The organism is Paenibacillus sp. J22FR21 (assembly GCF_056269135.1).
On the sequence record NZ_JBWDNJ010000001.1, the window covers coordinates 288,357 to 401,702 of the forward strand.

The 113,346-nt window shown below is 50.3% G+C and carries 120 protein-coding genes, 1 pseudogene and 1 riboswitch (2 of these 122 running past the window's edge); of the genes and pseudogenes, 101 read left to right on the forward strand and 20 right to left on the reverse strand.

Translation table 11 applies throughout. The annotated features are described in order from the left end of the window. Positions 1–360, forward strand: partial view of an MFS transporter gene (locus AC0YNS_RS01335; protein ID WP_475779282.1) — the 3' end only. The gene continues 906 nt to the left of window position 1, outside the view; the window shows 360 of its 1,266 coding nt (coding positions 907–1,266); its start codon lies beyond the left edge, outside the window; the stop codon is at positions 358–360. Between the two features lie 18 nt (positions 361–378). Then, positions 379–1,581, forward strand: a complete 1,203-nt coding sequence (locus AC0YNS_RS01340) for an MFS transporter (RefSeq protein ID WP_475779283.1) — start codon at positions 379–381, stop codon at positions 1,579–1,581. Between the two features lie 69 nt (positions 1,582–1,650). On the opposite strand, the gene AC0YNS_RS01345 is transcribed toward AC0YNS_RS01340, so the two are convergent. The 3 genes from AC0YNS_RS01345 to AC0YNS_RS01355 all read right to left on the reverse strand — a co-directional run bounded on the left by AC0YNS_RS01345 (position 1,651) and on the right by AC0YNS_RS01355 (position 4,170). Then, a complete protein-coding gene (locus AC0YNS_RS01345) occupies positions 1,651–2,325 on the reverse strand; it encodes a TetR/AcrR family transcriptional regulator (RefSeq protein WP_475779284.1) in 675 nt (224 codons plus the stop codon). A 73-nt stretch (positions 2,326–2,398) separates the two neighbouring features. Then, positions 2,399–3,421, reverse strand: a complete 1,023-nt coding sequence (locus AC0YNS_RS01350) for an ABC transporter permease (RefSeq protein ID WP_475779285.1) — start codon at positions 3,419–3,421, stop codon at positions 2,399–2,401. Continuing rightward, positions 3,418–4,170: an ABC transporter ATP-binding protein gene (locus AC0YNS_RS01355; RefSeq protein ID WP_475779286.1), complete on the reverse strand. Its 753-nt coding sequence runs from the start codon at positions 4,168–4,170 to the stop codon at positions 3,418–3,420. Before AC0YNS_RS01355 ends, AC0YNS_RS01350 begins: the two co-directional genes overlap by 4 nt. 209 nt (positions 4,171–4,379) lie before the next feature. Between AC0YNS_RS01355 and AC0YNS_RS01360 the strand changes: the two genes are divergently transcribed. Next, positions 4,380–7,403, forward strand: a complete 3,024-nt coding sequence (locus AC0YNS_RS01360) for an efflux RND transporter permease subunit (RefSeq protein WP_475779287.1) — start codon at positions 4,380–4,382, stop codon at positions 7,401–7,403. A gap of 62 nt (positions 7,404–7,465) precedes the next feature. On the opposite strand, the gene AC0YNS_RS01365 is transcribed toward AC0YNS_RS01360, so the two are convergent. Then, complete coding sequence (locus AC0YNS_RS01365; RefSeq protein WP_475779288.1) at positions 7,466–8,320, reverse strand: phytanoyl-CoA dioxygenase family protein; 855 nt, start codon at positions 8,318–8,320, stop codon at positions 7,466–7,468. A gap of 167 nt (positions 8,321–8,487) precedes the next feature. Between AC0YNS_RS01365 and AC0YNS_RS01370 the strand changes: the two genes are divergently transcribed. Further along, positions 8,488–9,396, forward strand: coding sequence for a helix-turn-helix domain-containing protein (locus tag AC0YNS_RS01370; protein WP_475779289.1), 909 nt, complete (start codon positions 8,488–8,490; stop codon positions 9,394–9,396). A 54-nt stretch (positions 9,397–9,450) separates the two neighbouring features. Here the strand turns inward: AC0YNS_RS01370 and AC0YNS_RS01375 are convergent, their stop codons facing one another. Further along, a complete protein-coding gene (locus AC0YNS_RS01375) occupies positions 9,451–10,101 on the reverse strand; it encodes a YktB family protein (protein WP_475779290.1) in 651 nt (216 codons plus the stop codon). Positions 10,102–10,232: 131 nt separating this feature from the next. On the opposite strand from AC0YNS_RS01375, the gene AC0YNS_RS01380 reads away from it, so the two are divergent. Together AC0YNS_RS01380 and AC0YNS_RS01385 are read left to right on the forward strand one after the other, a co-directional pair. Further along, positions 10,233–10,451 (forward strand): hypothetical protein, encoded by a 219-nt coding sequence (locus AC0YNS_RS01380; RefSeq protein ID WP_475779291.1) that lies wholly within the window; start codon positions 10,233–10,235, stop codon positions 10,449–10,451. Between the two features lie 163 nt (positions 10,452–10,614). Continuing rightward, positions 10,615–12,588, forward strand: a complete 1,974-nt coding sequence (locus tag AC0YNS_RS01385; RefSeq protein ID WP_475779292.1) for a stalk domain-containing protein — start codon at positions 10,615–10,617, stop codon at positions 12,586–12,588. 90 nt (positions 12,589–12,678) lie between these two features. Here the strand turns inward: AC0YNS_RS01385 and AC0YNS_RS01390 are convergent, their stop codons facing one another. The 3 genes from AC0YNS_RS01390 to AC0YNS_RS01400 are packed head-to-tail and all read right to left on the reverse strand — an operon-like array spanning position 12,679 to position 15,768. Continuing rightward, positions 12,679–13,767: a Gfo/Idh/MocA family protein gene (locus tag AC0YNS_RS01390; protein ID WP_090976961.1), complete on the reverse strand. Its 1,089-nt coding sequence runs from the start codon at positions 13,765–13,767 to the stop codon at positions 12,679–12,681. Further along, positions 13,764–14,741, reverse strand: a complete 978-nt coding sequence (locus AC0YNS_RS01395) for an AraC family transcriptional regulator (RefSeq protein ID WP_256208365.1) — start codon at positions 14,739–14,741, stop codon at positions 13,764–13,766. The genes AC0YNS_RS01390 and AC0YNS_RS01395 overlap by 4 nt, the downstream gene beginning before the upstream one ends. A 31-nt stretch (positions 14,742–14,772) precedes the next feature. Next, on the reverse strand, positions 14,773–15,768 hold the full coding sequence (locus AC0YNS_RS01400; RefSeq protein WP_090976959.1) for a Gfo/Idh/MocA family protein: 996 nt from the start codon (positions 15,766–15,768) through the stop codon (positions 14,773–14,775). Between the two features lie 241 nt (positions 15,769–16,009). On the opposite strand from AC0YNS_RS01400, the gene yidD reads away from it, so the two are divergent. The 6 genes from yidD (at position 16,010) to AC0YNS_RS01430 (ending at position 22,123) form a co-directional block, all read left to right on the forward strand. Continuing rightward, on the forward strand, positions 16,010–16,285 hold the full coding sequence (gene yidD / locus AC0YNS_RS01405; RefSeq protein WP_475779293.1) for a membrane protein insertion efficiency factor YidD: 276 nt from the start codon (positions 16,010–16,012) through the stop codon (positions 16,283–16,285). Between the two features lie 380 nt (positions 16,286–16,665). After that, the gene (gene metG / locus AC0YNS_RS01410) at positions 16,666–18,684 is read left to right on the forward strand and encodes a methionine--tRNA ligase (protein ID WP_475779294.1); all 2,019 of its coding nucleotides are present in this window, start codon (positions 16,666–16,668) and stop codon (positions 18,682–18,684) included. Between the two features lie 120 nt (positions 18,685–18,804). Then, on the forward strand, positions 18,805–19,764 hold the full coding sequence (locus AC0YNS_RS01415; RefSeq protein WP_475779295.1) for a metal ABC transporter solute-binding protein, Zn/Mn family: 960 nt from the start codon (positions 18,805–18,807) through the stop codon (positions 19,762–19,764). Between the two features lie 16 nt (positions 19,765–19,780). Next, positions 19,781–20,581: a metal ABC transporter ATP-binding protein gene (locus AC0YNS_RS01420; protein WP_475779296.1), complete on the forward strand. Its 801-nt coding sequence runs from the start codon at positions 19,781–19,783 to the stop codon at positions 20,579–20,581. Further along, positions 20,582–21,388, forward strand: coding sequence for a metal ABC transporter permease (locus AC0YNS_RS01425; protein WP_090976949.1), 807 nt, complete (start codon positions 20,582–20,584; stop codon positions 21,386–21,388). Between the two features lie 21 nt (positions 21,389–21,409). After that, complete coding sequence (locus tag AC0YNS_RS01430) at positions 21,410–22,123, forward strand: cytochrome c biogenesis CcdA family protein (RefSeq protein ID WP_475779297.1); 714 nt, start codon at positions 21,410–21,412, stop codon at positions 22,121–22,123. 170 nt (positions 22,124–22,293) lie between these two features. Here AC0YNS_RS01430 and splB read toward each other — a convergent pair whose 3' ends face one another. Then, positions 22,294–23,364 (reverse strand): spore photoproduct lyase, encoded by a 1,071-nt coding sequence (gene splB, locus AC0YNS_RS01435; protein WP_475779298.1) that lies wholly within the window; start codon positions 23,362–23,364, stop codon positions 22,294–22,296. A 184-nt stretch (positions 23,365–23,548) separates the two neighbouring features. Between splB and mntR the strand changes: the two genes are divergently transcribed. Next, positions 23,549–23,971, forward strand: a complete 423-nt coding sequence (mntR, locus tag AC0YNS_RS01440) for a transcriptional regulator MntR (protein WP_090976945.1) — start codon at positions 23,549–23,551, stop codon at positions 23,969–23,971. Between the two features lie 69 nt (positions 23,972–24,040). Here mntR and AC0YNS_RS01445 read toward each other — a convergent pair whose 3' ends face one another. Next, complete coding sequence (locus tag AC0YNS_RS01445) at positions 24,041–24,340, reverse strand: hypothetical protein (RefSeq protein WP_475779299.1); 300 nt, start codon at positions 24,338–24,340, stop codon at positions 24,041–24,043. Between the two features lie 32 nt (positions 24,341–24,372). Beyond that, the gene (locus tag AC0YNS_RS01450; RefSeq protein ID WP_475780076.1) at positions 24,373–25,275 is read right to left on the reverse strand and encodes a DUF1385 domain-containing protein; all 903 of its coding nucleotides are present in this window, start codon (positions 25,273–25,275) and stop codon (positions 24,373–24,375) included. Between the two features lie 257 nt (positions 25,276–25,532). Here AC0YNS_RS01450 and AC0YNS_RS01455 point away from each other — a divergent pair, with 257 nt between their 5' ends. The 5 genes from AC0YNS_RS01455 to AC0YNS_RS01475 all read left to right on the forward strand — a co-directional run bounded on the left by AC0YNS_RS01455 (position 25,533) and on the right by AC0YNS_RS01475 (position 29,732). Then, positions 25,533–26,057: a YqhR family membrane protein gene (locus AC0YNS_RS01455; RefSeq protein ID WP_475779300.1), complete on the forward strand. Its 525-nt coding sequence runs from the start codon at positions 25,533–25,535 to the stop codon at positions 26,055–26,057. An 85-nt stretch (positions 26,058–26,142) separates the two neighbouring features. Further along, on the forward strand, positions 26,143–26,595 hold the full coding sequence (gene aroQ / locus AC0YNS_RS01460) for a type II 3-dehydroquinate dehydratase (RefSeq protein ID WP_475779301.1): 453 nt from the start codon (positions 26,143–26,145) through the stop codon (positions 26,593–26,595). Between the two features lie 4 nt (positions 26,596–26,599). Beyond that, a complete protein-coding gene (locus AC0YNS_RS01465; RefSeq protein ID WP_475779302.1) occupies positions 26,600–27,676 on the forward strand; it encodes a M24 family metallopeptidase in 1,077 nt (358 codons plus the stop codon). Between the two features lie 97 nt (positions 27,677–27,773). Then, a complete protein-coding gene (efp, locus tag AC0YNS_RS01470) occupies positions 27,774–28,340 on the forward strand; it encodes an elongation factor P (RefSeq protein ID WP_475779303.1) in 567 nt (188 codons plus the stop codon). A gap of 138 nt (positions 28,341–28,478) precedes the next feature. Beyond that, positions 28,479–29,732, forward strand: coding sequence for an aspartate kinase (locus AC0YNS_RS01475; protein ID WP_475779304.1), 1,254 nt, complete (start codon positions 28,479–28,481; stop codon positions 29,730–29,732). Between the two features lie 79 nt (positions 29,733–29,811). Here the strand turns inward: AC0YNS_RS01475 and AC0YNS_RS01480 are convergent, their stop codons facing one another. From AC0YNS_RS01480 to comA, 3 genes are all read right to left on the reverse strand, one after another. Further along, complete coding sequence (locus AC0YNS_RS01480) at positions 29,812–30,273, reverse strand: DUF441 domain-containing protein (RefSeq protein WP_090976930.1); 462 nt, start codon at positions 30,271–30,273, stop codon at positions 29,812–29,814. Between the two features lie 108 nt (positions 30,274–30,381). Beyond that, positions 30,382–31,092 (reverse strand): 2-phosphosulfolactate phosphatase, encoded by a 711-nt coding sequence (locus AC0YNS_RS01485; protein ID WP_475779305.1) that lies wholly within the window; start codon positions 31,090–31,092, stop codon positions 30,382–30,384. Positions 31,093–31,121: 29 nt separating this feature from the next. After that, positions 31,122–31,961: a phosphosulfolactate synthase gene (comA, locus tag AC0YNS_RS01490; protein ID WP_475779306.1), complete on the reverse strand. Its 840-nt coding sequence runs from the start codon at positions 31,959–31,961 to the stop codon at positions 31,122–31,124. A gap of 204 nt (positions 31,962–32,165) precedes the next feature. Here comA and AC0YNS_RS01495 point away from each other — a divergent pair, with 204 nt between their 5' ends. The 29 genes from AC0YNS_RS01495 to clpP all read left to right on the forward strand — a co-directional run bounded on the left by AC0YNS_RS01495 (position 32,166) and on the right by clpP (position 56,894). Next, a complete protein-coding gene (locus tag AC0YNS_RS01495; protein WP_090976922.1) occupies positions 32,166–32,432 on the forward strand; it encodes a YqhV family protein in 267 nt (88 codons plus the stop codon). A gap of 149 nt (positions 32,433–32,581) precedes the next feature. Then, a complete protein-coding gene (spoIIIAA, locus tag AC0YNS_RS01500) occupies positions 32,582–33,592 on the forward strand; it encodes a stage III sporulation protein AA (protein WP_475779307.1) in 1,011 nt (336 codons plus the stop codon). Continuing rightward, a complete protein-coding gene (spoIIIAB, locus tag AC0YNS_RS01505; RefSeq protein WP_475779308.1) occupies positions 33,585–34,103 on the forward strand; it encodes a stage III sporulation protein SpoIIIAB in 519 nt (172 codons plus the stop codon). Before spoIIIAA ends, spoIIIAB begins: the two co-directional genes overlap by 8 nt. Before the next feature lie 15 nt (positions 34,104–34,118). After that, entirely contained in the window at positions 34,119–34,322 is a 204-nt protein-coding gene (spoIIIAC, locus tag AC0YNS_RS01510; RefSeq protein ID WP_090976915.1) for a stage III sporulation protein AC, read from the forward strand. Positions 34,323–34,352: 30 nt separating this feature from the next. Next, positions 34,353–34,748 (forward strand): stage III sporulation protein AD, encoded by a 396-nt coding sequence (gene spoIIIAD / locus AC0YNS_RS01515; protein ID WP_090976913.1) that lies wholly within the window; start codon positions 34,353–34,355, stop codon positions 34,746–34,748. A 6-nt stretch (positions 34,749–34,754) separates the two neighbouring features. Further along, the gene (spoIIIAE, locus tag AC0YNS_RS01520) at positions 34,755–36,035 is read left to right on the forward strand and encodes a stage III sporulation protein AE (RefSeq protein WP_475779309.1); all 1,281 of its coding nucleotides are present in this window, start codon (positions 34,755–34,757) and stop codon (positions 36,033–36,035) included. A gap of 22 nt (positions 36,036–36,057) precedes the next feature. Further along, entirely contained in the window at positions 36,058–36,783 is a 726-nt protein-coding gene (gene spoIIIAF, locus AC0YNS_RS01525; RefSeq protein WP_475779310.1) for a stage III sporulation protein AF, read from the forward strand. Positions 36,784–36,801: 18 nt separating this feature from the next. Next, a complete protein-coding gene (gene spoIIIAG / locus AC0YNS_RS01530) occupies positions 36,802–37,437 on the forward strand; it encodes a stage III sporulation protein AG (RefSeq protein WP_475779311.1) in 636 nt (211 codons plus the stop codon). A gap of 36 nt (positions 37,438–37,473) precedes the next feature. After that, complete coding sequence (locus tag AC0YNS_RS01535) at positions 37,474–38,181, forward strand: SpoIIIAH-like family protein (RefSeq protein ID WP_475779312.1); 708 nt, start codon at positions 37,474–37,476, stop codon at positions 38,179–38,181. Between the two features lie 264 nt (positions 38,182–38,445). Continuing rightward, positions 38,446–38,943, forward strand: coding sequence for an acetyl-CoA carboxylase biotin carboxyl carrier protein (accB, locus tag AC0YNS_RS01540; RefSeq protein WP_475779313.1), 498 nt, complete (start codon positions 38,446–38,448; stop codon positions 38,941–38,943). Between the two features lie 55 nt (positions 38,944–38,998). Beyond that, positions 38,999–40,357: an acetyl-CoA carboxylase biotin carboxylase subunit gene (gene accC, locus AC0YNS_RS01545; RefSeq protein WP_475779314.1), complete on the forward strand. Its 1,359-nt coding sequence runs from the start codon at positions 38,999–39,001 to the stop codon at positions 40,355–40,357. Positions 40,358–40,496: 139 nt separating this feature from the next. Beyond that, positions 40,497–40,904 carry an Asp23/Gls24 family envelope stress response protein gene (locus AC0YNS_RS01550; protein WP_090976899.1) on the forward strand — a complete coding sequence of 136 codons (408 nt, stop codon included), beginning with the start codon at positions 40,497–40,499 and terminating at the stop codon, positions 40,902–40,904. A 99-nt stretch (positions 40,905–41,003) separates the two neighbouring features. Continuing rightward, positions 41,004–41,567, forward strand: coding sequence for an alkaline shock response membrane anchor protein AmaP (gene amaP / locus AC0YNS_RS01555; protein ID WP_090976897.1), 564 nt, complete (start codon positions 41,004–41,006; stop codon positions 41,565–41,567). Between the two features lie 11 nt (positions 41,568–41,578). Beyond that, on the forward strand, positions 41,579–41,809 hold the full coding sequence (locus tag AC0YNS_RS01560; RefSeq protein ID WP_475779315.1) for a DUF2273 domain-containing protein: 231 nt from the start codon (positions 41,579–41,581) through the stop codon (positions 41,807–41,809). Between the two features lie 106 nt (positions 41,810–41,915). Then, complete coding sequence (gene nusB, locus AC0YNS_RS01565; RefSeq protein WP_090976893.1) at positions 41,916–42,368, forward strand: transcription antitermination factor NusB; 453 nt, start codon at positions 41,916–41,918, stop codon at positions 42,366–42,368. A 124-nt stretch (positions 42,369–42,492) separates the two neighbouring features. Next, positions 42,493–43,353 carry a bifunctional methylenetetrahydrofolate dehydrogenase/methenyltetrahydrofolate cyclohydrolase FolD gene (folD, locus tag AC0YNS_RS01570; RefSeq protein WP_475779316.1) on the forward strand — a complete coding sequence of 287 codons (861 nt, stop codon included), beginning with the start codon at positions 42,493–42,495 and terminating at the stop codon, positions 43,351–43,353. Positions 43,354–43,364: 11 nt separating this feature from the next. Beyond that, a complete protein-coding gene (gene xseA, locus AC0YNS_RS01575; RefSeq protein ID WP_475779317.1) occupies positions 43,365–44,717 on the forward strand; it encodes an exodeoxyribonuclease VII large subunit in 1,353 nt (450 codons plus the stop codon). A gap of 3 nt (positions 44,718–44,720) precedes the next feature. Further along, positions 44,721–44,978, forward strand: coding sequence for an exodeoxyribonuclease VII small subunit (gene xseB / locus AC0YNS_RS01580; protein WP_475779318.1), 258 nt, complete (start codon positions 44,721–44,723; stop codon positions 44,976–44,978). 2 nt (positions 44,979–44,980) lie between these two features. Continuing rightward, positions 44,981–45,892 carry a polyprenyl synthetase family protein gene (locus AC0YNS_RS01585; RefSeq protein WP_475779319.1) on the forward strand — a complete coding sequence of 304 codons (912 nt, stop codon included), beginning with the start codon at positions 44,981–44,983 and terminating at the stop codon, positions 45,890–45,892. A 104-nt stretch (positions 45,893–45,996) separates the two neighbouring features. Next, on the forward strand, positions 45,997–47,895 hold the full coding sequence (dxs, locus tag AC0YNS_RS01590) for a 1-deoxy-D-xylulose-5-phosphate synthase (RefSeq protein ID WP_475779320.1): 1,899 nt from the start codon (positions 45,997–45,999) through the stop codon (positions 47,893–47,895). Between the two features lie 17 nt (positions 47,896–47,912). Beyond that, a complete protein-coding gene (locus tag AC0YNS_RS01595) occupies positions 47,913–48,746 on the forward strand; it encodes a TlyA family RNA methyltransferase (protein ID WP_475779321.1) in 834 nt (277 codons plus the stop codon). 232 nt (positions 48,747–48,978) lie between these two features. Then, the gene (locus AC0YNS_RS01600; protein WP_475779322.1) at positions 48,979–49,440 is read left to right on the forward strand and encodes a hypothetical protein; all 462 of its coding nucleotides are present in this window, start codon (positions 48,979–48,981) and stop codon (positions 49,438–49,440) included. 65 nt (positions 49,441–49,505) lie between these two features. Continuing rightward, positions 49,506–49,955 carry a transcriptional regulator AhrC/ArgR gene (ahrC, locus tag AC0YNS_RS01605; protein WP_475779323.1) on the forward strand — a complete coding sequence of 150 codons (450 nt, stop codon included), beginning with the start codon at positions 49,506–49,508 and terminating at the stop codon, positions 49,953–49,955. A gap of 62 nt (positions 49,956–50,017) precedes the next feature. Further along, entirely contained in the window at positions 50,018–51,718 is a 1,701-nt protein-coding gene (gene recN / locus AC0YNS_RS01610) for a DNA repair protein RecN (protein ID WP_475779324.1), read from the forward strand. A gap of 123 nt (positions 51,719–51,841) precedes the next feature. Continuing rightward, positions 51,842–53,167: a SpoIVB peptidase gene (gene spoIVB, locus AC0YNS_RS01615; protein ID WP_475779325.1), complete on the forward strand. Its 1,326-nt coding sequence runs from the start codon at positions 51,842–51,844 to the stop codon at positions 53,165–53,167. Positions 53,168–53,397: 230 nt separating this feature from the next. Continuing rightward, the gene (spo0A, locus tag AC0YNS_RS01620) at positions 53,398–54,216 is read left to right on the forward strand and encodes a sporulation transcription factor Spo0A (protein ID WP_475779326.1); all 819 of its coding nucleotides are present in this window, start codon (positions 53,398–53,400) and stop codon (positions 54,214–54,216) included. Between the two features lie 126 nt (positions 54,217–54,342). Beyond that, complete coding sequence (locus tag AC0YNS_RS01625; protein WP_475779327.1) at positions 54,343–55,533, forward strand: MFS transporter; 1,191 nt, start codon at positions 54,343–54,345, stop codon at positions 55,531–55,533. A gap of 83 nt (positions 55,534–55,616) precedes the next feature. After that, on the forward strand, positions 55,617–56,294 hold the full coding sequence (locus AC0YNS_RS01630; protein ID WP_475779328.1) for an RNA polymerase sigma factor: 678 nt from the start codon (positions 55,617–55,619) through the stop codon (positions 56,292–56,294). 27 nt (positions 56,295–56,321) lie between these two features. After that, positions 56,322–56,894, forward strand: coding sequence for an ATP-dependent Clp endopeptidase proteolytic subunit ClpP (gene clpP / locus AC0YNS_RS01635; protein ID WP_475779329.1), 573 nt, complete (start codon positions 56,322–56,324; stop codon positions 56,892–56,894). 68 nt (positions 56,895–56,962) lie between these two features. On the opposite strand, the gene AC0YNS_RS01640 is transcribed toward clpP, so the two are convergent. Next, positions 56,963–57,256, reverse strand: coding sequence for a DUF2627 domain-containing protein (locus tag AC0YNS_RS01640; RefSeq protein WP_210659648.1), 294 nt, complete (start codon positions 57,254–57,256; stop codon positions 56,963–56,965). Between the two features lie 162 nt (positions 57,257–57,418). Here AC0YNS_RS01640 and lpdA point away from each other — a divergent pair, with 162 nt between their 5' ends. The 6 genes from lpdA to AC0YNS_RS01670 all read left to right on the forward strand — a co-directional run bounded on the left by lpdA (position 57,419) and on the right by AC0YNS_RS01670 (position 64,455). Continuing rightward, positions 57,419–58,846 (forward strand): dihydrolipoyl dehydrogenase, encoded by a 1,428-nt coding sequence (lpdA, locus tag AC0YNS_RS01645; protein WP_475779330.1) that lies wholly within the window; start codon positions 57,419–57,421, stop codon positions 58,844–58,846. A 146-nt stretch (positions 58,847–58,992) separates the two neighbouring features. Continuing rightward, positions 58,993–60,024, forward strand: coding sequence for a thiamine pyrophosphate-dependent dehydrogenase E1 component subunit alpha (locus AC0YNS_RS01650; RefSeq protein ID WP_475779331.1), 1,032 nt, complete (start codon positions 58,993–58,995; stop codon positions 60,022–60,024). Position 60,025: 1 nt separating this feature from the next. After that, positions 60,026–61,009 carry an alpha-ketoacid dehydrogenase subunit beta gene (locus AC0YNS_RS01655; protein WP_475779332.1) on the forward strand — a complete coding sequence of 328 codons (984 nt, stop codon included), beginning with the start codon at positions 60,026–60,028 and terminating at the stop codon, positions 61,007–61,009. A gap of 39 nt (positions 61,010–61,048) precedes the next feature. Next, on the forward strand, positions 61,049–62,437 hold the full coding sequence (locus tag AC0YNS_RS01660; protein ID WP_475779333.1) for a dihydrolipoamide acetyltransferase family protein: 1,389 nt from the start codon (positions 61,049–61,051) through the stop codon (positions 62,435–62,437). Positions 62,438–62,454: 17 nt separating this feature from the next. Beyond that, entirely contained in the window at positions 62,455–63,177 is a 723-nt protein-coding gene (lipB, locus tag AC0YNS_RS01665; RefSeq protein WP_475779334.1) for a lipoyl(octanoyl) transferase LipB, read from the forward strand. 144 nt (positions 63,178–63,321) lie between these two features. Continuing rightward, positions 63,322–64,455, forward strand: a complete 1,134-nt coding sequence (locus tag AC0YNS_RS01670) for a M20/M25/M40 family metallo-hydrolase (RefSeq protein ID WP_475779335.1) — start codon at positions 63,322–63,324, stop codon at positions 64,453–64,455. Between the two features lie 184 nt (positions 64,456–64,639). On the opposite strand, the pseudogene mciZ reads toward AC0YNS_RS01670, so the two are convergent. After that, positions 64,640–64,711 (reverse strand): annotated as a pseudogene (gene mciZ / locus AC0YNS_RS01675) (Z-ring formation inhibitor MciZ); the annotation flags it as partial. Positions 64,712–64,835: 124 nt separating this feature from the next. Here mciZ and AC0YNS_RS01680 point away from each other — a divergent pair. The 4 genes from AC0YNS_RS01680 (at position 64,836) to fur (ending at position 67,893) form a co-directional block, all read left to right on the forward strand. Continuing rightward, positions 64,836–65,393 (forward strand): NUDIX hydrolase, encoded by a 558-nt coding sequence (locus AC0YNS_RS01680; RefSeq protein WP_475779336.1) that lies wholly within the window; start codon positions 64,836–64,838, stop codon positions 65,391–65,393. An 11-nt stretch (positions 65,394–65,404) separates the two neighbouring features. Then, on the forward strand, positions 65,405–66,619 hold the full coding sequence (locus AC0YNS_RS01685; protein WP_475780077.1) for an endonuclease Q family protein: 1,215 nt from the start codon (positions 65,405–65,407) through the stop codon (positions 66,617–66,619). Between the two features lie 65 nt (positions 66,620–66,684). Further along, the gene (spoIIM, locus tag AC0YNS_RS01690; protein WP_475779337.1) at positions 66,685–67,329 is read left to right on the forward strand and encodes a stage II sporulation protein M; all 645 of its coding nucleotides are present in this window, start codon (positions 66,685–66,687) and stop codon (positions 67,327–67,329) included. A 99-nt stretch (positions 67,330–67,428) separates the two neighbouring features. Continuing rightward, positions 67,429–67,893 carry a ferric iron uptake transcriptional regulator gene (gene fur, locus AC0YNS_RS01695; protein WP_090976842.1) on the forward strand — a complete coding sequence of 155 codons (465 nt, stop codon included), beginning with the start codon at positions 67,429–67,431 and terminating at the stop codon, positions 67,891–67,893. A 98-nt stretch (positions 67,894–67,991) separates the two neighbouring features. Here the strand turns inward: fur and AC0YNS_RS01700 are convergent, their stop codons facing one another. Next, on the reverse strand, positions 67,992–69,290 hold the full coding sequence (locus AC0YNS_RS01700; RefSeq protein WP_475779338.1) for a S8 family peptidase: 1,299 nt from the start codon (positions 69,288–69,290) through the stop codon (positions 67,992–67,994). A 208-nt stretch (positions 69,291–69,498) separates the two neighbouring features. Here AC0YNS_RS01700 and ald point away from each other — a divergent pair, with 208 nt between their 5' ends. From ald to AC0YNS_RS01870, 34 genes are all read left to right on the forward strand, one after another. Continuing rightward, positions 69,499–70,641, forward strand: coding sequence for an alanine dehydrogenase (gene ald / locus AC0YNS_RS01705; protein ID WP_475780078.1), 1,143 nt, complete (start codon positions 69,499–69,501; stop codon positions 70,639–70,641). 119 nt (positions 70,642–70,760) lie between these two features. Beyond that, on the forward strand, positions 70,761–70,994 hold the full coding sequence (locus AC0YNS_RS01710) for a DUF4227 family protein (RefSeq protein ID WP_090976838.1): 234 nt from the start codon (positions 70,761–70,763) through the stop codon (positions 70,992–70,994). A 100-nt stretch (positions 70,995–71,094) separates the two neighbouring features. Beyond that, complete coding sequence (gene xerD / locus AC0YNS_RS01715) at positions 71,095–72,003, forward strand: site-specific tyrosine recombinase XerD (protein ID WP_475779339.1); 909 nt, start codon at positions 71,095–71,097, stop codon at positions 72,001–72,003. A 7-nt stretch (positions 72,004–72,010) separates the two neighbouring features. Beyond that, complete coding sequence (locus AC0YNS_RS01720) at positions 72,011–73,186, forward strand: phosphopentomutase (RefSeq protein WP_475779340.1); 1,176 nt, start codon at positions 72,011–72,013, stop codon at positions 73,184–73,186. A gap of 48 nt (positions 73,187–73,234) precedes the next feature. Continuing rightward, entirely contained in the window at positions 73,235–74,059 is an 825-nt protein-coding gene (locus AC0YNS_RS01725) for a purine-nucleoside phosphorylase (protein WP_475779341.1), read from the forward strand. A gap of 112 nt (positions 74,060–74,171) precedes the next feature. Then, complete coding sequence (locus AC0YNS_RS01730; protein WP_090976832.1) at positions 74,172–74,345, forward strand: aspartyl-phosphate phosphatase Spo0E family protein; 174 nt, start codon at positions 74,172–74,174, stop codon at positions 74,343–74,345. Positions 74,346–74,393: 48 nt separating this feature from the next. Next, a complete protein-coding gene (locus AC0YNS_RS01735) occupies positions 74,394–75,722 on the forward strand; it encodes a pyrimidine-nucleoside phosphorylase (protein ID WP_475779342.1) in 1,329 nt (442 codons plus the stop codon). Between the two features lie 196 nt (positions 75,723–75,918). Beyond that, positions 75,919–77,109, forward strand: coding sequence for a D-alanyl-D-alanine carboxypeptidase family protein (locus tag AC0YNS_RS01740; protein ID WP_475779343.1), 1,191 nt, complete (start codon positions 75,919–75,921; stop codon positions 77,107–77,109). Positions 77,110–77,318: 209 nt separating this feature from the next. Further along, on the forward strand, positions 77,319–77,672 hold the full coding sequence (gene spoIIAA / locus AC0YNS_RS01745) for an anti-sigma F factor antagonist (protein WP_090976827.1): 354 nt from the start codon (positions 77,319–77,321) through the stop codon (positions 77,670–77,672). Next, positions 77,669–78,115 (forward strand): anti-sigma F factor, encoded by a 447-nt coding sequence (spoIIAB, locus tag AC0YNS_RS01750; protein WP_475779344.1) that lies wholly within the window; start codon positions 77,669–77,671, stop codon positions 78,113–78,115. The genes spoIIAA and spoIIAB overlap by 4 nt, the downstream gene beginning before the upstream one ends. A 20-nt stretch (positions 78,116–78,135) precedes the next feature. Then, positions 78,136–78,891 carry an RNA polymerase sporulation sigma factor SigF gene (gene sigF, locus AC0YNS_RS01755; protein WP_475779345.1) on the forward strand — a complete coding sequence of 252 codons (756 nt, stop codon included), beginning with the start codon at positions 78,136–78,138 and terminating at the stop codon, positions 78,889–78,891. 128 nt (positions 78,892–79,019) lie between these two features. After that, complete coding sequence (locus AC0YNS_RS01760) at positions 79,020–79,694, forward strand: stage V sporulation protein AA (protein WP_475779346.1); 675 nt, start codon at positions 79,020–79,022, stop codon at positions 79,692–79,694. Beyond that, positions 79,687–80,130 carry a stage V sporulation protein AB gene (locus AC0YNS_RS01765; protein WP_475779347.1) on the forward strand — a complete coding sequence of 148 codons (444 nt, stop codon included), beginning with the start codon at positions 79,687–79,689 and terminating at the stop codon, positions 80,128–80,130. Before AC0YNS_RS01760 ends, AC0YNS_RS01765 begins: the two co-directional genes overlap by 8 nt. A gap of 30 nt (positions 80,131–80,160) precedes the next feature. Continuing rightward, positions 80,161–81,885, forward strand: a complete 1,725-nt coding sequence (locus AC0YNS_RS01770) for a spore germination protein (protein WP_475779348.1) — start codon at positions 80,161–80,163, stop codon at positions 81,883–81,885. A gap of 132 nt (positions 81,886–82,017) precedes the next feature. Further along, positions 82,018–83,349 carry a diaminopimelate decarboxylase gene (gene lysA, locus AC0YNS_RS01775; protein ID WP_090976816.1) on the forward strand — a complete coding sequence of 444 codons (1,332 nt, stop codon included), beginning with the start codon at positions 82,018–82,020 and terminating at the stop codon, positions 83,347–83,349. A gap of 26 nt (positions 83,350–83,375) precedes the next feature. Beyond that, the gene (locus tag AC0YNS_RS01780; RefSeq protein WP_475779349.1) at positions 83,376–83,807 is read left to right on the forward strand and encodes a peptidylprolyl isomerase; all 432 of its coding nucleotides are present in this window, start codon (positions 83,376–83,378) and stop codon (positions 83,805–83,807) included. 307 nt (positions 83,808–84,114) lie between these two features. Continuing rightward, a riboswitch (FMN riboswitch) is annotated at positions 84,115–84,317 on the forward strand. Between the two features lie 151 nt (positions 84,318–84,468). Next, positions 84,469–85,578: a bifunctional diaminohydroxyphosphoribosylaminopyrimidine deaminase/5-amino-6-(5-phosphoribosylamino)uracil reductase RibD gene (ribD, locus tag AC0YNS_RS01785; RefSeq protein ID WP_475779350.1), complete on the forward strand. Its 1,110-nt coding sequence runs from the start codon at positions 84,469–84,471 to the stop codon at positions 85,576–85,578. Between the two features lie 28 nt (positions 85,579–85,606). Then, positions 85,607–86,293, forward strand: coding sequence for a riboflavin synthase (gene ribE / locus AC0YNS_RS01790; protein ID WP_475779351.1), 687 nt, complete (start codon positions 85,607–85,609; stop codon positions 86,291–86,293). 38 nt (positions 86,294–86,331) lie between these two features. Further along, positions 86,332–87,555 (forward strand): bifunctional 3,4-dihydroxy-2-butanone-4-phosphate synthase/GTP cyclohydrolase II, encoded by a 1,224-nt coding sequence (locus AC0YNS_RS01795; protein WP_475779352.1) that lies wholly within the window; start codon positions 86,332–86,334, stop codon positions 87,553–87,555. Between the two features lie 57 nt (positions 87,556–87,612). Next, on the forward strand, positions 87,613–88,083 hold the full coding sequence (ribH, locus tag AC0YNS_RS01800; protein WP_090976805.1) for a 6,7-dimethyl-8-ribityllumazine synthase: 471 nt from the start codon (positions 87,613–87,615) through the stop codon (positions 88,081–88,083). A 41-nt stretch (positions 88,084–88,124) separates the two neighbouring features. Beyond that, complete coding sequence (locus tag AC0YNS_RS01805; RefSeq protein ID WP_475779353.1) at positions 88,125–88,910, forward strand: segregation and condensation protein A; 786 nt, start codon at positions 88,125–88,127, stop codon at positions 88,908–88,910. Further along, positions 88,879–89,493: an SMC-Scp complex subunit ScpB gene (scpB, locus tag AC0YNS_RS01810; protein ID WP_475779354.1), complete on the forward strand. Its 615-nt coding sequence runs from the start codon at positions 88,879–88,881 to the stop codon at positions 89,491–89,493. The genes AC0YNS_RS01805 and scpB overlap by 32 nt, the downstream gene beginning before the upstream one ends. Positions 89,494–89,562: 69 nt before the next feature. Further along, a complete protein-coding gene (locus tag AC0YNS_RS01815) occupies positions 89,563–90,258 on the forward strand; it encodes a DUF2953 domain-containing protein (protein ID WP_475779355.1) in 696 nt (231 codons plus the stop codon). Between the two features lie 82 nt (positions 90,259–90,340). Beyond that, on the forward strand, positions 90,341–90,793 hold the full coding sequence (ytfJ, locus tag AC0YNS_RS01820) for a GerW family sporulation protein (RefSeq protein WP_475779356.1): 453 nt from the start codon (positions 90,341–90,343) through the stop codon (positions 90,791–90,793). Positions 90,794–90,972: 179 nt separating this feature from the next. Further along, positions 90,973–92,133 (forward strand): D-alanyl-D-alanine carboxypeptidase family protein, encoded by a 1,161-nt coding sequence (locus AC0YNS_RS01825; protein WP_475780079.1) that lies wholly within the window; start codon positions 90,973–90,975, stop codon positions 92,131–92,133. After that, positions 92,127–92,804, forward strand: a complete 678-nt coding sequence (locus tag AC0YNS_RS01830; RefSeq protein WP_090976795.1) for a nucleoside recognition domain-containing protein — start codon at positions 92,127–92,129, stop codon at positions 92,802–92,804. Before AC0YNS_RS01825 ends, AC0YNS_RS01830 begins: the two co-directional genes overlap by 7 nt. 37 nt (positions 92,805–92,841) lie before the next feature. After that, the gene (locus AC0YNS_RS01835; RefSeq protein ID WP_177186497.1) at positions 92,842–93,330 is read left to right on the forward strand and encodes a spore maturation protein; all 489 of its coding nucleotides are present in this window, start codon (positions 92,842–92,844) and stop codon (positions 93,328–93,330) included. A gap of 121 nt (positions 93,331–93,451) precedes the next feature. Then, positions 93,452–94,192 carry a pseudouridine synthase gene (locus AC0YNS_RS01840; RefSeq protein WP_090976791.1) on the forward strand — a complete coding sequence of 247 codons (741 nt, stop codon included), beginning with the start codon at positions 93,452–93,454 and terminating at the stop codon, positions 94,190–94,192. A gap of 100 nt (positions 94,193–94,292) precedes the next feature. Beyond that, entirely contained in the window at positions 94,293–94,820 is a 528-nt protein-coding gene (locus AC0YNS_RS01845) for a redoxin domain-containing protein (RefSeq protein ID WP_475779357.1), read from the forward strand. 19 nt (positions 94,821–94,839) lie between these two features. Further along, positions 94,840–96,504: a cytochrome c biogenesis protein ResB gene (gene resB / locus AC0YNS_RS01850; RefSeq protein WP_475779358.1), complete on the forward strand. Its 1,665-nt coding sequence runs from the start codon at positions 94,840–94,842 to the stop codon at positions 96,502–96,504. Beyond that, on the forward strand, positions 96,501–97,760 hold the full coding sequence (ccsA, locus tag AC0YNS_RS01855) for a cytochrome c biogenesis protein CcsA (RefSeq protein WP_475779359.1): 1,260 nt from the start codon (positions 96,501–96,503) through the stop codon (positions 97,758–97,760). The genes resB and ccsA overlap by 4 nt, the downstream gene beginning before the upstream one ends. A 35-nt stretch (positions 97,761–97,795) precedes the next feature. Then, positions 97,796–98,512, forward strand: coding sequence for a response regulator transcription factor (locus AC0YNS_RS01860; RefSeq protein WP_090976783.1), 717 nt, complete (start codon positions 97,796–97,798; stop codon positions 98,510–98,512). Continuing rightward, positions 98,513–99,925 (forward strand): ATP-binding protein, encoded by a 1,413-nt coding sequence (locus AC0YNS_RS01865; RefSeq protein ID WP_475779360.1) that lies wholly within the window; start codon positions 98,513–98,515, stop codon positions 99,923–99,925. Between the two features lie 181 nt (positions 99,926–100,106). Continuing rightward, on the forward strand, positions 100,107–102,032 hold the full coding sequence (locus AC0YNS_RS01870) for a glycoside hydrolase family protein (protein ID WP_475779361.1): 1,926 nt from the start codon (positions 100,107–100,109) through the stop codon (positions 102,030–102,032). 122 nt (positions 102,033–102,154) lie between these two features. Here the strand turns inward: AC0YNS_RS01870 and serA are convergent, their stop codons facing one another. Further along, positions 102,155–103,747, reverse strand: coding sequence for a phosphoglycerate dehydrogenase (serA, locus tag AC0YNS_RS01875; RefSeq protein WP_475779362.1), 1,593 nt, complete (start codon positions 103,745–103,747; stop codon positions 102,155–102,157). A gap of 261 nt (positions 103,748–104,008) precedes the next feature. Between serA and AC0YNS_RS01880 the strand changes: the two genes are divergently transcribed. Then, positions 104,009–104,335, forward strand: a complete 327-nt coding sequence (locus AC0YNS_RS01880) for a rhodanese-like domain-containing protein (protein WP_475779363.1) — start codon at positions 104,009–104,011, stop codon at positions 104,333–104,335. Between the two features lie 5 nt (positions 104,336–104,340). Here AC0YNS_RS01880 and AC0YNS_RS01885 read toward each other — a convergent pair whose 3' ends face one another. Further along, positions 104,341–105,267 (reverse strand): hypothetical protein, encoded by a 927-nt coding sequence (locus AC0YNS_RS01885; protein WP_475779364.1) that lies wholly within the window; start codon positions 105,265–105,267, stop codon positions 104,341–104,343. 163 nt (positions 105,268–105,430) lie between these two features. On the opposite strand from AC0YNS_RS01885, the gene AC0YNS_RS01890 reads away from it, so the two are divergent. Genes AC0YNS_RS01890 through AC0YNS_RS01900 form a run of 3 tightly spaced genes read left to right on the forward strand, consistent with a single transcriptional unit; the run spans position 105,431 to position 107,186 of the window. Continuing rightward, on the forward strand, positions 105,431–106,024 hold the full coding sequence (locus AC0YNS_RS01890) for a lysostaphin resistance A-like protein (RefSeq protein WP_475779365.1): 594 nt from the start codon (positions 105,431–105,433) through the stop codon (positions 106,022–106,024). Continuing rightward, positions 106,021–106,257: a hypothetical protein gene (locus tag AC0YNS_RS01895; protein WP_475779366.1), complete on the forward strand. Its 237-nt coding sequence runs from the start codon at positions 106,021–106,023 to the stop codon at positions 106,255–106,257. Before AC0YNS_RS01890 ends, AC0YNS_RS01895 begins: the two co-directional genes overlap by 4 nt. Positions 106,258–106,301: 44 nt before the next feature. Further along, positions 106,302–107,186: a metallophosphoesterase gene (locus AC0YNS_RS01900; RefSeq protein WP_475779367.1), complete on the forward strand. Its 885-nt coding sequence runs from the start codon at positions 106,302–106,304 to the stop codon at positions 107,184–107,186. Here the strand turns inward: AC0YNS_RS01900 and AC0YNS_RS01905 are convergent. Further along, positions 107,128–108,126: a polysaccharide deacetylase family protein gene (locus AC0YNS_RS01905; RefSeq protein WP_475779368.1), complete on the reverse strand. Its 999-nt coding sequence runs from the start codon at positions 108,124–108,126 to the stop codon at positions 107,128–107,130. The two genes, AC0YNS_RS01900 and AC0YNS_RS01905, sit on opposite strands and share 59 nt — an antisense overlap. A 179-nt stretch (positions 108,127–108,305) precedes the next feature. Here AC0YNS_RS01905 and AC0YNS_RS01910 point away from each other — a divergent pair, with 179 nt between their 5' ends. The 6 genes from AC0YNS_RS01910 to ypeB form a co-directional block, all read left to right on the forward strand. Beyond that, positions 108,306–108,626 (forward strand): hypothetical protein, encoded by a 321-nt coding sequence (locus AC0YNS_RS01910; RefSeq protein ID WP_475779369.1) that lies wholly within the window; start codon positions 108,306–108,308, stop codon positions 108,624–108,626. A gap of 359 nt (positions 108,627–108,985) precedes the next feature. Next, entirely contained in the window at positions 108,986–109,591 is a 606-nt protein-coding gene (locus AC0YNS_RS01915) for a genetic competence negative regulator (protein WP_475779370.1), read from the forward strand. A gap of 159 nt (positions 109,592–109,750) precedes the next feature. Further along, positions 109,751–110,992 (forward strand): Glu/Leu/Phe/Val family dehydrogenase, encoded by a 1,242-nt coding sequence (locus AC0YNS_RS01920; RefSeq protein WP_090977162.1) that lies wholly within the window; start codon positions 109,751–109,753, stop codon positions 110,990–110,992. A 71-nt stretch (positions 110,993–111,063) separates the two neighbouring features. Beyond that, positions 111,064–111,762, forward strand: a complete 699-nt coding sequence (gene prsW / locus AC0YNS_RS01925) for a glutamic-type intramembrane protease PrsW (RefSeq protein WP_475779371.1) — start codon at positions 111,064–111,066, stop codon at positions 111,760–111,762. Between the two features lie 50 nt (positions 111,763–111,812). After that, complete coding sequence (locus AC0YNS_RS01930; protein ID WP_475779372.1) at positions 111,813–111,971, forward strand: hypothetical protein; 159 nt, start codon at positions 111,813–111,815, stop codon at positions 111,969–111,971. 101 nt (positions 111,972–112,072) lie between these two features. Beyond that, on the forward strand, positions 112,073–113,346 hold the 5' portion of the coding sequence (gene ypeB, locus AC0YNS_RS01935; RefSeq protein WP_475779373.1) for a germination protein YpeB. It continues 61 nt past the right edge of the window; the window shows 1,274 of its 1,335 coding nt (coding positions 1–1,274); it begins with the start codon at positions 112,073–112,075; its stop codon lies beyond the right edge, outside the window.

The window sequence follows — 113,346 nt, forward strand, 5'->3', positions numbered from 1 at the left end:
AAGTGGTTTCTTCATGTCGGATTTCTGACGGCAGCGATCTCGTTGTCCGTTCTCGGTTACACACGTAGTTTACCGCTCGTTATGCTTATCGTGGCGTTTGTCGGACTGGGCTATGCCTGTATTATTCCGGCTTGGAACGCACTGATTGCTCAAGCAATTCCCAAATCGGAACGTGGAGCGGTATGGGGATTCTTCCTTACAATTGAAGGCCTTGGTATGGTGTTTGGCAGCATTATGTCCGGCAAGCTATGGGATATGCTCGGTCCTCATTCTCCTTTTCTGGTCAGCGGAGCCGTTCTGCTTCTCTTGTTTGTTCTTCATTTGTTCATAACAAGACATAAAGCAGATGTGGTAACATGATGGGGTGGAGGGAACAAAATGACACAAAACAAAGACAAACGACTTGGCATAGTAATGGTCATGCTTATTACGACATTTATCGGGTTTGGGATTATTATTCCGGTTTTGCCGGAGCTTATTAAGAAAGCGAGTCCGGGATCTGTAGAATTTCATACAGGCATGATGCTTTCCGTGTATTCGGCGGTATCCTTTCTGCTTTCGCCGCTATGGGGCGGACTGTCCGACCGTATCGGACGTCGACCGGTTATTCTTACCGGCGTGCTCGGCTTTGCGGCCAGCTTCCTATTATTCGGTATCGCAGACGGAAGTCTGCCGATTATGTATGCATCGCGGCTGCTCGGCGGGTTGTTCTCGGGAGCTGTCACGTCCGTTATCGTCGCTTATGTTGCGGATATAACGCCGCCGGAGCAGCGGACACGCGGAATGGGGCTTGTCGGCATGTCGATCGGCCTTGGCTTTACGATCGGACCCGGCTTCGGCGGTTTGCTGAGTCTCGTTTCGCAGAACACGCCATTCTTCGCGGCAGCGGCACTCGCACTCGTCACATTCCTAATCGCGGTCACGAAGCTGCCGGAATCGCTGACGCCGGAAATGAGGCAAGCGGCGGGCGAAGCGAAGCCTTCGCGCTGGAGTGCTTTTACAGGCTCGGTCAAATACTTATATGTACTCGCGCTGATTGTATCTTTATCGCTCGCAGGGCTTGAAGCGACGCTGCAGCTGTTCGGTATGAAGCGCTTCGATGTCACTCCGTTACAAGTAGGCGTGATGTTTCTCGTTTGCGGTCTCGTCGGTGCACTGGTTCAAGGCGGAATCGTCCGCAGACGGATTCGCAAAGGCCAAGAGCCGATGTATATTACGGCAGGCCTTATTATATCGGCTGTCGGTTTCCTTCTCTTGGTTACATCACACTCGCTGCTCAGCTCGACGATTTACTTGGCGATCTTCGGAATCGGCAACGCGCTGATTCGTCCGTGCGTGACATCGTTGATTACGCAGAAGACAACCGTCGGACAAGGTGTCGCATCAGGCTTGAGCTCGTCCATGGACAGCTTGGGACGGATTATCGGCCCGCTGTTTGGAGCGTTCCTCTTCACGGTCGACTTGACGCTCCCTTATGTAGCTGGCGGGCTGTTGTCGCTAGCGGCGCTTACGCTGCTGCTGCGATTCCGATTGCTAGACAGTTCATCGGTAGAACAAACGAAATCCGTATCCCAACGTTAAAATAAAAAGCACCTGCATCAGGATGCCGCTATGGCATAAATGAGGCAGGTGCTTTTTGCATGTCACAACTTATTTGGTTATGCCGAGACCACGCATGATGAACGTAATGGTTTCCTCTCGTTCTCGCTTATCGTCCCAAACGGCGTCATTGCGCTCTCCATACAAGGTACGAACGGCAATGTAGCCCATGATGGCGGAGATGCTGAGCCTCACGACTGTCATGGAAGGCAGTTCCGCCATTTGCCCCTTCGCTTGAAATTGCGTCACGAGCTTCTGAAGTCGGCTGAGCACCTTTCCGAGCACATCCCGTTGAAAATGTTCCTGCAGTTCCGGATGAAACGGAATCTCCTGCATTAAAATCCGCAAGATGTTGCGATGCTTCGATATGAACTCGATTCGATTCTCAATCATCGCACGAATAACACCTTCGAAGCTCTCGTAGTCAGCATCGAGCACTTTGTTGAAGCCACGCAGGACGAAGGGAGCAATCAGCTTCGTCATCGCAGGCGCCACAATCGAGAGCAGCAAATCCTTCTTGGTCTTGTAATGCCGGAATATCGTACCTTCCGCGACTCCGGCACGCTGCGCAATCTCGCTGGTGGAGGAGCCTGCGAAACCCTTCTCGGCGAAGATCTCAATGGCGGATTGTAGGATTTTCACCTGCTTCTCGGTCATTTTCTCTCCGCCGCTATCGTTTCGGAGCAGCTCTTCCACCCATTGTTCCATCGTTTCATTCCCGTTCATCACGATCAACTCCTTCATGCCATCACCACGTTCAATTCGTTAATCTTGATGATATCACAGAAGTGTGATCGGATTAAATGGCACGGTGTTTCTTTAGTGCAAGTACGTTCAGCAAGGCAAAGACAGTCGAGAACCCTACGAGCACGTAGACATCCAGCTGAATATCGCTCCAGCCCTCGCCTCGAATCATAATGCCTCGCATCGCATCTGCCCCGTAATAGAGCGGCATGATGGTACTTAGCTTCTGCAGCCAAGGTGCCATGGAATCTAAGTTGAACAAGCCCGAGAAGAAGACTTGAGGCACGACGACAAGCGGAATGAACTGGATGATCTGAAACTCGTTGCTTGCAAAAGAAGACAAGAGCGTTCCTAGCGTCAGCGCGGTTAACGATAAAAGCAGGTTCATCATGAGCACGAGCCAGATGGACCCATCCATATAGAGGCCAAGGACGTTAATGGCAAACCATGCAATCAACGCTGCTTGAAGCAGTGTAAATAAACCGAAGCCGGATAAATATCCGAGTACGACTTCTGAGCGCCGAATCGGCGTAGCCAGCAGACGCTCCAATGTGCCGCTTGTTCGTTCTCTGAGGAAGGATACGCCTGCCAGCATGAAGACGAAGAAGAACGAGAAGAAGCCGATCAATACAGGCCCGAAGGAATCGAAGGAGGCCATGTCCTCGCTGCCGTGCAAATACGTAATCGATGGCTGAACTGCAGGCATATCAGCACCCATCATGCGCTGCAGCAGGAGCAGCACCATTTTACTTGAAGCGGGGTCGCTTCCTTCCAGGGTAATCGCAGGTTTTCCTCCGCCGCCAAGTGAAAGCACTGCGTCCAGATCTCCGTCTTGGAGTGCCTGCTCAGCTGCCGCAGCCGTATCGTAAGTCGTTACTTCAGCATCGGCCTTCTCCAGCCGTTCAACGATAGCGGCCGGGATTTGTACAGCGCCGATCTGAGGTTCTACCGTGTTTCCGTTAAATACAAGCTTCATTAATGTAAGAATAAGCAGCGGAGCTAGAAACAGGAGTGCCAGCGTTCGTTTGTCCCGAACAAATTGACGGATGATTCGAATGGCAAGCGCTCTGATCCTCATTCGCGAACACCTCCGCCATATACGATAAAAGCTTCCTCGATCGTCGAGCTGCCACTGCTTGCTTTGATTGCGTCCGGAGTACCGAGTGCAGTCAGCTTGCCGTCTCGGATGAGTCCCAGTCGATCGCATTTGTCTGCTTCATCCATGACATGCGTCGTAAGTACAATCGTTGTACCTCGTTTGCGCATTTCGCCAAGCTCCTTCCAAATCGACTGCCGTAATACGGGGTCAATGCCGACCGTTGGCTCATCGAGAACGAGCAGCTCCGGCTCGTGCAGCAAGGAGAGGGCTAGCGACAGGCGCCGTTTCATCCCGCCGGAATAAGCAGCAACGGTCTTGTTCAGATCATCTTGGAGATTGACGATCGTCATCGCAGCTTCGATCCGCTGCATCATGCGCGGACCTTTAAGTCCGTACAAGGAAGCGAAGAACGTCAAATTCTCCTTGGCTGTAAGTTCGTTATACAGCGCATCCGACTGCGCCATATAGCCGAAGCGCTGAAGCATCGACAGCTTCGGCATCTGCTCGCCCAGCATGTAGACAGAACCTCCGTCGGCTTTATCTATACCGGTGATGAGCTTAATCAGCGTTGTTTTGCCGGAGCCGGAAGGACCAAGCAGGCCGAACAATTCGCCGCGTTCTACTTGCAAGGAGATGTCGTCCAGAACGGTTTTGCTGCCGAAGCGTCGTGTAACGGAGCGCACATCGACAACCGGAGCAGGTGAAGCTGAGGTTGATAAATTAGTCATTTGGGCTCACATCCTCGCTTGAAAATGAGTGATCACTCACATTTATTTTACTCCTAATAAGATCTTTCTGTAAAGTGAGTAATCACTCATTTTGTCCGAAGACTTACTTCCGCCTCCGCCTTAGGTCGGGGATAAATACTGGTCTACAGACGTTTACATCCCCTATCTGAAAAAGGTATTCTTTAACAAGGAGTTCTGAGGAGAACCATATGAAAGGGGAAAAGGTAGAAATGCAGTTTATTACCAAATGGGCTTTTAACAATAAAGCCGCTATGAAACTCGTAGTGCTAATGGCACTCGTGATGGGGGTAATCAGCTACTACAGGCTTCCGATGGAGTTCTTGCCTGAAGCTGATAATCCGATGGTTACGATTGCAGCAATCGGACCTGGTTATGATGCCAAATCGATGGAAACCGGCGTTACAGCCAAACTGGAGGAAGCGGTACAGTTCGTGAAAGGCAAGAGCCTCATGACGTCATCCTCCGGTAACGGATTCTCCAAAATCGACTTAGCTTTCGATTCCAAAACAAACATGAAAGAAGCAAAAGCGGAGGTTGAAGCGGCGATTCGCTCGGTTCAATTGCCGGAGCGCGTTATGCCTCCGTACGTTGTACAATTCAACACATCCATGATTCCAATCTCTTGGGTATCCATTAACTTAGATGGAGTAGCGGCGAAAGACCGTGAGAAAATGGAGAAAGACCTGATTAACGCCTTTAAGAAAGTAGATGGCGCAGGCGATGTGTCGCTTGGCGGCAAATCGAACCCCAATATCTCCGTTATTCCGGATTCGGCTAAGCTGGCAGAGAAAGGCGTTCCGTTCGCTTCTCTTATGGGCGTGCTTCAAGGCCGCGGCGTTGCGGCTTCCATTGGCGAGAAAACAATCGATGGCGCTTCCGGCAACATCAATGTGGAAGCGGCGATTAACGATCTGGATACGCTTCGCAAGCTTCCGGTAGCAGCAGGCGTAACGCTTGGCGATGTTGCTAAAGTGGAAGCTCAAACCGAGCAAGAGAGCATCAGCAGCCTGGATGGCAAGAATGTGCTCATGCTCACGATTTCCAAAACAGCGGATGCCAATGCCGTTAAAGTCGGCGACGGTGTGAATGCCGAAGTAGAGCGTCTGAACAAGGATATGAAAGGCGTCGAAATCAAAGTGCTTTCGAGCACATCGGAGCAAGTTGTACATTCCGTAAACTCGATGCTTCGTGAAGTATTGATGGGCGCACTGTTCGCAACAATCGTAATCCTGCTGTTCATGCGTAATCTGAGAGCTACGCTTGTGACAATCGTATCGATTCCGCTCTCGCTTGGTATTACACTTTACTTGCTTCAAGTATCCGGCGTAACGCTTAACATTATTACGCTCGGCGGTGTTGCGGTTGCGGTTGGCCGTCTCGTGGATGACAGTATCGTCGTCATCGAGAATATCTATCGCCGCTTGCAGAAAGAAACGTTCTCGGTTGGTCTTGTCATGGACGCAACGAAGGAAGTTGCAACAGCGATTACGTCTTCCACGCTTGTGACAGTAGCCGTATTCCTGCCAATGGGACTTCTGCGCGGTTCGCTTCAAGCGTTCCTGCTGCCATTTGCATTAACCGTAAGTTACTCGCTCCTAGCATCCTTGCTGGTTGCTCTAACGGTAGTACCGATTCTAAGCGCGGTGCTGCTGCGTAACACGAAGATGAAGGAGCACGAAGGCTCCAAACGTTTTGCCAATTTCTTAAACTGGAACTTGCAGCATAAATGGGTTCCGCTTGTCATTGCCGTCCTGCTGCTTGTTGGTTCTGTTGGTGCGTACATGTCGATGCCTAAAGGGGCTATTGATTCCTCCAACGCAGCGAACTTATCCGTAACGTTGGAATATTCGAGCGATACGCCGACTGATAAAGTAATCGCAGAAGGTCGCAAGCTTGAGACATTCTTGAACGATCGTAACGATATTGACTGGGTTCTCATGCAGAACGGGAACAGCGCAGATGGGGCGCAATACGGTGAGGTAACTTCTCCTACCTTGGTTACTTACTTGGTTGATATGAAGGAAGGCGCAGACGCTGAGAAGCTGATCAGTGATGTGAAAGGTCAGCGCTCCTCCTATCCGGGAGCAGATCTGAATGCGGGGGCAATGGATTTTGCCGGCGGCGGAAGCTCCACTCAGGTTGTGGTTGACGTATCCGGCGATGATCTCGATGCGATCTCCAAAGGTGCAGAGCAAGTGATGGCTGCCATTAAACCGGTCAAAGATGTCATCAAAGTGAAATCGAATCAAGAGCAAATGAAACCTGTGTTCACGTTCCAAGTGGATCCTTTGAAATCAAACGGTCAAGAGATTGCACAACAACTTCAGGGGATGATGAATCCAATTCCACTGGGTACTGTGAATATCGATGATCGTACAACTAACGTCATTCTTCAACCGCTTGCGGATCCGAAATCGGAAAACGACCTGAATGAATTGACTGTTATGACAGCACAAGGCCCTGCTAAGGTTTCTTCCGTTGCTAAGCTTGTGAAGAGCGAACAGCCTAGCGTATTCTATCATAAAGACGGCAAAGCTTATGTTCGTGTAACGGCTGATGTAGATCCTAGTCAATTGTCGATCGTAGGTAAAGAAATTACGAAGAAAGTGGATGCTCTTAAAGCAGCTGAAGGTGTAACGTTCACCGTTGGCGGCGCATCTGCAGATCAATCGGCAGACTTCGCGGATTTGGGTATCATCATGCTGGTTGCGATCGGTATCGTATACTTGATCATGGTAGTCACATTCAAAACCTTGCGTGCACCGCTTGCCATTCTGTGCTCGCTTCCGCTTGCAGCAATCGGAGCAGTCGTAGCCTTGCTCGTATCGAACGTATCGCCTGACTTCACGGCGGTGTTCGGAGCGCTCATGCTCGTCGGTATCGTGGTCACGAACGCGATCGTTCTGATTGACCGCGTGAAACAGAACGAACAACGGATGGGTATCCGTGAAGCATTGGTAGAAGCAGCGGTAACGCGTGCTCGCCCAATTCTCATGACGGCAATCGCAACGATCTCGGCTATGCTGCCGCTCGTCTTCGGTTCATCTGAGAGTGGAAGCATCGTATCGCAAAGCTTAGCGATCGTGGTTATCGGTGGTTTGGCTGCGGCAACATTGCTTACACTGCTTATCATCCCTTGTATCTATGAGCTGTTCTTCTTCCGTAAAGCGAAACGCCAACGCGTGGCTGCTAAGAAGGCAGTAGCTGCTTAAATTATTGAATTCATGAACAAAGCCTTACGTCCATCATGGACGTAAGGCTTTGTTCAATTCTATCAATAACTCCCGGCAGGAATTGCCGTCCACTGACTCAGCCACTGTTCATAGGATGCTTCGCTTTCCGGATGCACTGGGCTTCTGGCAATGAAGCCTTGTGCTTTGCCGCTTTCCGTTGCGACCGACGTCGCTTCATAGCGGATATCCATGGACCAGCGTACGGCGTCCGATTGGTTCGGCAGCGCTCGGTGGGGGAGGAGCTGGGTGAAACAAAGGGCATCCCCACGCTGCATCTCTACGGAAAGTGCGGTAAGCTTATCGGCATCCTCGCGCTTAAGCCCCAGAAAGTTCGTCTCCTCGTCGATAACGCCATCCAGCAACGTTCGGTCGAAGAAACCGGGCGCGACCTGCAGACAGCTGTTAAATTCGGTTACACGCTGCAGCGGCATCCATATGGATACGACGTGAGTGTTCTCGGCGTCGCGGTAATATTGAGCGTCCTGATGCCAAGGGGTATCCGTCCACTTCTGGTCCGGCAGCTTCGGTCTGGCATTGAATATGCCGTGAACGGAAACGTCCTCTGTTTCGAGCAGCTGCTGCGCAATATCGAGCAGCGCAGAATCTTTCAAGAAGTCGTACATGTCCCTGCCCACGAGGTCACGGCGAGGGCTTCGGCCATACTTGGGCTTCCCGGCGTCATGCCACAACTGAACGAGACGATGCTGAAAGTCCAGCTCTTGTTTCTTATCGGTAATCAGCTTCTGTTCAGACCAAGATTCCACAAGATCATCGACCCAATTGCTAATAATCCGTTCTGCCAGCTTCAGAGCCTGCTCAGGTACTACATTGCGCAGATGTACATAATGATGGCGTTTATAAAATTCAAGCTGTTCTTCACTTAGATGAACCTGCATAGCGGCTTCTCTCCTCAGCGCTTGATAAACCTATTGTACGGTCATTAAAGGTGAAGAGACTATGGCGAAAACACGTTGCAATTTGACCATTTGTCGTTAGAATGAGGAGAATAAGCAACGAATACATCATTGAATTGATCATTATACGATGAAGAGGTCGATTACTCATGGTTATTCCATTTCACTTTCGTATGCTGCGCAGCGTAATTGCTGTCTCCGATTGTCATTTAAGAGAAGTCGATGCAGGTTGGTCCTATCAGCTCCACGAGCACAGTGGGTATGAACTTCTTCACTGTTATAACGGACAATTGACAGAGTGGATTCACGGGGAACCTGTGGTGATGTCTACGGGGGATTGGCTGCTAATTGGTCCAGGGGTCAAGCATAGTACGATTAATGAATCAAACCTTGGCTTCGTATATTTCTCCGTCCATTTCGGCATCGAAGACCCGGAGCTGACCCATGCACTGAAAGATATGAACTATGTTCATCTGTCACAGCGAATCGATCGATTGCAGGAGGAGTTCGCTGATCTTCTCGGTCATATCAAGCGAAATCATACATCTGAAACTGACATTATGCATGCTCCACCAGCCGTGAATGTTGATAACTATGACGTACTCGCAAAGTACAACATTCAACTCTCTGTTCAGCGGCTGGTCCTGTATGCTCTAGAACTGACAACAATGCTGCAAGCCGGCAACGGCGTGCAAGTTAGCCGCAAACTACTTCATGCCTCCGAGGTCGAGCTGGCTCATGTCATTCAACAGAAGCTCCTTGAGGCTGTATATACCAATATGGAAATTAATCAGATTTCAAAGCAGCTATTCGTAAGTCGGAGTCATTGTAACGAGGTATTCAAGAAGGTGTATGGCATTGCACCGAAACGCTTCTTGGGTCTGATGAAACAACGGAAAGCTGAGGAGCTGCTGGTGCAATCCAGACATGCTGTAGAAACGATCGGCGAGATGCTTGGCTTTGCCTCATTAAGTGCATTCAGCAGGCAGTTCAAGCGGTGGACCACATTATCGCCGCAGGAATATCGATTAGGCTCTAGAAGAAACGAGAAGGGCTGACTCCGGCATGTTCGGGCAAGAACACAAGGAATCAGCCCTAGCTGAGGTTACGTATTAGAAGGACATTTTATAAAGCGGCAGTACTGTCGTAAACGTTTCCTTCACTTTATGAATGAATGCTTCGCCGTCCAGCAGGATCGGGTCGTTGCGGTCGATAATGATGCCGCAGAGCGCCTCGGAGGCTTTCACCGTACGAAGACGCTGGAGCAGCTGTACAAGGCCGGCATCGCCAAGCTCGCCTTGCGTATCTCCGCCGGGTACCATATGGTTGCCGGACCATACATAATGGGCAGGGATATGCTTGGCAATGTCGTCCAATTGGTTCAGTGCGTGCTCGGCAAACACCGACTTGTTATCAGACTCGTAAATAATGGCAAATTGCACGAAGAGATGCGAGCCAAACAGTCCGATTTGGAAATGCGGGAACATTTTATAACCACGCTTGCCCGGGGCGAAAGCGATCCACGTATCATTCGGCGGATTAATCGTTCTGCGTGCATGTTTGGCAACGTGCGGGAACATCGGCTCAGCGCACAGCTCCGTTAAGAAAGGAGACAGCCGCTCGCCCAGCTCGTGCAGCTTCGGCCGGATTCGTTCAATTAATAACGACATGCGGGCTTCTAGGCCCGGGACGTCGAAGACATCAAAATCAGTTGCGGAAAAGCCTGGGAATACAGCGGCTTCCGAAGTTGCTTGCAGCACCATTTCATTCATCATCCTTTTCAATTATTGCCGTTTCTTCATGATAATCGCAGCCGCCAATGTTTGCAATCTCGTTCCGATTCCGTTAGTCTACTCTAGTATGCATAAGCGAAAGGTTAGGAGAGGTAACAAGCATGTGGCAGCAATTGTGGTTTTTAACCAATATGGTATTTGTAACGCTCGCAATCGTATTTTTATTCGTACATCGTTCCGTAACGCTGGCCAAGCAACAGCCGGATGTAGGGCGAATTATTAAAGCCAAGAAGGTTCGAATGGTTGTAGCCATTTTAACGATTCTAGCATTTATCGGGATGGCTACTTTCTTCTTAATTAACATGCGAGTAAATGGTTAACCGACGATTCCGCAGATGTGTCTAAAGCTTGTCTCTTCCCAATCTCCCGCAACCTTTCCGGTCTCGGTTACGTTTAACGTGACAACAGCGGCTGGCAAAACAGCAGCAGCACGCATTTCGAATTACGCTGTCTGCAACTAAGAGAGAACAAAGGAGACGCAGCATGAAATCGTTGAAATGGATACTGATCTTATCGTTCCTGATATTCCCATTCTCCACCATTACTAGCGAAACGGCATCGGCTCAAGGTGCCTCAGATACGCTTATTTTGCAAATCGGAAGCAAGGTAATGAAGCATAATGGGAAGTCATACCAATCCTCACAGCCGGTTACAGCAATTAAAGATACCACATTTATTCCGTTTAGCTCCATTGCATCCCGTTACGGGTATACTATCTCGTATGATGCGAAGAAGAAGGAATCGATCGCAACCGGCGCTTCGAATGTCCTTCGTTTCAAGCTTGGAAGCTTGTATGCTTATCGCGGCGGAACGCCTGTTAAGCTGACAGGGAAGCCGTTTATTCTGAATGGTTCCCTCATGGTACCGCTTCGTTCATGGGGCGTGCTTACAGACAGCGCGATTGCAGTAGCAGGGAAGCAAATTTCGTTGTCATGGAATACCGTTGTCGTTCCGAAGAAACCTAAAGCGTTCTTCGAGGTACAGCCGACTGAAATTTATGCAGGCCAAACAACGGTAGCGTACATCGATCGTTCGATTAACTACACGGACGCACCCTTCGTCGACGAACGATATGAAGGTCGTATGGATGTGTTCCCGGAAGCGGGGATCTATACCATTACGAGACAGGTACAAGATATTAACGGTTTATGGAGCGATCCATTCTCTGTAACCGTCGAAGTTAAACCGCCGAATCAGGCGCCTGTTGCCGACTTTACGACAGAACGATCCAGCTACCGTATTGGTGAGAATATTACCTATATCGATCAAAGTACGGATGATGAGAACGATATTGTTCGTCGTACATGGACAGGCAATGATAAGGCATTCTTCGACGCCGGCGATAAGCAAGTTACGCTTGAGGTAGAGGATCGTCATGGCATGGTACATTCCGTTACGAAGACGGTTACGGTGACGCCGGAAGTGCTCTACACACGGGATGAATATAATAAGTTGTTTACCAAAATCGGTGATAAATTCAGCATCGACAGCAATTCCGTGCTGAATATTCCGGCATTGACGTATACTTTCCAATCGGAATCGGCTCAGATGGTGCGCAGCAACAGCCCGGAGACGCTGCTTCAAGAGGGGATTGCTTACGAGGCACAGCTAACAGGGCAAGTTCGATTCATGTTCCATAATGTGAACAACATCGGCTATCCGGTCAAGATGTACCTGCTTGCCACAAACAACAACGGGACACCGGTTAATGTAAGCACAAGCTCAATGGGAATCGGCGGACCGGATCCCTATGTAGTCAACACCGGTAAGCTTTCTACCGTGCGTTACTTGAAGTCAATTGGCGAGAATCCTTCTCCACGATGGTTAACGATCAGACCGCATGAAACGAAGGAGATTCTACCTGAGATTTCGAAAACGCCGATGAAAATCATGGAAGTTCTGTCGGCTTATGCAGATATCTATGCCGACCAAGAGCTGACCTTCCAAATCGTCGTCGTAGCTGCAGGCAAGAATCCGATTGCGGAGCTGCCGAATTTGACTATTATGCCACGGGACGGCAAGCATGTCAGAGGTACGTTCTACAATTCAGACCGTGATATTGATCTGAGTGACTCACTGGGTGAAACGCCGCAGCGTATCATGCTTGGCGATAAGAAGCTGGACACGTATTTAGACGGAATCGATGATACAAGCGGTCAATTAGAGTACAACATTGGCAATTTCGGCGTTCTTTATAAACTGCGATTGCCGCATGTAGCGCCTAATACACTGATTGCTCTTAATGCGAGAGGCGGATACTATACCGGAGCCTTTATGGTTAATGGTCAGGTCGTCACCGTCGCGAATGAAACGATTCTTAAAGATAATAAGGAAGCGGTCGTATTGTACCGTACAGGCAATTCGGAAGAATCCGTTGAAATGGTATTCACCTTAGCTGCGGGCAGCAACTTGCCTGTTGCGATGTTGTTCCTGCCGTTGCCGGGATTCCGCAAGTAAGACAAAAGCCTGCAAGCTGGATACACGCTCTGGAGAAGAGCGGGTACCTGGCTTGCAGGCTTTTTTGTCGTGCGCAGGCAGCTTATCAGCTTACCAAGGCAATACGATTTCAACTTCGCGCCGCTGCTCTGCGGAACGAATAACACCGTCGATAATCGCTTGTTGAATCATAATTTGCTCGCCCGGGATCGGGGCAGGGCGGCCTTCGCGAATCGCATCCACGAAGTCGCGGACTTTCTCGAAGAACAGGTCTTTATTGTGCTCAATAGCAGGAACAGGAGTAGATGTCTGCTGGCCCATGAAATCATGGTACAGCGTCATGCTGCCGACTTTGCCATCCCAAACGCCGGACCAGTTGCCGGTGCCATGAGGAGTGACTTTGAGGCCGCCATCTGTGCCAAGGAACATCGTGGAGCCGAGTGAGTCCATATGCATCGCCCAAGAGATCTTGAACTGAAGCACGAGATCGTTCTCGAAACGGACCATCGCAACGCCGAAATCTTCCACTTCAAACTTGCTTGCTTCGGGATGATAGAGCGGGTTCGTGCCGAAATGATTGCTTGTAAAAGCCGAAACGGTAAGCGGGCGCGGGTAGCCAAGTGCGTTCAAGGCCATATCAAGCGAGTAGCAGCCGATATCCGCCATTGCGCCTGCACCAGCGAGTGCTTTGCTGATGAATGTGCCGCCAGGCATACCGCGTCTGCGTCCGCCGCCGGTTTCAACGTAATAGACATTGCCGAGCTTGCCGGACTGCACGATGTCCTGTACAAGCTTCATATTAGGGTCATAGCGCGGCTGAAAGCCGATTGTCAGCATGCGATCTGTTTCGCGAGCTGTTTGCACCATGTCAACAGCTTCTGCAAGTGTAACGGACATCGGCTTCTCAAGCAGGACTTGTTTGCCGGCACGAAGGGAATCGACCGTCGTGGCATGATGCGAAACGTTAGGCGTACAAATGCTTACTCCGTCCAGATCCAATTCCAGCATACTGCGGTGACTGTCAAAAGCTTGCGTATCTGTCAATGAGAGCGATTCCGTAAATTGTTTGGCTTTGCCCGGAATGACATCTGCGACGGCAACAATTTCAACGCCCGGTAACTGTTTATATTGCCGAACATGAGCATGTGCGATACCGCCGCTTCCGATAATCCCAATTCGAATAGGCTTCGTTGTGGTCAACTTCGATTCATCTCCTTTAACTTCTCGTCCATTCCGGACGACTTCACCGACGTATGCTGAATGCGGAACTGTCTCGGCGTCATGTTGAACCGCTTCTTGAAGACATAATACAAATAATTGCTGCTGGCAAAACCATGCTCAAGCGCAATATGCTCGATCGGATTCTGACCTTCGATAATCGCGGAGCATACTTGAGAGAGCCGGTAGTTTTCTAAATACGCACTAAATGATTCCTCACCTTGCTCGCGGAAGATCCGCTGCAGCTGCCTTGCACTAATTGGAATACGTTCAGCAACTTCTTGAAGGGTTAATGGCTGCGCGTAGTTGTCATGAATAAACTGGGTGGCAATGCGGAACCGGTGTTCATTCATATTCCTTGACGGCGGCTTGAAGGTAGCGTTAGGCACCGACGACATTCGCGATGCGCGAAGCAAGATCTGGATGATCGATTGCTTGATCGAAGAGAAGGCACCAGGCTGTCCTTCTGTCCAAGCTCGGTAAGCCGACAGAAACCAAGACATTGCATTGTACTGGTCGACATGCGGACGCAGCGGCAAATTGTTGAGCGCCTGAATACAATTCTCCGCCTCATGGCGTTCCCAAGGATCTCCCCAGCTTTCCTCGTCATCACTTTCTTGGATCGGCACGATATCGATATGCAGACACAGTTCATCCATCGCTTCGCGGGCATCCGCTTCTTGTTGATGGAGTACATTGGGACCGGTTAAATAAAACAGCCCTTCATGCAGCTGGTGGACGGTGTCTTCCATAATAACTGTGCCTTTACCGCGAGGAATGAAATGAAACTCGTATTCCGAATGCTTATGAAAGCGAACGATTTTGCCCGGAGAGAAGGTAGCGAGATGGCAGCGAAGCACGCGAAAGCCATACCCTCCCCAGCGGAACTGAATGTCCAGCCGATCTATTTCATCACTGCGAGTTGCCATGATGGAGTACGTAAACGGTTTAGCCAAGGCGCTGCCACCTCCTTCTTCGGAATTTTGTTTAGTTTTTCAGCTCGGACAGGGATACCGAACGTTTCTCGTTCTCGGAAATCGTGGAAGCTTCCATGATTTTCGTCAGATCGATCGCAAGCGCGATGTTCTCATCGGCAGTTGTGTCATTCAAGATATGACCTACCCATTGATCGAAAGCAGGGATGCGGTTAGCCGGTTGCTCGATCGTAACCCACTCTTGCGGCGAATCCGATTTAGTGCTGCGTACGCGAACCGCTTCATCCGGGAAGCCGTATAGAAGCGATCCGTCTGTACCGTGGATTTCAAAGCAGAATGGGGAGCACGCGTTAACGAAGCCCGCTTCCGCGATACCGAATGCGCCGTTTGCATAACGCAATGTTGTAACGGTGTTGTCATCGACTTCTTTGCCTGTAACGTGACCGAAAGTCGCATTAACGCTCTCAGGCAAGCCGAGGAACAAACGAGTCAGGTAAACCGGGTGGCAGCCCAGGTCGATCAGAGCGCCGCCGCCGCATTGCTCCAAGTTGTAGAAATGCTCAGGCAGCCAGCCAGCTGTCGCACCGTTGTGGGACAAGCGAACGCGCACTTGAGTCAATTCGCCAAGCAGACCTTTGCTAAGCACTTCTTGTGCAGCAAGTGTGTAAGAATCATTGATCCGCGGAAGGGAAACCGTCAATTTCACGCCTGCTTCATTAACAGCAGCGATAATTTCGTTTACTTCGCTAAGCGTTGGAGCAATAACTTTCTCTGTGAAAATATGTTTGCCGGCGCGTGCAGCTTTCACCATTACGTCGCGGTGCATGTTAGTTGGTGTATCCACAACGACAGCGTCGATATCTGTGCGTGCAAGCAGCTCATCCAGGTCAGCAATGAATTGCACGCCGAGTTTGTCCGCATTTTCTTGACCGCGGTTAGGCAGCTCATCCCATACAGCTACGATCTCTGTGTTTGGATTTCCTTGAACTTGTTTGGTGTAATCCCAGGCATGAACATGCCAATAGCTAAGCATTCCTACGCGAATCATTTAGAAATTCCTCCTGTTTATTGCTTGGATTTGGGTAATGATGTCGTGCGATCGCAGTTTTTCTTGCTCTGATTATGCGACATGGTTTAACCCTAACACAATTGAAACCGCTGTTAAATACGTTACTATGACATATTAACTATAAAATTACGACATTGCTAGTGTGGGGTGTGTTTAAGCGCATGTTAAATTGACGTTAAGATGAAATTAGGTCAAAATAGAACAAAAGGAGGCTGCGGCCATGCGAGCGATCATTAAAGCACCGATTCACGTATACCGCCGGTTTATTTCGCCGATCAAGCCGCCGACCTGCCGTTTCTATCCGAGCTGTTCTGCCTATGCGCTGGAAGCGATCGATAAGCATGGTCCGCTTCGCGGAAGCTGGCTGGCAGCCAAACGCATTTGCCGCTGTCACCCGTTTCATCCCGGAGGCATCGATTATGTGCCGCCGACCCGCGAAGAACGAGAGAGGCAGGCTTCTGCCGGCCTTGACAGTGATACGCAAGATTCGGTATAGTTTTCGCAAGAGAATCATTACCAATAGGATGTTCGATGAACGGATAAGTACAAGAGAGATGACCTAACCAGAGAGCCGGGACAGGTGGAAGCCGGCAAGGTGCAGCTTTTGGAAGATGGTCCCGGAGAACTCGTGCTCGAGCGCTCAGCCCCGGATTTAGTGGCTGAAGTAAGGGTGCGGCGACTGACCTCGTTATCGGTTTGAAGACCATCGCTTTGCATGTGCAGGCAGATGGTTCTAATGAAGCTTTCTCCGGAGCAGCATGTCGGGGAGAGAAAATTGGGTGGTACCGCGTTAGCGACAAGCTTTCGTCCCATAGTGGATGGAAGCTTTTTTTGCGTTTATGATTCAGACTAAACCCGAATAAGGAGCGAGAAACAATGAGTGAAACGACGAAACCAACCTTTTATATTACGACACCCATCTATTATCCGAGCGATAAGCTCCATATCGGTCATGCGTATACGACGGTGGCAGGCGATGCGATGGCCCGCTACAAGCGTCTGCGCGGTTATGACGTTTGGTATTTGACGGGTACTGACGAACACGGCCAGAAGATCGAACGCAAAGCGCAGGAGAAAGGGAAAACGCCTCAGCAGTTTGTCGACGATATTGTCGTGACGATTAAAGAGCTTTGGAAGAAGCTTGATATTTCCAACGATGATTTCATTCGTACAACCGAAGATCGCCATAAAACAGTCGTGGAGCAAATCTTCGATCAGCTGCTGCAGCAAGGCGATATCTATAAAGGCAACTACGAAGGCTTGTACTGTACCCCATGCGAATCGTTCTTCCTGGAGCGTCAGCTGGTGAACGGAAACTGTCCGGATTGCGGACGTCCGGTTGAGCTTGTGAAGGAAGAGAGCTATTTCTTCCGGATGAGCAAGTACGCCGATCGTTTGCTGCAGTTCTACGAAGAGAATCCGGAGTTTATTCAGCCGGAATCCCGCAAGAACGAAATGATCAACAACTTCATTAAGCCGGGTCTGGAAGACTTGGCGGTGTCCCGTACGACCTTCGATTGGGGCGTCAAAGTAAAAGGCGATCCGAAACATGTCGTGTATGTATGGATCGATGCGCTGTCGAACTACATTACGGCGATGGGTTATGGGTCAGACAATCAGTCCCAGTACGACAAGTTCTGGCCGGCTGACGTTCATCTGGTCGGCAAAGAAATCGTTCGTTTCCACACGATCTATTGGCCGATCATGCTGATGGCGCTTGATCTGCCGCTTCCGAAGAAAGTCTTCGCACACGGATGGCTTCTAATGAAGGATGGCAAAATGTCGAAGTCCAAAGGCAATGTCGTAGATCCGGTAACGTTGATTGACCGTTACGGTCTTGATGCGCTCCGTTACTACTTGCTGCGCGAAGTGCCGTTTGGTGCGGATGGTACGTTCACACCTGAGAACTTCGTGGAACGAATCAACTTTGACCTTGCGAATGATCTCGGCAACTTGCTAAACCGGACGATTGCGATGATAGACAAGTATTTCGGCGGCGAAGTTCCAGCGTATGACGGCAATGTAACAGCGTTCGATGAGACATTGTCTACTCTGGCGGTCGGTACAGCTGAGCAGGTTGAAGCGGCAATGGAGCGTATGGAGTTCTCCGTAGCCCTGACTGCGATTTGGCAGCTTGTCAGCCGCACGAACAAATATATCGATGAAACCCAGCCTTGGACGCTTGCTAAGAACGAAGAGAAGCGCGGCGAGCTCGCTTCCGTTATGCACCACTTGGCGGAAGCGCTCCGGATCATCTCGATTCTGCTGCAGCCGTTCCTGACGAATGCACCGCTGAAGATCCGCGCTCAGCTTGGACTTACTGAAGGCGCGTTAACGGATTGGAACAGCACGAAGCAATTCGGTCAATTCCCGGGCGGAACGAAAGTCGCGAAAGGCGATCCGATCTTCCCGCGCCTCGACGTAGCGGAGGAAACTTCGTTTATCGCGATATCGATGGGCGGCGGTACTGCGCCGGCGGAAGCCGAGCCGGCAGCTGCTGATACTGCAGCTGCACCAGCTGCTCAGGCCGCTCCATCTGCTTCAGCAGAGGCAGAAGCACCTGCAGCGAAAGAAGAGATCGCCATTGACGAGTTCGCCAAGGTTGAGCTGCGCGTTGCGCAAGTCATAGCTGCCGAGCCGATTCCAAAGGCAGATAAGCTGATGAAGCTGCAGCTGGACCTCGGTTTCGAGCAACGCCAAGTTGTTTCCGGGATCGCCAAATTCTACACGCCGGAGCAGCTTGTAGGACGCAAAGTCATTTGCGTGACCAACCTGAAGCCGGTTAAGCTGCGCGGCGAAATGTCGCAAGGCATGATTCTCGCCGCTTCTCACGGAGATCAATTGACACTGGCAACTGTGCCTGAAGATATGCCTAATGGCGCAATTGTGAAATAAGCATGAACGATGAACCGCCGGAGCGCTATGCTCCGGCGGTTGCTTGTTGACAGGGCATATAGGCGTCTATATAATCAAATTGTAATGTTTACGATTATGAGAAGTAGAGGTGCAGTTCGCATGAATTCGAAATTATTCCGTTCCATGGCACTGTCAGCGATTATGCTGGCATTTCTTGCTTTTATACTCGCAGGTTGCGGCTCCGCATCGAAAGGCAAGCTTGTAGAAGGGAAACTGAATGTGGTAACAAGCTTCTACCCGCTCTACTTCCTCGCTGAGCAAATCGGAGGCAGCGGCACGAATGTCATTAATATGATTCCGGCCGGCGTAGAGCCGCATGATTGGAGTCCGAAGAGCCGTGACTTGGATACGGCCTCGCAAGCGCAGCTGTTTCTGTATAACGGTGCAGGCTTAGAAGGCTGGGTCGATGACTTCTTGGAAGGCTTGCCGAGCGATACGAAGGTGATAACCGTAGAAGCAAGCAAGGACATTGTGAAGATCTCCGGTAATCCGGAGGAGGCAGAGGAAGAAGGTCACGATGACGATGAGCATAGCCATCATGTCGATCCTCATACGTGGGTGAGCCCGAAGTCCATGCTTATTATGGCGAAGACCGTACTGGATAGCTTCGTTGCGGCAGATCAGTCGCACAAGAGTGATTACGAATCCAACTATGCTAAGCTGCAAGCGAAGCTAACGGAGCTGGATAACTCGTATACGAAGGCGCTAAGCGCAGCACCGCATAAAGATATTGTTACGTCGCATCAGGCATTTGGATATTTGGCCCGTGATTATGGACTGAAACAAGTGGCTATAATGGGGTTGTCCCCTGATGCTGAGCCGAAGGCACAGGATTTGCTGCGCATCGCCAAGTATGTGAAGGACAACGGAATCAAGTATATCTTCTTCGAAGAGCTGGTATCCGATGAGTTAGCAAAGACGCTTGCCAGAGAAGCCGACGTCAGCACGATGGTGCTTAACCCGCTTGAAGGGCTTACGCCGGAGCAGGAAGCCAAGGGAGAAGATTACTTCTCTCTAATGAAGGCAAATTTGCAAAATTTAGTTCAAGCCTTACAATAGAAAGAAGGAAACAAGGATGCAGACAAAGCAGCAACAACAGCCATTTGTATGCCATCAGCCGATCATCGAGTTAAACGATGTCTCGTTTGCCTATGAGCAAAAACCGGTCATCGATGATGTCTGTTTTTCGATCCAGGAGCGGGACTTCGTGGGGCTAATCGGCTCGAACGGTGCAGGGAAGACGACACTGTTGCGTATGATCGTAGGTTTGTTGAAACCGACAAACGGGTCGATCAAGCTGTTCGGAGAGCCTGTCGGTCAGTTTAGAGATTGGAACCGAATCGGCTATGTGCCGCAGAAGAATTCATTTAATCCGCTCTTCCCGGCCACCGTGCGCGAAGTCGTATTATCCGGTTTATACAGCCGCAACAAGCTGTTTAAGAGGGTGTCGAAGGCGGATGGGATCAAGTGCGACGAGGCACTGCATGCGATGAAGATCGAGGACTTGGCAGGCAAACGAATCGGGCAGCTGTCCGGAGGGCAACAGCAGCGTGCATTTCTGGCGCGCGCACTCATCAACAATCCCGCACTGCTTATTCTGGATGAGCCGACGGTCGGTATTGATTCGGAGACACAGGAAGGGTTCTTCCACCTGATCAAGCATATGCATCAGCACCATAACATTACGTTCCTGATGGTTTCGCATGATATGGAGATGATCCGATCTTATTTGGGTCAGCAGCCTAAGCAGCAATGCGGCAAAATCAAGTTTTACGTGAAGCATTCCCATGATCTGGAGGATTGTGTGGAAACGAATTTGACGCACAGCTTACGAGAGCTGCGTCATTCCATGGAGAGAGGGAAAGTAGGCGTTTAGGTGGATATCGTAACGAGTGAATTTTTTCAGAGGGCGCTGATCGGGGGCGTGCTCATTGGTATCACGGCCCCGCTCATGGGCCTTTTTCTTGTCTTGCGAAGACTCTCCATGATCGGGGATACGTTAGCGCATGTTTCGATAGCGGGGGTTGCGCTTGGATTTCTGATCGGCGTCTACCCTGTGGCGATGGGGCTTATATTCGCGCTTGCCGCTACCTTCGCCATTGAGAAGCTGCGCAAAGCGTACAAGACCTATGCAGAGCTGTCAATCGCTATCATTATGTCAGGCGGCGTAGCGCTCGCATCGTTGCTGTTTACAATGGGCAAAGGCTTTAACGTAAGTGTCAGCGGTTATTTGTTCGGCAGCATCTATACGCTTGATTCGGTAGATCTCATATTAATCGGAGTTGTAACCGTCGTTGTTCTACTCGCAGTAGCGCTTCATGCGAAGGAGTTGTTTCTGCTCACCTTCGACGAAGATGCAGCAGCCGTAAGCGGTTTGCCGACGCGTTATTTTAATTTCATGATAAGCGTCCTTACGGCGCTCGTAATCAGCGTGTCGATCAAGATCGTCGGAGCGCTATTAGTATCCGCGCTGCTTACCATTCCGGCGGCTTGCAGCCTGATCATCGCAAGAAGCTTCAGGCAATCGGTAGTCACGGTAGTAGTCATCGCAGAGCTTGCGGTTACGATCGGTCTTCTCGTTGCAGGAGTATGGAACTTGGCGCCGGGCGGTACGATTGTGATGTTGTTAATTGTATTTCTATTGCTGCTTCTTTCCATCAGACGGAAATTTAGCGCAGGATGATGATGATGGAGGTGAGTACATATGTCTGACGTAACGATATGGGCTGCTTTCGGGGCAGGGATCGCTTCCTTTATTTCTCCTTGCTGCCTGCCGTTGTACCCGTCGTATTTGTCCTATATAACCGGCGTATCCGTAAGCGACCTGAAGAGCGAGCATCCCGGCAAGGAAGTCCGAATTCGCACGATGACCCATACTTTTTTCTTCATCTTAGGGTTCTCGGTGGTCTATTATACACTTGGCTATGGCACCAATGCATTCGCAGAGCTATTCTCCGAATATCAAACGTTAATTCGGCAGCTATCTGCCGTACTTATCATTCTGATGGGCCTTATCTTAATGGGACTGATTCAGCCGAAATTATTGCTGCGTGAAATGAAAATCCCGCTTAAAACCAGTCGTTCCGGATATTTTGCATCCTTTATCTTCGGCATTGGCTTCTCCGCAGGCTGGTCGCCGTGTACAGGTCCGATTCTGGCCAGCATCTTGCTAATGGCGGCTTCCGAGCCGGGAACGTGGTTCCAGCTCACGACCGCTTATGCACTCGGGTTTGCGATCCCCTTCTTCGTACTAGCCTTCTTCATTGGCTCAACCAGATGGATCGTTCGCTACTCCAGCATCATGATGAAGATCGGCGGCGCCGTCATGCTGCTCATGGGCGTCCTGCTCTTCACCGACCGGATGACCAAAATCACCATCTGGCTGAACACCATCACGCCGGATTGGCTGAAATTCTAAAAGTATTGTCAATTACCGTTTCTAACGGGACGGAAGAAACGAAGGGATTGTGACCGGAGAGTTTACGTGCTGCCTTTGATAGGGGGATATTTATTGAAGTTCCCAGATAACCCCCAATCAACAGCAGCCGCAGGCACATCCCTTCGTTCTGAAGCCTCCCGTTTAAACCATCAAGTAAAGTACTCAATCTTAGCATCTTCAAAATGTTCAAAGATGCGCTCCGAGATAAACATGCGGAGCGCTTCTGCTTGTTCATCGGGGTATACGTATTTGCCTTGTCCCCAGCGGCCCCATTTGTATTTACGCTTCTCGATGTCCATCTCAAGCTTGGTGCGAGGGTAACGCTTCTCGATGACGGTTTTCGCTGTCTTGGTGAAACGATGCTGAATGAGCTCGAATGTCAAATTTGATGAGGCATCCTTCGGAAGGGCGGCAGCAAGGGAAGAGAGGAGTTCTGCATAGCCCTCTTGCCAGCCTTCATGCCAGATAATCGGTGCAATGATGAAGCCGAGCGGGTAGCCGGCTCTGGCGATTTTGGCAGCTGCTTCGATGCGCTGTTCGAACCTAGAGGTGTTCGGCTCGAAGTTCTTGATGACATAATTGGCATTCACGCTGAAACGAATGCGAGTATGATTATTATGCTTAATATCCAGCAATGAATCTACATAGTGATACTTCGTAACGAAGCGGAGCCTGCCGTACTCTTGTCCGGCCATGAATGTAATGAGCTCACGCAAGCTGCCTGAAATCGGCTCAAGACCGACCGGGTCGGAGGTACAAGCGGCTTCGAACCTCGTGATTTCCGGTATGCGTTCATCGATATAACCCTTGGCAGCTTGTATGATATCATCGGTATTCACGTAAATACGGATATAAGGCTTGGCACCTAATGTCGTTTGAAGATAACAATAATGGCAATGACCCATGCAGCCGGTTGCGATAGGGATGGCGTATTCGGCCGATGGCTTGGATGTATCGAATTTGAGCGTTTTGCGGATGCCGACGACGAGCGTTCTTTTCGCGATTTTATACTGTTCCAGCTCGGTTTCGCCCGGTAAATTGGTAATTCGATTATGAGAGGTCGTCATTTTGTAAGGAATACCGATTGACTTCACCCATTCCATAATCCGCTTACCTTTAGGGTAGTCAAGCGCGGCAGGCTCGAAATAAACAAGCTCCGGAATAAAGGAGTCATGTACACGTATGTTTACGGGTGGTCGTTCAGACACAGTTGTACTCAAGTTGAGTAATGCCTCCTTAGGATTCAAACGAAAGGTAGCATTAGTTTGATGAAATCCGTCACAAAGCAAACATGGAAAGTTAAGTGCGACAGGTTGCGGCGTATATGGCGGGCGGTGTATGATACTAAGAGTGATGCGAGGATGGTCCTATCGTACAGGATGACGGTGAATGGAGGAAAGTGGAATGCCTACTCCGAGTATGGAGGATTATTTAGAACGAATTTATAAATTGATCGACGAGAAAGGGTACGCGAGGGTCTCCGATATTGCGGAGGGACTTGAGGTTCATCCTTCTTCCGTAACGAAGATGATTCAGAAGCTGGATAAAGACAGCTATCTGATCTATGAGAAGTACCGCGGCCTAGTGCTGACCAATAAAGGGAAGAAAATGGGCAAACGTCTCGTGGAGCGGCATCATTTGCTCGAAACGTTCCTGACACTTATAGGGGTACAAGACGAGAACATTTATAAAGATGTGGAAGGGATCGAACATCACTTGAGCTGGGATTCGATCACCTGCATCGAAACGCTGGTCGAATACTTCAGGCGCGACCCATCGCGCATGGAAGCATTCAAGGCCGTGCACGCTGACTTGAATAACGAGTAAAACAAAGGGGCATCTCCAAGCCGTCATGATAGTCATGGCGCTTAGGGATGCCCCTTATAATTGTTGCAGTTAATGATATTTAGGTAAATTGTCATCATCCTTGCCGCCTTCGATCACGCGAAACGGCATATTCTTACGAGTTTTACTCTTGCTTGCCTGCTGCTGGTCCTTTCGCGCTCCGGTCTTGTAACGCGGCTTGACTTTCGCTCTTGCAGCGGCGCCCGGAGGGAATTTGTAGAGCAGGTAGATAGCACCGAATACGACGACCGGGATGATAAGCTGGTAGGGATTGCTTATCGTTTGGCTAATGATACCGATGACGACAAGCGCTAGGATGATGACTGACAGAAGGCTCATTTTACGTGGCATGACCTTCACCCTTCCTTCCCAAATCTTTACTATTAGGCTTGTGTGGTTTTGGCTACCTGGCCGTCCAGCTCCAGCATACGATTGAAGGAAGCGATCGATACAGCCACTTGCTCATCCGTAGGCTCTTTCGTCGTTAGCTTCTGAAGCCATAGCCCGGGGTAACCAAGGAAACGAAGTACAGGCAGATCGCGCAGCGCATTTGTGAATCGAAGCGCTTCGTAAGATGCGCCTAGGACAACCGGCAACAACAGGATGCGAAGATAAATCCGTTCCCATAAGGAATCCCAGTGGAAGAACGAATATACGATCACGCCGACCAATACGGAGAACACGATGAAACTGCTTCCGCAGCGGTAATGCAAGCGTGTGAATCGTTGTACATTGGAAACCGTGAGCTCCGCTCCGGCTTCGTAAGCGCTTATTACTTTATGCTCCGCGCCGTGATACTGGAACAATCGTTTGATGATCGGTGTGAGCGAGATGAAATATAAATAAGAGAGCAGAAGCAGGATTTTGATAAATCCTTCGATAAGGTTGTGTAATATTATATTCTCGAAAGCTCGTTCGAAGAGCAACTGTTCGAGAAGTGCCGGTACAAGAGTGAAGATCAGCTTACCGAACACGAAGGATAAGATCCCCGCAATCGCAACCCCGACAATCATGCTGAGGCTCCAGCCGCTCTTCTCCTTGGTTGCACTTGGTTTGTCGCCGTCTTTCGTTTCTTCCAGTTCATCTTCCGCGTACGATTCCATCGAGAAATTTAAATGCTGTGATCCTTTGGCGCTTGATTCAAGAATTGCGACTACGCCGCGGAGCAACGGTATTTTTTTGAGCTTCTGAATCCATGGTTTTGTCGTGCGAGGTACTTCATAGAAAATGATTTCATTATTCTTGCGACGAACCGCAGTCACATTTGCATGTCTTCCTGCAAACATAACTCCTTCAATGACGGCTTGTCCGCCATAAATATTTTGCGAGCTTTGAGACAAGGGCGAATCACCATCCTTTAGTTTGACATTTGCGTCTATGAATAATTTCGAATTCTCTCCTTATTGTACTTGATTCACGTGCTGATTGCGAGTAGCATCGATTCCCTGAAATGCCGAATGTTCCGATTTGCGGCAGAAACGATTGCACATACTAACGCCAAACACTCACTTGATCAAGCTATTTTGAAGGAGGCGCATGACAGATGCGTAAAGTAAATACAGAACGCAGAAAGCAAAGCAGTCCAAGCGATTATAACGGTAAGCCGCATACGAATACGTTTCGCTATTGTCTGAAATTAGGGTTCTATGCGGGCATGATGTGGGGCTTGCTGCACTGGCTGCTGTACGCCATTAAATTTACAAAGGTAACGCCTGGGTTTCTCATTGAGCCTTTCTTCCAGCAGACCTTCATCAAGTCAGGGTGGGGGCACTTCACTGGTATAGTGGCATTCACCGTGTTTTCGATTATTGCTACCTTCATCTATAAGGTCCTGCTCGGGAAGCTGGGGGGACCATGGCCAGGGATGTTCTACGGCTTAGTCTGGTGGCTCCTGTTGTTTATGACAATCGGTCCTGCTATGCAGATGATGGATCCCGTTAACAAAATCGGCTACGATACGCTAATTACGGAAGGCTGTTTCTTCACTCTATGGGGCTTGTTTATCGGCTACACGATTGCCTTCGAATTTACCGATGAAGCGTCGAGAGAGCCGGCTGGCGCACTCTAACCGTACACGGGTCCGGAGAGCCCTTCTCAAATGGTGGGTCTTTGTGATAGAATGGCTAATGATCTATGCGCCGGGAGGACTCTCCATGACCAGAATACTTGTACTAAATGGGCCGAATTTGAACATGCTCGGCATCCGGGAACCCGGAGTTTACGGCTCGATGTCGCTGCAAGCAATCGAATCGTTAGTGAAGGAAACTGCAGATACGCTTGGAGCGGAAGTATCGTTCTTTCAGTCGAATCATGAGGGAGCGATCATTGATCGCATTCATGAAGCATTTGGCCAAGCGGATGGAATCGTCATGAATCCGGGAGCTTTTACTCATTACAGCTATGCGATTCGCGATGCAATCAGCAGCGTAGGCTTGCCTGTAGTAGAGGTACATATCTCGAATATTCATAAACGTGAAGCATTCCGCCATGTTTCGGTTATCGCGCCTGTCGCCATCGGTCAAATTGCCGGATTTGGCGCACAGAGCTATGTGCTTGGCTTGAACGCACTGGTTCAACATTTACAGCAGCATAATGAAAAAGGGTGATTCCATGACATCTAAACGATTAGCCGGTTTACGCGATAAACTGCCTGCCCTGCAGGTGGATGCCATTCTCGTAACGAGTGCCGTTAACCGTCGGTACATAAGTGGATTTACAGGCTCATCAGGCGTGCTGCTCATCACCGCTTCAGACAGTTGGCTGTTGACTGATTTCCGTTATATGACACAGGCTCCAGAGCAAGCAACGGACTTTACGGTTGTCGAGCATGGACCGAGGTGGATTGATACGGTAAAGGATCTGGCCGCTTCCGCGGGAGTTCGCAAGCTTGCTTTCGAACAGGATCACGTCGTATTCAGCAGCTACACGGCTTGGAACGAAGCGCTTGGCACTGCAATTGAATTGACGCCGGCTTCCGGTGTCATTGAGGATTTGCGACTGTTCAAGGATGAAGCAGAGCTTGCAGTAATACGCGAATCTTGCGCGCTTGCAGATGAAACGTTCAACCATATTCTTGGCTTTATCAAGCCGGGTCTGCGTGAACGCGAAGTAGCGCTTGAAATGGAGATGTTTATGCGCAGCAGAGGCGCAACATCCTCTTCATTCGATACCATCGTAGCATCAGGGGAACGTTCTGCACTGCCGCATGGTGTTGCAAGTGACCGAGTAATTGGCAATAATGAGTTTGTGAAGCTTGATTTTGGCGCTTTATATAACGGTTATTGCTCCGACCTTACGAGAACGATCGTGGTAGGGAAACCTACTGACCGTCATCGTGAGATCTATGACATTGTATTAGAAGCACAGCTTGCTGCATTGGCAGGCATTAAACCGGGCATGACCGGACGTGAAGCGGACGCATTGGCGCGCGACATTATTACGCGTCATGGCTACGGCGACAAATTCGGACATGGAACGGGTCACGGCTTTGGAATGGAAATTCACGAGTCGCCTCGTTTGTCGGTAGGCGGAACTACCGTTCTGGAACCGGGTATGACCGTTACGGTGGAGCCGGGCATTTACATTCCGGGTTTCGGCGGCGTTCGGATCGAAGACGATATTGTCATCACCGCTGATGGAAATGCGTTATTAACCTCATCCCCGAAGACATTGTTCACTTTGGCGTGAGTTTTATAAAAGAAGAGGTGCGTCAAACACCTTATTACCATTTAAAGTGAGAGTTTGAATCCATCAAACTCCCTATTAAAGTACAGGAGGAATTGCAGTGATTTCAGTTAATGATTTTAAAACAGGCCTAACCGTTGAGGTAGAGGGCGATATCTTCACAGTAATTGATTTTCAACACGTTAAACCGGGTAAAGGCGCAGCATTCGTTCGCTCGAAGCTGAAGAACCTCAGAAACGGCAACACCGTGGAAAGAACGTTCCGCGCTGGCGAGAACATCGGTAAAGCAAACATCGAGAACCGTGCGGTTCAATACCTGTACAACTCCGGTGCCGAGTATTCTTTCATGGATAACGAAACTTATGACCAATTCACGCTGGATAAGAAGCAGCTGGAATGGGAAATTAACTTCCTGAAAGAAAACATGACGGTTAACATCTCCAGCTACAATACAGAAATCATCGGTATCCAATTGCCGAACACGGTTGACTTGAAGGTTACTGAAACAGAACCTGGCGTTAAAGGTAACACAGCGCAAGGCGCTACGAAGAACGCAACTTGTGAAACAGGCCTTAACGTTCAAGTTCCTCTCTTCATTAACGAAGGCGATGTACTGCTTATCGATACACGCGATGGCAAATACATCTCCCGCTCTAAAGATCAATAAGAACCAGCAGCAAAGCCGTCCGGACATCGCGCCGAACGGCTTTTTTGTCATATTCAAACTTACGCACATATGATATAATCTTGTTTTATGAAGAACATTAGACTTTACACTTAGAACTGCGTTGGGAGTGGATCAGAAGTGTCGTTGATAGTAATGAAGTTCGGCGGCAGCTCCGTCGGCTCAACAGAGCGGATGCAACGGGTTGCAAGGCGAATCGCCGATTATAAGGAAGCCGGTCATAAGGTTGTAGTAGTCGTCTCCGCTATGGGAGATACAACCGACGATCTAATCGATCAATCCAAGCTGCTAAACGCGAACCCGCCCGCACGTGAAATGGATATGCTGCTGACGGTAGGCGAACAAATATCGGTTGCGCTGCTTTCGATGGCCATTGATGCAATCGGGCATAAGGCAATGTCATTTACAGGCTGGCAAGCAGGGATTGAGACAGAAGCGGTACATGCGAAAGCACGGATTACGGATATTCAGCCGGATCGTATTTTTGCTGCATTGGACAATGGGTACACGGTTATTGTTGCAGGCTTCCAGGGTTCCACTTCTGCAGGCGAAATCACGACACTGGGCCGTGGCGGTTCCGATACAACGGCTGTAGCGCTGGCTGCTGCCATCAAAGCGGATGTTTGCGAAATTTACACGGATGTTGACGGGATCTACTCGACAGATCCGCGGGTAGTCAAATGCGCTCGTAAATTGGATGAGATTTCGTACGACGAAATGCTCGAGCTTGCTAACTTAGGTGCAGCAGTTCTTCATCCGCGAGCAGTAGAATATGCCAAGAATTATAACGTACGTCTTGTAGTTCGTTCTAGCTTTACGCAAAATGAAGGCACGAGTGTGAAGGAGGAAGCGGTCATGGAACAAGGGATGGTCGTTCGCGGCATCGCCTATGACAAAAACGTAGCACGAATCAGTATTCTGGGTGTAGAAGATATTCCGGGCGTACTTGCTAAAGTGTTCGGCGCGCTTGCTTCTAGCGGCATTGACGTCGATATCATCGTTCAAAGCGGCACCCAAGACGGCAAAGCAGACTTTGCATTCACGGTTTCCCTGAACGATAAAGATAGAGCAATCGCAGTCGTAGAAAGCATCCGCAGCGAAGTGCCTTACCGTGAAGTCACCTCCGAAGTTGATCTCGTTAAAGTCTCCATCGTTGGCGCAGGCATGGTAAGCAACCCTGGTGTTGCCGCGAAAATGTTCGCAGCGATCTACGAGCTGGGCATCAGCATCAAGCTGGTTTCGACATCCGAGATTCGTTTATCGGTTGTTATTGCTGCCGATACGGTTCATGATGTTATCCGTGCGCTTCATACGGCATACGGACTTGACACCGCTGAGCAAGTATTTGTTGGCGGACCACAAGACAGACGTTAAGAGTTTAGAGAGATAGAACAAAGGACAGCAGCGCCATGGAGCGCTGCTGTCCTTTTTGCTGCCGAGCCGGGCTTCTCGCTTAGAAACGATCAGCAATAAAGCTGAATAGCTTAAACAAGATCGCCGTTATTCCGGCGGCCATCAGGGGACCAACCGGTATGCCGCGTAGAAACACAATACCAATTATGGATCCGACCACAAGGCCTACGATGAGCTGAGGATCAAACTTTAGCATTTCAAGGCCTTTACCGTTCACATAGGTGGCGATTGCGCCTCCGGTCAGTGCCAATATGCCTGGCCAAGAGGTGATGACATTCATCATGTCCTTGGAATTGATCCGCTCGGAAGCGAATGGGACGAGAACGCTGAACGTCAGAAATAACAAACCAAGCTCGAGTCCCCGGCGTTCGATCGTAGGGAGAAATCGATCCAAATGGACGAGCTTGACGATCAGCAGCACGCAGGCTGCGGTTGAAATAATCGGCGAACGGCCGATTAAGCCGATTACAATCAGAAGAACAAGAACTACTTCCCCGCTCATGCTTGTAGACTCCTTCAATCCGTATGTCACCGCCTTCGCGCCTCACGCGCGGGCGCCCATACTCCATTGTATGGAACAAGCCTCCCGGTTATGTCAGATCCGCCTTGCTCAGCCCTGGACGAGCATATCGCCTTGCATTCTTGGTACGATCCCGCTGATATTGACTAGGCTGCAGCGCTCAATATCCCGACCGCTGCCGTTCTTGTTCAGCCGTTTCCCTGTCGTGCACGATTGAAGCAGCTCATGAATCTTGCCTCCGGCGCTCCTATAGAGTCCGAGCATCGCAGAGCCGATATCGTTCATCTCAAGCGGAGCAGGGCTGAGCTGCTGTAGCTCGCTAATAAGCAAGCCGGCGCATAAGCCGTCCTCAAGTGCGAATTCATCGTGGCTTCCGGCGCACAGCAGCACAATATCGCGGCGCAGCTCCAGCGCCGTACGCGCACAGGCTGCCGCATTATTGAGGGAACCGACAAGCACATGGTCGGCTCGCATCGCTTTATGAATGGCACGCGTGCCATTCGTTGTCGTTAATACAATTCGGCGGCCGAGTACGTTGTCTGTCGTAAACTCCTCCGGGGAGTTTCCCAGATCAAAGCCGGGAATTTTGCGGCAGAAGCGTTCGCCTGCGATTAAATTGCCGCTGCTTTGCAGCGCTCTCGCTTCGAGAACGGTTTCGACAGGCACAATGCCGGCTGCTCCGGCTTCCAACGCTGCAACGATCGTACTCGTAGCGCGCAGCACATCAATGACGATAGCCGTCCGATGCGTGAAGCGTTCGGATTGCGCTTCGTTGACGTTGGAAATCACTTCGATATGCATACGTGAAACAACATCCTTCCCAAGCTTCCTTAAATCATATAAATAAAGGGCTCAACGCGAGCGCCGAAATGAAACGTATCTGAGCGGAGTCCGCGACGCATCGTCTCCAGCGCCATCACTTCCGTAGGTTGAATATTGCCTAAATTCACTTCTGAGCCGAACGTTTGCAGGAGCAGAACTTGCTGCTGTTTCAAAGGCGTTTCCCACATGATGCGAGAAATATCGCCCAGGGAGTGGCTGACAGCTTCCAGCACACTTTGAGAGCAATCGCCGTTACGATCGAATAATCCCACGTCCATCCCCGATTCTCTGGCTTCAATCGTGACCAATGCGGCACCGGCCTGCCAGTCTGCCTCGGCCGTTACAACTAATTCTTGGGCGTCCACAAGTGACCCGGACAGTTTCTTGCCGTATTCGGTAACGACATTCAGACCATTGGCAAGACCTTCTTTAATGAGCTCCGTACGGAGCTTGCGGCTGAGCTCGATGGTGCCATCGGAAACCTCGATTCCATTAAATCCGAGTCGGCACACCGTTCGGAAGAAAGCAGGTACAACATCCTGTTGAACGGCCGTCTCAAGCAGCGTTCCACCGGGCATGATCGTAAGTCCGCACCGCTTAGCCAGCTCGATCTTGCTCAGGAGCAGATCGGTTGGATAGAGGGGAGCTGTACCAAAGCCCAGCTTGATGCAATCGATGTAACCCGCTGCTGTTTCGAGCAGATCTGAGAACGCATGACGTCCGAGTCCTTTGTCAATGACCATGGTTTTGCCGCGTCCGGAAGTCCGGTGCGCATTCTTGGCGACCTCACGCTGGCCGCTTGGATCGTGTAAGGCCGAAGGCCAAGTAGCCTGTGTAATAGATCTCATGATATCTCCTCGCAATCGTTTCTTTTCCACAGCAATATATGCAGGGAGCCCAGAGCGTGTGCGAGGGGGAATGTGCCTCTTATTCGTAGTTTGCCAAAGTTGTGAGAATGAAAGAGAGACAGGCATGCATAGGCTGTAGAAGAGCCGGGCGTTCTAGCAATACGTGCTGCGCGCTCATGTTCACTAGGGAAAGAGGCGATAGAGATGCTTAACAAAATCGTGCTTAGTATGGCATCGATCCGCATGTTCTCCGGCTCGCTGGAGATCATGGCCGCACTGCTGATGCTGCGTCTGAACCAAATTGATAAAGCGCTCGTTGTGAACTCATCACTTGCACTTGTAGGGCCGTTCGTGCTTATCTCGACGACAATGATCGGCCTCGTAGGTCTCTCGGATAAAATATCGTTTGCTAAAATGCTCTGGATCGTTTGCGGGGTCGCTTGCATTCTGATCGGTGTGCTCAAGAAATGAAACAAGAAGGATTATGCAGAGGTTCAATATAGCGGGGAATCTAGTCATATTACGCGGCCTTGCGGAATAGAATGGGATACAAAGATGGACAATCACTCATCACTCACTCTATCAATCTAGTAGAAACGAAGAGCCGGGAGGGATGCCGGATGCTCAAAAAAGTGCAGCATTTGCTGCCTTCCGAGCTTACAGAGGTGCTCGGACGAATACCGGAGCGGCTGAAAGATGCCGTAGAAGAGATTCGCATCCGAGAGAACAGACCGCTTGAAATCAGCACTGGACTAGCCTTCTGGTTCGTTACCCCGCAAGGGATCCTGCAGCCGAATCCGGAGAATGCGTACAAACCTTCTTCGGAAACATGCCGCAAGCTGCTCGAACGTGTAACGAATCACTCGCTCTACGCAATGGAAGAAGAACTGCGTCGCGGTTATATCACGGTAGCCGGCGGACATCGAATCGGACTGGCTGGGCGCACGGTGCTGGAGCATGGACAAGTTCGCGGCATCCGCGATATTGCCGCGTTTAATGTGCGGATTGCCAGAGAAGTCATCGGCGCCGCTGCATCGCTGCTGCCGAAGCTGCTGGACCATCAGAGACGCTCGTTGCAGTCAACGCTTGTAATCGCGCCGCCTCAGCAAGGCAAGACGACGCTCGTTCGCGATCTGGCTAGGGCGGTTAGCAGCGGCACTTGGGGACATCCTTCTGCGATGGACTGGCCCGGACGCAAGGTCGGCATTGTGGATGAGCGCTCCGAAATCGCCGCATGTGTCAGAGGTGTTCCTACCTTTAATGTTGGTCCTCGAACCGATGTGATGGATGCTTGTCCGAAAGCAGAGGGGATGATGATGATGCTTCGCTCCATGTCGCCGGAGATTATGATCGTCGATGAGATCGGCCGCGAAGAGGATGGCGATGCCATTCTGGATGCGAGCCATGCCGGCGTTACGGTGATCGCGACAGCACATGCCAAGGACCTGGAGGACGCAAGAGGCCGGCCGGTTCTTGGCAGATTGCTCGCAGCCGGGGCATTCCAGCAATGCGTAGAGCTTCGGCGCAATGGTGGAAGCCTGATGAGCCGAGTGCTCCCGGCCGCGGCGGCCGGAAGAGCGCCGGCGGCTAGAGAGCCGACTGCGTGGAAGGGAGGCGATCGCCATGGTTAAGCTTATCGGCGCTGCGTTAATCTTGTTCGCCGGCACGATGATCGGCTTCCTCCAAGCGTCGCGCTATGCCGCGCGGCCGATCCAGATCAGGCAGCTCATCTACGCCTTACAACGGCTTGAGACCGAAATCGGGTATGGGTACACGCCGCTCCCGGAGGCCATCAGCCGCTGCGCAGCTTACTTGCCTGAGCCGATCGCGTCATTGCTCCAAGATGTAAACAGGCGGCTGGAGCAGTCAGATGAGCTGACCTTCCGCGAAAGCTGGGAAGGGGCAGCAAACGCGTTTTGGCCGCATACGGCCATGCGGCAGCCGGAGCAAGCTGCATTGATTCGACTCGGCTCTGCGCTTGGGATCAGCGACAGGGAAGATCAGATTAAGAACCTGAAGCTTGCCATGCAGCAGCTGCAGTCGGAGGAAGAAGCGGCACGGCACGATAGTGCGCGGTTTTCGAAAATGTGGAAGAGCCTCGGAGTTCTCACAGCCGCGCTAGTCGTCATTTTGATTTTGTAGCGGGGTGCCGGAAGAATGAACATTGATGTGAGCGCCATCTTTCAAATTGCCGGAATCGGCATTATCACGGCGATGATCCATACCGTACTCAAGCAGATGGGCAAAGAAGATATGGCGCACTGGGTAACGCTGATCGGATTTGTCGTCGTCCTATTTATGGTCGTGAGCCTCTTGAACGATCTGTTTCAAGAAATCAAAACGATCTTCCTGTTTCAATGACGCTACTCGGGCAAGGCGGGTGAACGAAACATGGAAATCATCCAAATCGTCGGGCTAGGTTTAGTTGCGACGGTGCTCGTCCTCGTCGTACGCGAACAGAAGCCGATGTTCGGTTTCTTGCTGGCAGCCTTTACGGGGCTCTTCATTTTCTTGTTTGTCATCGGCAAGATCGAAGCGGTCATCGCGGTGCTGGAGCAGCTGGCTGATCGTTCCGGCATACCGTCTATCTACTTGAAGACCATTCTGAAAATCATCGGAATTGCCTACATTGCGGAGTTCGGTTCCCAAATTGTACGAGACGCCGGGCAGGAGAGCATCGCTTCGAAGATTGAATTTGCCGGTAAAATACTCATTCTCGTGCTGGCCGTCCCGATCATCAGCGTCATCGTAGAAACAGTACTCGGCCTTCTGCCGGTGGGGAGTTGAAGCATTATGCGGCGGCACTGGACCATCCGATTCGCGGTGCTGCAAGCATTGCTCATGCTGGGGCTGCTGACGATTCTGCCAATTGCCGTATTTGCGGATTCGCAAACGAGCAGTCACAACACGGCTGCCATCGTTGAACCGACAGCTGCACCGGAAGCGGACGACCTCACTTCAAACGACAATGCCGTTTCGGTCAATAAGAATTTGGCCGGTGATCAGGTCAAGGAGATCAATACGGAAGATGTAGAGAAATATTGGAACAAGCTGATGTCTGAATACGGGGGATTCTTCCCCGATAACAACGTGCCAAGCTTTGCCGAAATGATCATGCCCGGCGGCGAAGGATTGAAGCTGACAACGGTGCTTTCGGGACTGCTCAAGTATGCCCTGCACGAAATTTTGTATAACGGTAAGCTGCTGGTCACGATTGTCATTCTAACCGTGTTCAGCATGATGCTCGAGACGATGCAAACCGCCTTCGAACGCAATGCCGTCAGCAAAGTTGCTTACAGTATCACCTACATGGTCATGATCGTCCTAGCCGTAAACAGCTTCAATGTCGCCATCGGCTACGCGAAGGATGCCATCACCGGGATGATCCAGTTCATGCTTGCCATGATGCCGCTGCTGCTCACGCTGTTAGCCACAATGGGCAGCGTTGTAACGGTGTCGGTGCTTCATCCGTTGATCATCTTCATGATTAATGCCGTCGGCACAGTCATTTATACGTTCGTTTTCCCGCTGCTCTTCTTCTCGGCAGTCTTGCATATTGCAAGTGCGGTGTCGGATAAGTTCAAGGTGACTCAGCTGGCGAATGTGCTGCGCAACTTCAGTGTCGGTTTGCTCGGTGTCATGCTGACCGTGTTCCTTGGGGTTATCTCCGTGCAGGGAGCTACCGGTTCGGTGACCGACGGCGTTACGATGCGAACTGCAAAGTTTATTACGGGGAATTTCGTTCCTGTCATTGGTCGAACCTTCTCAGATGCGGCAGACACGGTCATGTCGGCTTCACTGCTTGTGAAGAATGCAATTGGACTTGCAGGTGTGGTCATTATTTTGTTCCTATGTGCGTTTCCTGCCCTCAAAATCATTACACTTGCGCTCATCTACAACGTATCGGCAGCCATCATGCAGCCGCTTGGCGATAGTCCTATCGTGAGCTGTCTGCAAACCATAGGCAAAACGCTGATTTACGTGTTTGCCGCACTAGCTGCTGTCGGACTCATGTTCTTCCTGGCCATCACCATCATACTTACAGCAGGCAATGCAGCAATCATGATTCGGTAAAAGTTAGGCGGTGGAATTCAACATGATGAGCTGGCTGGCGGTTTGGCTGCAGCAAATAATCGCGGTTGTGCTGCTGGCGGGGTTTATCGATCTGCTGCTGCCGAACAAAGCGATGCAGCGTTATGTCAGACTTGTAGCGGGTTTAATCATTCTGCTGACGATCCTTACACCGATCATACGGCTGCTGCAAGGTGATTTTAACGCCAAACTTGATGCGCAGGTAGAGAGTTGGGTCCATAACACGAAGTCTGAGCAATTCCACATGCCAACACTTGAGGATATCCAGCAAAATGCCAAGGACCTGCAGCGCAAGCAGCAGTCAGCAGCAACAACATTGACCGAGCAGAAGCTGGAGGAAGCGATGAAAGCCGAGCTGGCAGAGAACGCCGGGCTTCATGCAGCGGCTGTCGACGTCAAGCTGGAAATGAATAAAGACGGGCAATCCGCTCAGATTGCCGGTGTTACCGTAACGCTGCTGCCGCCTGAAGAGCAGGCTGCTGCCAATGCTGAGCAGTCTGATGAAGCGAAAGCCGTAGATGAGGTCGAAGCAATTGAGGTTACCGTACAGCCGGAATCAACTTCGGAGGGTGATCGTCAATCCGCATCCGATGATTCGGATACGGCTGAGAAAGAAGCGCCTGGTGCGGTGACGGATGCGGTGAAAGATGTACTTCGATTAGGCTGGGGCGTGGCGCCTCGATTAATCGAGGTGAAGGTACAGCAAACAGCTTCAGATGCGGCTTACTAATGAAAGGGGAGAACGACGTTGGCCAATTGGCTGAGCGGGTTGGAGTCAACCATCGGCAAAGGGCAAGGCGGACCTAAGCGGGTTAAGACGCTGCGCTGGCTGCTCATTATCGGCTTAATCGGAATAGGGCTAATGGTGGTCAACTCTTTTCTGTCCTATCAAAAGGTGCCGCCTACAGACCAAGCTGCTTCCGGGACGCCGCCTTCTGAACAAGCTGTCATCGGCAATCATTCATCCGAGCATTCTTCCTTTGACGGCATCGAGCAGCCGCTTGAGGCGAGGCTCAAGGATATTTTGGAGAAAATCGTCGGCGTCGGTATGGTGGATGTACTCGTAACAGTTGATTCGACGGAAGAGGTTACCGTTCATATCGATGAGAAGGAATCACAGCAAATTACGAATGAAATCGATAAGAATGGCGGCAAGCGCAGCATTACTTCCATCACCAAGGAAGGCAAGGTAGTGCTCTACAACACGAATGGAGATACGGCTCCGATTATCGTCAAACGTATCCAGCCGAAGGTCCGCGGCGTGCTCATAGTAGCTAAAGGCGCGGAGAACGGAGTGGTCAGACGTTTAATTATAGACGCGGTGGAGAAAGGGCTCAATGTCGCGATTAACCGAATTTCGGTCGTTCCACGCAAGCATCAATAATACCAATTGGACAATGAAAAGGGAGGCTGTTCGTTCATGAACAACAAAAGGCAAACGATTTGGCTGGTATCCATGCTGAGTTTGATGGTCATTTTATCGGCTTATTACTTGTTTACAGAAGATGTAAATCCATCTCAGGTGGCAACAGACGGCACGCAGCAAGAGCAAGTTAAGGGAGATGCGACTGAAGCATCCGGTACAACGACGAATGATGAAGGGATTACCGTTACGGACGTAACGGACGGGACAAGCGCAAATGCAACGGATTCGAATGCAGCTGATTCCACTCCAAATGCTGCGCAGGATCAAGGAACGGCAACGGATCCTGCGGCAACGGCAGCCGCGAATCAGGAAGATCAAGCGGTGCTTGATCAACTCGAGAAAGCCGGCGGATTCAGCGCCAGTGTATTCAGCCAAATGCAAGAGAAACGTGATCAGAAATTATACGATGAGTATAATAAACTGTATGGCACGATCTCAGATACGAAGCAAGACGACAAAGCAGCCGGTTCTGCAGTCGAACAGTTAAATCTGCTTGAAGACAAGAGCTCTAAGATTACAGGTCTTGAGGAAGAATTGGTGAAGCAGTTCAATAACGCCGCAGTTTATCCGGACGGAGATCGCTACAAAGTCGTCGTACAAAGCGACAAACTAGAGAAAAGCCAAGCGGACAGCATCCTTACAATGGTCATTACAGAGCTCGGTGTTTCGCCGGAGCAAGTCACCATTCAGTACGTCAAGTAAGGCAAATGCGGAAGGCCCCGATGCCAAAGTCAGTGGCAATGGGGCTTTTTCCCATCCGAGATGTATAAAAAATGGGTTCGTGTTCCGCGAGGTTTGTGCTATAATGGTTTCGGTATGTGCAGGTTTGGTAAATGTCACCTTTTTGCAGGGTGCTGATAACCTCACAAAGTAGAAGCAGGCTGATGCATGCAGTAAGCAGCAAGCAGCAACGCAATTACGCAGCGTCTCCTTGCATGAGGCGCAAAAACTTATAGGAGTGAAACGATGTTTAAGCTGAGCGAGATTAAAGAATTGATCAAGCTGGTTGATGGGACTTCCGTACACGAACTTGAAATTGAAAACGATGGCGCCCGCCTGATGATCCGCAAGCCCGGCAAAGCGGAAGTGGTGAATGTACAAGCTGCGTCTCTCGTTCCTACATATACGCAGTCTTACCAGCCGCAAGTTCAACCGGCACAAGGTATGCCTGGCGGTGCTCCGGCAGCAGCGGCTCCGCAAGCGCCTGCAGCCAAAGAAGAAAACTATCACCAAATCCTCTCTCCGATGGTCGGTACGTTCTACCGCGCATCGTCGCCTGAGAAGGGTCCTTTCGTCAACGTAGGCGACCGCATTAACGAGAAATCGATTGTATGTATTCTTGAAGCGATGAAGCTGATGAATGAGCTGGAAGCGGAAGTTCGCGGCGAGATCGTAGAAATTCTCGTTGAGAATGGCCAGCTTATTGAGTTCGGGCAGCCATTGTTCCTGGTTAAACCGGAGTAGCAGAACAAAGCTAAGGTGACACCTAGATACAATGCGCACGAGAGGAGCCTTTACCGTGAAATTCAATAAAATTTTGATTGCCAACCGGGGAGAAATTGCCGTTCGAATTATTCGCGCTTGCCGCGAGCTGGGCATTCAAACCGTTGCCGTCTACTCTGAGGCAGACCGTGAATCGCTTCATGTCCGTTTGGCGGACGAGGCTTATTGCATCGGTCCTGTAGCTTCCAAGGACAGCTATCTCAATTTAACTAATATTATGAGCGTTGCAACCTTAACGGATTGCGATGCCATTCATCCCGGCTATGGATTCTTGGCGGAGAATGCGGATTTCGCAGAAATTTGTGAATCCTGCAACGTGACGTTTATTGGTCCTTCTCCTCAAGCCATCAGCAAAATGGGCGATAAAGCAGTAGCGAAGAAAACGATGAAGGAAGCGGATGTGCCGATTATTCCGGGCTCCGACGGACTTGTCGAGGATATGGATGATGCGATTCGCGTTGCACGCGAAATTGGTTATCCGGTCATTATCAAAGCGACAGCGGGCGGCGGCGGCAAAGGCATTCGGATCGCTGAAGATGAGGATACCCTTATTTCCCAAATCTCGACCGCACAGAACGAAGCACAGAAAGCCTTCGGTAATGCAGGCGTGTATTTGGAGAAGTATTTGACGGGCATGAAGCACGTCGAAATTCAAATCATGGCCGACAAGCACGGCAATGCGGTTCATTTGTTTGAACGTGATTGTTCGGTGCAGCGTCGTCGACAGAAGCTCGTTGAGGAAGCACCGTGTCCGGTGCTGAGTCCTGCAATGCGTGAACGTATGGGGCAAGCGGCAGTGCGCGCAGCTCTGGCCGTACAATATTCAGGTGCCGGAACGCTCGAGTTCCTGCTAGGTCCGGATGGTAATTTCTACTTCATGGAGATGAACACTCGTATTCAAGTTGAGCATCCGGTAACGGAAATGATTACCGGCGTAGATTTAATCAAAGAGATGATCTCCGTTGCAGAAGGCAATCCGTTGTCGATCAAACAAGAAGAACTGAAGATTAACGGCTGGTCGATCGAATGTCGGATCAATGCCGAGGATTCGGAACGCAACTTTATGCCTTCGCCGGGTCAAATTTCGTTCTACTTGCCACCGGGCGGCTTGGGCGTTCGCGTAGACAGCGGCGCATATCCGGGCTACACAATTTCACCTCATTATGACTCCATGATTGCGAAGCTGATCGTATGGGGAGCTACTCGTGAGGATGCGATTGCAAGAATGAAACGTGCGCTCGCAGAGTTTGCCATCGACGGCATTCGCACGACGATTCCGTTCCACATGAAGTTGCTTAATCATCCAAAGTTTCTCAAAGGAAATTTCGACATCAAGTTCTTAGAGGAAAATGACGTCAACAATCCGGAGGAATAATCGGCTCTAATGGCCGTAAACTCCATCGCAACGGTTTGTCATATTTCCCTCAGAATGCTATAGTATAGGAATAAGAAGCGGATAAGCTATCGGTTTTTCGTTCGGTAGGAAGCTACTTTACGGGAGGTGTAGGATAACCATGAGTACGCTGGCAGCGGACTATGAGAAAACAGACATGGGCACTATTCAAATCGCACCCGAAGTCATTGAAGTGATTGCAGGACTTGCGACAATTGAGGTTCGTGGCGTGGCAGGGATGAGCGGCGGATTTGCCGGAGGCATCGCTGAGCTATTGGGCCGTAAAAATTTGTCCAAAGGCGTTAAGGTTGAGGTAGGTCAACGCGAGGCGGCAGTTGATGTGTCCATCATTGTTGAATATGGTCACAGGATTCCGGAAATTGCGGCAGACATCCAGAACAATGTCAAACGATCGATCGAAATGATGACTGGCTTGCATGTCGTTGAAGTGAATGTTCATATTCATGACGTTCATTTCAAAACGGTTGAGAAGCCGGAAGAAGAAGAGATCCAATTACGAGTCAAATAACGGATCAATCGTGAATGTATGACGACATACCCCCTAGTGGTTGGGCTTGCCGCTCGGCGCTAGGGGGTTTTATCTAGTCCGCCCGAGGAGGAACTCTCGTTGATAAGAGTGTTGGACAAGCTTCTGCTGTTTCTATACAGCATCGCGATTGGCGCTGTAGCCGTTATCGCGTTTAGTGCAGGCGTATATTGGTTTCCTGAAGAATGGCTTAACAACCTGGTACATAATTTGTACGGCGGCGAGTACCGCTGGCTGCAAGCGACGGTTATTATTGTTTCCACGATTGTTTTATTGATCAGTCTTCGTTTCCTTTACTTAGCGCTTCGTCGCAGCAATGCTTCGGCACCTTCGATTGACCAACGGACGGAATTCGGAGATATTCGTATCTCGCTGGAAACGGTGGAGAACTTGGCGCTTAAGGCAGCCAGCCGTCAGAAGGGTGTCAAAGATTTAAAGGCGCGGATCAGAATCAGTGAAGCGGGTATCGAGGTTTCGCTTCGTGCCATTGCAGATGGTGAGAGCTCTATTCCGACATTGACGGAAGAAATACAGCGTGCTGTCAAATCCCATGTGGAAGAGATTACAGGTATTCCTGTAGCAGGCGTGTCCGTATTTGTAGCTAACATCATCCAAACCGCGAACTTCAAAAGTCGCGTAGAATAGGGGTGATGCCGATGTGGAAGGAAATCTGGACAACCTATGGTGGACGGATCGCCGGCGTGTCTGTAGGTATCATTCTCGGACTCCTTTATTTTATCGTTGGATTTTGGGATATGTTGTTTTTCGGCTTGCTGCTTTGGGTCGGTTATACGATCGGGAAACTGAAAGACGAGCAAAGCGGCCCTATTATTCCGTGGCATCGGGTAACCGAATGGCTCATGGAGAGATGGCGGCCGTTCAAATAGTACTATGGTCTCCTCCGTACCCCGGACATTGGCAAGTCGAATGTTCGGGGCAGGGAGGAGATCATATTTTGTAGATCGAATCTGTGCGAAATTGTCAGGAGGCCCCATGAAACGTAGGTTAGCGCGGGAGATTGTGGTACAGAGCTTGTACCAAATGGAAATGAATGAAGAAGCAACTGCAGCGTCAGCTGTTGATATGCTGGTTAGCGAAGTGAATGACGAGAATGAGATTGAGGCCGATGCGGCAGACGTGGAACGGATTGACGAGTATGTCCGTGAAATGGTTCAAGGTGTTATTGAACGCAAGACGGCGATTGATGACATGCTGCAGCATTATTTAACGGGCTGGCAGGTAGATCGTTTATCGCGCGTCGACCGTCAAATATTGCGTCTGGCTTGCTACGAGCTGGTGTTCCGCGATGATGTGCCGCCGAAGGCGATTATCAACGAGGCCATCGAGCTTGCGAAGCATTTTGGAACCGATGAATCCGGTAAGTTTGTCAACGGTGTTCTCGGAAGACTGCTTCAAGCATTGGACGAGCTAAAGCCGAAGGCGTAAGTGAAATTACACGTAGTCGATTAGCTCAATAACGAGTAGTACGAGCCCCTTAGAGCCCTCCATCATGAGGGATTTAAGGGGCTTACAAAAATGTATATTTACATACAGAATTGGGAGTGATTACATGACTTCACAACGTATTGAGGGAAAAGTGATTTCAGATGCCATTCGTTTGGAAATTAGTGAAGCTGCGGCGAAGCTTGCCGCAATGGATATTAAACCCGGTCTGGCGGTAGTTCTGGTTGGTGAAGATCCGGCTTCCAAAGTGTATGTGGGAAGCAAAGAGAAAGCATGCCAGCAGCTTGGCTTCTACTCGGAAGTACATAGACTGGATGCAGCGACTTCGCAAGAACAGCTGCTCGCCTTAATAGATAAGTTGAACAAACAAACCAGCATTCATGGTATTCTCGTGCAATTGCCGCTTCCTAAGCATATTGATGAGAAGGCAGTCATCGATGCAATCAGCACGGCTAAAGATGTTGACGGTTTCCATCCAGAAAGCGTGGGCAACCTCGTGATTGGTGATGACAGCTTGCTGCCGTGTACACCTGCCGGTGTTATTGAGATGATCAAACGGACAGGACTGCCAATTGCAGGTAAACATGCCGTTGTTATCGGTCGCAGTAATATTGTCGGCAAACCGGTTTCTATGCTGCTGCTTAGAGAACATGCAACAGTGACGATCTGTCATTCCAGAACGGCTAACATGGAAGAGATCGCACGTACTGCAGATATTCTCGTAGTGGCAATCGGAAAAGCCAAAGCAATCGGACGTCAATTCGTTAAGCCGGGCGCTATTGTAATCGATGTCGGCATTAATCGCCTCGAAGACGGAAAACTTGCCGGCGATGTTGATTATGATGATGTATTGGATACGGCAGGTTATATTACCCCGGTTCCCGGCGGCGTTGGCCCAATGACGATTACGATGCTGATGCAAAACACACTTAAAGCGGCAAAACAACAACACGCAATTAAGGAGTGAGTAATCCGAAGATGGCTGAACCGGCGCGTATACTTTCGATTAAAGAAATAAACCGCTATATCGGGATGAAGCTGGAATCGGACGACCTGCTCGGCGATGTTTGGCTGCGCGGGGAAATATCAAATTTTACGCATCATTCCAGCGGACATATGTATTTCACCCTGAAGGACAAAGACAGCAGGTTGAAATGCATTATGTTTGCCTCCTATAATCAGAAACTTCCGTTCATCCCGAAGGAAGGTGCCAAGGTACTGGCACGCGGTAATATTTCCGTCTATGAACGAGATGGCAATTATCAATTTTATTGTACAGCGATGCACCCGGATGGAATCGGCAGCCTATATCTGGCTTATGAGCAGTTGAAACGGAAGCTTCAAGATGAGGGGCTCTTTGACGGGGCAAGAAAAAGGCCGATTCCTCGTTTCCCGAAAGCGATCGGAATTATTACTTCGCCAACCGGCGCTGCCGTGAGAGACATAATTATTACGCTGCAGCGCCGTCACCCTTCTGTGCCGGTACTGCTTTTTCCCGTACTGGTTCAAGGGACTGGCGCAGCACCATCGATCGTAAAAGCGATCGAAACAATGAACCGATTAGCCGAAGTTGACGTATTAATAATTGGCCGGGGCGGAGGCTCTTTGGAAGAGCTTTGGGCCTTTAATGAAGAATCTGTGGCAAGAAGCATTGCAAGGTCAGCGATCCCGATTATTTCCGCTGTCGGTCACGAGACGGATTTTACGATAGCTGACTTTGTGGCGGATCTTCGTGCGGCAACGCCTACAGCTGCAGCTGAGCTGGCTGTTACGAGTATGCAAGAGATGAGAACACGACTTTCGCAAGTGGAATCCAGACTCGTACAGAATCTTCGAATGACGCTGCAGAACCGGCAGGATCGACTTACGAGGCTGCGCAAATCACCGCTGTTCTTGAACCCGCGCAAGTATCTGCTTCAGCATGCCGAACGGCTTGACCGCACGGAGGAGAGATTAAAGGCGAGAGCCATTCGTTTCGCGGAGAAACATCGAGAGCGGTACGCAGCACTTAATCGTGCATTGACTCGTGTTCATCCCGGAGCTCAAGCAGTGCTTGCAGCCAAACAGCTGGAACGGCTAACCGCTCGATTAGACATAACCATGCAGCAAGGCTTGAAGGCGCGGCGGGTGCAGCTTCTGTCTTCCATGCGTCAGTTGGATGCACTTAGTCCCCTCAAAGTCATGTCCCGGGGATATAGTTTGGTTTACGATGACAAAGATCAAAAGCTCATTAAATCCGTTTCCGATGTACAGCTTGGCGATTTGCTCCACGTGAAGGTAGCCGATGGTCAGCTGGAATGTCAGGTGTGGGGAATGAAAGGGGAGGCCTAGCAGATGGCAGCAGCTAAAGAACAAGAAGAGATGAGCTTTGAAGCGGCGATGGAACGTTTGGAGTCGATCGTAGGTAAGCTGGAGAGCGGCGATGTTCCACTGGAAACGGCAATCGAGCTTTTTCAAGAAGGGATGAAGCTCTCTTCATTGTGCGGCTCCAAGCTTGAACAAGTAGAACGTAAGATTGAAGTTCTAATTGAAACCGAAAATGGATTACATAAAAAACCGTTTGCGCAAGCAAACGAAGATAGAGGGGAATAACAGTGAAAACTTCGGTTTCTACTGCAGATTATTTAACACGCTCCGTTCTGGAAATCGAAGAAGCGCTGCAGTCGTCCCTTCCGCTCGGATGGGATATTCCGCCTAAGCTTCGTGAAGCCATGATGTACTCCCTTGAAGCGGGCGGCAAGCGTCTTCGTCCGATTCTTGTGCTTACGGCTGCCGAAGCAGTCGGCCAAGATGCAAAGGCTCGTAAGCAAGCGATGCCAATTGCTTGCGCGATTGAGATGATTCATACGTATTCGCTCGTACATGATGATTTGCCTGCGATGGATAACGATGATTATCGCCGAGGCAAATTGACGAATCATAAAGTATTCGGCGAAGCAATGGCTATTCTGGCCGGTGACGGGTTGCTCACCCATGCTTTCTATGCTGTGACGCAGGCTTCTGCGCTTGGTGCATCGCCGGAGACAGCGCTTGCGATTGTAGCAGACCTTGCTAAGCTTGCGGGGGCAGCGGGGATGGTCGGCGGACAAGTGGCTGATATTCTGGGCGAGCAGGGGGTTACCTCTCTCGAAGAGCTGGAATATATCCATCTACACAAAACAAGCGATTTGATCGTGTTCTCTGTGCTGGCAGGTGCTCGGATCGGGGGAGCCAGCCAGCAGCAGCTGGAATCGTTGCAGCAATTTGCACGAAAGCTCGGTCTGGCGTTTCAAATCCAGGACGATATTCTCGATTTGATCGGTGACGAGTCGAAGCTCGGCAAGCCGGTTCAAAGTGATGTGGAGCAGCAGAAGGTAACCTATCCTTATCTGATTGGGATGGATGAAAGCCTTGCACTCGTAGAGCGGCTGACCCAAGATGCGAAGCAGGCGCTTGCAGAAGCAAAACTTGCAATGCCCGATTATTTGCTCGCAATTGCTGATTATTTAATGCGCAGAGATCATTAAAATAGCGAGATTTGGGATTTTTGCATCGTTCTATGTTATAATTTAGCCACATTTGGAGTTCGTTGGACAACGGGGATTGCCCACCGGGAAAGCGAGGAAATACCGTGTTACTGGAACACATTCATGACCCTAAAGATTTAAAAACTCTCACAGTTGCACAATTAGAGCAGCTCGCAGCTGAAATTCGTGCTTTTCTCATCGAGAAGCTATCGGAGACGGGAGGACATCTTGCGCCGAACTTAGGCGTCGTTGAGCTTACTTTAGCGCTGCATTATTTATTTGACAGCCCCAAGGATAAGTTTCTTTTTGACGTAGGCCATCAATCATACGTTCATAAAATGTTAACGGGTCGTATGGATCAATTCGATACGCTTCGTAAATATAAGGGTCTGTGCGGTTTCATCAAACGCTCTGAAAGCCCGCACGATGTATGGGAAGCAGGACACAGCAGCACATCGCTGTCTGCTGCAATGGGAATGGCGCTCGCGCGTGATTTGAAGGGCGAGAAGAACAAGGTTGTCGCGATTATCGGCGATGGCGCGTTAACCGGCGGTATGGCGCTGGAAGCGCTCAATCATATCGGGCATGAGAAGAAGAATCTCTTGGTTATTCTCAATGACAATGAAATGTCCATTGCGCCCAATGTCGGCGCTCTACATCATTATCTCGGCAAGATCAGAACCGATCGCCATTATCAGAAGGCGAAGGAAGAACTGAATCAACTGCTGAACAAAATCCCGGCAATCGGCGGCAAACTTGCTAAGACCGCGGAGCGATTAAAGGACAGCGTAAAATACTTGCTCATGAGCGGTATTTTGTTTGAACAGTTTGGTTTCACCTACTTCGGGCCGGTCGACGGTCACGATCTGGAGCAATTGACGGAGCTGCTTGAACAGGCGAGCCATGTACCGGGTCCTGTACTGGTACACGTTATTACGACAAAAGGCAAAGGCTATTCGCCGGCGGAAGCCGATTCTCATAAATGGCATGGCATCTCTCCATACAAAATCGAGTCTGGTCAAGTGTTGAAGGCCGTTGGTCCGCCGATGTATACGGAAGTATTCAGCGATGCATTGATGGATCTGGCTGATGAAGATAACCGAATTGTAGCGGTGACGCCAGCGATGCCCGGTGGATCCGGGTTGATCAAATTCGCTGCCAAATATCCGAATCGTATGATCGATGTGGGTATTGCCGAGCAGCATGCGGCAACGATGTGCGCAGCGATGGCACTGGAAGGACTTAAACCGGTTTATGCGGTCTACTCCACCTTCCTGCAACGTGCTTATGACCAAGTCGTTCATGATATTTGCCGCCAGAATACGAATGTTGTATTTGCAATTGACCGTGCGGGTTTCGTTGGCCCGGATGGCGAGACACATCAAGGGGTATATGATATTCCTTTCTTGCGCCACATTCCCAATATGGTACTGATGATGCCTAAGGACGAGAACGAGCTGCGCCGCATGATGAAGACGGCGATCGATTATAATGAAGGGCCAATTGCGATTCGATATCCTCGAATTAACGGAGTTGGCGTACAAGTTGATAAAGAAATGAAGCCGATTCCTTTTGGTACTTGGGAAACGGTGCGTGAAGGTGATTCAGCTGTCATCGCCGCGATCGGACCAATGGTTCAAGTTGCGGAAGAAGCTGCTGAACTGTTGAAACGCGAAGGCCTCAATGTTCGCGTGGTTAACGCGAGATTTATTAAACCGATGGATGAAGCGATGCTGCTGCAGATCGCAAAAGAAGGTCTGAATATGCTTGTCTTGGAGGAAGGTGCTGTACAAGGCGGCTTAGGCAGTGCAGTGTTGGAATTCTATTCTTTGCATAATGAGCATAATATTTCAGTTCGTATTATGGGCGTTCCGGATCTATTTGTGGAACATGGGTCAATTAAAGAACAGCGGCAGGAAGTCGGCCTTACTGCCGAACATGTGGCGGCTGAACTGAAGACACTGCTGCCGCGACTTCGTAAACGCGTAACCGGACAAGTGTAGAAGAGCAGGAGAAACCGATGACGATTGCGAAAGAACGTATTGATATTTTGTTAGTAGAGCAAGGCTTCTACGACAGCCGCGTGAAGGCGAAGGCGGCACTGATGGCAGGACTTGTCATCGTCGACGGTGAGCGGATCGAGAAGAGCGGCATGAAGGTGCCTAGAACGGCTTCCATCGTTGTTAAAGGAGCGCTGCATCCCTATGTCAGCCGCGGTGGTTTGAAGCTTGAGAAGGCGATCAAACAATTCCAGCTGCAGCTGGGTGGAGCGGTTATGTTGGATATTGGCGCTTCCACCGGCGGATTTACAGATTGTGCACTGCAGAACGGGGCGGCGTATGTATATGCTGTCGATGTCGGCTACAATCAATTGGATTGGTCACTGCGCCAGGATGAACGCGTCAATGTAATGGAGCGTACCAACTTCAGATATACGGTACCGGAAGATCTGAAGGGACCACAGCCGACATTTGCGACAATTGACGTCTCCTTCATCTCACTGAAGCTCATTCTGCCGACGCTTGGCACGCTGCTTAAACAAGGGGCGGGAATTGTAGCGCTCATTAAACCGCAATTCGAGGCCGGCCGTGAGAAGGTGCCTAAATCCGGCGTCGTGCGAGAATCTGCCGTACACCGAGAAGTGCTTGGGCAAGTACTCGGAATGGCGGCTTCAGAAGGTTATGTGCTGGAGCAGCTCACTTACTCACCGATTACCGGCGGAGAAGGCAACATTGAATTTCTGGCTTATTGGCGATGGGAACCGGGTAGTCAATCGGAGCCTCCGGGCGAAGACGCTATTGCGGCCGTCGTGAAAGAAGCTGCTGGGACATTCTCGCAAGAGAGTAAAGTGTAAGGAATGAAAGCCTTTCTTCATGGCTGTAGCCGTGATGAAAGGCTTTTTATGTTTTTTTTAGGCGGCCCCTCTTTGCAGGATGGACATTATTTGGTACACTAGGAACGAAACCAAACAAACGTTCGGTATTGGGCCGAAACCTCTGGCAGATGGAGTCGTCTTGTTAGAGGAAAACCTTCCAATAAAGCGAAATGAATAGGGTATACCTTATCATCATGCTGGAGGGATCCTGATGGGAAACTACGGGGACTGGCTGGTTATGGTCGTCGCTGGCGGGCTGATCTTGTTCTGGCTCTATCGCATGTTTTACCGCTGGCTTCACGAACCGCCGGGAATGAATACGAAGCTTCTAATTAGCGATGCAGAAGATGTACGCGATGATGATATTAACGTACAGTTTCTGGAGAAAGCCGGTTACGAGGTCACGCATGGCAAGTACCGAATCCCGATAGAGATCGACTTAGATGGAACTAAATTGCACAGCCGATTATTTATCGATTTATTTGCAGAGAAAGATGGCAAACATTATATTGTAAAAACAGCGCGTGAACGGATGCCGATAGATTGGACAGGCAGCGGCGTTCGAGACCGATTGCTTGTCTACGCACTGCTATTGCCTGAGTGCGAAGGGGTGCTGTTTGTAGATCATAAGGAGCTTACCATTCGCACCATCACATTTCGATTCGGTTCCTAACAAATGAATGGCGCAAGATCGAATTCGAATTTATGGATTCAATCTTGTGACAACAGGAGGAAATTATGAAGAGTGTCCGTCAAATGAAAATACGCGAGTTAATCACAAGCCAAATCGTAGAGACGCAGGACGAGTTGGTCGATACATTACGTTTAGAAGGCTTACAGGTCACGCAAGCGACGATATCTAGGGACATTAAGGAAATGCAGCTGATCAAGGTTCCGATCGAGGATGGACGCTATAAATACTCACTGCCTCAGGAGACGAGATCCAATTCCATTCACAAGCTGAAGCGGACATTGTCTGATCACTTTCTTCATATCGATTACACGGATAATCTGGTCGTCATGAAGTGCTTGCCGGGTACGGCAAACGCGATTGGAGCCATGATAGACAATATGGAATGGACTGAGGTAATGGGGACAATCTGCGGAGATGACACGATCCTGTTGATTTGCCGGACGAAACAACAGAGCGGGGAAATTGTAGAACGACTACTAGGTCTGATGAATTAACTTGATGTAATACATGCAGCATTTCCAATGGGCGAGGAGAATCTTTAAGGAGGAGAGCAACTATGCTAAGCGAGCTGTCTATACGTAATTTGGCTGTTATTGAGAAGGTTTCGGTGAAATTCCATGATGGGTTTCATGTATTAACGGGTGAAACCGGAGCGGGGAAATCCATTCTGATTGATGCGCTAAGCCTTGTGGTAGGGGGAAGAGGCGCATCAGACATGGTCAGGTACGGTTGCGACAAGGCTGAAATCGAAGCCATGTTCGAGCTGCCGGCTTCGCATCCGGTTTGGTACACGCTGAAGACATTCGGCATTCAAGCTTCGCCGGAAGAAGGACTCGTCATTAGACGGGAGCTCTCCTCTCAAGGCAAGAGCATCAGCCGCGTCAATGGACATATCGTAACCTTGTCGATGCTTCGTGAAACCGGAGAATGCTTAGTCAATATTCATGGTCAGCATGAACACCAGTCATTGCTTCGTACAGAGAAGCATCTGGAATGGCTGGATTTATATGCTGGTGGAGCAGTGGCTGAAACTTTGAATGCTTATCGAGCCGTTTACAGAGAATATGAGAAAGTCCGCATTCAGCTTAAAGATCTGGAAGATACTTCGCGTCAGAATATGCAAATGCTGGACTTGTTCCGATTCCAAATCGAAGAGATCGCATCGGCTCGGTTAAAGGCAGGAGAAGACGAAGCATTGGCGGAAGAGAAGCAGAAGCTCATGTATGCGGTCAAACGCAGAGATTCCGCTTCCGAAGCGTACGCACTGCTGCACGGTAACAAAGGGTTGGATGCAATCAGTCGTGCGGTCAGCCGAGTATCCGATATTCGCGAGTATGATTCCGTCATTCTGGAGCCCCTGCTGGAACAGCTGCAATCGGCCTTTTATCAGCTCGAGGATGCGGCATTCCAGCTTAGGGATTACCGTGATTCCGTTGAATCGGATCCGGAGCGGTTAACTTATATTGAAGATCGTCTTGACTTAATTCACAGCTTGAAACGGAAGTACGGGGAAACAATCCCTGATATTTTGTCCTACTTGAGCGGAATCAAGTCGGAAGCTGATAAAATCGAGAATCGTGACGAGCACTTGGCTCGTTTGCAAGCAGAGCAATCCCGTTTGTTCGCAGAAGCTGTTACTCTTGGCAGTAACCTTTCCGTACACCGCAAGGAAGCCGCTGACAAGCTGTCAGGAGCGATCGAGAGCGAGCTGCGCCAACTCCAAATGGAACGCACCACCTTCCACGTTCAGCTGCAGCAAAGTAAAGACGGTGAATCGTACAAGCTGCATCCAAACGGAATTGATGAAGCGGCATTCCTCATCGCACCGAACCCTGGTGAGCCGCTGAAGCCGATCAGCAAGATCGCCTCCGGCGGTGAAATGTCGCGTATTATGCTCGCACTCAAGACCATCTTCGCCTCTATAGATGAAGTGCCTGTACTTATATTCGACGAGGTGGACACAGGTGTCAGCGGCCGCGCTGCTCAAGCCATTGCCGAGAAGATGTCTAGATTGTCGACGCATTGTCAGGTATTCTCCATCACTCATTTGCCTCAGGTTGCTTGTATGGCTGATCATCATTATGAGATCAAGAAAACGATCGTGGCAGAACGGACTTCAACCATGGTCACAGAGCTTAGCTCGACGACTCGTATTGAGGAACTTGCCCGAATGCTGGGTGGCGTGGAAGTAACGGAAAAGACCCGCCATCATGCACAAGAAATGCTTGACTTGGCAGATAGACAAAAGGGGGCGTAATGGAAGGCAATCAGGGAATGTTTTTGGCGACATAAAACTGTTGGGGCAGGGATACCTTAAAGGTACGCAAATGGCGAACCACCTTTCTCGTCAAGCGATTTTGCAACAGGGAGCGTGAAGTCATTGAATGCCAATCAGCGGAAGCGGTGGCTGGGTTTACTTCTCGTTATCATCGTTTGCATGCTTGGTCTATCCTCTCCAATTCAACATTTCGCCGCATTTCCGAACGAAGTTCGTTTGTTCTCCGGCCAGTTGAAGCAATTAGACTATGGTATGCCTGTACATGCTCAAGTTACCGTTGATCCGCAAATGCTGCAAGTCAACGGTTCATCTGACCGTTCACTGTCCATTAATTTGAACAAACCGCTCTCCATTCAGTCGTCACACAGCGGAAAAACCACGATGAAATTGAAATTATTTGGAAAAATCCCGTTCAAGACTGTAAAAGTGAATGTTGTACCTGATTTACGTGTCATTCCCGGTGGACAAACCATCGGCGTTAAAGTGAAATCAGCCGGTATTATGGTTGTAGGTCATCATCAAGTCACGGATGCTAAAGGCGCTCGGGTATCTCCGGGTGAGCAGGCCAATTTGCAACTAGGCGATCTTATTATCCGAATTAATGGCAAGTACATTAATGAGGTGCATAAAGTGGCTCAGATGGCAGAAGAAGCAGGCGGCGCTAAACAGTCGCTGCAGCTCACCGTTAAACGAGGTACACGATTATTTGAAACGAAGCTTGCACCTGTATTTGACTCGGAGGACCGCGCTTGGCGGTTAGGACTGTACATTCGAGATTCAGCAGCAGGTGTTGGAACCTTAACCTTCTATGCGCCTGATCAAGGCGTTTACGGAGCACTTGGACATGTGATTACCGATATGGATACTCAAACTCCGATTGAAGTTGGTGAAGGTCAGATTTTGCAGTCCAATGTGACGTCCATCAACAAGAGCCAGAATGGCGAACCCGGAGAGAAAAGAGCACATTTCATTAAAGAAAGTAAAGTGCTTGGCAATATAGAGCGCAACACGTCGTTTGGCATCTTTGGCAAGATGAAAGAGCTGCCGTCACACAGCTACAATCAGCAGTCGCTTCCTGTTGCATTTGCGGAAGAAGTAAGGGAAGGTCCGGCACAGCTGCTTACCGTAGTGAATGGTCAGAAGGTCGAACGTTTTAATGTGGAAATCGTTCATGTCACCAAGCAGCAATCCCCGGCAACCAAAGGGATGGTTATCAAAATCACGGACAAGCGTTTACTGGAACAAACAGGGGGTATCGTGCAGGGGATGAGCGGAAGTCCGATCATTCAAGATGGCAAGCTAATCGGCGCTGTTACGCATGTATTTGTTAATGATCCGACATCCGGTTACGGCTGTTTTATTGAATGGATGCTGCAAGATGCAGGTGTTCTTCTCAAACCAGCAAGCTTAAATCTTAAGGCGGCTTAGCCACCTTAAGATTTTTATTTTTTTGTCGAATTATTGCGAATCCTGATAGATGGTGTAGTAAATTATCCATTATAAAACAGATCAAATTAATAATAAAGAAAAATATTATTCGACAGAAGGAATTTCATTCATCATGTCGAAAATGTTAGTTAGACAAGCAAGATACACACAGAGGGCTTTTAAGCGTTAACTACAATAGAGTGAATTACTAGTCTAAGGAGGACTATACCTTGCAAAGAATTGAAGTGTTGTTGGCTGATGACAATCGGGAATTTACGAATTTGTTGTCCGAGTATATTTCTGAACAAAACGATATGGTCGTTACCGGTGTCGCCTATAACGGCGAGGAAGTGCTTCGCTTATTGGAAGAAACGCGGGAAGTGCCGGACGTTCTGATTTTGGATATTATTATGCCGCATCTTGATGGACTTGGCGTATTGGAACGGCTTCGTGAAATGAATTTGCCTCAAATGCCAAAGATCATCATGCTTACTGCTTTTGGTCAAGAGAACATTACTCAAAAGGCTGTACAACTGGGCGCATCCTACTACATATTGAAGCCATTTGACATGGAAATACTCGCGAACCGCATTCGCCAGTTGGTTGGTAATCCAACTGTTATTTCATCCTCTTATTCGTCTTCAGCTTCTTCATCCATTTCGAATAAATCCAATGTCGTACCGATTGCCAAAGGTAAGAATTTGGATGCAAACATTACGAGCATCATTCATGAAATCGGAGTGCCTGCTCACATTAAAGGATATCAATATTTGCGTGAAGCCATAACGATGGTGTACAACAATATTGAAATTCTAGGCGCGATTACAAAAACGCTTTATCCTGCGATTGCCGAGAAATTTAAGACGACGCCTTCGCGTGTTGAACGTGCTATCCGTCATGCGATTGAAGTGGCATGGACGCGTGGCAATATTGACAGCATCAGTCACCTCTTCGGTTATACAATCAATATCAGTAAATCAAAGCCGACAAACAGCGAGTTTATCGCGATGGTAGCCGACAAGCTGCGGATCGAGCATAAGGTTTCCTGAGAGCACCCGAAATGATGGTAAAGATTATGAATACATGATAAGCGCCACTTTCGTGCAAGCTGCGAATGTGGCGTTTTTCTTGGACAGATTTAAACATGTCAGAGAAGTACATTCAGGAGGATTGTTTTGTCACCAATAGAATTAACTGCAGTTCCTTCACGGAAGCGACTTTTTATTTTGCTCTCAGTCACACTCGTCTCGGGTTTTAATCAAGGATTGATTCTGCCGCTGTTGTCCATCTTATTGGATCGGCAGGGGGTATCATCGGATGTAAATGGGATAAATTCCATGGCCTTATACATTGGCACCTTCAGTACGATGTTCTTTATCGAGAAACCGATCCGCAGCATGGGCTATAAGAAAGGCATTATCATCGGCATCATTCTCGCAGCAATTGGAACGCTGCTGTTTCCCTTCCTCACATCGATTTGGGTATGGTTTGTACTTCGCATTATCGTTGGCGTTGGCGACAGTGCCCTTCATTATTGCACGCAGCTCTGGATTGTGAGCAGCAGTCCCGCAGAGAGCAGAGGTCGTTATATTTCGCTCTACGGCATGGCTTACGGGATCGGGTTTAGCTTAGGGCCTACCGGAATCAATTTATTGTCTATTGGGAATTGGGTTCCTTTCTGCTTAAATACGGCTTTATTCGTACTCATTCTTCTGTTTGTCAGAACGCTGTATCCGGAATATCCGGAGCATTCGGCGAAGCTTGCTTCAGCCACTACGAACCGATACGCCAGGGTGTATCGCATTGCCTGGTTTGCGCTTCTGCCGGCAATCCTGTATGGATTAATGGAGGCGACGATGAATAGTAATTTCCCGTTGTACGGACTGCGCATTCATCTAAGTCAAGCTTCTATCTCGCTGCTGCTTCCGGCTCTAGGCGTAGGCAGCTTGCTGCTCATGTTCCCGCTTGGTATGCTTAGCGACCGAATCGGACGAAAGCCCGTTCTGATGGGATGTGCGGGTATTGCTGGCTTGATGTTTCTGGCTGTTCCGATGGCAGGAGACAATATAATCGTATTATTTATTCTGCTGGCGATGATTGGCGGATTTATCGGTTCCTTCTTCTCGCTTGGTCTTGCCTACGCGGCAGACTTGCTGCCTCGTGAATTGCTGCCGTCAGCGAATGTAACGGCATCTATTCACTTCAGCATCGGCAGCTTGCTCGGTCCCGGCATCAGTGGATTCGGCATACAATATGTATCAACGAATAGTATGTTTATCATGCTCGGCAGCGCGTTTACATTGTTTGCGCTCATCGGACTATTCACTCGAGAGGCGCGGCATCGTCAATTGCAATCCGATCTATAATTATTTATAAACAGCGCGTATCTTTTTGACACGTTCATTCGTTTACGTCATGAATCTACGCTAACAGATGAGGAGGTGCCACAATGACAATCCAACCAACTGTTGATGAAATGCGGATTACCCTTTACCGCTACTGCCTTTCGCTCACTCGTTCCACATGGGATGCAGACGATTTGGTTCAGGAAACCTGTTTACGAGCGCTGCCGGTCATGAACGGCGCGCTTGTACATCCTAATCCGACTGCCTATTTGCTGCGCATTGCGAAGAATATATCAGTCGATCAAGCACGCCGAATGAAGCGATCCAGACGTGTTCTGGAACAGCAGGAAGCGGTGCTCGACCGTTTGATCGGGGAATCGCATGAGCTTGAATATGCGCTGAGACTGCTGATTTATCATTTATCGCCGCTGCAGCGGACGGTGTTCCTACTCAAAGAGGTTTTTGGCTATAAAGGCCACGACGTAGCCGCTAAGCTTACCATGTCCGTAGGAGCTGTGAAGGCTGCGCTGCACAGAGCAAGAGCTGCTATAGCAAAGCTCAAAGAGCATTCGGATCTTGCACAAATCTCGAAGCTGGCGGAGCGTAAAGTGGAGGATAGTCAGCTTTATGCCTATGTTCATGCCGTTCGCGCAGGCGATGCTCAGGCGTTAGTTCTACTCGCTAACGTGGAGGAGCAGCTTATGGATCCGGTACAGGCAATTGGACAGCTTCATGCGTCACAAGGCAACCGCTCATCCGTTAGCATGATGTATGCAGCCTAACGGCAGCGAATGAGGAGGTTTCCGGCTATGAGTTTAGTGCCTTATATTGTGGAATCAACGAATCGGGGCGAGCGCAGCTACGATATTTATTCGAGGCTGCTCAAAGACCGCATCGTCATGGTAAGCGGAGAAATTGAAGATCAAATGGCCAATGCGGTTGTGGCCCAGCTGCTCTTCCTCGCTGCAGATGATCCGGATAAAGACATTCAGCTGTATATTAACAGCCCCGGAGGTTCAGTCACGGCTGGGTTCTCAATCTTTGATACGATGCAATTTATTAAACCGGAGGTTTCGACGATTTGTACAGGATTTGCGGCGAGCTTCGGCGCGATTCTGTTAGCAGGTGGAGCCAAAGGGAAACGATACGTTCTTCCCAACAGCGAAGTGATGATTCACCAGCCTCTCGGCGGTGCGAGAGGGCAGGCTTCCGATATTCAGATTCATGCCAGCTGGATCTTGAAGACGCGCGAGAAAATAAACACTTTGCTTGCGCTGCACACGGGGCAGTCGAAAGAACGGATCGAACGAGATTCCGACAGAGATCGCTTCATGAGTGCCGAAGAAGCGGTGGCTTACGGGATTGTAGATAAGGTTTTGTAACAAAAAGGCGAGCATCTCCACCACTGGAGGGCTCGCCCTTTTTACTTTACGTTGCAGTTTGACTCCAATTAAACGCCGGGCCGAGGCGGACGAGGCCGCTTCTCGCGAAAGCGGGATGAGACATAATTGCGTTTGCGGTCGCGGAAGAAGGTCCAACCTCCGATAAAGCCGACTCCAAGCAGGAACAGTACCATGCCAAGAATAAAGGTCCACCATTCAAAATTATGGACAGCGGCATCGTTGCCGAAGGATGAGAAATAATGAAAGATTGCATCCTTCATAAGAAGAAATCCATAAGTTGCGGCGATTCCCGGAATAACGAGCAATAAAACGGCAATAAAACGAATAGTAACTTGCTTCATGCGAATGAATCCTCCTGTACAGAAACAACGACAATAATGCTTTAATCATACCTTTTTCAAATGAGGCTGTCCATTTCATCCCTTGTGGCAGTTTCAAGGAGCTTTGAAAAAAGGTACAATAGTCATATGTAACGGCTTTTGATCTGGAGAGGAGCAACAAGTATGACGATTCAATGCGATTTGGCCATAATCGGCGGTGGCATTGCAGGATATACAGCAGCAATCCGAGCAGCACAAGCGGGGAAGAAAGTGATCGTGGTGGAGAGAGAGAAGCTGGGCGGAACCTGTTTACATAAAGGTTGTATTCCAAGTAAGGCGCTGCTTCGCAGTGCCGAAGTGTACGCTACGATGCGTAAGGCAGATACATATGGCATTCATGTGGCTGAGGGAGCTATCTCACTCGATTTCCCTAAAGTACAGCGGCGCAAAGAAAACACAGTCGAAGGACTGTACAAAGGGCTTCAATATTTGATGCGCAAGCATAACATTACTGTCATGCAAGGTAGCGGCAGAGTAATCGGTCCTTCCATCTTCTCACCGAAGAGCGGAAGTGTTGCGGTTGAACTCCCGGATGGTGAAATGGAAACCGTCGTTCCGACGAATTTGATTATCGCAACGGGATCACGTCCGCGTTCGCTGCCTGGTCTGGAACCGAAACAAGGCGAGATCATGTCAAGCGATGAAGCATTGACAATGGACGAGCTTCCGCAATCCATCTTGATCGTTGGCGGCGGCGTCATTGGCGTGGAGTGGGCATCCATGCTCATCGACTTCGGCGTTGAGGTTACTTTGATCGAAGCGGCATCACGGCTGCTGCCAGGTGAAGACGTTGAAGCATCTGCAGAGCTTACGAAGCAGTTGCGCCGCAGAGGCGTACGTATATTGACAGGTATTCAATTGAAGCTTGATACGTATACCTATAAGGACGGACAAGCCACCGTCACAGCAGATACAGCTGATGGCCCCGTGATTCTGAATGCAGAGCGGTTGCTTGTTTCCGTTGGCCGTCAAGCGAACGTAGAGGAGATCGGTCTCGAAAATACAGACGTACGCGTGGAGAAAGGCGTTATCCGCGTCAACGGTTATTTTCAAACGAATGAACCTCATATTTACGCCATCGGCGATGTGAACGGCGGCTTACAGCTGGCGCATGCGGCAGCCCATGAAGCCATTGTGGCTGTAGACCATATGCTTGGCGGCAAGGAGCAAGCGCCTGATCACTCCCGCGTGCCAAGAGCGATTTACTCCAAGCCGGAGCTGGCTTCCATCGGACTGACGGAAGACGAAGCACGCAAACAAGGGCATGATATCAAAGTCGGCAAAGTCCCGTTCCAAGCCATTGGCAAGGCACATGTGCTGGGTGAGACAGATGGATTCGCGAAAGTCATTGCAGATGCCAAAACCAATGACGTGTTAGGCGTGCATCTAATCGGACCTCATGCAACGGATTTATTGTCTGAAGCGTCGCTAGCTATGCTTCTTAATGCGACCCCATGGGAAGTGGGACAAGTCATTCATCCACATCCAACGCTATCTGAAGTGCTCGGCGAAGCAATGCTGGCAGTTCATGGTAATTCATTGGCATTTTAGGTCGGAGCTGCATCTTTATATAGTAAGCAACAACGCATTTCGCAGCAGTGGACGGAGCATTTCTTTTTCGGTAAAAGTCGGTTATAATGGGTATAGGCAAGTCTTAGTACCTGGTTATAATAGCAGCTAAAAGGAGGGCATCCCTCATGACACAATCCGAATCTGCCGTGCAGCAAACCAAACATGCCGCACTTGGGCTATCGGACGATCAAGCCATTGAAATGTACACGCTAATGACAACCGCTCGTCGGTATGATGAGCGCTGTCTGCTGCTTCAACGGGCAGGCAAAATCAAATTCCACGTATCCGGTATCGGTCAAGAAGCCGCACAGGTAGGCGCAGCTTTTGCACTCGATCGGAATCAAGATTACTATTTGCCTTATTATCGCGACTACGCATTTGTGCTTGCAGTAGGTATGACATTGCGCGAGCTTATGCTTTCCCTATTCTCCAAAGCGGCTGATCCTAACAGCGGCGGTCGCCAAATGCCGGGACACTTCGGTTCGAAGCGTCTGCGCATCGTGACGGGCTCAAGTCCTGTTACAACGCAAGTCCCTCATGCAGTCGGTTTTGCACTGGCAGCCAAGATGAAGAAGAAAGATTTCGTATCCTTCGTTACCTTCGGAGACGGCTCCAGCAATCAAGGAGATTTCCACGAGGGTGCCAACTTTGCCGGAGTGCATAAGCTGCCGGTTATTTTCATGTGCGAGAACAATCAATATGCGATTTCGGTTCCGATTCATAAACAAATAGGCGGAAAAATCGCTGACCGTGCCCTTGGATACGGTTTTCCTGGTTATAGCGTAGACGGCAACGACCCGCTTGAAGTGTACCGTGTCGTTAAAGAAGCACGTGAGCGTGCGGCTAATGGCGAAGGTCCAACACTGGTCGAGGCCGTGATGTATCGCTTATCGCCGCATTCCACATCGGATGAGGATCTTGCTTACCGGACGAAGGAAGAAGTCGATTCGCATCGCGACAAAGACGGCTTGCCGAAGTTCAAGCAGTATTTGATCGACAGCGGAATTTGGGATGAAGAGCGCGATGCAGCTTTGATGCAGCAGATTAAAGCGGCTCTGGATGATGCGACCTCCTATGGAGATCAAGCAGCCTTCCCGGAACCTGAAGATATATTGAAACATGTGTACGCCGAAGATCATGGCGAAGGAGGACGCTAACATGCCGAAAATGGACTATATTGATGCGATCCGCTTGGCCATGAAAGAAGAAATGGAACGCGATGAGGATGTATTCGTGCTCGGCGAGGATGTTGGCCACAAAGGCGGCGTGTTCACGACGACGAAAGGGCTTATCGGCCAGTTCGGCGAAGAGCGCGTGTTGGATACGCCGCTTGCGGAATCCGCAATTGTCGGCGCTGCTATCGGTGCGGCTATGTACGGCATGAGGCCTATTGCTGAAATGCAATATTCGGACTTTATGTTCCCGGCTACGAATCAAATTATTAGCGAAGCGGCCAAGATCCGTTATCGCTCCAATAATGACTGGACATGCCCGCTTGTCATCCGTGCGCCAATCGGCGGCGGAATCTTCGGCGGCTTGTATCACTCCCAATGTCCGGAGTCGGTGTTCTTCGGAACACCCGGTCTTAAGATTGTAGCGCCTTACACGGCGTACGATGCAAAAGGTCTTCTGAAAGCAGCCGTTCGCGATCCGGACCCGGTTATCTATTTTGAAAACAAGAAATGCTATAAGCTAGTAAACGGTGATGTTCCGGAGGGCGATTATATCGTTCCGATCGGAGAGTCCAATGTCCTTCGCGAAGGCGATGACATTACGGTCATTAGCTACAGTCTTCCGCTTCACTTCGTGCTCGAAGCAGCCGAGGAGCTTGCAGAAGAAGGCGTCTCCACTCATGTACTCGACTTGCGTACACTCCAGCCGCTTGATAAAGAAGGCGTTCTGGAAGCTGCCCGTCGTACCGGTAAAGTGCTCATTATTCATGAAGATAACAAATTCGGAGGCATTGGCGCAGAAGTATCGGCTATCATCGCAGAAGAAATGCTGTATGAGCTGGATGCTCCGATTATGCGTTTATGTGGTCCGGACGTTCCGGCAATGCCGATTAATCCACCGGGCGAGAAATTCTTTATGCTGAATAAAGATAAAGTGAAAGAAGCGATGAAGAAGCTGGCATTATTCTAAAATCGAAGTCGCTTCGCAAAACATTTAGGAGTGGTCGGAATGAAGAAATTGACGGAAGTCGTCATGCCACAGCTCGCAGAATCGCTTGTCTCCGCAACGATCGACAAATGGCTTAAGCAGCCTGGCGATTCAATCGAGATGTATGAGCCGATCTGTGAAATTCTTACGGACAAAGTAAATGCTGAACTACCCGCGACCATTCAAGGGACGCTGATTCGAATATTAGTCGGTGCAGGCGAAACCGTACCTGTGGGCACGCCACTTTGCCTGATCGAGGTTGATGAAGAGGGAGCGGGTACTGCTGCCCCAACTGCTTCACCTAACGGAGGCAGCGTAAGTACCTCTGCTGCTTCTAACGCTCCTGCCCGAAACAACGATCGTGCCGCTGTTCGTGCTCAAGGCGCGGCGGCTGAAGCCGATGGCAATGATCATATGCGCTATCGTTACTCCCCTGCGGTTCAATCACTTGCGGCTGAACATAACGTGAACCTGTCTGCGATTGAAGGAACAGGGCTTGGTGGACGGATCACACGCAAAGATGTGCTTACTTTCGTGGAGTCCGGACGCGGTACCAGAGCGGCTGGAACAGCAGCCGGAAATGCAGGCAGCACTCAACAAACACAGCAGTCGAATAAGAGCGGCGGGGAGCAGGTTCGTTCCTCCGGCCTTCATTTGTCTGAAACGCCGCGTATTCCCGGTGTTGAAGTGCAAGGGCAGCAAGTGCCGGGCAGAAGCGAATATTTTATCGATGTTACGCCTGTTCGTAATGCCATTGCGCGTAACATGCGCCAGAGCGTCACGGAAATTCCGCATGCTTGGATGATGATGGAAGTGGATGTGACCAACCTCGTCTCCCTGCGCAACAAGTTGAAGGATGACTTCAAGAAGCGCGAAGGTGTGAACCTTACTTATCTCGCATTCTGGGTGAAAGCCGTCGTTAACGCGATCAAAGATTTCCCGATCATGAATTCGGTATGGGCCGTTGACAAAATCATCGTGAAGCGCGATATTCATATCGGCCTTGCGGTGGGTACAGAGGATGCGGTTAAAGTACCTGTCATTAAGAATGCCGATCAGAAAAATATCGCCGGCCTCGCCCGGGAAATTGAAGATCTGGCTCGCAAAACCCGTGAAGGCAAGCTGACGCTTGCAGATATGGAAGGCGGAACGTTCACCGTTAATAATACGGGGTCGTTCGGCTCGATCTTGTCCTACCCGATCATTAACTATCCGCAAGCCGCAATCGTTACCTGCGAATCCATCGTTAAGCGTCCTGTCGTAATCAACGATATGATTGCGGTTCGTTCGATGGCGAATATTTGTTTGTCGCTGGATCATCGGATCTTGGACGGCGTCATTTGCGGACGTTTCTTGCAGCGGGTGAAAGAAAATTTGGAAAGCTTCAATTTAGATACGAAGCTGTATTGAAACGGGGCTTACATGTTATGACAACGAACGTGAAAGCGATCGATATTCACTATACGCCCATGCTCGGCTACGCCGAAGCATGGGATTTACAGAAGGCATACGTCAAACAAATCGACAAGGAGGAGCGACGCGAAACGCTGCTCCTTCTTCAGCATCCGCCGACCTATACGATCGGCTCGCAGCGTCATCCGGAGCATTTGCTCTATTCGGAAGAAGAATTGGCTGCTCGCGGCATCGGCGTGTTTCAAATTGATCGCGGCGGGGATATTACGTATCATGGGCCGGGTCAGCTTGTTGGTTACCCGCTGCTTTATCTGGACGGAGCAGGCCTTGATCTGCACGGTTACTTGCGACAGCTGGAGCAGGCAATCATGGACTGGCTCGCAGGTTATGGAATTGAAACGAATCGGAAGTCGGAATATACCGGTGTTTGGGTAGGCGATGCCAAAATCGCGGCAATCGGCGTGAAGTTTAACAAAGCAAGGACTCGCCGCGGATTCGTGACGAGTCATGGCTTTGCGCTGAATATTAAAGCAGGCATTGCGCAGGATGGATTTCGAGGCATCATTCCTTGCGGCATTCAGGAATATGCGGTTACTTCCTTCGCTGATGTAACAGGCATTAACCTAAGTGTGGAACAAGCGGCACGCGAACTGCTGCCGCATTTCTGCAAACAGTTTGGTTGTGAAGTAGAAGAAGAAACCGGACTATTCGAAGATCCAGCCGATGCTAATCAGTAAAGTAGAGATCAGCATTGAAGCGATGAGCAGCCAGATGAATATTTTCATCAATCGGTTGGGACGCACGCGAGCATGCTCCTTTCGTATGGGAGATGTACAAGTCTGAGTCTATTGTAAACGAAATCAATGAACGGAGGAAAGCCGATGATTAATAACCAACGAATAATCGATGAATTTATGGCGCTTGTACAGGTAGACAGCGAAACGAAATATGAACGTGAAATTTGTGACGTGCTTACAGGAAAGCTGAAAGAGCTTGGCTTCTCTGTTGAAGAAGACGATGCGGCAAGCATCACCGGACACGGAGCAGGCAATTTGTTCGCGATGCTTGAAGCAAACGGCATTGAGCGGGCACCGACGATTTTCTTTACCTCCCACATGGATACGGTAGTGCCGGGCAAAGGCATTAAACCGCGTCTTGACGCAGACGGCTACATAAGAAGTGATGGAACGACGATTCTCGGAGCAGATGATAAGGCAGGACTTGCCGCAATGTTCGAAGCGATTCGTGTCATTAAGGAACAGAATCTTCCTCATGGTCCTATTCAGCTTGTTATTACGGTTGGAGAAGAGAGCGGTCTTGTAGGCGCGGCTGCAATCGACAGCAAGAGGCTGAAAGCGAAGTTCGGCTATGCGCTGGATTCCAATGGTCCGATTGGCGATATTGCCGTTGCTGCGCCGTCACAAGCGAAGATCACGATCAAGATTCACGGTAAATCGGCACATGCCGGCGTTAATCCGGAGGATGGCATCAGTGCGATCCAAGTGGCGGGTAAAGCGATTTCGCGCATGTCCCTTGGTAGAATTGATCACGAAACAACAGCGAACATCGGACGGTTTGAAGGCGGCGGCGCAACGAATATCGTCTGTGATTTCGTGAAGCTGGACGCGGAAGCGCGCAGCATTGTGCAGGATAAACTCGACAAGCAGGTTGAAGCGATGCGTGAAACCGTTCTGGCGGTAGCGAGTGAATTCGGCGCGAAAGCGGAGTTTGAAAGCAAGCTGATCTATCCGGCATTTAACTTCACGGACGGAGATCCGGTCGTGGAGCTTGCGAAGGCGGCAATTGAGAAGATCGGCAGAACACCGAAGCTGTTTCACTCCGGCGGCGGAAGCGATGCGAATATTTTCAACGGACATGGCGTGCCGACTGTGAATCTTGCAATCGGGTATGAGCATATCCATACGACGAATGAGCAAATTAAGGCAGAAGATTTAGTGAAAACGGCTGAGCTGGTTGTTGCGATTATCGAACAGGCCGCGGAGCTGAAGGAATAAGCTTTGCCAATATGAATAAGGGTTGCCGGCTGTAGAGTAATCTACGGCGGCAACCCTTTCTATTGTTCCGAACATGATATTCTGTCCTGTATTAACGGGTCGATTGCAAATACTCAACGAGCGTTCGTCCGGATTTACCACTGCCGTTATTCGAACCTGATTTCGAACTCGCATTGGCAAGCAGCTTCAGCTGGTGACGGATTTCCCAGGCTTTGCCGATAAGTGTCATTGAGCTTTTTACCGTGTATTGTTTCATGATTGATCTCCCCTTTTGCTATACTGATAGATAGATATGAGAGAGTTAGAGAACATATGCCTGCCGACTGGCCGAAATACAGAATTACCTAAATATCGAATTACATTAAAGGAGCCGATGACAGATGTTAGAGAAAACCGATCAATTCCGCGAGAAAACAATCAAGACTGAACCGATTTTCGATGGGAAAATCATTTCGCTGCAGGTCGATACGATAGAACTGCCTGACGGCAAAACGGCCACACGCGAAATTGTCAGACATCCCGGTGCGGCCGCCGTTCTGGCGCTAATCGATGATAAAATGCTCGTCGTCGAGCAATATCGCAAGCCGATGGAGAAGTTCCAAATCGAGATTCCGGCGGGCAAGCTGGATGCCGGTGAAGATCCGATGGTTGCGGCAGCGCGTGAGCTGGAAGAGGAAACGGGGTATCGCGCAGGCAAGCTTCGCCCACTGAGTGCGTTCTATACGTCGCCGGGATTTGCCGATGAGAAGCTGTATGTATATCTCGCAGAGGATCTTGTCAAAGGGGATAGCGCGCCTGACGAGGATGAGTTTCTGGCGGTAGAAGCAATTACGTTCGAGCAGGCGCAGCAGTATATGAAAGAAGAGCGGATCAGTGACGCGAAGACGATTCTAGCCGTCTATGCATGGCATATCTACAGGCTTACAGGAGAGATTTAGAGGTGACCACTATGAAAGCGGCTGGACAAGAAGGGAAGCTGAGCCGCGTATTTGCCGATCTTCACCTGCATATCGGGCGGACGGAGCGGGGAGAGCCGGTTAAGATAAGCGGAAGTAAGGATCTAACCTTTCGTAACATTGCCTATGAGGCGGCGGTTCGCAAAGGCATCGGACTGCTCGGTGTGATCGACTGCCACTCTCCCGGCGTTCAGCGTGATATCGAGTCCTTGCTCGATTCCGGGGAAATGACCCAAGTTAGCGGTGGAGGCATTCGCTACCGGGATACGACCATTCTCCTTGGATCCGAAATCGAGGTTCGCGATGCCGGCTTCGGCACTGCTCATCATTTGATCTATCTGCCGGACTTTGCAGAAATGCAATCGTTCACGAAGTGGATGTCCCGCTCGATGCGCAATGTGCAGCTCAGCTCCCAGCGATTATATGTGCCATCCCGAGAGCTGCAAGCCGAGGTAAAGGGACGGGGCGGGCTGTTCATTCCTGCTCATATTTTCACGCCTCATAAGAGCTTGTTCGGCAGCTGCTCGGATCAGCTTCAAGATACTCTCGATCCGAAGCTTGTAGATGCCGTTGAGCTCGGATTAAGCTCAGACAGCGAGATGGCCGGGCTCATTCCCGAGCTCGATACACTCCCATTCCTGACGAATTCAGATGCACATTCCTTATCCAAGATCGGCCGCGAATATAATGAGTTCCATCTTCAAGAGCCGTCCTTTCAGGAGCTGAAGCTTGCGCTAGAAGGCGCTGAAGGGCGGGCAATTACGGCCAATTACGGGCTGAATCCCGTCCTCGGCAAATACCATCGCACGTATTGTAAGAACTGCGGTTCCCTCGCCGAGGATACGCAGGATGCAGAGCGCTGCTTGCAATGCGGGAGTGTGAAGCAAGTACGAGGTGTATGGGATCGGATCATGGAGCTCGGGGCAAATGCGGGTCGAAGTGAGCCGGTCGTGCCTGAAGACCGACCTCGCTATATCTACCAAGTGCCGCTGGAATTTATCCCGGGCATCGGTCCGAAGACATTGTCCAAACTGCTGGATCAGTTTGCTACGGAAATGAACATTCTTCATGATGCACCAATAGAGGCGATTGCAGGGATTGCAGGCGAATCGGCGGCAGCGATTATCGCAGAAGCTCGCAATGGCTCATTGAAGCTGCAAGCAGGCGGTGGAGGGAACTACGGCAAAGTCGCAAACCGTATGCACTAAGCAGATCGTCATAGCGGCGGAGGCTTGGACATACACTGAACCATCTGGGTTTAGGGGGATATGCCATGCGATCATCCGTGCTTCAGCCGAATATGAAGGATCAGCTGACTCTTTATGTGTTCGTGTCTGTATTATTTGTCGTAGGGGTCGTGTTCGGCGCTCTGCTCGTAAATGCGTTGACATTGGATCAACAGCAGAATTTAGCAGGGGATGTGCAGCAATTCATCCATCATATTCAAGAAGGCGTCTTACAGAGCGGAAATGAGTCGTTCTGGGACCGGGCATGGTTCCATGCCAAGTGGATGATACTCATCTGGGTGCTCGGGCTGACCGTCGTAGGGATGCCGCTTGTGCTGGCGCTTGATTTTCTAAAAGGCGTGTTGGTTGGTTTTGCGATAGGAACGCTGGTGAGGCAGTTTGCGTGGAAAGGTCTGATCTTCTCGCTGGCATCCGTTGCACCGCCAAACTTACTGGCAGTTCCCGCGTTTCTCATCCTTAGTGTGTCAGCAATTTCCTTCGGACTCTATGTGGTTAAGAACCGCCTCTTAGGTCGTTTCGGAACGTTAAGCCAACCCTTGGTTACTTTTACTTCGAGCGCTGCCATGATGCTGCTAATCATTCTTGGAGCGGCGGCGGTAGAGTGTTACGTCACTCCGATGCTGCTGAAATGGGCCGCTCCGCTAATCGTCGGCGTTAGCGGTGGATTGTAATGATTCTAAAAAAAATTGACTTTGTTCGTTATGTGCACCTATAATAAAAGCAAACCGATTCCGTGATGATGGCACAAGTCAGGTATGAGGGGGGAAGCCATGGAATCCCGGATTGATAAGATTAAGCAACAGCTGCAGTCGCAGGGGTACAAGCTGACCCCACAGCGAGAAGCTACAGTTCGTGTGCTTCTGGAGAACGAAGAGGATCATCTTAGCGCGGAAGACGTGTTTATGCTCGTTAAGGACATCGCGCCTGAGATAGGATTAGCAACCGTATATCGGACATTGGAGCTGCTGAGCGAGCTGCATGTTGTGGAGAAGATGAATTTTGGGGATGGCGTTGCTCGTTACGATTTGCGGGCAGACAACAACAAACATCATCATCATCACCTTATCTGCGTGCAATGCGGCACCATGAGTGAAATATTGGAAGATTGGCTGGGGCCGCTCGAAGAGCGACTTGAGCGGGAATATGGGTTTACGGTTCTGGACCATCGCCTTGATTTTCAAGGAATATGCGTCAATTGCAAAGCGAAGAACGATGCACTAAAGGTCGAAAACTAAACACTCCCTTCTGCAGTGTTCTCAGCACTCATGCTGAGCAACACTGTCAAAGGGAGTTTTTTGTGCGCGTTTCTATGATTACTTGGTATCCGGACCTATCAGGACCTCTTCCTTCTGGATTTATGACCGGAACTGGATTTGCGCGATGCCGCTTCAGTCGATTGATCGGTGGAGGAATAAGCAGATGCCCCTCCGAGCTGCATAATCCCGTACCCTTGCGCTTTATAGGAGTAGTTGGAGATACGTTTAGCTGAAGCGCGCAGCCGCTTCGTAATCGTCGAAGGTCCTATAGAAGGATCAAGTGATTTCAGGAGCGCAACGCCGCCTGCCACGTGAGGACTGGACATGCTCGTGCCGGATAACACTTGATAGCCGCCGCCCAGCGATGTTGATTTAATATAGCTGCCCGGTGCGGTGACATCGATGCCGTAACCGCGGCTGCTATAATTTGCGACCTTCCCATTGCGGGTAGAAGCGGCAACCGCGAGTGCCGTTGAATACCGGGCAGGCTGATCAATTCGGCCTGTGCTTGTTCCGCTGTTTCCCGCCGAGGCAACGACAATAATGCCGTTTTGTCTCGCCCGCTGTACGGCTTCCTTCAGCGCGCTGCTCGTTTCGCCTTCCAGTCCGAGGCTCATATTGATGATGGGAATCTTCTTGGAGATGCACCAGTCGATCCCTTTGATAATGTCGGACACATAGCCGGCGCCGCTCGCATCCAGTGCTTTGACGGCGTACAGCCTAGCACGTGGCGCTACGCCCTGAATGATGCCATTCGCACCGACTGCCGCCGCGATGCCTGCTACATGCGTACCATGGCCGTTGTCGTCTTTGTAGGATGACCCGCCCATCGTATTGACGCCGCCGTAAATGCGGAGGTCGGAATGTTTGGCAATGCCTGTATCGATAATGGCGATTCCTGCGCCTTTGCCTTTCGTGGATGTCCAGACCTTATTCGCTTCAATTTGCGAGAGATTCCAGCCTACATTGCTTGAGGATGTATCCGAGTGCAGCTTTCCTTTGCCTGCGCCGTGCGTTCGCGAGTTTTTTCTCGTTCTCTTGGAGAGAGAAGCTATTGCGCTGATGCGGACCTTCGAGTTCTTCAATCTGGGCTTCGCCTCGAAACCATGTGCATGGAGCTTGAAATCGGGCTCGACGTAGCTGACATTCGGATGCTCGGCAAGCGATTGCAGCTGCTGGGTACGGCGGCTGTCGACGTGACAGCAGATGACGCGGTTGCGACGAATGCTCTTAACCGGTCGTATGCCGTATTTGGCAAGTTCCTTGAGACATTGCGTGTACTGCGATTGTGATTTAAATCCGATTAACTTACGCGTAGTATGGCCTGATGATCTGCCTTTTGAGCAGCTGAGCAGCAGCCGTTCAACATTTGGCAAAAGATGCTCCTCCTTTAACGATAGACTCAACTTCCAATCGGTGCAGGAACCAATACTCCAGTGTATGGAGACATTCGTACAAGGGCATGGGTAGATGCTGATACGATGGTACATATTTTCCGTTCCGCGAGAGAAAGTATCAGGGAGGACTGTCAACCCGTCCTCTGCCTGCATATGAAGAATCAAGGAGACGGAGAGGGAGATGCATATGATTATCGGCGTGCCGAAAGAAATCAAAGCAAGCGAGTATCGAGTTGCGCTTACCCCTGCAGGAGCGGGAATGCTGAAGGCTGCCGGACATGAGGTCGTGGTCGAAAGCGGTGCCGGTGAAGGGAGCAGCTTTACAGATGAAGCCTATGTGGCTGAAGGCGCCGCCATCTTGCCGACAGCGAAGGAAGTATGGGCAAAGGCCGGAATGATTATGAAGGTGAAGGAGCCGCTGCCGGAGGAATTTGGTTATTTCCGCGAAGGACTGCTGCTGTTTACGTATCTTCATTTAGCTGCCGCACCTGAACTGACGAAAGCGCTCATCGAGAAGGATGTCTCCGGGGTTGCCTATGAAACGATTCAGATGCCTAACGGCAGCTTGCCGCTGCTCACACCGATGAGCGAGGTAGCAGGCAGGATGGCGGTTCAGGTAGGCTCTCAATTCCTGGAAGCCTTCTACGGCGGCCGCGGAATATTGCTTGGCGGCGTACCCGGTGTTCCGCCTGCGGAAGTGATCATCCTTGGCGGCGGTATTGTCGGTACGAATGCTGCTCGTATTGCCCTTGGGATGGGTGCCAGCGTCGTTATTCTGGAGCGCAGCGCGGATCGGATGCGATATATTGATGAGGTGTTTGAAGGTCGCATTCGTACCTTAATGTCGAACCCCTACAATATTGCCAGCGCTGTGAAGAAGGCAGACCTCTTGATTGGAGCTGTACTCATTCCGGGTGCCAGAGCGCCGCATTTGGTCACCGAAGAAATGGTCAAGACGATGAAGAAAGGTGCCGTTATCGTGGATGTTGCCGTTGACCAAGGCGGAACGATTGCGACAATCGACCGCGTAACGACGCATAAGAATCCTGTTTATGAGAAACATGGCGTTCTCCATTATGCGGTTGCGAATATGCCGGGAGCCGTTCCGAGGACCTCTACGCTTGCGCTGACGAACGTCACAATGCCCTATGCGCTGGAGCTTGCCGGCAAGGGGCTGGAGGAAGCTGTGCGAGCGAATGAGCCGCTCCGCAAAGGCGTGAACACGTACAAAGGCCGCGTTACTCATCCACAAGTAGCCGAGGCTGTGAATATGCCGTACATCAGCATGAGTCAATTGCTCGAAAGCGTGCCTTTCGATAAACTAAGCTAGCTAGGCGCCTATGCATGATTCATCGTCCCGGCTCATAAGGTGTTGTAAAGGACAACCATTTGCCCGTCTTTAGAGGGAAAGGCTGCCCATTCTTCGCTTTAAGAAAAGGGGTTTTCGCGATGGTGGTGTCGGTTCGCAGGTGGCTGAGACGGATAATTTTTATGCTGCTGCTCTGTTTCCTCACAATTACGATGTATGGCGGCTGCAGGTTTATCGCCGTTTGGATAACACCTGAGGATCCATATCGCGTGCCGCAGGGCCAGGCGTTGAAGGTGTTTAACGAAGAACCGTTTCAGGTGGATGCAAGCAGCATTTATGACAAGCTTCGGTTATTTTACTGGTATGGTGAATAGGATGCGGGTGATTTGGCTTCCTTTGGCAGGAGATTAAGCGGCTTTGTGGAATATAGCAGGGATACTTGCTGAAGCTGTTTATCCGGGAAAGGAACGACCCATGAGAGTGCATCTGCGAACATTTATTCAGTATTTACAGGAAGGGCGGAGGCTGTCTGCCAATACAATGTCATCCTATGAACGGGATTTGTCCTTATTTCTGGATTATGCGGAGAGTCAGGGCATCTCGGTTGTGGACGGCATACAGAAACACCACCTCTCTCTCTACATGCTTCAGCTGAAGCAGCAGGGACGGGCGGTTGCGACTGTTTCCAGACATATGGTCTCGATACGTGCTTTTTTTCACTATTTAATTATGCGGCGTCATATGCAAAGCGATCCGTCGATTCATTTGGAAATGCCGAAGCAAGAGAAACGACTGCCCAAAATCGTCACGATCACGGATGTGGAGAGGCTGCTCGCCGCGCCGGATCCCGAAACAAATGCCGGTATTCGCGATCTTGCCATGCTGGAGGTTCTCTATGCAACGGGGATCCGCGTATCTGAACTTATCTCTTTAGATGATGAGCATATTAACCTGTCCATGGGCTTCATTCGTTGTATCGGTTCCACCACCAAGGAGCGGATCATTCCGCTTGGCAGCGTGGCGACTGAAGCGCTGACCCATTATCTGGAACAAGTGCTTGTGAAGCTGCGCAAGAATGATGAAACCGCTTTGTTTGTCAATCAACAAGGGGCCAGAATGACCCGGCAAGGCTTCTGGAAAATCCTGAAGAAATACGCTGCAGAAGCGGGCATCGAAGGCGAAATGACGCCGCATACGCTGCGGCATTCCTTCGCCGCTCATCTGCTGGAGAACGGCGCAGATTTACGTGCTGTGCAAGAAATGCTCGGCCATGCCGATATTTCCACAACCCAGGTGTATGTGCAGGTGACCAAGCCGCGCATTAAAGAGGTGTACAACCTGGCGCATCCGCGGGCTAGAAGTAAACAAACGAATTCGGAGTGATCAGGCTATGAAGTTTGACCGTATTACAGTTATCGTGCTCGACAGTGTCGGAATCGGCGAGCTTCCGGATGCACCGGCATTCGGAGATGTAGGCTCCCATACGCTGGGTCACATTTTGCAAGAGGTGCCGGCGCTTCAGATGCCCCATCTTCGCAGCTGGGGACTGGATCGAATCGCTCCCCTTGGCAGCTGGAAGACGGAAGCACATCCATTAGCCTACTATGGCAAAATGGCTGAGGTTTCCGTGGGCAAAGATACGATGACCGGCCACTGGGAAATCGCAGGCTTGAAGGTGACCGTTCCATTCCGGACGTTCCCGGACGGTTTCCCAAGCGGGCTGCTGAGTGAGTTTGAGGCTCGGACAGGCCGTGGCGTGCTTGGCAACAAATCGGCCAGCGGCACGGACATTATGGATGAGCTGGGCGAAGAGCAGTTGAACACTGGCAAATGGATCGTCTATACGAGCGCGGACAGCGTCTTCCAAATTGCAGCGAACGAAGACATTATTCCACTGGAGGAGCTGTACCGAGCCTGCGAAATCGCACGTGAACTCACGCTGGACGAGCGATATGCCGTTGGTCGTGTTATTGCAAGGCCTTTCGTGGGCAAGCCGGGATCCTTCAAACGAACAACGAATCGGCATGATTACGCGGTGAAGCCGCCGGCGCCTACCGTACTGAATGCGCTGAAGGATGGCGGATTCGATGTCATAGCCGTTGGCAAGATCGATGATATATTCGTCAGCGAAGGCATTACGGAGGCCCTTCATACGAAGAGCAACGAGGATGGCGTCAATAAGACGATCGTCGCGCTCGATAAGCCGTTTAAAGGAATGCTCTTCACGAATCTGGTCGATTTCGATTCACTATATGGCCATCGTCGCGACCCGCAAGGATACGCCGGTGCGCTTGAAGCGTTCGACCGCAGCGTGCCGGAGCTGACGAAGCGGCTTGGGGAGCGGGATTTGCTCATCGTGACCGCAGATCATGGCAATGATCCGACCTATTCCGGTACCGACCATACGAGAGAGTATGTCCCCTTGCTGGTATACGGTCCGGCATTGAAGAGGCCGGGGTCGCTTGGCATTCGTTCTACCTTCGCTGACATCGCAGCCACCATTGCCGACAATTTCGGTGTGACGCGTCCTGATCATGGTGTGTCATTTTTGAATGAGTTAAACTAGATTACGCAACACCTGCAAGCCGACAACAACTATAGGAGGTTCATCAACTTGAACACACTCAATGCATCCCATATTCAAGAAGCGGCAGCATACATTAATGCCAAAATTTCCATCAAACCCGAGGTTGGCCTTATCATGGGTTCAGGTCTTGGTATCCTTGGCGATTACATCGAAGATGCTGTCGTCATTCCTTATCATGAAATCCCGCATTTTCCGATCTCGACAGTAGAAGGTCATGCAGGCGAGCTGATGATCGGGAAGCTTTGCAGTCGTCCGGTTGTCCTCATGCGTGGACGTTTCCACCTGTATGAAGGCTATGGTCCTGATCTGACAGCTTTCCCCGTTCGCGTAATGAAAGCAATCGGCGCTTCGAAGCTCGTTGTTACCAATGCCGCAGGCGGCGTTAACACGAACTACAATCCGGGCGATCTTATGCTCATCAGCGATCACATTAACTTCCAAGGACACAACCCGCTAGTCGGACCTAATGACAAGGAGCTTGGCGTTCGTTTCCCGGATATGTCCCAGCCTTACAGCAAACGTTTGCGCGAGTTGGCCAGAGACGTGGCGTTAGATCAAGGGTTCTCTCTTCAAGAGGGTGTGTACATTGCGGTGCTTGGACCCTCTTACGAGACGCCTGCAGAAATTCGCATGATGCGTATATTAGGAGCAGATGCTGTCGGCATGTCGACGGTATCCGAGGTTATTGCGGCAAGTCATTCCGGCATTGAAGTGCTCGGTATCTCCTGTATCAGCAATATGGCTTCGGGTATTTTGGACCAGCCGCTTTCGCATAATGAAGTCATGGAAACGACGGAACGTGTAAAATCCAGGTTCCTCGGCCTAGTAAACGGCATTATTCCACTGATGTAGGCTGTAACAAAAATGTAACAATGGCCTCGACTGATTATGACATTCTTTGTCCGCTTGTCGTCGTATAATGTCCGTGACAGATAGTACACAATAAAGCGGGGAATTGATTTCCATGGACAATCACAGTTATCAACGATTGGAACGACTGCGAGGACAATTGGTGGCGGCTGCAATGCGGAAGGAAACGTTTCTTCACCGTGATGTGATTCAGCTAAGCCAAACGCTTGACCAATTGATCGTCAAAGTCCAGGCAGAGAAATGTAAATCGTCGAGTGCCCAAAGATGAACCTAAGCAAGTGACGTACATGGTTAATACATAAGGAGGCTCATCCGCTTGCGAGCAGTCGATATCATTCAAAAAAAACGAAATGGCGGAGTGCTGTCTAAGGACGAGCTGTCATTTCTTATAAAAGGCTATAGCCAAGGCGACATCCCGGATTATCAGCTATCCGCCTGGGCTATGGCTGTTTTTTTTCGCGGTATGAACGCGGAAGAAACGGCTAACTTGACGATGGCCATGGCTGAATCGGGCGATCAAGTCGATCTGTCTCCGATTCGCGGCATTAAAGTAGACAAACACAGCACAGGCGGTGTTGGTGATAAAACAAGTCTGATTATCGGCCCTCTCGTTGCTTCATGCGGCGTTCCGGTGGCAAAGATGTCAGGTCGCGGACTTGGGCACACAGGCGGTACGATTGACAAAATGGAAGCGATGGCAGGGTTCCGTACGGAGTTGACGAGCGAGGAATTTATCGCGCAAATGAACGATATCGGTCTTGCGATTGTCGGGCAGAGCGGGAATATGACGCCCGCTGACAAGAAGCTCTATGCGCTGCGAGACGTAACGGCAACAGTCGAGTCCATACCGCTTATTGCGAGCTCGGTTATGAGCAAGAAGATCGCAGCCGGTGCAGACGCAATCGTGCTCGATGTGAAAACCGGCAGCGGCGCCTTCATGAAGACGCTGGAGGATTCCGAAGAATTAGCCAAAGCGATGGTAGCGATCGGAACAGAGGTCGGCAGAAAGACGGCGGCATTGATCAGCGATATGGATCAGCCGCTTGGTTATGCGATCGGAAATGCGCTTGAAGTACAGGAAGCCATTGATACGCTGCACGGCAGAGGGCCAGAGGATTTGACTGCCCTATGTTTGGCGCTCAGCTCGCATATGGTTGTGCTTGGCGGACAAGCGAGCAATTTGGCGGAGGCGGAGTCGATGCTGTGCGATCGCCTGTCTTCCGGTGCAGCGCTGGAGAAGTTTAAGGTCTTCGTAGCCGCACAGGGCGGTAATCCGCAGGTGGCTGAAGATCGGTCATTGCTGCCGCAGGCGCCGCTCGTGATTGAAGTGCCGGCTGAGCAGGATGGTTATGTGAAGGCGATTCAAGCAGAAGAGCTTGGACTTGCTGCGATGCTGCTTGGTGCAGGTCGCGCTACGAAAGAATCGGTCATCGATTATGCAGTTGGCGTTGTGATGCAGCGCAAAGTCGGCGACAAGGTGAAGCAAGGCGATGCGCTTGCATTGCTTCACGTACGTGAGGATAACGCGTCTGTCCGCGAGGTCGTCAAACGCGTACAGCAAGCGTATTCGTTCAGTAGTGAGCAGGTAGCACCATCGCCGCTTCTGCTGTCCGTTGTGACAGAGCAGGGCGTGCAGCGGTTGTAATTAGGAGCAAGTCGGAAGTCCAAAGCGGCTATTCGGGGTTTTATCCCGAGCAGCCGCTTTTTTTGCGTAGATCATTTTGATTTTCACTCTATGAAATGGAATATTTTGCTGTTCACTCGTCCACACTAGGAAGGAGATATTAGCCGATTTGCGGCCATAGCTATGCCGCGGGCATCATTCAGGAGGAGAACAACCTATGATTAGCAAATGGAAGAAATTGTTCGCCATCAGTTTAACGGCGATATTCGTTCTATCGGCACCTGCCGCAGCCTTAGCCAAAGAAGGAGCAGCGCCGAATGCGGCACCTGCCGCCGCAGCGGATCTGGCACCGTCTGCCCGCTCCGCCATTCTTATGGACGCAGACAGCGGGACGATTATTTATGAGAAGAACAGCCATGCTGCTTTGCCGCCAGCCAGCATCACGAAGGTCATGACGATGCTGCTCATCATGGAGTCGCTGGACGAAGGCCGTATCAAGCTGACTGAAAAAGTTTCCACGAGTGATTATGCCGCTTCTATGGGAGGCTCGCAAATTTTCCTGGAGCCGGGCGAGCAAATGAGTGTCGATGAGATGCTGAAGGGCATCGCGCTTGCATCAGGCAATGATGCTTCTGTGGCCATGGCTGAGAAAATCGCCGGCACGGAAGCCGCTTTTGTCGACATGATGAATAAGCGCGCCGCTGAGCTGGGACTGAAGAATACCCATTTTAACAATTGTAACGGGCTTCCTGCCACTGACCATTACTCATCGGCCCATGATATTGCGGTGATGTCGAGAGAGCTGCTGAAGCATTCCGAGATTACGAAATATACAGGGTTGTATCAGGATTACTTGCGTAAATCCAGCGAGAAACCGTTCTGGCTGGTCAACACCAATAAGCTCGTCCGTTTCTATACAGGAGCGGATGGCCTCAAAACCGGGTTTACCAGCGAAGCGAAATTCTGCTTAACTGCTACTGCCCGTCGTGACAATCTGCGTGTAATCGCAGTCGTTATGGGAGAGCCGAATACGAAAACGCGCAATGCGGAAGTTTCCCAAATGTTCGACTTCTCGTTCGCGCAATATATGAACCATACGATCTTCCAGAAAGGCGACGCGATGGGAGTTGTACCTGTCGAGAAAGGCGTAATGCCGGAATTGAAACTGACGGCGAAACATTCCTATAGCGTGCTCCTGAAGAAAGGCAGCTCGGTGAAGGATATCCGTTACCAGCTGCAGCTTAATCCGCTCAAGGCGCCTGTGACCATCAACGACCCTATTGGAAAGCTGATCGTATTCCAAGGCGACCAGGTGCTGACAGAGTTCGCTGTGGATTCTCCTGCTACAGTGGAGCGGGCCGGCTGGTGGACGTTGTTTAAACGGTCTTGCGGCAGTTTATTTAAATGATTTTGTCGTATGCAGACTGTGCCCCAGCGCGGTATTTGTCTGCTTCTAGCGCTCTGCTTCTAGTTTTGTCGGGGGGCAGGAAATGAAAGCTGAAGCGTAGAATTGCTTGTTCAACACTAACTTATCCATCGACGCTTGTCTCACAGTGGCAGGTGGATAGCTTGTGCTCCGCAATAGCAGGGCAATAATCGTTAGGAGTGAACAACAGTATGAGCCTTCAGATTGAATTGGAGCATTATCGAAATGTACTGATCGTTAGACTGCGGGGCGAGCTTGATCACCATACCGCGGATGTTGTCCGGTTCAAAATGGAAGAAGCGATTCTGCATGGCAACAGCGCCCATATCATTCTCAGCCTGAAGGATCTGCAGTTCATGGACAGCTCAGGACTTGGCGTTATTCTCGGCCGGTATAAGCAGCTCAAGGCCAGAGGCGGCAAGATGGTCGTTTGCGACGTGAATCAGAGCGTCTATCGACTGTTCGAGCTGTCGGGATTGTTCAAAATATTGCCGATTCACGAGAACGAGCGGCTCGCGCTCACAAGTTTGGAGGTCGTTTCATGAACGGAAGAAATGAGATGACACTGTCGTTCTCCGCACGTTCGGAGAATGAAGCGTTCGCGCGTGTTGCGGTTGCGGCTTTCGTATCTCAACTGGACCCGACAATGGAAGAACTGAATGATCTGAAGACGGCTATCTCCGAAGCGGTAACCAATGCGATTATTCACGGCTATGACGGCGATCCAAACGGTGTCGTTACGATCGAAGGCTTCATTGACGGAGATGTCGTTAAGCTTACCGTCCATGACAAGGGCCGAGGCATTGAGGATCTGGACCTTGCGCGCCAGCCTCTATATACCTCCAAACCGGAAATGGAGCGCTCCGGAATGGGCTTTACGATCATGGAGAACTTCATGGATGGCTTCGATGTGTACAGCGAGCCGGGCAACGGAACGTCGATCGCGATGACAAAGCGCATTGAATCGAAAAAAGCGCTTTTTAATTAGGCGCATAGGGGTTGGACCGCATGGATGTCGATATGAAACAAACGGCGCAGCCTTATTTGGATGACTCCGAGGTCAAGCGGCTTATTGCGCTTAGTCAATCGGGAGACACGCTCGCGCGCGATACGCTCGTGCAATGCAACATCCGGCTCGTATGGTCCGTAGTTCAGCGTTTTATGGGGCGTGGCTATGAACCGGAAGATTTGTTCCAGATCGGCTGCATCGGCTTGCTCAAATCGGTCGATAAGTTCGATCTCTCCTATGAGGTGAAATTTTCTACCTATGCGGTGCCGATGATTATCGGCGAAATTCAGCGCTTCCTTCGGGATGACGGCACATTAAAGGTTAGCCGCTCGTTGAAAGAGACGGCCAATAAGGTGCGCAAGACCAAGGATGAGCTGTCTAAGGTGCTGGGTCGTCTTCCCACGATTAAGGAAGTGGCGGAACGGCTCGGGATCACGCCGGAGGATGTCGTCTTCGCACAGGAAGCGAATAAGCCGCCAACGTCTATTCACGAGACGGTATTCGAGAACGACGGTGATCCCATTACGCTGATGGATCAGATTGCTGACGAATCCCAAGAGCGATGGTTCGATAAGCTGGCGCTGAACGAAGCGATCGGCGGTTTGTCGGAGCGGGAGCGGCTCATCGTATTTCTCAGATACTATCGAGACCAAACCCAGTCGGAGGTCGCCGCGAGGCTCGGTATCTCGCAGGTGCAGGTATCCCGGCTGGAGAAAAAAATATTGCAGTTGATTCGCAATCAAATTGCGCAATGAACGCTGCTGACTAAAGTCAAATTGTCCAATAGGGCAATTTGGCTTTTTTTGCTGTGTTTGTTCCGATTATCCTGCCCCTCCTTTAATCATACTAACAAGGAAATTCGGACTGGAAAGGGGGTGCCGGCATGAACGCTGACATGCAGCCCAACTTGTATTTGCGCCTACGCAAGCGGATTGGCATACGTCCGGGCGAGCACGTGACGCTGGGTCATGCCGCCCGCTTATTCTCAAGCGATGCTGAGCTGGAAGGCAGGCTTACGTCGCTCGTTCTTCACCGTCATTCAAGGAAGGACGGCAACCGCGTCGTCATTGATCTGCTCCAAATCGTCAAGCTGATCCGAGAAGCAGAACCAGGAACTCTGGTTGATTCGTATGGGGATCCGCAGGTGCTGGTAATCGTCGCAGACGCGCCGAGAAAGCCTCGTTATGTCATTCTCATCGTCACTTGGCTGCTGCTGTTCTTTGGCTCCGGTTTGGCGATTATGAATTTTCATACGGACGTCAGTATGAAGGAAGTCCATTCCCGCATCACGGAGATGGTAACAGGTACGAAATCGGAGCATCCGCTGTGGTTCCAAGTGCCTTACTCCTTTGGAATTGGCATCGGGATGATGGTGTTCTTCAATCATCTGTTTCGCAAACGATTCAATGAAGAGCCTAATCCGCTCGAGGTTGAGCTCTATATGTATGAGGAGAATGTTAACGCATACGTCATAGCCGATGAAATGCGCAAGAAAAGCGAATCCGGTGAGGGCAGCTCTGCTTCAAAGCAGCCGGGAGCGGGGATTGACGATGGCTAGTGCAGCAGCGAATCTATTTGTCGCTATACTCGGTTTTGCTGGAGGACTTGGGGTAGGAAGTGCGCTTGTCGCATTGCTGATTGTTCTGGATGTGATCCCTAGGCTTGCTCAGCTGGCTTATGCGTACCGGAAATCCATTTGGTTCGAAACAGCTGTCGTTTGCGGCGCCGTATTCTGGTCGCTTGCCGACTTCCTCGATTGGCGGATGATGCTGCCGAGGTCAGGGACATTGGTTGTTATCGGCAGTTTTGACGGCATATTTGTTGGGATGCTCGGTGCCGCACTGACAGAAGTTATGAATGTGATTCCGATTTTGGCCAAACGAATGAGATTAAGCCGCTACATGGTTAGTTTGGTCATGGCCATGTTGCTTGGCAAAGTAACCGGATCCTTATTTGATTGGCTCGTATTTCAATGGATCGACGATGCATCGTAATACCGATTGGAAGGGAAGGAAGGGTTTGATATGAGTGGACGCGATACTGGCGACAATGAAGAGCAAACAGGCTCTGGATTTAAGAAGCCCGTTCATGTTTTCTGGTATGACAACGAGGGTAAGTTGAAAGATAATGACGGGGAGAAGGAGGCGAGCGCGGATTCCCGTGCCGATACTGATCAGCATGAGGATGATAGTGGCATCCAGTTCTCGGAGCCTCCGTTTGCGGAAGAAGATCAACCGATTATCAGCCATTACAAACGGCCGAAGTCACAGACCGAGACACCTAAAGTCCCGATCCCTCTGAAGATGGATGATTTCTTGCAGCAGCTGGAGGATGAGGTTGGCTTCAAAATGAGTTTCGATATTGTGGTTCGCGAAATGACCTTTGCAAACAAGAGGACCGCATTCTTCTTCATCAACGGCTTTGCGAAGGATACGGTGCTGACTGAAATTATTAAACGGTTGACCTACTTGGAATCGGAGGATCTCTCCACGGATGTCCTTCATGATTTCCTCGATCTCTATGTGTCGGCCGTACAAGTAGCGCAGGAGAATGACTGGGAATTGATGTTGAACAATGTACTCGCAGGCGGAACTGCGATGTACATCGAAGGTCAATCCACCGTACTGCTCATTGATGCCAAAGCCTTTCCGGCTCGGAATCCCGAGGAGCCATCGCTAGAGCGTGTCGTTCGCGGTGCACGGGACGGGTTCGTCGAGACGATGCTCGTAAACGTGACGCTTGTCCGCCGGCGGCTGCGGGATAAGAAGCTGCGCTATGAGATTATGCGAGTCGGGGAACGGACGCAGACGGATGTTTGCATCGCGTACATCGACGATATCGTTGATAAAGAGATGCTTAGCGCCATCAAGAAGAAAATCCAACAAATCAAGCTCGACGGCTTACCGCTTGCAGACAAGCAGCTTGAGGAAGCCACGGTGAAGCGGGGCTGGAACCCATTCCCGCTCGTACGATATTCGGAGCGCCCGGATACGGTAGCTGTCCATCTGATGGAAGGGCATATCGCGTTATTCGTGGATACGACGCCGAGTGTCATGATTTTGCCGACGACGTTCTTTGATCTGACGCAGCATGCGGAAGAAAATCGGCAAACGCCGTTTATCGGCACCTATTTGCGCTGGGTCCGTTTCTTCGGCATTGCAGCCTCTTTGTTCCTGCTTCCCTTGTGGTTTCTGTTCACGCTCAAGCCGGAGCTGAAGCCGCCGGCGCTGGATTTCATCGGGGCGCAGAAGCCTGGAAAACTGCCGATGGTCGCGCAATTCCTGCTTGCAGAGGTCGGGGTCGATTTGATGCGGATGGCATCCATCCATACGCCGACTCCGCTTGCTACTGCGATGTCGTTGATCGCGGCTATCTTGATCGGCGATATCGCGGTCAAGACGGGATTGTTCGTCAACGAGGTCGTGTTGTATATGGCGATTGCCTCGATCGGAATGTTCGCGACGCCAAGCTATGAGCTGGGCCTTGCCAACCGAATCATCAGGCTGCTTCTTATCGTCGCAGTGGCGATTTTCAAGGTGCCTGGATTTATGGTCGCTACGACGGTCACCTTCATTATGCTGGTCCTGAGCCGCTCCTTTAACAGACCCTATATGTGGCCGCTTATCCCGTTTGACCCGAAAGGTTTGCTGAGCATTCTTATCCGCGTGCCGGTGCTGTCGAACCGGACAAGGCCGAATTTGCTGAAGCCGCAGCAGCGGGATCGGATGCCTACAGGCAAGCATCGCTGAGCGCTTTTGCAAAAAATGCAAATGAAATGTGGATTTATCCATTTCGGCCATTGACCGAATACGCTATACTGATGTTAAATGGTGCAAACATAATCATTGGGAATTTCATGGGAGAAAACGGAGGAGAACTATATGTACTTACACGGTACTAGCAAAATCAATGCACAAGGCCACCTGGAAATCGGCGGCTGCGATACGGCTGATTTGGCCGCGCAATTCGGAACACCCCTATATATTGTCGACGAGGCGCTCGTTCGTCAGAGAGCACGTGAGTATGTGGAGTCTTTCCGCGCTTCAGGTCTTAAATTCCAAGTAGCTTACGCCAGTAAAGCATTCAGCGTAATGGCTATGTGCACGATCGCTGAGCAAGAAGGTCTGTCGCTGGACGTTGTTTCCGACGGCGAGCTGTACACAGCGATTAAAGCTGGCTTCCCGGCTGCACGCATCCACTTCCACGGCAACAACAAAACGCCTGAAGAGATCAACATGGCGCTTGATGCGAACATTGGCTGCTTCGTAGTCGATAACTTCAACGAATTGTACCTGCTTAACGCTCTGGCAGGCGACAAAGGCAAGAAAGTTAACGTATTGCTCCGTATCACGCCAGGTGTAGAAGCACATACGCATGAATATATCACGACAGGCCAAACCGATTCCAAATTCGGCTTCGACCTTGGCAATGGCACAGCTTACACAGCGATTCAAGAAGCGGCTGCACAGCCTAACCTTGAGCTGCTCGGCGTTCACTCCCACATCGGATCGCAAATTTTCGAAGTTGAAGGTTTTGCAATGGCGGTTGATAAAGTTGCCGGCTTCGCAGTGAAAGTACGTGAAGAGCTGAGCATTACGTTCCGCGTAATCAACCTTGGCGGCGGCTTCGGCATCCGTTATGTAGAAGGCGATACTCCGCTTCCGGTTTCGCAATACGTGAAAGCTATTACCGATTCCATCAAAACCAACTTCTCGGCAGCCGGCTACCCGTTTCCTGAGATTTGGGTTGAGCCCGGTCGCAGTATGGTTGGCGATGCAGGTACGACGCTGTATACGGTTGGGACAAGCAAAGATATTCCTGGCGTACGCAAGTATATTGCCGTTGACGGCGGTATGACTGACAACCCTCGCCCAGCGCTGTATGAGTCCAGATACGAAGCGGTTCTAGCCAACCGTGCTAACGATCCGCTTGAAGAAACCGTTACGGTTGCGGGCAAATGCTGCGAGAGCGGCGACAAATTGATCATCGATTTGGAGCTTCCTAAAGCCAATAGTGGCGACTTACTTGCTGTATTCTGCACAGGCGCGTACAATTATGCTATGGCGAGTAACTATAATCGCATTCGCCGCCCAGCTGTCGTCTTTGTAAAAGACGGTGCAGCTGACGTAGCTGTCAAACGGGAATCGCTTGACGATATTATCGGCAATGACGTCATTCCTGCGCGTATGCAGCAAACGTCGGCAGCTAAATAATAGGGTTTTGAGGAGGCAGCAATACAATGGCTAAACAAGCAAAGATCACAATGGAAAACGGTGCAGAGGTTCATATCGACTTGTTCGAGAAGGACGCACCGAGAACGGTAGCAAACTTTGAGAAGCTGACTAACGAAGGTTTCTACAACGGTTTGAACTTCCACCGCGTAATTCCGGGCTTCGTCGCTCAAGGCGGATGCCCGAGCGGGACAGGCACAGGCGGTCCCGGCTACCAAATCGATTGCGAAATCAATCCGAACAAACATGAGCGCGGATCGCTAGCAATGGCGCATGCCGGCCGTAACACCGGCGGCAGCCAGTTCTACATCGCTTACCAGCCGCAGCCGCACCTTGACGGCGGACATACCGTATTCGGTAAAGTGTCCAAAGGCATGGAGCATGTCGATGCTTTCAAAGGCCGCGACAAAATGAGCAAGGTTGAAATCGTAGAAGTGTAAGAAATAAAGGGGCTGTCCGATTGTCATCAGTAGATGACTGGGGCTGCCCCTTTTTTGTGTGTTTGTCTAGTAGAGGTGGTGACAACACAGAGAGGTGATCGCTGCGATTCTCGATCTCAGAGGCAAGGCGTATCCGGCAAAGTCCGGTTGAGCCACTTCAAAAGCGGAATAGCGAGCTATAATCGAGCTTCCAGGCAGATAGGATAACCGAAGCAAATGGGAGCGTTAGGCTCCTGCAAGAAGCGTGTAACGGAAACAAGTTGCATTTTCCATTGTGAAGTGGTAACATTTCAACAAAGTATTTGCGTTTTTCCTTCGGGGTCGGGTGAAAGTCCCAACCGGCGGTGATCAAAGGGCTGTGCTGCTCGTTTAACGAATGGCAGCCATAACTTTGTCAGTCCGTGACCCGGGTCACATTGTTCCAGACGCCTAGTGGCATGGAGCATGTGAAACGGTGGACCTGGTGTAAATCCGGGACCGACAGTAAAGTCTGGATGGGAGAAGGAGACAGTACGCGAATTCCATTTTTTCATTTCTCGCCAACTTTGTTCTTTTTTTCACAATGTTGCTGAGTTTGTTTGAATGTGTCTTCGAATACGTCCCTTTATGGTTTTTCACACCCATCACCCCGTTGGCCAACTGCCAAGGGGTGATTTTTGTTATGTCAATCGCAGTATTGAACGACGAAATGTATATGCGGCTCGCACTGGATATGGCGTCAAAGGCACAAGGGCAAACGGACATCAATCCGGTTGTCGGCTGTGTGGTCGTGAAGGAAGGCCGCATCGTGGGGCTTGGCGCGCATCTACGGCGAGGCGAAGGTCATGCAGAAGTACATGCACTGGGCATGGCCGGTGATCAAGCAGAAGGTGCGACTGTGTATGTAACACTGGAGCCGTGCAGTCATCATGGCAGAACACCGCCATGCTGTGACCGATTAATCGCCGCCAAGGCTGCAAGAGTAGTCGTAGCCTGCACGGATCCGAATCCACAGGTTGCCGGCCGCGGAATCGCGAAGCTGCAGCAGGCGGGCATTGAAGTCGAGGTTGGCATTCTCGGCGAAGAATCAACGCGCATGAACGAAATGTTTAATAAATTCATCGTCACTCGGCTCCCTTTCGTCACCATGAAATCAGCGATGACCCTGGATGGGAAGCTGGCAGCGAAGACCGGCGACAGCAGATACGTCAGCGGTGCGGCGGCCAAAGAGTTGACGCACACGCTGCGGCATCGGCACATGGGTATCATGGTGGGAGTCGATACCGCGCTGGCTGATGACCCTGAACTTACAACACGACTAACGGTACCTGCCGTGCATCCTGCTCGCATCATCGTAGATTCAACGCTTCGGCTGCCGCTTGGAGCCAGAGTGATTCAAGACCGCTCTTCACGTGTCATCGTTCTTACGACTGAAGGCGCAGATTCGGCTAAAGAAGCTGCACTCGCAGAAGCCGGCGTTCAAGTGATCCGCTGCGGAAGCGGGAGCCGAGTAGATCTGAAGCTCGCCATGCATAAGCTCGGTGAACTGGAAATTGGCTCGATTCTGCTCGAAGGCGGCGGCAAGCTGAACGGGGCTATGCTGGAGCACGGGTTGATCGATAAGCTGCTGCTCTTTATTGCGCCGAAGCTAATCGGAGGATCCGCCGCACCCGGTGTCTTCCAGTTCGAAGGCTTCGACAAGATGTCAGAGGCCATCAGCTTGGAGGAGATGGCCATGGAAAGAGTCGGAGACGATGTTCTGATCAGCGGCTATCTGCGCAATCAAAATTGAAGAGTGAAAGGGAGAGGGGGAGAAATCGTTGTTTACCGGACTTATTGAAGAAATCGGCACGCTGAAGAAGACGCATAAGCAAGGTGAAGCGATGGTCCTGACGATCGAAGCACCCCGTATTCTGAAGGATGCCGCCATCGGCGACAGTATTTCTGTCAATGGCGTATGTCTAACGGTAACGGAGCTCAGCTCCACGATCTTCACAGCAGATGTCATGCCACAGACGTTCCGGCACACGAATCTGAAGGATATCCGCCCCGGCGAACGCGTGAATCTGGAGAGGGCCATGCAGGCAGGCGGTCGTTTCGGCGGTCATATTGTACAGGGTCATATTGATGGTACAGGTGAAGTGCTCAGTCGAGAGAATAATGTCAACGCGGTTGTGTTTACAATCAGGCCGCATGATTCCGGGCTTATGCGCTATGTCGTTCCTCAAGGTTCCATAACGCTTGATGGTATCAGCTTGACGGTCGTGAATGCCAGCTCCAACAGCTTCTCGGTTTCCATCATTCCACACACGCTTCGCGAGACTGCTCTGCAATTGAAGCAAGCCGGCGGTGTGATAAACGTGGAGTGCGACGTGCTGGGCAAGTATGTTGACCACCTGCTCCATTTTAAAGGCGATCGCCATGCGGACGGTTCAGGAGACAGCAGAGCCGCGGAACCGAAGAGCAGCATAACGGCAGCTTTTCTGGCAGAGAACGGTTTTATGTAAATAGAGACAGACAGCCTTGATAAGGAGAGTGAGAAAATATGAGTACCGCAGCATTTGATACAATCGAAGAAGCCATCTATGATTTGATATTAGGAAAAGCGATCATTGTCACGGATGACGAAGACCGAGAGAATGAAGGCGATTTAATTGCACTTGCCAGTAAAGCAACGCCCGAAATCATTAACTTCATGATCACGGAAGCGCGTGGACTCGTATGTGTACCGATTACGGCAGAACGTGCCGAGGAGCTGGATCTTCCGCCGATGGTGCAGCGCAACACGGACTATCACGGAACAGCTTTCACGGTGTCGGTTGACCATGCTTCAACGACAACAGGCATTTCCGCCTATGAGCGTTCGCAAACCATTCAAGCTCTGATGGACGGTTCCGGCGCGAAAGCAGATGATTTCAGACGACCGGGTCACATCTTTCCTCTGATTGGCAAGAAAGGCGGCGTCTTGCGCCGTGCCGGTCATACGGAAGCGGCGATCGATTTGGCTCGCATGTGCGGGTCCAAGCCTGCAGCGGTCATCTGCGAAATCATAAAAGAAGACGGCTCCATGGCTCGCCTGCCGGATCTCATCGAATTCAAAGCGAAACATAATTTGAAGCTGATTTCCATTCAGTCGCTGATTCACTATCGCAATGAGAAAGAAAAACTGGTTGAGCGAGTCGTCGATGTGAAGATGCCAACGGATTACGGTGTGTTCCGCGCAGTTGCCTACACCAACGAAGTAGACAACAAGGAGCATGTCGCTCTCGTTAAAGGCGAAATCGATCCGACACAGCCTACCCTTGTGCGCGTCCATTCCGAATGTTTAACCGGGGACGTGTTTCATTCCCATCGCTGCGACTGTGGACCTCAGCTTGCAGCGGCGCTGAATCAAATTAATGAAGCCGGCAATGGCGTACTGCTCTATATGCGTCAAGAAGGCCGCGGTATTGGCTTAATTAACAAATTGAAAGCCTATCAGCTGCAGGAGCAGGGATTAGATACCGTCGACGCGAATATTAAACTGGGCTTTGCCCCGGATTTGCGCGATTACGGCATCGGTGCTCAGATTCTGAAGGATCTCGGCATCCGCAAGATGCGACTTCTGACAAACAATCCGCGCAAGATTCGCGGTTTGGAAGGTTACGGTATCGAAGTAGTCGAGCGTGTTCCGATTCAAATGGACGCGAACGAAGACAACAATAGCTATTTGCACACCAAACAGTCAAAACTAGGCCATCTGCTGAAATTTGACGATTTGCCTCAATAAATCGCAACAAACCAAACTAACCTTGCTAACAAGGAAAACCGAGAGGATGAATGATCAATGCCGCAAGTTTTTGAAGGACATTTAATTTCTGAAGGATTACGATATGGTGTAGTAGTAGGACGTTTTAACGAGTTTATTTCCAGCAAGCTGCTTGGAGGAGCACTCGATGCATTCAAACGTCACGGCGCTGCAGACAGTGAAGTGGATGTAGCTTGGGTACCGGGCGCATTTGAAATTCCTTTGATCGCACAGAAGATGGCTGAAAGCGGCAAATACGACGCGGTTATCACGCTTGGCGCCGTTATTCGGGGGTCAACGCCTCACTTCGACTACGTGTGCAACGAGGCTGCTAAAGGCGTTTCCGCTATCGCTCTGAAAACAGGCGTTCCAACGATCTTCGGCGTTTTGACAGTAGATTCGATTGAGCAAGCCATTGAACGCGCAGGAACGAAAGCCGGCAATAAAGGCTGGGAAGCCGCGGTTACAGCCATCGAAATGGCGAACCTGACCAAAGTACTTCAAGGCTAAGAGCGACTAAGAAGAGAACATTGTAGGAGTTGGCTTTCACCATGGCGGTGACGTATAAGCTGGAATCGTTCGAAGGACCGCTCGATCTTCTGCTTCATCTCATCGATAAAGCAGAAATCGACATTCACGAGGTGTCCATCAGCGAAATTACGGATCAATATATGGACTACTTGAATGCGATGCAAGAGCTGGAGCTGGAGGTCACGAGCGAATTTCTCGTCATGGCGGCCACACTGCTTTCCATCAAAAGCAAACAGCTGCTGCCGAAGCCGCCGGTCATCGATCACGACGACTTTAACGACGAATGGCCCGATGACGGGCTTGATCCTCGCGATGAGCTTATCGCGAAGCTGGTGGAGTACCGGAAGTATAAGCAAATCGCCGAGCAGCTCCGCGAACAGGAATTCGAGCGGAGTCTTGTCTATACGAAGGAGCCGGAGGATTTGACGCCTTTCATGAAGGCCATTCCGGAAAACCCGGTTAAAGGACTGAATATCGGCGATCTGATCGCAGCCTTTCAGAAGGCGCTGCGCAAAGCGTCAAGACGTAATGTCATTGCGACCATTCAGCGTGACGAAATTTCGGTCAAAGACCGAATACGCGATATTATCGAGGTGCTTCGCGAATTCGAGACGGTCCGCTTCTCCAAGCTGATCCGCGACGATATGAGCCGGCACGAGGTAGTCGTTACCTTCCTGGCGCTGCTTGAGCTGATGAAAATGAAGCATATTCGTTGTTATCAGCACAGCCTGTTTGATGATATCGTCGTGCATTGGAGAGGAGAAGCAGTCGAAGGTGGATTTCTCGAAACTGAAGTCGATTATTGAGGGTCTGCTGTTCATGGCCGGGGATGAAGGGCTGACGACAAAGCAGCTATCCGAAATTCTAGAGCTGGATGCAGCTGTGACGGCAGACATTGTGAAAGATCTAACGAAGGATTTGAAAAGCAAGAAGCGCGGCATTCAGGTTTCCTTCGTTGCCGGTGCTTACCGGCTTACGACCAACCCTGCACATGCAGCTTACTTCGAGCGAATGGCCCACTCGCCGACTCGTTCTAGCTTATCGCAGGCGGCGCTTGAGACGTTATCGATCGTTGCCTACCGACAGCCGATAACACGTGTCGATATCGAGGAAATTCGAGGCGTGAAGAGTGATCGGGCGATTGCATCGCTGGTGAACAAAGATTTAATCGAAGAGATCGGCCGTGCCGAACAAATCGGAAGACCGATTCTGTATGGCACGACGAAGTCGTTCCTCGATTACTTCGGGCTCGCAGGCCTTGATGCGTTGCCGGAGCCATCGGCAGTCATCGACGATTCCTTGGACGAGCAGACGCAAGCGCTGTTCGAGAGGCTGGAAGGCCGTCAAATGACGCTTGAAGAAATGCCTGCACCAATAGAAGAAAGCTAGAAACAAGAATGAGATTTGTCCGCTAGGTCATACTATATCCGACCAATTAAGGGAAACGGGGGAAACGCCATGTTAGGCTACCCGCTCGGATGGATGATCGGGACAGGTCTCTTTTTTTTGCTCTTGATCATTGCGTTATCGTCTCCCGTTGTGATTCGCGGCCATATTAAACGGATCGGTAACGACGATGATGCGGAATTGCGCATTCGAGCACTATTCGGTTTGATTCATTATCATTGGCAGCTGCCTATTGTGAAGTTCAAAGGAATGAGCGTCGAATTAAAACAGGAAATGACGGCTGAGAATACAGGCGGGGTTGATCTGGATGCCAAAATGAAAAACGTGGATCCGAATTCGATTATGAAATCCATCGACAAGGCGCATTTGCTGCTCAAGCATACGGATGACATGCTCGGATGGGTTCGCATTACGCTGGGACATGTAAGACTGACGGAATGGCAATGGCGAACCGCAGTTGGCACAGGTGATGCGATGTGGACAGCTATGCTGACCGGCATGGTCTGGTCGGTGAAAACAACGACGATTGGCGTTCTGTCACAGCTTGTTCGATTAACTGCGGATCCAAGCCTTGTGGTTGAGCCGGTATACCAGAAGGCTCATTTCTCAACGGAAGGCCAATTCACGGCAAAGGTGCCGTTCGGTTATGCAATCTTTGCCATTGTGAGGTTATTCGCTCGGATTAAGAAAGCAAATGGTCTTTCGGGCGGCTTACACGGCTTACAGCGTATTCTGCTCCGCGGTTGATTACATAATGCTCCTGAAGAGGGGGAACGATATGAACGGAAAGGTGCAGCTACCGACTTTGAACCAAGGAGGACTTTTTGAGATGACAGACCATCCGATTCAAGGCTTAATGCAAACCGCAATGGAAAATATCAAGGAAATGGTCGATGTAAATACGATTGTCGGTGATCCGGTCCAAACACCTGACGGCAGCGTCATCATGCCGATTTCGAAAGTGGGCTTCGGCTTTGTCGCGGGGGGCAGTGATATCCGCTTCGACGAGCATAAGCAAGGGGACTCGCATAACGCAGCTGTTCAACTGCCATTTGGCGGCGGCAGCGGCGGCGGGGTATCCATAACGCCAATCGCTTTCCTTGTCGTAGGCACGCAGGGGGTACGCATTGTACCGCTGGATAATCAAACTCATTTGATGGAACGGGTCATTGATTCCGCGCCGCAAGTGTTCGAGAAAATCCAGAGTATGTTCAAGAAAAACACGGCAAGCAGTGAAAGCGGGCTGGAATCCGTTCTCATCGAAAGTATGGATGGCCACTAATTGCATATGGAACCGTCCCTGCGGGGCGGTTTCTTTTTTTTCAGGACGGGCTCGGTAGTATATCTCATGGACCTGTTCATATACTGGTACAAGACCATGTTCTTGCCCGCCAGTTTCGAAGGAGGAAGTGTATGAGGTCGAGATTCACCCGAAAATGGTACAAACTTATTCTGCTGTCAATGGCAACTTGCCTCTTTCTAACCGGATTAACAACAGCCGTGGCTGCTCCGAAGGAGCGCGTATCGACCCATGCCAAAGGCGCAGCGCTGATCGATGTGGAGTCAGGTCGCATTCTCTACAGTTATAACGGGGACAAGCCCATGCTCATTGCCAGCTTAACGAAGATCATGACGGCGATTGTAGCCATTGAGCACGGCAAGCTCACCGACAAAGTGAAGACGAGTATACGAGCTGCAGGCAAAGAAGGATCGTCCATCTATTTGCAGCGCGGCGAGGAAATGAGCTTGCAAAATATGCTTTACGGCTTGATGCTAAGGTCCGGCAATGATGCAGCAACAGCGATTGCGGAACATGTCGGCGGTACGGAGGAAGGTTTCGTCCATATGATGAATGAGAAGGCACAGATGCTGGGCCTCTCTAATTCCCAGTTCATGAACCCCAGCGGTCTGGACGCCGAGGGACACTATTCATCTGCGAACGATCTGGCGAAGCTGACTGCCTACGCCATGAAGAACCCGGTTTTCAAAGAAATCGTGAAGACGAAGGAGAAGAAGGCTCCTAATCCGAATGACAGCTGGGACTACCAATGGCGGAACAAAAATAAAATGCTCACGATGTACGAAGGAGCGGACGGCGTCAAAACGGGCTATACGAAGAAGTCGCTTCGAACCTTGGTCAGCTCGGCTACACGGAATGGCCAGCAGCTTGTTGCGGTTACCTTAAATGACGGGGATGATTGGCAGGATCACCGTAAGCTGCTCGACTTCGGCTTCGCCAATTTCCGCTTAACCGAAGTGACACACAAAGGCCAGTCGATAAACGGATATCCGCTTGCCGTCGGACGAACGCTGCTTTATCCGTTTGCTGAAGGCGAGCAGCAGCAGCTGCGTTCGAAGCTGACGCTGATCGATGCCAATTCTACAGCATACAAGCTTGGTGAGCGCGGGAAGCTGGAGTGGTTTATCGGTGAGGAGAGGATTGGCTCGACGCCGGTATTTGATCCGCAGAGTCAGCGTATTACAATGCCGGAGAAACCGGCTTGGGTGATCGGTGATCAATCGGAGTCTGCTTATGGCGGCTTATCATCAGCTTCCTTCCGAAGGGCACTGACGGTCACGCTGTCTACTTTGTTTGGAGGGAAGGAGGCCGGGGGATGGTAAATTTCATTTGGCTTTTCTTTATCGCGGTCAGCTTCGTTGCAGCAATCGTGAATGGTCGAATGGAAGCCTTGACCGAGGCCGCATTTGAAGGAGCGAAGAGCGGAGTCACCGTCAGTTTCGGGCTCATCAGCGTAATGGTGTTCTGGCTGGGGCTTATGCGCATCGGCGAGGATGCGGGTCTGCTCCGCAAAATCGCCGCCTTGCTGCAGCCGGTTGTCCGATTCTTATTCCCAGACGTGCCGAAGGGTCATCCGGCCCTCGGTTACATAATGAGCAACATGAGTGCAAACATACTCGGGCTCGGCAACGCGGCTACGCCTATGGGGATTAAAGCGATGCAGGAGCTGCAGAAGCTCAATCCGGACAAGGAGACCGCTTCAGCGGCCATGTGCACGTTGCTTGCGCTCAATACTTCCAGCATTACGCTTGTCCCTACAACGTTAATTGCAATTCGCATGACTTACAGCTCGGCGCATCCTGCGGAGATTGTCGGAACAACACTAGCGGCCACCTTGGTTGCGACAGCAGCGGCTATTGCTGCCGATCGCTGGTATCGCAAACGATATCGCAATAAGCCGCCGCGATTTACCAGCCGCGATGGAACGGCAGCTCCTCGAAGCGTGGAGTCGCTCACGGCAGACGGCCAAGGAAAGGGTGAGGCCGTTGTATGAATGGATAACGGCCGTCTCAGCTTGGATCATCCCGTTCATGATCGTGTTTATTCCGCTCTATGCTGCATTTAAGCGCGTACCCGTGTATGAAACATTTATCGAAGGAGCCAAGGACGGCTTCGGCACGGCGATTAACATTATTCCGCATTTGGTCGGGATGATGGTAGCGATCAGTATGTTTCGAGCATCCGGAGCTATGGATATGATGGCTTCGCTCATACGGCCATTGTTCGATGGCTTAGGTATTCCAAGCGAAGTATTGCCGCTCGGACTGCTGCGGCCGCTTACCGGAGCGGGGTCACTTGCATTCACTACTGAGCTTATTAAGACGTATGGGCCGGATTCCATGATCGGACGGATCTCATCTACGATCCAAGGCAGTACGGATACGACACTGTACGTACTCACGGTTTATTTTGGAGCGGTTGGAATCAGGCGCAGTAAGTATGCACTTAAAGTAGGGTTATTTTCAGATTTCGTCGGTTTTTTCGCTGCTATCATCATTTGTTTATTCGTGTTTGGGTAAGTTAACCGGATAATGCCCGCAAGCGTACTGCACTATAGTGCATTCGCTCTTGCGGGCATATTTGTTGTGCACTTTCTTTCCACCTGTCATTTAGGGTATGATGGTGGGTGAGGTGAAATCATTGGAACGTTTACAGAAGATTTTGGCGCAGGCGGGCGTTGCATCACGCCGCAAATGCGAGGAGCTCATATTGTCCGGTCAAGTACAGGTCAATGAGGAGACAGTGACTACACTGGGGGTCAAAGCTGACCCGGCCGTTGATATCATTACGGTGAAGGGCCGCAGAATCCAGAGTGAGAGCAAGCTTTACTTGATGCTTCATAAGCCCAAAGGTGTCATTACAAGTGCGAGTGACCCGCAGGGACGTAAGATTGTGGCGGATTATCTGCCCGGCATTACAGAGCGCGTCTATCCTGTAGGCCGGCTTGATTATGATACGGAAGGTTTGCTGCTGCTTACGAATGACGGCGAGTTTGCGAACTTATTGACGCATCCGAGCCATCACGTACCGAAGACTTATTGGGCCACTGTTAAAGGGGTACCGCACGGCACGGCGCTGGAGCGGCTGCAGCAGGGCATTCTGCTTGAGGACGGAATGACAGCACCTGCTGAGGTAGAGTATCACGATGTAAATACGGAGAAGAATCAGGCGACGATTACGATTACGATCTACGAGGGACGCAACAGGCAGGTTCGTCGGATGTTCGATGCCATTAATCATCCGGTACTGCTGCTTCGCCGCGTACGATTCGGCGAATTGGGGCTACACGGATTGGCACGTGGAAAGTTCCGCCATTTAACGCCCAAAGAGGTTCAAGAGCTGCGCGCAGCGGCTGTCAAGACACATAAAATTCAAAAATAACGAGCGACGGCAACCTCAATTGCCGTCGAATTTTCGTTATAATGATAGTATGGAATTCAAGAAAATTGCAGCATAAGAACGGGCGGTGACTAACACTTATATGAAATCGAACCGCAGACTCATTCAAATTGTTATTTTTCTGGGCGTATTGCTCCTCGGGGGCTATGCAATCGGCAATGCTCTGTTTAGTTCTCATGACGGGCTGCCGCGGAAAGGCTCGGAGCCGCCGGATTTCGCCCTGATTGGTATGGACGGCCAAACACACAGGCTCGCAGACTACAAAGGCAAGGCACTTGTCATCAACTTCTGGGGTACATACTGTCCGGGCTGCGTAACGGAGACGCCGGATTTGGTCGCCCAATACGCGAAGCATAAAGATAAGCCCTTTGAAGTCGTCGGGATTAATCTTGGCGAGGACAAATTGACCGTTTCTAATTTTGTGAAGCAGTTTGATGTCGGCTATTCCATACTGCTTAACGAGAATAACGACGTACAGCGAAAGTACGGTTTGAAGTCGTATCCCACTACCTTCTTTGTGAAGCCGGATGGAACGATTCAAGACATCTTTGTCGGACCGATGGCGGAAGCGGACATGGACAAGCGGATCGAGAAATTGCTTCAGTCCTAGTCGAAGGAGGTTTTTTTGCATGTTGACTTTTGAAAATACGAAATGTGAATGCGGTCACCAGAATCCGGTTGGAACCGTGCTTTGCGAGCATTGCGGCAACCCGCTGGACGGGGAAGAAGCAGAGAGCGATGCGCCGCTCGAGATGCGCTACGACGGCATTGCAAGGCGCTCGCAGAAGACGAATCCGTCACCGATTGATCGCGTTTGGAACTTTTTCTCTTCGGTTAAAATTGCAGTTCGTTTGATCGTGATTACATTGATTGCCGCTATGGTCGGCACGATTTTCACACAAGAGAATGCCTTTATCTCATTTGATCCTACAACGTATTACGAAGAGCGTTACGGCTGGATCGGCAAATGGTATTATAAGCTCGGCTTGTCCAATACGTATGAGTCGTGGTGGTTTATCGGCCTGCTGGTTATGATCGGAACTTCGCTCGTTATTTGCAGTCTTGATCGTGTGCTGCCGCTCTATCGGGCACTGAACAAACAACAAATCCGAAAGCATAACACGTTCTTGACCAGACAGAAGACCGTATTTACGAGTGATATTGAAGGATCAGCAGAGAATTGGACCGCTGCGATGGCTAAGGAGCTAAAGCGCAAGCATTATAAGGTCCATCATGAAGGCGACGCCCTGCTGGCGGAGAAATACCGGTTCAGCCGCTGGGGACCCTATATTAATCATATTGGCTTGATTACGTTCCTGCTCGCGGTATTGCTTCGGACGCTTCCCGGTTGGGCGATGGACAATTACGTAACGGTGACGGAAGGGGAAACGGTTCAAATCCCTGAAACGAATTATTACGTGAAGAACGAGAAGTTTACGATCAACTACTATACGGATGCAGAGCTTCCGGAATCGTTGAAAGGGACGGCCCGGGCTAAACTCTACGAGACGAAGGCCGTGCTGTATGAGTGCGAGGCGGATTGCGATGATCCTTCCAAGCAGCCGCAGCTGAAGGAAGTGAAGCGTCACAATATTATCGTGAACGATCCGCTTTCCTACAAAGGCATCAAGGCATATCAGTTCGGCTTCGACGATACACCGAAGCTGAAGGCCGTTCATCCGGTTCTGATCGATCATAAGACGGGCCAGACCTATGGGCCTTTCGATCTCGTCATGCGGAATCCGGAATTAACCTACAAGCTTGGACCGTACACGCTTGAGCTCCGTCAGACGTACATGGATTTTGCGCTGAACTCGGAAGGCAAGCCGACGACGAAATCCAAGGAGCCGAACGCGCCGGCATTTGTGTTCGTGATGAAAGGTCCGGATTTGGCGGCGGATGGCGAGCCGTACATGTACTTCCCGAAACAAACCGACAAAGCGCGATTCAGCCAGGATCTCATCAATGGGGAAATGGGCAAAAGGTTTGAGCTGAAGGTTCCGACTATGGGAGGTGTTGAGTTCGCAGGTGTGATGACCTCGCTTAATATTCGCTCAGATCGGGCGATGCCTTATATCTGGGTAGGGGCCGGCATATCGATGTTTGGACTGTTGCTGGGTTCTTATTGGCATCACCGCAGAATTTGGCTTCGCATAGAGGGCGGCCGCGTCACGTTAGGCGCACATACGAACAAGAATAATTACGGCATGCGTGCCGAGGTCGCTTCCGCATTGCGCGGGCTAGGCGTCGTCGTAGAGCCGAAGTCGCTCGATAACGGGAGGAACAAATCGTGAGTTTGCTTGATTTTAGCAGCGACGCGTTTATCGTCGCATTTTTTCTGTACTGCTTCGGATTTATGTTTTATGGCGTTGCCGCCCTCGGGCGCAAATGGAGCAACCGCAGTCCGGAAGAGCATATTCGCCGCTGGGGCCTTTTCGCATACGCGGTTTCGATACTTGGATTTGCTTCACACGTAACCTTCTTTATTACACGCTGGATCGGCGGGGGCCACATCCCGACCAGTAACATGTATGAATTTATGACTTTTCTGGCGATGGCCATTATGTTTGCGTTCATCATCGTCAACGCGATCTACCGCAAACCGCTGCTTGGTTTGTTCACCTTACCATTAACGGTTATTATTGTTGCATATGCAGCGGTATTTCCTCAAGAGGTTCAACCGCTCATCCCGGCACTGCAGTCGATTTGGCTTAAAGTTCACGTTACGACAGCGGCAACAGGCGAAGCTTTCTTCGCAGTTGGTTTTGCAGCTGGATTGATGTACTTGCTTCGTACGGTTGACTTCAAGAAAACGAGTCCACAAGCAAGACGCGAACAACGCTGGGTCGAATTTACGCTATTTGTCATCGTCATCATCATTGCGTTTATCGGCTCGGTTTTCTCTTTCCGTGGCGCTGGCTATGAAGCGACGTTCAAGAAAGAGAATGTTGTCATTGATGACAAAGGAATTGAGAGCACGACTACGGAAACCGTTGAATACTCCCTTCCGCCAATCTTCAAGCCATATAACAGCCAAGATGTATCGATTGATGCCTTCCTTGGTGTGAAGAAACCGCTGATGGAGACTCCGTCCTGGATGAAAGGCGTCAATGCGGCTCGTAAGCTGAACACGATTACGTGGTCAATCATTAACGGGGCCATTCTATACGGTATCCTGCGACTTGTCTTGCGCAAGCGGATCGGGGCCGCGATTCATCCTCTGATGGATGATATCGACGAAGATGATATTGATGAAATCAGCTATCGCGCCATTGCTATTGGTTATCCGATCTTTATGCTGGGCGCACTAATATTCGCAATGATCTGGGCCTACATTGCCTGGTCGCGTTTCTGGGGCTGGGATCCTAAAGAAGTATGGGCGCTTATTACTTGGCTGTACTACACGGCTTACCTACACTTGCGTCTATCGCGCGGGTGGCATGGTTCCAAATCGGCATGGCTTGCGGTTATCGGCTTTGTCATCGTGTTGTTTACGCTGATTGGGGTTAACTTGGTCCTTGTCGGCTTGCACTCCTACGCAGGCGTTTAATGAAGATAAGCAAGATTTGAAAGGAGACAACGGACATGTCTGAAGAACTTCACCGCATTCTTGTAGTTGATGACGAAGAACGAATTCGCAGGCTGCTCAAAATGTATCTGGAAAAGGAAGGCTATCTCATTGAGGAGGCCGAGGACGGCGAAACCGCACTTCGCCTTGCAACAGCAGGCGAATTTGACCTGATTCTGCTGGATGTCATGCTGCCGGGAATTGATGGCGTAGAAGTCTGTTCCAGACTGCGTCAGGTAAAGGCGACGCCGGTTATTATGTTGACGGCTAAAGGCGAGGAAATGAACCGCGTTCAAGGCTTTGAAGTAGGCGCTGACGACTATGTTGTGAAACCATTCAGCCCTCGCGAAGTCATTTATCGCGTGAAAGCCATCCTGCGCCGTTCGTCGGCTACCGCGTTCTTAACGAAGGAAGCGTTGACGAGCAATAATATCGTGTTCCCGCATCTCATTATCGAGCATGATGCGCATCGTGTCATGGCTGGCGGGCAAGAGGTCAGTTTGACGCCGAAGGAATATGAGCTGCTTCATTACTTGGCGATTTCGCCGGATAAAGTGTTTTCCCGGGAAGAATTGTTGAAAGACGTCTGGAACTATGAGTTTTTCGGAGATCTTCGTACCGTGGATACCCATGTCAAACGACTTCGCGAGAAGCTGAACAAAGTTTCTCCGGAAGCTGCGATGATGATCACGACGGTTTGGGGCGTAGGCTATAAGCTTGAGGTGCCGAAGTAAGTGATGATCTGGCGAAGTGTTGTCGGGAAGCTATGGATTACAATTATCGCGCTTGTGGCTGTCGTATTGCTTATACTGGGGATGTTCCTGCTCCAATATATCGACATTGCCTTCAAGAACTCGCATGATGTCAAGGTGCTGTTTGTTTACACGGCCATCATCGGGTTTCTGTTATCGACGTTTTTTGCGTTCTTCCTCTCTACCAAAATCACGCAGCCGCTGCTTCAACTGAAGAAAGCGGCTGATCTGATCTCCCAAGGCGAGTACCGTACACGAGTACCCATTCGTTCGACGGACGAGATCGGCGACCTGGCCAACACGTTCAATAATATGGCCTCTGAGCTGGATACGTTGATTCATGACTTGAATCATGAGAAGGATCACCTAGCGAGCGTCCATCGGAGTATGGCTGATGCGGTCGTTACCTTCGATGCGGAAGGTCAAATCATACTGGCTAATCCACATGGACAGAAGTTGATTGACAAGTGGAATGAGCTGGAATGGACGGAAGATTATATTGGCTCCCATACGCAGGTACCGGAGCCGATGTTTGATCTGTACCGCAAAGTGCTTCGGGAAGGTCGGGACTTATCCGATAAAGTCCATGTGCAAAGCGGTGTATGGTCGGTTGTGATGGCTCCGCTCAAATCGAATCATACCGTTCGCGGTGCGGTTGCGGTAATGCGGGATGTAACGGAGGAGACGAAGCTGGAGAAGCTTCGCCGGGACTTCGTTGCTAACGTCTCTCATGAGATCAGGACGCCATTATCGATGCTGCAAGGCTACAGCGAAGCGTTGCTGGATGATATTGCAGCTTCACCGGAAGAGCGCAAGGAGCTTGCGCAGGTGATTTATGAGGAGTCGCTTCGCATGGGTCGCCTCGTGAAGGATTTGCTGGATTTGGCCAGAATGGAAGCCGGTCATATTGAGATGAAGCTGGTCGAGACGGATCTGACCGGACTTCTGAAGCGAGTACATCGCAAGTTCTTGGTGCGTGCGAAGGAGCAAGACATACACCTTCATATCGAGCTTCCGACAGAGCCGCTCGTCATCGCGCAGGCAGACGAGGATCGCATGGAGCAAGTGCTGACGAACCTGCTGGACAATGCAATTCGCCATACGTCGATGCAGGCGTCAATCACGCTTAGCGCCTGCAATGTGATCGTGGATCAGAAGGCTTATGTCGAGATTAAAGTGACAGATGAGGGCGAGGGAATCCCGCAAGGTGACCTTCCGTATATTTTCGAGCGATTCTATAAAGCGGATAAAGCTCGTACACGCGGGGCATCAGGCGGAACTGGCCTCGGACTTGCTATCGTGAAGAACATTATCGAATCCCATCGCGGTCAAATTAAGGCGGAAAGTGTTATGGGGGCAGGCACTGCGTTTACCATCTTACTTCCGGTTCTATAAACTTTTCAGAAGCTGCTCCTCACGTGGGGCAGCTTTTTTAGGTGTGTTTCTGCTGTTCAACGATTCCCCAAGAAAAAGTTTCAAGAAAGAGCTTGGTTGCTATAGAAGGCTATATTGACTGGTCAAATTATACTAATTTAAACTGAGCTTGCATTCACTTCCACTTCAAAGGAGGATGTTTATGACAGCCAATCAGGTGAAGAAATGGGTTCTGCTATTCTTATCCACTGTCTTGATGACCGGCATGTTTGCAGCAACGGCGACAGCAGGTGCCAACCCATGGGCAGGGGGCGATATCGTATCGCTCAGTGTGACGAATGACGCCAGCGGTACAGCGAACAAGTATATCTACAAACGAATATCGAACAAAGCCTATACGTTTGTTTCCGGTGATTACATCGAATACGATGTAAAGATATCGAGTGGCATCGATGGCGCCGGAGGTATCGAAATTATTAACGCCGATGGGACATACTTCCGGGATACCGGATCATCCGTCTGGAAAGATCAGAACAATATTAGCGGTCATCCGAATGCCAATATCTCCGCATTTGCCACTAACAAATGGTATCACCGCAAGCTGGCGGTCCCAGCCTCCATGATCGGCAAAACCTCATCCAAATGGGATATCGTCGGAGAGAATGACAGTGCTTCCCAGTCTTATTCCGCTCAGTACGACAACCTTAAAGTAACAAACGGAAGCACGATCACGAAGAGCGTCGTATTCGTGAATGGCTCTGATTATAACTCGGCTGCAACGGATATCGGACCTGCTGCCGTATCCACCGGTAACGTGACAACCTCGAATATCGCATCCAATATGTCGCATTTGATGGATAATCAAGCTTTTATAAAGCTGGATAAAATCAATCCGTTTATCGGTAGTTCGTTTTCGATGCATTTTATTTCTACCCTCAAAGTGAATGGCGAAATATGGGCGTACTACATCAAATGGGATGCGTTCGGCAAAGGCGGTGTCGGCTTAGCGAAGTCAACCGATGGGGTCAATTTCACGGATAACGGCTTTGTCTTGACGGCAGGGTCGCCTGGACAATGGGATGACTCGTTTGCTACGTTTCCCGGCGTATGGTACGACAGCGGCACCTTCTATCTCGTCTATGAAGGAACGGGTACGGGATCACCGGGACAAATCGGCTTGGCAACTTCCACGGACGGCGTTAGCTTCACTAAACAAGGCCAGATATTGACGCATAATTCTACGGGCTGGGAAAGCGTCAATATTGGAACTCCGTCGCTCTATAAAGAAGGCAGCACATGGTATTTATTTTATCATGGATATGACGGCTCAGATTGCCGCATCGGCGTTGCCACGGGAACGAGCCTGACATCACTGACCAAATATTCCGGAAATCCGGTAATCGATACCGTACCTGGCACTTGGGAGGCCGGAACAGCGGGTCATCGAGATATCGTCAAAGTAGGAAGCACCTATTATATGACCTATGAAGGCAGTGAGGATCCCCCGTATAACACGGCCAAATGGTCTTCAGGGGTTGCGAGCTCGACTGATTTGGTCCACTGGAGCAAGTTTAGTCAAAACCATATATTGCCTCAGACCGACAATACGTTCGGCAATGATGGACCGAGCTTCTTGTCGGTAGACGGAGAGAACTTCATCTATTATCGGACCAATCCTACAAGCAGGGCGCTCATTGCCAATGAAAATGACGGTGGCTTCGATTTGAAATGGGGGATGGCGGATGCAGGAATCGGTCATGTTATTGGACGCACAGACAGTGACGGCTGGTCTGCTTCAACCAGCTTAGACGGTCCGGATTACATGCAATACGGTCCGTATACGACCAATACACCGGTAGGAGATAACATCGCCACATGGAAAATGATGGTCGATAGCAACAGCGGTACAAATGACGTCATCCGGCTCGAGGTTGTGGATGCAGACGATTCAGGTGCCGTGCTCGCAACGCGTGTTCTGCAGCGCAATGATTGGAAGCAAACCAATCGCTATGAATATTTCTCGGTACCGTTTCATTGGGCTGCAGGAAGAAGCGGACATCGCATCGAGCTTCGTGCACATTGGTATGATTCGACTTATGTGAGGATGCAGCTGGTCGGGATTAGTTAAGCGCCGGAAAGTCGGTTCTTGTTGAAGGAAGTAGAGAAATCTTGTTGGTCGTGAAACATTTTCATGTCAGATGCGTGCACAAAAAAGCTCCGACCCTCGAAAAGGGTCGGAGCTTATTGTAATTAATAGAGATTAATTTCTTTCGCTTTGTTCAGATCCGGCAGATTGACCAGCGCGGCGATAACGTCCTTGGACACGCCTTTGTCTACAGTCAATACCATGATTGCAGAACCGCCAACAAGCTCACGACCAACCTGCATCGTTGCGATGTTCACGTTGTTGTTTCCAAGCAGCATACCGACATTACCGATGATACCCGGTTTGTCGTTATGCGAGATCAAGATGATGTTGCCTTCCGGAGCAACGTCAACAGGGAAACGATCGATTTGTACAATTCGTGGTCCATAACCTGTCAACATTGTACCCGTTACCAGGCGAGTAGCAGTTTTGGAGCGAAGTGTTACGGTAATGGAGTTCGTGAAGTCACGTGCTTCGTGAGACTTCTGTACCACGATGTTCACATGGCGTTCTTTAGCAAGATGCATGGAATTCACGACATTCACTTGATCCGAACCGAGGTGGTGAGAAAGCACACCGCGTACAACATAACGTGTCAACGGCTGCGTATCAACCTCAGCCAGCTCACCTGCATAGCTGACTGTGATTTCTTCTACGGCACCTTCAGTCAGTTGAGCAATAAAGCTGCCCAGTTTCTCGCCAAGGCCGAAGTACGGTTGTAGCTTGCTCAGTACATTCGCCGGAATCGGAGGCATGTTGACCGCGTTCATAAACGGTTTATCGCGAAGGATGTTCAATACTTGTTCCGATACATCAATGGCCACGTTTTCTTGAGCTTCAACAGTAGATGCACCAAGATGCGGGGTTACGATGATTTTGGGATGCTTCAGGAACGGATGATCGGCTGCCGGCGGTTCAACCTCGAATACGTCGAATGCTGCACCTGCTACAATTCCTTGATCGATTGCTTCTACAAGCGCTTGCTCATCGATGATACCGCCGCGTGCACAGTTCACGATGCGCATGCCTTTCTTCATCACTTCGAATTGCGCACGAGAGATCATGTGACGCGTTTCCGGTGTAAGCGGCGTATGCACGGTCATAAAGTCTGCATTACGTACGATGTCATCTACGCTGGAGAGACGAATGCCAAGCTTCTCAGCGCGCTCTTCCGTGAGGAATGGGTCATAACCCCAAATTTCCATGTCAAACGCTTTCGCGCGTTTGGCCACTTCGCTGCCGATACGGCCCATACCGAGTACGCCGAGCACTTTGCCGCGTAGTTCGACGCCAAGGAACGACTTGCGATCCCACTCGCCGCCTACAGTCTTGAGGTAGGCTTGTGGAATGAAACGAGCAACAGACATCATCATGGCAAACGTATGCTCACAAGTTGTGATTGTGTTGCCGTCTGGTGCGTTAATAACGATAATTCCGCGTTGTGTAGCTGCTTCCAAGTCGATGTTGTCCACTCCGACGCCGGCGCGACCGATAACCTTAAGCGATTTACCTGCATCCATAATGCGCGGTGTAACGCGCGTCTGGCTGCGTACGAGAAGTGCATCGTATTCGCCGATAATGGCTACGAGCTCGTCCTCGCTTAATCCAGGCTTCTTGTCGACAACGACATCCTCTGCATCCATAAGTTTCTGAATGCCTAGATCGCTGATTGGATCTGAGACCAATACTTTAAACATGGTGGTTGCCTCCTGAGCGTTTGTATGATGGATGTATAGTAGAAGTGAAAGACCCTCGTAAGATGCCGCACAGCGCAGCAGCTTAGGCGAGGGTCTGTCACACGATCACACGTCAAGCTATTGTTGTACCGGATGGACCAACAGAACCAGGCTACATTAATGTTTACTATTTTAATGCAAGTAGAACTCAAATTGCAATGATTAAAACTTGCCCAAATGTGAAATTTTCGTTATGATCGACCGTAAAAAGGGGGCATTCTTGTGGAACAATGGGACAATATTGAACCAGAGCCGTTTATGGCGCTTGTGCGCGAGGGAAAGCTCTCGCCTGATCAAATCATTGATGTCAGAGAAATGGACGAATGGAATTATTATCATTTAGATAACAGTACGCTGATGCCGCTCTCAACCTTCCGGGAAGACTCGGAAGCTGTGCATAAGGATCGAATGGTATATGTCATTTGCGCACACGGTGTAAGAAGCGCTGCGGTTTGCCGCTATTTAAGTGAAAGAGGATACGGCAACCTCACCAATGTTATTGGCGGAATGGCTGCGGTATCCTCGTTGGATGGTTTTCAATACGATTAAAGTCCTTATTCACTCTCCGGGAAGAAGAACGGCAGCTGTGGAAGCAGCTCTTTGGCATACAGGACGGCTTTGCTGTCACTGAAATCGCCTGATCGTACAGCTTCCGTGCTGATAAGGAGATCGACGATGGAATCGACCGTTTTCATCTTCATGCTGCCGGATTGTCCGGAAACGATAAATTGATCGACGCGAGATGCCAGATCCTGCGGATAGAACGGCGCCAGTGTTTTGCGGGCATTCAACATATCCGCCATCAGCTTATTCTTAATGGTCAGCGGCAGCGTCTTCCATTGCTGGATGCTCAGCACAGAGGTGCTGTCGTAATGGTCCGGAATGTTCGGGTTGACCGACGCGCTCCATTTCAGCATCGCAGTGTAGTAACTTTGCTGACCTGCCATAGCGAATTTCACACCTTGCGTGTAGTAGGCATCCTTCATTAAGGCTTTCAAGAGTTCGGTATTGTTCATGTCCTTGGCTGATCCCGCTCCGCGCTGCGCGGCTTCACTGAACATTCGCAAGCTCTTAAGCAGCTGGAGTTGAGCGGATTCGAGAAGCGGTGAGCTCTTCGGTACAGATGCATGTTCGGCCTCTCCATACTTCTGCTCAGCAATGTTCGATAGTTCTTTCAGCGAAGAGCTGGTATCCGTTAGCTGCTGAGAGGAAAGTTTATGAATGGTTTCGAACCATTCGGATTGAAATTCACGATATGGCAGAAATACAGTATGATAGAATGAAACCAGATCCTGCTGTTGATAGGCACCTGCACTTGCGTTCTTGCTGCTGCTAAGATGTTTAGCATTTTCAATTATTTTTGCTTCGGTTTTGTCTGAACCTATCTTCACGCCATAGAAAAAGGCTGCCACGGCGAAAACGAGCATGAATAGGAAGCCTAAGCTAAATAGCATTTCAGTACGAGTCAGTCGTTTCTCCATGATAATCTCCTTCATCCGATATTTCGCCAAAATGCTAGTAAATACAAGGCTTTCACTTTAATTGTTTGTCGAATTCTGGGGTTGATTAGATCGTTCTCCTAGTATAGGGGAAAACCTTTGAAAAGGAAATATGCACCTTTCATAGTGTATTAGGGAGCTGGATATGAAAAAATTCGACATTCGCAAAATGAAGATTAAACCGGTGAGCATCGATCAGATTGATGACCGGATGCTTCTTATAAATCTATATGCCACGCAAGCGATTACCTTAGTTATCGGTTTCATCTGGTTATTTTTTCAGCATCGTAATCCATTTTTATTATTTGTTTTGCCGGAAGGCCTTTCATTTCTGTATTTTGGAGCCGGATTGGCAGCTGCGGTCCTTGCAATTGATTTGCTTTCGGCCCGATTTGTACCCGATGAAGCCAATGATGACGGCGGCGTCAATGATCGCATTTTTAAAAACCGTGCGATATGGCATGTGGTGGTGTTGTCCTTAATCGTTTCCATCTGTGAGGAGACGCTTTTCCGTGGTGCTATTCAACATCAATTCGGACCTTATTGGACAAGCATTATTTTTGCAACCATTCATGTTCGGTATTTGAAGCATTGGATTCCGACAGGGCTTGTATTTGCTATCAGCTATGCGTTAGGCTGGATCTATATTCAAACCGACACACTATGGGCGCCTATAGTAGCACACTTTCTGATTGATATGATTATGGGCTTCGTAATCCGTTTCCGGAGGGAAGAATGAGCAGAGTTCAGAAATTTGGCAGCAGGAAATCGATTTCCTCGATTGCGGCAAAGAAACAGGCGGAACAGGCTGCTTCCGAAGCGGCTGCAGGCATTGAAGTACCTTTTCCTTCCAGAAGGAAATCACATCCTTCTAATAAGCAGCAGATGGCAGGATGGTTTTACAAAATTATTATTTTTCTATTCGTACTCTTATTAGTAGGACTTCTTCTTTGGGGAAAGCAGTTTGAGTAGTCGATAGAGCGACTAAATCCTAGGAGAGGGGTGCTTCGTTTCTCATGATGATTTGGATTTCGTCGGCGGCGGCGGTGATCGTGCTGATTGCAGCTGTATTAATAAGGACATCGTATCAATACACATTGGACCGGCAGATTGTAATTTTGGATAGGCTGCCCTCGTCATTTGACGGTACAACCTTGCTGCTTATCACAGATATTCATAGAAGAAGTCTCTCGGATGAAGTGATTGATGGGCTTGTCGCGGCCGGTGGAGCTGATTTGGTGCTGATTGGCGGTGATCTGAGGGAGCGGAGAGTACCGCTTGCCAGGTCTCGAAGCAACATCAAGAAGCTTGCGCGGATTGCACCGGTCTATATGGTTTACGGTAACCATGATTACGACGAGGATATGAGGCCGCTTGAGGTCATGCTGACGGAAGAGCGGGTACGCCTTCTCGTCAATGAAGCTGTTGTATTGGAGCAAAGGGACGGCAGCCTCATTCGCCTGGCAGGCGTAGATGATCCGCGCTTGGAGCGTGATCGACTGGATTTGGCGTTAAGCGATCCGGAAGCGGCCGTCGGCAGCCAGCAGCTGTTTACGATCGTTCTGGCGCATGATCCGATCCTTGTGGATCGGATGAATGCACAGCAGAGACAGGAAGTGGACTTGGTCCTCTCCGGCCATACACACGGCGGTCAAATCGCTCTTCCATTTATTGGACCGGTTTTGCGCGGAACTGAGGATTCGGGTTACTGGCGCGGCTGGTTCGACTTCTCTGCACAACAAACAACCGGAGCCAGCAGAGGACCCCGGTTGTTTGTAAGTTGTGGATATGGTACTTCCAGATTGCCGATTCGATTGCTGGCACCTGCCCAATATCACCTTATTACTTTGCGGTCTGCGGCTGTTCCTCCAGACCTAAGTCAATCGTCGCAGGATCAATGAAGCCGTAACCTTTGCTCTCAAGTTTAGTAAGCAGCGTGTCGAGTGCTTCTGTTGTCCAAGGAAGCTCATGCATCAGGATATTCACGCCCGGATGGAGCTGCTCAAGCACATTGGCGATCACTTTGTCCGGTTTATCCTTTGTGCTGCTATCCCAGTCGAGCGAGCCGTTTGACCAAGTCATATAGAGCATGCCATGATCGCGAACAAGACCCCTTACATAATCGTTACCGTTACCAAAAGGCGGGCGGAAGAACTGCGGCTCGGTGCCGACGACTTCCTTCACGATTTGCTGAACGTCCTCGATCTGCTTCTTCACCGAAGCTTGTGATTCTTTCTTCAAGTCGATGTGATCCCAAGAATGATTGCCGATCGTTTGCCCGCGATCGGCTATTTTTTTGAGCAATTCCGGGTGCTTCTTCACCCGATAACCATTCACGAAGAAGATCGCTTTCGCTTTATGCTTATCGAGCGTGTCGAGCAGGGAGCTGACCATTTTGTCTTCCTTCGGGCCGTCATCGAAGGTCAGCAGCACCACTTTATTGCTCGTGGTCGCCTTATCAATAGGTACGAAGCTGTATACTTTATTCATTTTATAAAGCTTCTTGACCGGTTGTGGATCCGTCGTGGCATTAGAATCCGGCTCAGGTGCAGTCGTATTCTCCGAAGGCGTTGTCGAATTCGTACTATCGTCATCTGCGGGCTGATTGCTCTGCCCCTGATTATCACCGGCTGTATTTCCATTGTTTGTTGCGGGATTCGTGGTATTGTTTGCCGGGTCTGGCGCAGGGTCCTTCACTGTCGCGGGCCCATTGTTCGCTGCATTGCCTGTTGAATCTGAAGGGGTGGTGTTAGGCTGGTTTCCGTTGCTGCTGCATCCGGATGTAACCAGCAGGGCCATCATAATGACGATGGAGATGAGGTGAGGTTTACGAATCGGCATGCTGTCGCCCTCCTGTGGCCTTGAAGTTGAATTCGCCAAAAAACAATGCACTTATTGTATCATATTTCGAAATGGAACCGAACTTTACTACTTCCTTAATTTGTGCTGGAATGACCTTAACTCGCCCTAGGCAAACTAAACGCGAGTCGTAAGCAGCATTCAGCATAGGAGGATTGCCAATGAAATTGTCCGGTTTTCTGATTGGAGGACTTGCCGGTATGGCAGCGGCGGCTTATATAGCGAAGAAGAAGCCTGGCATGTTCGCCTGGGCGAGCAGCGCAGCAGGCACTGCCGTTAACGGAATGACGAAGAGGGCGATGGGTGCGGTCATCAGTCGTAAATTTAGCGGAGACATGGTGCAGCATGCCGCCCCAAAGCATTCAGACGCTTCCGCAAAAGGGTCCGGCAACGCTTGGGGACAGATTGAGCTGCTGCTTAACAGTGACCCCGGTGTGAAAGAGCAGGTTGACCAGATAAAAGCAGAAGCGAAACCTCACTGATGAAGACATAAGAAGAAGCGTTTGTCACTGCCCTTTGAAGGTGCGGTACGTTTCTTCACTTCAACCTTGTAGAAATTTATAGACAAATTGTTATAAATTCGATAAGGACAAAAAGAATCGTTTTGCCGTTCAATTGCGTATAAACAATTGGCGGCGGGACGATTCTTTTTTTTTGCGTCTGTAGTGCATTCCACCCACAGACATGCTAACATAGCAACATAAACACATTTTAATCACTCAAATAACTGCTGCTTCATACGCTATGTATAACAGATACTATCCGCGTTCATTGTGCTTTCGAAGACGGTTTTTGCTCCGAGAATACGAAGCAGATACTACTCGAGAAGGAGGATCCTATCATGAAAATCGAACGGCTCAATCAAGACAAAATACGAATATTCCTGACGTTCGACGACTTGCTGGAACGGGGGATCCAGAAGGAAGACATGTGGCGCGAAATTCCAAAGGTGCACGAGCTGTTCAGTGAAATGATGGACCAAGCTTACAGCGAGCTCGGCTTTGACGCCAGCGGACCGCTCGCCGTCGAAGTGTTTGCACTTCCTGCCCAAGGGATGGTCGTCATCGTTACACGAGGTAAAGTGAACGGGAAGTCCGAGGATCATATTCAAGAAGAAGACAATGAGGAAGACGTTTACGAGATGGAAGTCACGCTCGAGCAAAGTGACATTGTGCTATACGCGTTCAGAGACATCGAGGATGTCATTTCAGTTTGTAAGCAGCTTAAGAGCGCTGAACTGATTGAGGATGGACGTCTTTATGCCTACAACGGCAAATATATGCTGGCCTTTGAGCCAGTCGGCATCGAGCTTCCGCGCTACCACGCAATTATTGCGCTGTTGGCAGAGTACGGAGAGGCGACTTCCATTACGACTGCCATTCTCGAAGAGTACGGCAAAGTAATCGTCCCAGCCAAAGCCGTCATGGAAATTTGCACTCATTTTTAAAGCGATCCCGATTAGAGAAGCATCAGCTTACGGCATATTCCGTAGGTCTGGTGCTTTTTGTTTGTTGCAGCTTGTGCCCAAAAGTAAGTTCACCGCATAGCCGATTCGGTTACCGCTCATATTACAAAGGAAAAGGTGGTGAACATTCCTTTGAATGGAATGGAGAGCAGCAACGTACTGACATCAACACAAACCGTGATTGAAGAAGCGCTCAGGAAGCTTGGCTACGGTGATGATATGATTGCTTTATTGAAGGAGCCGATGAGGCTCCTGACCGTTCGCATACCGGTTCGGATGGATGATGGCAAGACAAAGGTGTTCGTCGGCTACAGGGCACAGCATAACGATGCAGTAGGGCCGACGAAGGGTGGAGTCCGGTTTCATCCGGATGTCAATGAAATCGAAGTGAAGGCGTTATCCATTTGGATGAGCATTAAATGCGGCATCGCCGATTTGCCTTATGGCGGCGGCAAGGGCGGTATTATTTGTGATCCGAGAAAGATGTCTTTTCGTGAGCTGGAGCGTCTAAGCCGAGGGTATGTTCGGGCGATCAGCCAAATTGTCGGACCGAACAAAGATATTCCTGCGCCGGATGTGATGACCAATTCGCAAATCATGGCGTGGATGATGGATGAATACAGCCGGATCCGTGAATTTGACTCGCCCGGTTTTATCACCGGGAAGCCGCTTGTTCTGGGAGGTTCGCTTGGCCGTGAGAGTGCAACAGCCAGAGGCGTAGCGATCATGATTGACGAAGCGATGGCGAAGAAAGGCATTGCGCTTAAGGGAGCGCGTGTCGTCATCCAAGGGTTCGGCAATGCAGGCAGCTACCTGGCGAAATTCATGTTTGAAGCCGGTGCGAAGGTTGTGGGTATTTCCGATGTCAACGCTGCGTTGTATAATGATCAAGGACTCGACATTGAAGATTTAATGGACCGCCGTGATTCATTCGGTACGGTCACGAATTTGTTCAAGAATACCATCAGCAACGAGGAGCTGCTGGCAATCGATTGTGATGTTCTGGTGCCTGCCGCAATCGAGAACCAAATAACGGCAAGCAACGCGAACCAAATTCGTGCTAAAATCATTGTAGAGGCCGCTAACGGTCCTACGACGCTGGAAGCAACGCAGATGATAACGGATCGCGGCATTCTGCTCGTGCCAGATGTCCTGGCCAGCGCCGGCGGCGTTATTGTGTCGTACTTCGAATGGGTACAGAACAATCAGGGTTATTACTGGTCTGAGGCCGAAGTTGATTCTAAGCTGCGCGACATGATGATCCGCGGCTTTAATAGTGTCTATGAATTGCATAAGCTTAAGAAAGTGGATATGAGGCTCGCTGCTTATATGGTGGGCGTCCGCAAAATGGCAGAGGCCGTCCGCCTGAGGGGGTGGGTGTAGCCGATTGCCGATCAAACGAGCTTTGCCTGCAACTGCGGGGAAAGCCCGTCTCTCGGAAGGTGACTTCAACGATGCTGCTCTTTTCCATACTGACAGCGGCGGTTGCTCCGGGCATCTCGCTGCTGACTTACTTTTATTTAAAGGACCGATATGACGCGGAGCCGATTCACATGGTCGTCCGTGTATTCTTGCTCGGTGTATTAATCGTACTGCCGATCATGGTGATCCAGCGAGGCTTGCTGCTATGGCTTGGGGATGGTCCCATTCTGTTCTCGTTTACAGTATCTGCAGGCGTTGAAGAGCTGCTGAAATGGTTTGTTCTGTATCATATCATTTTTAACCATACCGAATTCGACGAGCCTTACGATGGGATCGTCTACGCAGTTGCGATTTCGCTTGGCTTTGCAACAGTGGAGAACGTGCTCTACGCTGTTTTCCAGCCTGCGTCGGTTGGTTCCTTGCTCATTCGCGCATTGCTGCCGGTATCCGGGCATGCCCTGTTTGGCGTAACGATGGGCTACTACGTGGGCAAAGCCAAATTTGCTCCCATGGCGAACAAGAAGCGAAATTTTCTCATGCTGGCCGCAGCGGTACCGCTCGCGGAGCATGGTGTTTATGATTACATCATGGGCTCAGGCAGTACCTACTGGGTATGGTTTATCGTACCGTTAATGGGATACCTGTGGATTAAAGGCGTACGGAAGATGAATCGTGCCAATGCCGGATCGCCGTTTCGAATGCTTGGACATGAGGAAGAGATTAAGCTTTAGCATTTCCGTCTATAATAGGAAAAAAGCTGCATCTTACTCAGGAGGATACGATGATTTCGGCTCGTGTAAAGGTAACCATCCGCTGCAATCTATGCGGTGAGAAATTCGTCCTGCGCGGACGCAGGGAGAAAGACAAGATCGATACCGGGTTCAAACAATGTCTATGCAACAATCTCAACGATTTCGACGTCGAAGAGCTGGCATTGTAGGAACAGCCATGTAAGCAAAATCATACCAATAACATGCATAAAGCTCCTTTCCGCAAACCAAACTAACACCAGGTTTTGCATACGAAAGGAGCTTTTGCTATATGTACCGTCGTTTAAGCGCAGTGCTGTTTCCGGTGATGACACTGTTTTTTATCGGCTCTATCTATTGGGGCTATCAAGAGCATCAAGAGAAAAACTCGATCCTGATTAAGGCGGAGAATCAGTACCAGCGTGCCTTCCACGATCTGACTTACCATGTAGAGCAGCTCCATCGTGAACTCGGAAACACGCTTGCCGTGAACAGCGCGTCGCAGGGCTTTCATCGCAAAGGTCTCGTCAACGTATGGCGGCTGACCAGCGAAGCGCAGAACGAAATTAACCAGCTGCCGCTCACGCTGCTCCCATTCAATAAGACGGAAGAGTTTTTATCCAAAATTGCGAATTTCTCGTACAAAACCTCTGTTCGTGACTTAACGAAGCAGCCGCTCAGCCCGGATGAATATAAGACATTGAAAACATTATATTCCGATTCGGAATATATTTCGAAATCCCTCTACGGGGTGCAGGATAAAGTCATCGCGAACAATTTGCGCTGGATGGACGTTGAAATTGCGATCGCTTCGGAGAAGTCGTCGCTCGATAATACCATCATTGACGGCTTCAAAACCGTCGACAAGAAAGTCGGCGAATACCCGGAAATCAACTGGGGTCCTTCGGTTGCAAGTATGTATCAGAAACGTTCGATTAAGATGCTCGGCGGAAAAATGGCTACACCGGAAGACGTCAAGAAGCTGGCAGCGAAGTTCCTGAAGCTGGACAATCCCAATGACATCAAGGTGGTTGAGAACGGGAAGGGAACGGAATACTCTTCTTATTCAGCCACCTATAAAGGGAATAAAGCAGACAATCCGATCGAGCTGGATTACTCGCAGAAAGGCGCTCAATTGATTTGGTTTGAGAATCCGCGCGATATCGGGAAGCCGATCGTCAGCGTTAGCGACGCGAGGAAGAAGGCAGACGAGTTCTTATCTCGCCACGGCTATCCGAAGATGAAAGCTATTACGTATGACCGCGATGACTCGATGGCTGTCTTTACTTTCGTAGCCAATCAGAATGGGGTATTGATTTACCCGGATAAGCTGACCGTTAAGATTGCGCTTGATAACGGGGATGCGGTTGCTTTGCAAGCATCGGACTTTGTTTATGAGCATCACAAACGGAAGCTGCCTAAACCGAAGCTGATGAGTGCTGATGCGAGAGCTGCGCTGAATCCGGATTTCAAAGTACAGAAGGAACAGATGGCGCTCATCGATAATGACATGGGCGAAGAAGTGCTCTGTTACGAGTACGTTGGCAAAATCAACGGCGGCGTTTA

What these genes read in the sequence shown, in the direction of transcription:
- AC0YNS_RS01450 (WP_475780076.1), bottom strand. Translation starts at nt 25,275, where the DNA reads ATGTTTGCAGGAAGACATGCAAATGTGACTGCGGTTCGTCGCAAGAAT.
- AC0YNS_RS01815 (WP_475779355.1), top strand. Translation starts at nt 89,563, where the DNA reads ATGTTAGGCTACCCGCTCGGATGGATGATCGGGACAGGTCTCTTTTTT.
- aroQ (WP_475779301.1), top strand. Translation starts at nt 26,143, where the DNA reads ATGACCAGAATACTTGTACTAAATGGGCCGAATTTGAACATGCTCGGC.
- AC0YNS_RS01720 (WP_475779340.1), top strand. Translation starts at nt 72,011, where the DNA reads ATGAAGTTTGACCGTATTACAGTTATCGTGCTCGACAGTGTCGGAATC.
- AC0YNS_RS01890 (WP_475779365.1), top strand. Translation starts at nt 105,431, where the DNA reads ATGAAAAAATTCGACATTCGCAAAATGAAGATTAAACCGGTGAGCATC.
- spoIIM (WP_475779337.1), top strand. Translation starts at nt 66,685, where the DNA reads ATGCGATCATCCGTGCTTCAGCCGAATATGAAGGATCAGCTGACTCTT.
- AC0YNS_RS01730 (WP_090976832.1), top strand. Translation starts at nt 74,172, where the DNA reads ATGGACAATCACAGTTATCAACGATTGGAACGACTGCGAGGACAATTG.
- spoIIIAD (WP_090976913.1), top strand. Translation starts at nt 34,353, where the DNA reads ATGGAAATCATCCAAATCGTCGGGCTAGGTTTAGTTGCGACGGTGCTC.
- spoIIIAE (WP_475779309.1), top strand. Translation starts at nt 34,755, where the DNA reads ATGCGGCGGCACTGGACCATCCGATTCGCGGTGCTGCAAGCATTGCTC.
- lysA (WP_090976816.1), top strand. Translation starts at nt 82,018, where the DNA reads ATGTACTTACACGGTACTAGCAAAATCAATGCACAAGGCCACCTGGAA.
- ald (WP_475780078.1), top strand. Translation starts at nt 69,499, where the DNA reads ATGATTATCGGCGTGCCGAAAGAAATCAAAGCAAGCGAGTATCGAGTT.
- AC0YNS_RS01560 (WP_475779315.1), top strand. Translation starts at nt 41,579, where the DNA reads ATGTGGAAGGAAATCTGGACAACCTATGGTGGACGGATCGCCGGCGTG.
- AC0YNS_RS01780 (WP_475779349.1), top strand. Translation starts at nt 83,376, where the DNA reads ATGGCTAAACAAGCAAAGATCACAATGGAAAACGGTGCAGAGGTTCAT.
- AC0YNS_RS01905 (WP_475779368.1), bottom strand. Translation starts at nt 108,126, where the DNA reads ATGCCGATTCGTAAACCTCACCTCATCTCCATCGTCATTATGATGGCC.
- AC0YNS_RS01930 (WP_475779372.1), top strand. Translation starts at nt 111,813, where the DNA reads ATGATTTCGGCTCGTGTAAAGGTAACCATCCGCTGCAATCTATGCGGT.
- comA (WP_475779306.1), bottom strand. Translation starts at nt 31,961, where the DNA reads ATGAGATCTATTACACAGGCTACTTGGCCTTCGGCCTTACACGATCCA.
- AC0YNS_RS01920 (WP_090977162.1), top strand. Translation starts at nt 109,751, where the DNA reads ATGGAGAGCAGCAACGTACTGACATCAACACAAACCGTGATTGAAGAA.
- AC0YNS_RS01340 (WP_475779283.1), top strand. Translation starts at nt 379, where the DNA reads ATGACACAAAACAAAGACAAACGACTTGGCATAGTAATGGTCATGCTT.
- AC0YNS_RS01680 (WP_475779336.1), top strand. Translation starts at nt 64,836, where the DNA reads ATGTTAGAGAAAACCGATCAATTCCGCGAGAAAACAATCAAGACTGAA.
- AC0YNS_RS01740 (WP_475779343.1), top strand. Translation starts at nt 75,919, where the DNA reads ATGATTAGCAAATGGAAGAAATTGTTCGCCATCAGTTTAACGGCGATA.
- xseB (WP_475779318.1), top strand. Translation starts at nt 44,721, where the DNA reads ATGGCAGCAGCTAAAGAACAAGAAGAGATGAGCTTTGAAGCGGCGATG.
- AC0YNS_RS01415 (WP_475779295.1), top strand. Translation starts at nt 18,805, where the DNA reads ATGAATTCGAAATTATTCCGTTCCATGGCACTGTCAGCGATTATGCTG.
- AC0YNS_RS01365 (WP_475779288.1), bottom strand. Translation starts at nt 8,320, where the DNA reads ATGCAGGTTCATCTAAGTGAAGAACAGCTTGAATTTTATAAACGCCAT.
- xseA (WP_475779317.1), top strand. Translation starts at nt 43,365, where the DNA reads ATGGCTGAACCGGCGCGTATACTTTCGATTAAAGAAATAAACCGCTAT.
- AC0YNS_RS01825 (WP_475780079.1), top strand. Translation starts at nt 90,973, where the DNA reads ATGGCAACTTGCCTCTTTCTAACCGGATTAACAACAGCCGTGGCTGCT.
- accB (WP_475779313.1), top strand. Translation starts at nt 38,446, where the DNA reads ATGTTTAAGCTGAGCGAGATTAAAGAATTGATCAAGCTGGTTGATGGG.
- AC0YNS_RS01350 (WP_475779285.1), bottom strand. Translation starts at nt 3,421, where the DNA reads ATGAGGATCAGAGCGCTTGCCATTCGAATCATCCGTCAATTTGTTCGG.
- AC0YNS_RS01420 (WP_475779296.1), top strand. Translation starts at nt 19,781, where the DNA reads ATGCAGACAAAGCAGCAACAACAGCCATTTGTATGCCATCAGCCGATC.
- AC0YNS_RS01465 (WP_475779302.1), top strand. Translation starts at nt 26,600, where the DNA reads ATGACATCTAAACGATTAGCCGGTTTACGCGATAAACTGCCTGCCCTG.
- ytfJ (WP_475779356.1), top strand. Translation starts at nt 90,341, where the DNA reads ATGACAGACCATCCGATTCAAGGCTTAATGCAAACCGCAATGGAAAAT.
- AC0YNS_RS01650 (WP_475779331.1), top strand. Translation starts at nt 58,993, where the DNA reads ATGACACAATCCGAATCTGCCGTGCAGCAAACCAAACATGCCGCACTT.
- AC0YNS_RS01670 (WP_475779335.1), top strand. Translation starts at nt 63,322, where the DNA reads ATGATTAATAACCAACGAATAATCGATGAATTTATGGCGCTTGTACAG.
- AC0YNS_RS01455 (WP_475779300.1), top strand. Translation starts at nt 25,533, where the DNA reads ATGCGTAAAGTAAATACAGAACGCAGAAAGCAAAGCAGTCCAAGCGAT.
- AC0YNS_RS01595 (WP_475779321.1), top strand. Translation starts at nt 47,913, where the DNA reads ATGACGATTGCGAAAGAACGTATTGATATTTTGTTAGTAGAGCAAGGC.
- AC0YNS_RS01655 (WP_475779332.1), top strand. Translation starts at nt 60,026, where the DNA reads ATGCCGAAAATGGACTATATTGATGCGATCCGCTTGGCCATGAAAGAA.
- fur (WP_090976842.1), top strand. Translation starts at nt 67,429, where the DNA reads ATGGAATCCCGGATTGATAAGATTAAGCAACAGCTGCAGTCGCAGGGG.
- AC0YNS_RS01685 (WP_475780077.1), top strand. Translation starts at nt 65,405, where the DNA reads ATGAAAGCGGCTGGACAAGAAGGGAAGCTGAGCCGCGTATTTGCCGAT.
- yidD (WP_475779293.1), top strand. Translation starts at nt 16,010, where the DNA reads ATGCGAGCGATCATTAAAGCACCGATTCACGTATACCGCCGGTTTATT.
- AC0YNS_RS01550 (WP_090976899.1), top strand. Translation starts at nt 40,497, where the DNA reads ATGAGTACGCTGGCAGCGGACTATGAGAAAACAGACATGGGCACTATT.
- lipB (WP_475779334.1), top strand. Translation starts at nt 62,455, where the DNA reads ATGACAACGAACGTGAAAGCGATCGATATTCACTATACGCCCATGCTC.
- AC0YNS_RS01630 (WP_475779328.1), top strand. Translation starts at nt 55,617, where the DNA reads ATGACAATCCAACCAACTGTTGATGAAATGCGGATTACCCTTTACCGC.
- spoIIIAB (WP_475779308.1), top strand. Translation starts at nt 33,585, where the DNA reads ATGGTTAAGCTTATCGGCGCTGCGTTAATCTTGTTCGCCGGCACGATG.
- AC0YNS_RS01795 (WP_475779352.1), top strand. Translation starts at nt 86,332, where the DNA reads ATGAGTACCGCAGCATTTGATACAATCGAAGAAGCCATCTATGATTTG.
- AC0YNS_RS01835 (WP_177186497.1), top strand. Translation starts at nt 92,842, where the DNA reads ATGATCGTGTTTATTCCGCTCTATGCTGCATTTAAGCGCGTACCCGTG.
- AC0YNS_RS01400 (WP_090976959.1), bottom strand. Translation starts at nt 15,768, where the DNA reads ATGATTCGCGTAGGAATGCTTAGCTATTGGCATGTTCATGCCTGGGAT.
- spoIIIAF (WP_475779310.1), top strand. Translation starts at nt 36,058, where the DNA reads ATGATGAGCTGGCTGGCGGTTTGGCTGCAGCAAATAATCGCGGTTGTG.
- spoIIAB (WP_475779344.1), top strand. Translation starts at nt 77,669, where the DNA reads ATGAACGGAAGAAATGAGATGACACTGTCGTTCTCCGCACGTTCGGAG.
- AC0YNS_RS01660 (WP_475779333.1), top strand. Translation starts at nt 61,049, where the DNA reads ATGAAGAAATTGACGGAAGTCGTCATGCCACAGCTCGCAGAATCGCTT.
- AC0YNS_RS01910 (WP_475779369.1), top strand. Translation starts at nt 108,306, where the DNA reads ATGAAATTGTCCGGTTTTCTGATTGGAGGACTTGCCGGTATGGCAGCG.
- AC0YNS_RS01870 (WP_475779361.1), top strand. Translation starts at nt 100,107, where the DNA reads ATGACAGCCAATCAGGTGAAGAAATGGGTTCTGCTATTCTTATCCACT.
- ribD (WP_475779350.1), top strand. Translation starts at nt 84,469, where the DNA reads ATGTCAATCGCAGTATTGAACGACGAAATGTATATGCGGCTCGCACTG.
- folD (WP_475779316.1), top strand. Translation starts at nt 42,493, where the DNA reads ATGACTTCACAACGTATTGAGGGAAAAGTGATTTCAGATGCCATTCGT.
- AC0YNS_RS01360 (WP_475779287.1), top strand. Translation starts at nt 4,380, where the DNA reads ATGAAAGGGGAAAAGGTAGAAATGCAGTTTATTACCAAATGGGCTTTT.
- AC0YNS_RS01355 (WP_475779286.1), bottom strand. Translation starts at nt 4,170, where the DNA reads ATGACTAATTTATCAACCTCAGCTTCACCTGCTCCGGTTGTCGATGTG.
- AC0YNS_RS01765 (WP_475779347.1), top strand. Translation starts at nt 79,687, where the DNA reads ATGGCTAGTGCAGCAGCGAATCTATTTGTCGCTATACTCGGTTTTGCT.
- resB (WP_475779358.1), top strand. Translation starts at nt 94,840, where the DNA reads ATGTTGACTTTTGAAAATACGAAATGTGAATGCGGTCACCAGAATCCG.
- AC0YNS_RS01430 (WP_475779297.1), top strand. Translation starts at nt 21,410, where the DNA reads ATGTCTGACGTAACGATATGGGCTGCTTTCGGGGCAGGGATCGCTTCC.
- AC0YNS_RS01760 (WP_475779346.1), top strand. Translation starts at nt 79,020, where the DNA reads ATGAACGCTGACATGCAGCCCAACTTGTATTTGCGCCTACGCAAGCGG.
- AC0YNS_RS01385 (WP_475779292.1), top strand. Translation starts at nt 10,615, where the DNA reads ATGAAATCGTTGAAATGGATACTGATCTTATCGTTCCTGATATTCCCA.
- AC0YNS_RS01380 (WP_475779291.1), top strand. Translation starts at nt 10,233, where the DNA reads ATGTGGCAGCAATTGTGGTTTTTAACCAATATGGTATTTGTAACGCTC.
- ribH (WP_090976805.1), top strand. Translation starts at nt 87,613, where the DNA reads ATGCCGCAAGTTTTTGAAGGACATTTAATTTCTGAAGGATTACGATAT.
- AC0YNS_RS01370 (WP_475779289.1), top strand. Translation starts at nt 8,488, where the DNA reads ATGGTTATTCCATTTCACTTTCGTATGCTGCGCAGCGTAATTGCTGTC.
- clpP (WP_475779329.1), top strand. Translation starts at nt 56,322, where the DNA reads ATGAGTTTAGTGCCTTATATTGTGGAATCAACGAATCGGGGCGAGCGC.
- spoIIIAC (WP_090976915.1), top strand. Translation starts at nt 34,119, where the DNA reads ATGAACATTGATGTGAGCGCCATCTTTCAAATTGCCGGAATCGGCATT.
- AC0YNS_RS01535 (WP_475779312.1), top strand. Translation starts at nt 37,474, where the DNA reads ATGAACAACAAAAGGCAAACGATTTGGCTGGTATCCATGCTGAGTTTG.
- recN (WP_475779324.1), top strand. Translation starts at nt 50,018, where the DNA reads ATGCTAAGCGAGCTGTCTATACGTAATTTGGCTGTTATTGAGAAGGTT.
- AC0YNS_RS01805 (WP_475779353.1), top strand. Translation starts at nt 88,125, where the DNA reads ATGGCGGTGACGTATAAGCTGGAATCGTTCGAAGGACCGCTCGATCTT.
- AC0YNS_RS01485 (WP_475779305.1), bottom strand. Translation starts at nt 31,092, where the DNA reads ATGCATATCGAAGTGATTTCCAACGTCAACGAAGCGCAATCCGAACGC.
- AC0YNS_RS01375 (WP_475779290.1), bottom strand. Translation starts at nt 10,101, where the DNA reads ATGGTGCTGCAAGCAACTTCGGAAGCCGCTGTATTCCCAGGCTTTTCC.
- AC0YNS_RS01600 (WP_475779322.1), top strand. Translation starts at nt 48,979, where the DNA reads ATGGGAAACTACGGGGACTGGCTGGTTATGGTCGTCGCTGGCGGGCTG.
- AC0YNS_RS01900 (WP_475779367.1), top strand. Translation starts at nt 106,302, where the DNA reads ATGATGATTTGGATTTCGTCGGCGGCGGCGGTGATCGTGCTGATTGCA.
- metG (WP_475779294.1), top strand. Translation starts at nt 16,666, where the DNA reads ATGAGTGAAACGACGAAACCAACCTTTTATATTACGACACCCATCTAT.
- prsW (WP_475779371.1), top strand. Translation starts at nt 111,064, where the DNA reads ATGCTGCTCTTTTCCATACTGACAGCGGCGGTTGCTCCGGGCATCTCG.
- ahrC (WP_475779323.1), top strand. Translation starts at nt 49,506, where the DNA reads ATGAAGAGTGTCCGTCAAATGAAAATACGCGAGTTAATCACAAGCCAA.
- AC0YNS_RS01640 (WP_210659648.1), bottom strand. Translation starts at nt 57,256, where the DNA reads ATGAAGCAAGTTACTATTCGTTTTATTGCCGTTTTATTGCTCGTTATT.
- mntR (WP_090976945.1), top strand. Translation starts at nt 23,549, where the DNA reads ATGCCTACTCCGAGTATGGAGGATTATTTAGAACGAATTTATAAATTG.
- AC0YNS_RS01885 (WP_475779364.1), bottom strand. Translation starts at nt 105,267, where the DNA reads ATGGAGAAACGACTGACTCGTACTGAAATGCTATTTAGCTTAGGCTTC.
- AC0YNS_RS01915 (WP_475779370.1), top strand. Translation starts at nt 108,986, where the DNA reads ATGAAAATCGAACGGCTCAATCAAGACAAAATACGAATATTCCTGACG.
- serA (WP_475779362.1), bottom strand. Translation starts at nt 103,747, where the DNA reads ATGTTTAAAGTATTGGTCTCAGATCCAATCAGCGATCTAGGCATTCAG.
- sigF (WP_475779345.1), top strand. Translation starts at nt 78,136, where the DNA reads ATGGATGTCGATATGAAACAAACGGCGCAGCCTTATTTGGATGACTCC.
- spoIIAA (WP_090976827.1), top strand. Translation starts at nt 77,319, where the DNA reads ATGAGCCTTCAGATTGAATTGGAGCATTATCGAAATGTACTGATCGTT.
- AC0YNS_RS01895 (WP_475779366.1), top strand. Translation starts at nt 106,021, where the DNA reads ATGAGCAGAGTTCAGAAATTTGGCAGCAGGAAATCGATTTCCTCGATT.
- AC0YNS_RS01495 (WP_090976922.1), top strand. Translation starts at nt 32,166, where the DNA reads ATGCTTAACAAAATCGTGCTTAGTATGGCATCGATCCGCATGTTCTCC.
- lpdA (WP_475779330.1), top strand. Translation starts at nt 57,419, where the DNA reads ATGACGATTCAATGCGATTTGGCCATAATCGGCGGTGGCATTGCAGGA.
- nusB (WP_090976893.1), top strand. Translation starts at nt 41,916, where the DNA reads ATGAAACGTAGGTTAGCGCGGGAGATTGTGGTACAGAGCTTGTACCAA.
- AC0YNS_RS01770 (WP_475779348.1), top strand. Translation starts at nt 80,161, where the DNA reads ATGAGTGGACGCGATACTGGCGACAATGAAGAGCAAACAGGCTCTGGA.
- xerD (WP_475779339.1), top strand. Translation starts at nt 71,095, where the DNA reads ATGAGAGTGCATCTGCGAACATTTATTCAGTATTTACAGGAAGGGCGG.
- AC0YNS_RS01345 (WP_475779284.1), bottom strand. Translation starts at nt 2,325, where the DNA reads ATGAACGGGAATGAAACGATGGAACAATGGGTGGAAGAGCTGCTCCGA.
- AC0YNS_RS01845 (WP_475779357.1), top strand. Translation starts at nt 94,293, where the DNA reads ATGAAATCGAACCGCAGACTCATTCAAATTGTTATTTTTCTGGGCGTA.
- AC0YNS_RS01860 (WP_090976783.1), top strand. Translation starts at nt 97,796, where the DNA reads ATGTCTGAAGAACTTCACCGCATTCTTGTAGTTGATGACGAAGAACGA.
- AC0YNS_RS01445 (WP_475779299.1), bottom strand. Translation starts at nt 24,340, where the DNA reads ATGCCACGTAAAATGAGCCTTCTGTCAGTCATCATCCTAGCGCTTGTC.
- AC0YNS_RS01480 (WP_090976930.1), bottom strand. Translation starts at nt 30,273, where the DNA reads ATGAGCGGGGAAGTAGTTCTTGTTCTTCTGATTGTAATCGGCTTAATC.
- AC0YNS_RS01710 (WP_090976838.1), top strand. Translation starts at nt 70,761, where the DNA reads ATGGTGGTGTCGGTTCGCAGGTGGCTGAGACGGATAATTTTTATGCTG.
- AC0YNS_RS01830 (WP_090976795.1), top strand. Translation starts at nt 92,127, where the DNA reads ATGGTAAATTTCATTTGGCTTTTCTTTATCGCGGTCAGCTTCGTTGCA.
- spoIIIAA (WP_475779307.1), top strand. Translation starts at nt 32,582, where the DNA reads ATGCTCAAAAAAGTGCAGCATTTGCTGCCTTCCGAGCTTACAGAGGTG.